Source organism: Clostridium sp. AF35-15, assembly GCF_003477745.1.
GTDB classification, from domain to species: domain Bacteria; phylum Bacillota; class Clostridia; order Lachnospirales; family Lachnospiraceae; genus Otoolea; species Otoolea fessa.
Genome location: NZ_QUDY01000004.1, coordinates 166864 through 282206 on the forward strand (window position 1 = coordinate 166864; position 115343 = coordinate 282206).

Consider the following 115343-nt stretch of genomic DNA (forward strand, 5'->3'; position numbering starts at 1 on the left):
TCTTCGGCTGGTACTGTGATGTTCGGCAATAAATAATCACCCACCTGTCTATAAGTTCCGCCCATTTCTTCAAAAATTGTCTTTGTCATTTTCCTTTTCCTCCTGTGATTTTTGTCTATCGTGATCGTGTATTATCACGCTTGCGACCTTTAACTGTTCTTGCCTGCTCCAACAAATCATCTATCTGTTTGCGACCAAAAACCTTACGGAGCAGGCTGTAATCTTTATTTTCTGCTTTTAGGATTTTGTTTTCTTCGGTCAATCTTTCATTGACTTTCTCCAAACGCTGATTGGTGCGGTATAACTGTGCATTCGCTGTATTCAGCCTATGATAGTTGTCCCACCCCTCAAAGCAGCGGGCAAGCACCGTTTTGACAAGTTGCTTCAATTTCCTTACAACCGGCTCTGCCATTTTGGTTTTATATGCCTTTGCAGTCATAAATTTCTCTGGTTCTGGCAACTGATATTTCGGTGCAGTATCAAGCTCTATTTCAAGATTTGACAGCTCGTCTTTTGCCTTATCATAGTTCAATACTCGTTCCGACAACACATCAAATTCAATCTGTTTCTGCTCGATTTTCGCACCTAATGCCGCCACTTCTTTTTCTCTTTCCTGCTTTTTATAATCCAAAACAGAAAGATGTTTTTCGTGTGTGCCTAAATGTTCCCACTCAATCCCATAACGTTCCATCACCGCCGCAAGCTGTTCTTTTTCGGACTGTATCCATTGCGACCACTCCGTATCGCCACGACTGCCGCCCTTAAAACCTTGCGTTGCAAGAGCCTGCTTTAGTGACACTCTTGTATCAAGTCCACGCTTGCTGCCTGTGGTAAAAGGTACAAAATCTATGTGCAGATGTGGTGTAGCTTCATCCATATGCAGATGAGCCGAGAACACCCGAAGCTGTGGATTTCGCTCCTGAAAACCCTGATAGTATTCATCTAAAATCTGCTTTGCCAGTTCTCCGTTTTCCGTATCGGCGTTCATATTTCCCTTACCGCCCACCTGTAAAATGATTTCGTGGAACGGTTTTTCCTGCTTGGAACTTCGGATTTTTTCATAATAATCTTTTATCTTTCGGTCTGACCTTATCTGCTTGGCATTGTATCTTTCCAATGCTTCATCAAACAATTCGTGATAAACTGTCTTTATATTTTCATTGCAGTAGTCGATATTGAGATGAGTACGAGTTCCGTCTACATTTTCTGCTCGGAACTTTCGGCTATTGTGATTGACCGAGCCTTTACCGACCATTGCACTTATCGTTCTCTGCATTTTTTCATCTCCCATCTGTAAATTTCAACATTCTCAGGTTTTGTTACTTTTGTCAAAAGTAACGCAAAAGCACTTTTGACGGGTACACCCATCAAAAATGCGACCTGTAAACAGGTTTTGCGTTCTCCGAAGGCTCTCCGAGGGGTGAGCGTGTGCCGGTGGCACACACGCCTGCGAACCGACCGAGCCAGCAGGCGAGACCAAAGAGCCGCCTTTGAAAAGGCACTCTCTGCACACTCCCCTAAACTTTATCCGGTGTCAAAGTGTGACGATGGTGACAATGTTTTTCACAGCGTGCTGCTCTCAAAAACATTGACACCTTTGACACCGTTTGTCACGCCGTCTGCTCGGTTTCTTTCCAAAGTGAAACCTTTCTTCCGTCGTGTGTGCGGCTGTTCTGATAACGGATACCGTAATCACGAAACAGCCTGCTTGCGTTGATACTGAGCCTTAAAGAAAGTACATTCGGCTTTATATCCACCGCAAGCCTTTCGCAAAGTTCCGAAGCAGTTCCTTCCCATCTGTCACTTTCCGAAAAGAGCGTATCCGCTATCTTCTCAAGCAGAGGTTCGGGCGGTTCTTTCCACATCTCCGTTTCCGATTTTGCAAAGTTCCACACCAATCGCTCGCTGTCCCTTACAAGATGGATTTTCATATCCTGCTGGTCTCTGCCAGCAACATCAAGTGTGGCATTGTTGGAAGTACGCTTGTCCTTACTGAGAACAAATGCACCGTCTGCCGCACCCATCAGACCATTCGTGCCTGAAATCATATCGAATATATCTTCCGATTTTTGTTTGCGTGTATGATGAACAATAAGCATTGAAACCTTGTAACTGTCTGCCAACGCTTTCAGCCTTGCCACAACATCATAATCACTTGCGTAGCTGTAATCTGCTCCGCCTGCTTCACGCACACGCTTTAAGGTGTCTATGATAATCAAGCCTGTGTCTGGGTGTTCCCTCATAAACCCTCTTATCTGTTCTTCCAGTCCGCCATTGACCGTTTTACATTCCGTTGCGAAATACAGATTGCCTGTCTCCTTTGCACCGAACATCTGAAACAATCGCTTCTGCAAACGTGGGTAATCATCTTCAAGGGCAAAATAAAGCACCGTTGCCTTACGCACCTTATACTCCCAAAGCGGTGTGCCTGTGCTGATATGATAGGCAAGCTGTGCCATCATAAAGCTCTTTCCCACTTTCGGGGAACCTACGAAAAGGTAAGTTCCCCTTTGGAGCAGACCGTCGATAAGTGGTGTCTGAACCTCAAACACCGTATCATACAGCGTTGTCATTGATACTGTTTTCAGATAGGAAGGGTCTAACTGTCTGAGTATTTCCCTTTGCATTTCTTCAAAAGATTGCTCGTACCCCTTGAAATCCGTATCCTGATTGACTATACTATTGTCAGTACATTTGGAAAGTGACTGTTCCGCATCTGTTGCCGCAGATACATTTGGAATAGTCATTTCTTTTTTATTCTCCATTCGCATCCTCTCCTTTCAAACCGCCGAGAATAATGGAAATCAGTTCTATTACACTCAGCAGTTCATCATCCACACCTTTTCCTGCTTCAATCCTTTTCAGTTCCGCAAGGACTGTGGCAAATTCCGTTTTCAACGCCTTATACACTCTCGGATTGCCCTGTACCACCACATCCTGATTTAAGCAACGGCGGTAACAATACTCCTGTTTTGGCAATCCTGATAGAGCTACAGCTCTGTTAATGAGTTCGTTTTCTTCGGGCGATACTCGAAACCCTACTGTGATATTCCTCCAACGATTTTTGTTATCTCTGTTCTTAGCTGACATTTTCAAAATCTCCTTTCCCTAAATCATCTAATTTTTCTGCCATCTCAATCTGCTTTGACGGAAAGAGGTGTGCGTACTGATAAGTAATATCAATACTTTCGTGACCAACTCGGTCAGCAATCGCCACCGCAGAAAAGCCCATATCAATCAAGAGTGAAATGTGGCTGTGACGGAGATCGTGAATGCGGATACGCTTCACGCCTGCCGCCTTTGCCCCTCTGTCCATCTCGTGATGAAGATAGCTTTTCGTCACCGTAAAGATACGGTCTTTCTTCTTCAATCCGTAAAGCATACCGAGATATTCTTTCATTTCCTCACACAGAAACTTCGGCATTTTAATCGTGCGGTTGCTCTTTTTCGTTTTCGGAGAAGTAATCACATCCTGCCCTTTCAAACGCTGATAGGATTTATTGATTGTGACTGTTTCCTTATCAAAGTTGAAATCTGCCGGAGTCAAAGCTAACAGCTCGCCCTCTCGGATACCGCACCAGTAAAGCATTTCAAACGCATAAAAGGAAACAGGCTTGTCCATCATCTCAAAAGAGAATTTCTTGTATTCTTCCTTTGTCCAGAACAGCATTTCCTTGTGTTCCTCACGTCCCATATTTCCCACCTTTGCCGCAGGATTGGAACGCAGTTCATAGTAGCGGACAGCGTGATTGAAAATGGCGGACAACTGATTGTGCAGCGTTTTCAGATACGTCTGTGAATAAGGCTTTTTCTTCTCATCACGATAGGCAAGCATTTCATTCTGCCAAGTAATAATCTCCTTTGTGGAAATCTCGCTGATTTTCAGTTTCCCGAAATACGGAAGTATCTTTGTGCGTATGATATGCTCTTTGGTAAGCCACGTGTTTTCCTTCAAACGGTTCTTCACATCATTGATATAAAGCTCCGTAAAGGCTTCAAAACTCATATCAAGGTCTGAAGAAGTCTGCAATTTGAACATTCTTTCCCATTCCTGTGCTTCTCGTTTGGTAGCAAAGCCACGCTTGCATTTCTGCTTGCGTTCCCCTTTCCAGTTCACATACCTTGCCATCACATACCAAGTACCGTTATCTTCATTCTTAAATACCGGCATTTACATTTCCCCCTTTCCTGCTCCGTAGAGCCTTTCGTAAAAATACTGGCGATTTACACGCCCTGCAATCGTAATAAAGCCCTTTGCTTTCAATTCCTCATTTAATTGTCTGATGAGTTTATATGCATAAGGTTTTGATACGTTTAGTTCCTGAGCCACATCTTCGGCTCGGATAAATCTGTTTTCCATATCCTTTTTCTTCCTTTCTTAAAATAATTTTTTGCTTGCCGCTTTCTCCGTGTTAAAGTTCCAACAGGCACTCCTGCTTGTCGGCAGGCGCTGTGCTGTCCCAATGCACCGCAGTACATCAGGCGCTCGCTCGTATAGGGGTTCCCGAAAAGTCGGAGACTTTTGGGGAAGAGGAGGAGCAGTGCAGCGAATGAGCTTTTGTGCTTGCACACAAGCGAACGATACGGAACTTGCTCCGACGAGGTCTTGGCGGTTTGGCTTTTCGGACGGTCATTCAGTTGTCGCATTAAGCATATTTGTTTAATTCGTAATTTATTTTACTAAACATATTTGCTATTGTCAAGTGGTTGCAAAGAAAATATTAAACATTTTTGTTTCGGTTTTTCTTGACTTCCACTAAACATTTCTGCTATACTTATTTCACTAAATATAAAAGGAGCGTATCATTATGGCTATCAGCGAAAGAATACATTTTTTCAGACTAATGCGTGGTATGACACAAAAGTATCTCGGTACAGCAATCGGTTTTCCAGAAAAGAGTGCTGATGTGCGTTTGGCACAGTACGAAACTGGTACACGCAAACCGAAAGCAGACCTTACAAATGCATTGGCACAGGTGCTTGATGTTTCTCCACAGGCTCTTGATGTTCCTGACATAGACAGCTATATCGGTCTTATGCACACTCTGTTTACCCTTGAAGATATTTACGGTCTTACTGTCAGTGAAGCAGACGGAGAGGTATGCTTAAAGGTCAACAAGGACAAAGGCAGAGAAGCATATGAACTCCTCAAAATGCTGTATGCTTGGAAAGAACAGGCAGACAAGCTATCTTCCGAAGAAATCAACAGAGAAGAATACGATAACTGGCGTTACCATTATCCAGAGTTCGACACCACACAGCGTTGGGCAAAAGTTCCATCACAGGAATTAAGTGACGCTCTCGTGGAAGCATTCAAAGACCACTTGAAAGATAAATAAGCACCTACAGGACCTGCCACTGGCAGCTCCCTACAGATGCTTTGGCAACGACAAAAAAGCCCTTAACTATGGTTATTAACCACAGCTAAGGGCTTAGTTTATAATATGGAATTTGTTCAGAGCCAAGCTCCGAACTTTAGTCTGCAAGCCACCTGTTAATTGTTCCGTTACCCATAAACCACTGGATAACAAGAATAATGGCACTTGCTATGACTGTTATCAATTTGTTATCAAAAGACTAATCGAAATCGCTGAAACCCGCATAAACACTGGCTTTTTTAAGCAACTCGATTTATTCAAACTCAATCGTAGCCGGCGGTTTCCCCGTACAATCATACAGTACGCGGTTTACACCTTTTACCTCATTGACAATTCGGCTTGTGACTTTTCCAAGTACTTCCCACGGAAGTTCTGCGGATTCTGCGGTCATGAAGTCGGATGTGAGGACGGCACGAAGTGCGATGGCATAGTCATAGGTTCTGACATCGCCCATGCAGCCTACGGAACGCATATTGGTCAGGGCTGCAAAGTACTGACCGAGTGTGCGGTCGATACCTGCTTTTGCGATCTCCTCGCGGTAGATAGCGTCTGCATCCTGTACGATGCGTACCTTCTCTGCGGTTACCTCACCGATGATACGAACGCCAAGTCCCGGACCCGGGAACGGCTGACGGTATACCAGATTTTCCGGAATACCAAGCTCCAGACCGGCGCGGCGGACCTCATCTTTAAACAGCATACGCAGCGGCTCGATGATCTCCTTGAAATCTACGTGTTCCGGAAGTCCGCCTACGTTGTGGTGGGACTTGATAACAGCGGATTTTCCAAGACCGGACTCAATTACATCCGGGTAAATCGTACCCTGTACGAAGTAATCTACTTTGCCAATCTTCTTTGCTTCTTCCTCAAATACGCGGATGAACTCTTCGCCGATGATCTTACGCTTGCGCTCCGGATCGGTTACACCTGCCAGCTTGTCGTAGAAACGCTGCTGTGCATTGACACGGATGAAGTTCAGCTTGTACGGACCGTTCGGACCAAATACTGCCTCTACCTCGTCACCCTCGTTTTTACGAAGCAGACCGTGATCGACGAATACGCAGGTCAGCTGGTCGCCGATCGCTTTCGCCATCAGGACGCCTGCTACGGAAGAGTCTACACCGCCGGACAGAGCCAGAAGGGCACGACCATTTCCTACTTTTTTACGGATTTCTTCGATGGATTTCTCTACGAACGCATCCATCTTCCAGTCACCTGCACAATGGCAGACACTGTATACGAAGTTATGCAGCATCTTGGAGCCTTCCTGTGTATGAAGTACCTCCGGATGTGCCTGAATGCCGTACCAGCCTTTTTCTTCATTTTCCATACCTGCAATCGGGCAGACCGGAGTATGGGCTGTCACACGGAAACCTTCCGGCATCTTGGAAATATAGTCGGTATGGCTCATCCAGCATATGGTCTTCGGGGATACACCCTCATACAGCTTAGATGTTGTGTCTACCTCTACCTCAGTCTTTCCGTATTCACTGACCGGTGCTGTGGCAACCTCGCCACCTAACAGGTAGGACATCAGCTGTGCGCCATAGCAGATACCCAGTACCGGGATTCCCAGATCAAAGATTTCCTTTGAACATCTCGGAGATTCCTCCTTGTATACACTGTTCGGTCCGCCGGTGAAAATGATACCCTTCGGGTTCATCTCTTTGATTTTTTCCAGCGGCAGGGTGTAAGGATGAACCTCACAATATACGTTGCACTCTCTTACTCTTCTGGCAATCAACTGATTGTACTGTCCGCCAAAGTCCAGTACAATGATCATCTCTTTCTCCACGAGTATTCCTCCTATAATTTTATGCTGCGATCCGTACTTCATCAACTTGTAGCTTCGAATCAACTTCCAGGATTTATGGTCACACGCTTGCACAACATGTGAACTGTAACAGTCATACTGCTGCCGCAGGTAATCACTCCGTTCCAGCCCCATCGCCGCCAATCGAAAAATAACCGTCGCAATCTGTTCAGCAGCTATACCACGTTCTCTTCCTGTCAATTCCTGTAACTTTTATTATAAAATACCCGGCAATTAAAGACAAGCCATTTTTACGGTATTTTCAGGCACTTTTTCCAGAAAAATGCTTTTCGATTCAATTCAAGTCGAACATCCGTGAGACTTGGCGCGTGATTCTGGTCAGCGAAGCATCGGCAAAATCCGCTATCAGTATGATATCGTACGGAATTTTCAGTGCAGAAAATTCCTATCCGCAAGTAAAAATGCATATTCTATGCAGAATCACTGCGCATCCTCGCGGAGCGTTTATCTCAATCGGAGACCTAACTCCCACTGAGACAAATTTGTTATTACTCGCCACCTAAAGAGGTGGGGGCTTCTCAACTGAGAGCAAAGGATGAGAATTATTATACTATTTGCATTGTGCAGATATGCACACCCTGCGCTTTCATCTCGGTAATTGAATTGCCGAGGATTCCCGCTTATTGTCCTAAACATTTAAATATTTCTTCACATACTTCCCCGTATACGATCCCGGCGTCGCTGCCACCTCTTCCGGTGTTCCTTTCGCAATCACGGTTCCGCCGCCCTCGCCGCCTTCCGGTCCGATGTCGATCAGGTAGTCAGCAGTTTTGATGACATCCAGGTTATGCTCAATGACAACCACGGTATTTCCACCATCCGACAAACGTCTTAATATCTCAATCAGACGGTGTACGTCGGCAAAATGAAGTCCCGTAGTCGGTTCGTCCAGAATATAGATCGTCTTGCCGGTTCCACGCTTGCTCAACTCCGTCGCCAGCTTGATTCGCTGGGCTTCGCCGCCGGACAGCTCGGTGGATGGCTGTCCCAGACGGATATAGGAAAGTCCTACATCGTAGAGTGTCGCAATCTTCCGGTGTATGGACGGCACATTTTCGAAGAATTTCATCGCCTCCTCGACCGTCATATTGAGGACATCATAGATGCTTTTCCCCTTATATTTGACCTCCAGCGTTTCCCGGTTATAGCGCTTGCCGCCGCAGACCTCACACGGCACATAGATATCCGGCAGGAAATGCATCTCGATCTTGATGATGCCGTCGCCGGAGCACGCCTCACAGCGCCCGCCTTTTTTATTGAAGCTGAAACGTCCTTTATTGTAGCCTTTTGCCTTGGCATCCGTAGATGCCGCAAACAGATCCCGGATCAGATCAAATGCCCCCGTATAGGTTGCCGGATTGGAACGCGGCGTCCGCCCGATCGGAGACTGGTCGATCGCGATAATCTTATCAAGCTGCTCGACGCCCTCGATGGATTTATGTTTTCCCGGAATCGTGTGTGCTCGGTTCAGCTTCTTTGCCAACGCTTTATAAAGAATCTCATTGACAAGTGAGCTCTTTCCCGAACCGGAAACGCCGGTGACGCAGGTCATCACGCCCAGCGGGAATTTGACGTCAATATTTTTAAGATTATTTTCCGCTGCGCCTTTCACCGTCAGCCAGCCGGCCGGTTTTCTCCGCTCGGACGGCACCGGAATCTGAATGCGCCCGCTCAAATATGCGCCGGTGATCGATTTTTCATTTTTCATGATCTCTTCCGCTGTGCCGATCGCCACGACCTCGCCGCCGTGTTCGCCCGCGCCCGGACCGATGTCCACGATACAGTCTGCCGCGCGCATCGTATCCTCGTCATGCTCAACCACCAGAACTGAATTTCCCAGATCCCGCAGGTGTTTCAGGGTATCCAGAAGCTTGTCGTTGTCCCGCTGGTGAAGTCCGATACTCGGCTCGTCCAGAATATATGCCACACCGACCAGACCGGATCCGATCTGGGTTGCCAGGCGGATTCGCTGCGCCTCGCCTCCGGACAGCGTGCCAGTCGCACGCGACAGGGAAAGATATTCCAGACCGACATTGATAAGAAAGCTGATTCTCGCCCGAATTTCTTTCAAAATCGGTGCACCAATCGCCTGCTGCATCGGCGTCAGCTCCAGCGCATCGATAAATTCGCGGAATTTGACGATCGACATATCGGTCGCCTCGAAAATATTTTTCCCACCAACCGTGACTGCCAGAGATTCCTTCTTTAATCGCTGCCCCTTGCAGGCTGGACACGGCGTGATCCGCATAAATGTCTCATATTCCGCCTTCATTGAATCAGAGAACGTCTCACGGTATTTGCGGTTCATGCTCTGAATCAACCCCTCAAAGGCAATATCATAAATTCCCTCGCCACGCTGTCCACGGTAATACACCTTCACAACCTTGCCGCCGGTTCCGTAAATTAAAATATCATGGATCTCCTTCGGATAATCTTCAAACGGGGTATCCAGACTGAAATCGTATTCTTTTGCCAATGCATTTAAGATCGCGCCGGAAAAGCTCGTTTTGTCCGTGCAGGACTGCCATCCCATCGCCGTGATCGCACCCTGATTGATGCTCAGGCTCTTGTCTGGAATCATCAGATCCTCGTCAAACTCCATCTTATATCCCAGACCGAAGCAGTCCGGGCACGCACCAAATGGGTTGTTGAAAGAGAAGCTGCGCGGCTCGACCTCATCCACGCTGATACCGCAGTCCGGGCAGGAAAAATTTTGGCTGAACGTCAGGGTATCGTGCTTTTCTTCGCCGTTTTCATCCCGCACCGCCGTATCGGTCAGCATCAGACCATTGGAGAGACCCATGACCGTTTCAATCGAATCCGAAAGGCGTTTCTCAATCCCCGGCTTGACCACCAGGCGATCGACCACAATCTCAATATTGTGCTTGATATTTTTATCCAGCGTGATCTCCTCGGAAAGCTCGTATAAGCTGCCGTCCACCCGCACACGGACATAGCCGCTCTTCTTTGCCTGCTCCAGCACTTTCTCGTGGCGTCCTTTCCGCCCGCGTACGACCGGGGCAAGAAGCTGGATCTTTGTGCGCTCCGGCAGCGCCATGATCTGGTCAACCATCTGATCGACCGTCTGGCGGCGGATCTCACGACCGCACTTCGGGCAATGCGGAATACCGATCCGTGCGTACAAAAGACGCATATAATCATAGATCTCCGTCACTGTGCCGACCGTCGAACGCGGATTCCGGTTCGTCGATTTCTGGTCGATAGAGATCGCCGGAGACAAGCCCTCGATGCTCTCGACATCCGGCTTTTCCATCTGACCTAAGAACTGACGCGCATAGGACGACAGGGACTCCATATACCGCCGCTGCCCTTCGGCATAGATCGTGTCAAATGCCAGAGATGATTTACCCGAACCAGAAAGTCCGGTCAGGACAACCAGCTCATTTCTCGGAATATCAATGGAAATGTTTTTCAGATTGTGCTCATTGGCACCTCGTATCTTTATATATTGCTTCGCCATATCTGTACCTCAATTATCATTGACTCTGCTCTGTTTTATCATGTCGCTGCTGACTTATTTTATAGTCATTATAGTCACAGTCTTCCCTGTAATTATGCTTAGTATAACACATTCCAAAAGTCTTTGCAAACATTTGTTCTGTTTGATAAAATTGAATCAGCTAAACATAGATATTCCTTGGGAATAGAAGTCAAACTTTTCATCAATTCTAATACAAAAAGGGCACCTCCGCCCGACTCCAAACCTAACATGGAGACCAGACAAAAATACCCTTTCGCCCTATTTCATTTTTTCACGCATTCATTTTATTTCACGATTTTTCGTTCCCCGAAGATACACCAGCCAGTACCCGCCTCCAATCACCAGCATCCCGCCGATCATATTTCCGATCGTAGCCGGAATCAGATTATTGAGAATAAAGGTTCCGATCGTCAGCCCTTCCGCTGCCAGACCGTACTCGCCCATGATCATCAGCCCCGCCGGGATGTAAAACATATTGGCGATGCAATGCTCGAAGCCGCAGAGAATGAAAATCGCCACCGGCGGATAAAGCGCCAGAATTTTGCCAGATACCTGCTCGGAGCTCATCGCCGCCCAGACTGCAATACAAACCAGCACATTACAGAGGATCGCACGGCACAGCACCTCCGGCAGAGTCAGGGTCACCTTGGAAACGGCTGTATTCAGAAGAACCTGCGCCAGATCGCCACCGTACAGGCTTGGAATATGCCCGTAGACAAATAAAACCGCCACAAAGATCGCGCCAATCAGATTTCCCAGATAGACAAACAGAAGATTTTTAAACAGCCCGCCCACGGAAATCCGTTTCTGCAGCGCCGAGATCGTCATCAGGCAGTTCCCAGTGAAAAGTTCCGCCCCGGTGCAGACCACCAGCGCCAATCCTGCCGGGAATACGAGTGCCGAAGCAATCCGCGATGCCGAGGCATTTGTCATTGCTGCCGAGGCAACCGACGCCCCTGCGCCTGCCAGCGCGATGAACATTCCGGCGAAAAAGCCGAGTATCAGCATATGAGACACCGGAAGTTCCGCCTTTTTTCTGCCCGTCTCCACATAATTTTCTGCAATCTGTTTCGATGCAATCATAGATTTTCCTCCCATCAGCCTTTCTATGTCCGAAATTCATTTTTCAAATTCTTCCTTTTATCTTCTGAATTTCCGAACCTGCCACATCGTTTTATAACCTTTCCTTCCATTTCAAACAGAAAAAGACGGTTTTCGTCCGATCTTTCTGTTCTATCCCTTTAAAATCTTTGACAAACAACCGTCTTTTCTATTATTTCTATATCATTTCTGATGTCGTCCTATCATCTCAAGCCGCCATCTGACATCACCTATCAAGGGCTTCCCTTATTATTTCATGTGACTACTTTTTGCAGCCCTCCCACAAATCCTATAAGTTCCCCTTCATTTTCCTACCGTTCCTCCCGGAAATAATTCTCGCCCAGATGCGCCGGGATATGTGCCCCTTTATTCTTACGCATCGACGCGATCACCAGCACCAATGCGGTGATAATGAACGGAAGGGCATCGAAAAATGCCGTTGGAATCGCATACGTGTTTTTCGGCACATAGTATTTCAGCACGCGCAGAGCCCCGAAAATAAAGGAACCGTAAATAACATTGATCGGCTTCCACGCCGCGAAGATAACGAGGGCAACGGAAATCCAGCCAAGACCGCCGACGCTGTCGCGCAGCCACACGCCGCCGTTGATGATCATCGAGCAATATGCGCCGCCGATACCGCAGATCGCACCGGATAGCAGGATATTAATGTATCTCCACTTTGTAACTTCGATACCTGCCGCATCTGCTGCGCCCGGATTTTCTCCGATCGCCTGCACATTTAAACCAACCTGTGTTTTATATAAGTAGAAACTCGCCACAATCGCGATGATGATTCCAAGATAAACGAACGGGTTATAGGAAAATAATAATTCTCCGACCACCGGCAGATCACTGAGTCCCGGGATGTGGATGTTACGCATCTGTGCCGTCACCGCATCCGGAAGTTTCAGGGTGCCGTTCTCTGATTTTTCCAGCATAAAGACGCCGATAAAATTGGCTAATCCGACGCCGAAAATCGTCAGGGTCAATCCCGTTACGTTCTGATTTGCCATAAATGTGACAGTCAAAACACCGTAAATCAATGCCGACAGCATTCCAGCCACCGCCGCAGCTAACAGCGCCGCAACAAAGTTATCCGTCTGATAGCCGACCATGAATCCGGCGCACGCGCCAATCGACATCATGCCCTCGACGCCCAGATTCAGGTGTCCGACCTTCTCACTCAAAATTTCGCCAACCGTGCCAAACAGGAAAGGCGTACCCGCCAATACAGCCGCCACCAGAAATTTAATTACGATCTCGCTGCTCATGCGCGTGTACCTCCTTTTCCGTGAAATACAAATTGATACCGTATAAACAGTTCACATCCCAGAATGAAGAACAGGATGATTCCCTGCAGCACATCCGCGCAGTCCGAGGACAATCCGAATGAAGACTGAACTACGCTGCTTCCTTTTTCCAGCACGCTGAACAAAAAGGTAACCAGCAGAATCACCGGCGGATTCAACTGTGCCAGCCATGCCACGATGATCGCCGTAAATCCGACCCCTCCGGCAACTGCCGTCGTCAGCGTGACATCCGAACCGGTCGCCTGCACCATGCCGCCGATGCCGCAGACAGCGCCAGACAGAAACATCGTCCGCAGAACCACTTTTTTTACATTCATGCCGGCATAGCGGGCTGTCTCCTGGCTCTCTCCCACAACGCTGATCTCATATCCCTGCTTGGAACGATTTAAGTAAACCGCTATCACTACCACAAGAATCAGCGCAATCACCCAGCCGAACTGGATGCCGAACACCTTATCGAGCGCCGCATTCTTATTGAAACGGGCAATCTTCGCATATCCCTGGGAACCTGGGTCACGCCATGCGCCCTCTCTCAAAAATACGATGACATTCAGCGCGATATAGTTTAACATCAGCGTAAACAGCGTCTCGTTCGTATCATACCGGGTCTTAAACCACGCCGGAATGAGTCCCCACAGACCTCCGCCGATCGCGCCTGCCAAAAACATCACGATCACCAGCAGCCAGTGATTCCAGTTCGCATGGAACAGTGCAAAATACGAGGCAAAAATACCGCCCATAATGATCTGTCCCTCGGCTCCGATGTTCCAGAATTTCATTTTAAATGCCAGCGTCACGCCCAGCGACGCAATCAAAAGTGGAATCATGATTTTGACCGTCGCCTGTATCGCCATCTCGCTTCGCAGCGCTCCGGTTACAATCGTCTGATAAATGACAAATGGATTCTGCCCAATCAGCAGGATAAAGAATCCGCCTGCCACCAGAGCCAGCACGATCGCCTCCAGACGGAGGATCAATGTTTCTCTTTTTCCAAGTTCCGCCTTTTTTACAACGCGGATCCACGGTTCTTTCATGCCTGTTCCTCCTTCTTTTCGGATGCCATACTCTTATCCAGCCCCAGCTCGCCCGCCTCGGTACCGGTCATCATCAGTCCCAGCTGTTCTTTCGTGAGCTTCTTCGCATCCACGATACCCGTGATCTTTCCATGGCAGAGTACCATGATCCGGTCTGAAAGCTCCAGAAGCACATCCAGATCCTCACCGATATAGACAACCGCCACGCCCTTTTTCTTCTGCTGATTCAGGAGGTCGTAAATCAGATAGGAAGAATTAATATCAAGCCCTCGCACCGGGTAAGCCGTGATCAGCACCTGCGGGCTCGACTCAATCTCACGTCCCAAAAGTACCTTCTGGACATTTCCCCCCGACATCATACGCACCGGCGTATCAACGCCCGGCGTCACGATTCCCAGTTCTCCGATCAGGCGTTCTGCCATCTCCCTCGCCGGTTTCCGGTCTACAAACAATCCTTTCCCTTCCGAATAGGACTTGAGCAGCATATTATCAACCATACCCATTGAAGCAACCAGTCCCATGCCGAGACGATCCTCCGGCACGAAACTCATGCTGATTCCGAGGCGGATGATCTCCGCCGGAGTCTTACCGATGATATTTTCCTTACGGTACAAAATAGCGCCCTTTTTCGCGTCCATCAACCCAGTCAGCGTCTCGCAGAGTTCTTTCTGGCCGCTTCCGGCAACACCGGCAACGCCCAGAATCTCGCCTGTTTTAATCTCAAAAGAAATATCATCCAGCGCCACGCCGCCGTCACTCTTATCGACGGTCAGATCGACAATCTTCAAAATAGTCTCTCTCTTCTCCAGCTCCGGGCGCTCGATATTCAGGCTGATTGGTCGTCCAACCATAAGCTCCGTAAGTTTCTTCTCATCACATCCGGCAGTTTCCACCGTCTCGATGCTCTTTCCTTTTCGCAGAATCGTGACACGGTCACTGATAGAAAGAACCTCATTTAATTTATGGGTAATAATAATAATCGCACAGCCCTGTTCCCGCATCCGGCGCAGGATTTTAAACAGCCGCTCCGTCTCCTGCGGCGTCAGGACTGCCGTTGGCTCGTCCAGAATCAGGATCTGGGCGCCTCTATATAATACCTTCAGGATCTCGACCGTCTGCTTCTCGCTGACCGACATGTCGTAGACCTTTTTCTCCGGTTCAATTTCAAGTCCAAATGACTGTCCAAGCGCTTCAATTTTTTCCCGCAACGCCTTTCTTCCCAGCCGTTTTCCCTTGGTTCCCAGCACGATATTATCCATCGCACTGAACACATCCACCAGTTTGAAATGCTGATGAATCATACCTATTCCTAAATTTCTCGAATCTACCGGCGAATTTATGGAGACTTCTTTTCCTCCAACCAGAATCGAACCGGCATCTGGGTGGTAGATACCGGAAAGCATGTTCATGAGCGTTGTCTTACCGGAACCATTTTCTCCCAAAAGTGCCATAATCTCGCCGTACCGGACGGTCAGATCAATCTTATCGTTCGCCACGACGCTTCCGAATGCTTTCGTGATCTGCCTACACTCAATGGCATACTGTTCTGTCATATCGTCACCTCAAATGAATATTTAACCAATTTTTTAATCAATTTTCTAAAAAAGAAAAAAGAGGTGCCGCAAATGAAAGTGGATCCATTTGAAGCTGCCTCCTTTTATCTGTTATATACTCTTGGAATCTGCAACACCCGGAAGCGTTTCCGAACCTGCTTCAGCATCGCTTCCAGGTATACAATTCCGTGATTATTTCTCTACGATGTTCTTGAAATACCAGTGGATATTGCCTGTGATATCTGCATCGGACATATGCTCGCCCTCGGTGCCAACGGTGGTTCCGTCGTTGCACTCGATCACGCCATCAAATACATCCCAGTCGCCAGACTCGATCTTCGCACGTGCCTCATCGATCTTCTCCTGCGTACCATCTACGCACAGGTCAGATAACGGGGAAATGTCTACCAGACCTTCCTCCAGACCGCCGAAGTAGTTCTCGCCTGTCCATGTACCATCAATCAGATCCTGTACAGCTTTGGTATAGTAAGCGCCCCAGTTCCAAACGGTGGAGGTCAGAACTGCCTTCGGAGCATCCTTGCTCATATCAGAGTTGTAACCAACACCAAATACGCCAGCTTCCTCAGCTGCCAGCTGCGGGTTCGGTGTATCGCAGTGCTGTCCAATGACATCACAGCCCTCGTTGATCAGGGCTACGGCTGCCTGTTTCTCACCTTCCGGATCGTACCAGCTGTTGGTGGTCTTGATGTAAACGGTTGCATCCGGGTTTACAGAATATACACCCATTGCAAATGCGTCACATCCGCCGGTAACCTCGGCATTGTCCTTGCCCCAGGCGCCGACATAACCGATCTTATTGCTCTCTGTCTTTAAACCAGCCGCGATACCAGTGAGGTAACGGGACTGATAAATCCGTCCAAAATAATTGTTAAAGTTCACACCGTTGGATTTGTAGCCGGTTGCATGGGAGAAGATAACGTCCGGATATTCTTCTGCCAGTGCCTCGCATGCATCCATGTAGCCCCAGCTTGTCGCGAAGATAATCTGGCATCCTTCCTCGACACACTCGCGCATTGCTGTCTCGATGGCAGTCTGATCATCGTCCGCTACGTTGTTCTTGCGGATAATCTGATCATCCTCCAGACCAACGGCTTTCTGCATCGCTACGATACCCTGATCATGCGTATAGCTGTAACCGGAACCATCCGCCGGATTTCCAATATGAATCACTCCGACCTTCAGATCCTCTTTAGCAACTGCCGGCATCACGCCCTCTGCTGCCTCGCCTGCTTCTGTGTCTGCCGCGTCAGCTCCCTTTTCCTCCGCTGCCTTCGTATCTGCTGTATCAGAAGACGAAGAAGAACAGCCTGCACACAGGGACAGCGCCATGGCAGCGCTCAGTAACACGCTTACTACTTTTCTCATAACATTTCCTCCTAAGAATGCCTGCGAATGCGGTTCTTTCCCTTTCTCATCGTTTGTCAGAATTCCCTCGCGGAACCTGAAATCCGAAAATAAAACCGCATTCCCGAAAATTTGGATCGATACAGGAGATATTATTGCATATTTACAGACGATTTTCAAGGAATTTGCCTGATTTTTACTGTGATATTTATTAATTTCTTTTCATAAGTTTTACTTATTTCTGTTTTCCTCCTGTAATCCCCCGATATGCAGGAAGGGAACACCGGAGGAATCAGCTGCCAGCATCTTTTTTCGACGCAGATAACACAAAAACAGGCACCAGACATTTCCTTTCAAAATGCCTGATACCTGCTCAGCTCACTGTAACTGATTTCTCTTATAACTTCGGCAAACACGTAACCGTCCACCTTATAATACACGGCTCTGTTTTAAGCCTCTGCCTCGCCATCCTCTTTCTTCTCTTCCAGAATCTTCATAAACTCCTCACCGGTGATCGTCTCCTTATCCAGAAGATAGTCTGCCAGCTCATGAAGCTTATCCTCATGCCCGGAAAGAATAGCTTTCGCTTTCTCATACGCGCTCTTTACCAGCGCAATCACTTCCTCATCGACCCTCGCCGCCGTCTCTGCCGAACAAGCTAGGGAAGTATCGCCGCCTAAGTAGGCGTTGTTGACCGTCTCGAGCGCTACCATGCCGAAATGGTCACTCATGCCGTAACGCGTCACCATCGCACGGGCAATCTTGGTTGCCTGTTCGATATCATTCGAAGCCCCAGTCGTGATAGAATGGAAGATCAGCTCCTCCGCCGCACGGCCGCCGGTCAGTGTCACGATCTTGTTGAACGCCTCTTCCCTGCTCATCAGGAAGCGCTGATCCGCCTCCACCTGCATCGTATATCCGAGTGCCCCGGAGGTTCGCGGCACAATCGTGATCTTGTGGACCGGAGCCGAGTGCGTCTGCAGCGCCGCTACCAGCGCATGACCGATCTCATGGTAGGAGACAATCTTCTTCTCATCCCCGGAAACACCGGCATCCTTCTTCTGATATCCGGCAATAACCGTCTCGACACTCTCTTCCAGATCCTGCTGGGACACGGTCTTTCGTCCCATCCGGACTGCCCGCAGCGCCGCCTCATTGACAATGTTTGCCAGCTCCGCGCCGCTCGCACCGTTGGTAGCACGGGCGATCTCATTGTAATCCACACTCTCATCCACTTTAACTTTTTTGCCATGGACTTTCAGAATTGCCTCACGGCCTTTCAGATCCGGCAGCTCTACCGGAATCCGGCGGTCAAAACGTCCCGGACGAAGCAGCGCCGGATCGAGGGATTCCGGACGGTTGGTCGCCGCCAGAATGACAACACCCTTCTTGCCGTCAAAACCATCCATCTCAGTCAGAAGCTGGTTCAGCGTCTGCTCGCGCTCGTCATTGCCGCCCATGCCGGCGCCGTCACGCTTCTTACCAATCGTATCGATCTCGTCGATAAATACGATACACGGCGCTTTTTCATTGGCCTGTTTAAATAAATCACGCACCTTCGCCGCACCCATGCCGACAAACATCTCAACAAATTCCGAACCGGAGATCGAGAAGAACGGAACGTGTGCTTCCCCGGCAACAGCCTTCGCCAGCATCGTTTTACCGGTTCCTGGAGGTCCGACTAACAGGGCGCCCTTCGGCAGCACCGCACCGATCTCCGAATATTTTTCCGGCTTATGCAGGAAATCGACAATCTCTTTTAATGCATCCTTCGCCTCTTCCTCGCCAGCCACATCTGCAAATGTGATACCCGTCTCGGATTCTGCATAAATCTTTGCATTGGACTTGCCGAATGTCATCGCATTTCCGGCGCCGCCCATCTTCTTCATCAGCGAACGCCCCATCAGCTGTCCGATTCCGATAAAAAGAATCAGCGGCAGAATCCAGGTCAGCAGAAAATTGAGAAGCGGAGAAGCCTGTGTATTGATCTCCGCACTGTATTTCACGTCCTTACCATCCAGCAGGTCATACAGGTTGACACCTGGAATCTCGCCGGTTTTGTAGGTGACATTCCAGGTCTTGTTTTTATCGTCATTTTTCAGCGTATAGACGATCTCATTGTTCGTCGTCACATACACCTCATCGACATTATTCTCTTTCAGCTGTTCACTGAACTGGTCAAACCGCACTTCCTGCGTCCGATCCATCATGGATGGGAAGAGGAAAATGTTTAACAGCATGACAACCAGCATTACCAGTCCATAATAATATAGAAATGATTTTCTGGGCGGCTGCTTTCCGCCTCCGTTCGTATTCTCTACCATAGATTGTTCTCCTTATTGTGAGTCTGTGACAGATGGTTTCTGTGTTTCTGTCACATCGTTTCGTGATACATTAACATATACCGCATTCTTTGTTATTTGTCAATCCACAATAGTAAATATTTATTTACTTTTTATATTTGTTGACCTTTTTGTCTGGATGTGCTAGAGTACAAGTAAATTGATGTTTCCTTGTTTGCAATTTATGTTTGTGAAATGGACCGCATTTTATTACTTTGATATTTAAATTTGGAGGTTTCCCTATGAATCCAGGCAAAAAAAATTCAAATCTTTTAAAAAAAACCGGTATTCACTTCCTGGAGTTTGCACTCGGCTTTCTCTCCCTGGCGAAATGCCACTACCAGCCAAGCCATGATATGAAAGTCAACTCGCTTCCATTTTTTGCCCTGATCGCGCTCGACAGCTGGGCAGATCAAGACTATACCATGTCTGAGCTGGCGGACAAGCTGAGTATCACAAAGCAGCAGCTCTCCCATATGATCAAGGTTCTTGAGGAACGCGGTCTGGTCGAGCGGATCCACGATACAGCCAACCGCCGCCGCGTCTACATCCGCATCTGCGATTCCGGTCGTGAGATGATGAACCAGATGAAGCAGGAAATGCTGTCTTCCACCCTGTTTGGGCTGCGCGCTTACACCCCGGAAGAACTGGCATCGATGGACGAGTGCCTGTGCCGCCTGATGGAATTAATGAAGAAATTCAACTGTGAAACCGATGAACCTGTAAAGAATGTATCCGTATGATAAAGACACCGGAGACACTTTTTTCTCCGCTTTCTTTTAAATCCTGTATAATTGACTTTTGTAACGTCCAGCAGCATTCCGGATTGATTTCTCTGCCATTTCATCCTTTCATCCGTTCCGGTGTGTTCCACGCCTCGGCAGAGTTTTCTTTCTGTGCCAATGGACGTTTCTCAATGATACAGAAAGAAGGTTCCTACATATTATGCCACAAATGATAGAAAATCATATTTTTCCACACGCTGCTCATAGCAAACACACTCTCCCCCTCTCATCCAGGCAAACTTCTGCTGCCATTCCACGCCTTTCCGGTCAAACGCGTGCTGCCGCACCTGCAAGAGCCCAAAAGGCCGCGGACGAATTTGCCCGCTACCTGCTCACGCGCAACCTTGCCGATGAGACACTCCGCGCTTACACTTATGCTGTACGGCAGTATTTTACCTATTACCGTGACATTACTTACCCCAATTTAAAGCTATACAAAATCTTTCTGCTCGAGCACTACAAGCCGCAGACCATCAACCAGCGGATCCGGGCTTTGAATGCCTACCTGGATTTTAAAAAGCTCTATCCCGGGCATCTTCCCATGGTAAAAATCCAGCAGAAAACATATCTGGATCACATGATCAGCGAGGCGGATTATGAATACCTGAAACGCTGCCTGCTTCGGGATGAACGGTACACTTACTATTTTCTCATCCGTTTCATGGCGGCAACCGGCGTCCGGGTCAGCGAGGTGATTCAGTTCCAGGCAGAAGATATTTTCTCCGGCTATAAGGACATCTATTCCAAAGGAAATAAAGTCCGGCGCATCTACATCCCACAGTCACTCCGAACCGATACCCTCAAATGGCTTTCCTTTCTCCACAAATCCCACGGTCCCATCTTCCTCAACCGCTTCGATTCCCCCATCTCTCCAGGCGGCATCCGCAGCCAGCTCAAAACCATCGCCCTCTCCTACCACATGACACCGGAAATGGTACATCCGCATGCATTCCGCCACCGGTTTGCCAAGAGTTTTATCGAAAAATGCGGCGATATTTCCCTGCTCTCCGATCTGCTTGGACACAAAAATCTCGAAACAACCCGGATTTACCTGCGTCGTTCCAGCAGCGAGCAGTATGAGATTGTCAACCGGGTAGTCACCTGGTAGAGAGGAGGAAATGAAGCACATATGAATTTTGAAACACTTATTTCCGACTTTGGCATTTACCTTGAAAAACAGGGGCACGCCGCCATCACCATCCGGGTCTACAGCTGTTCCGTCCGGCTGTTTTTTTCGCATTATAACAGCCTTTCAGTCGAGCACCTGCAGTCGTACCGGCGCTGGCTGCTGGAATGTTATAAGCCATCGACAGTGAATACGCGGATTCTGGGGATGAACCGGTTTCTGGATTTTATGCAAAACAGAGGATTGTTGGATAATGAAAAGGCGAATTTTCAATCCCCCATATCCGCCCCCACAGATTCACTCCGCATCACTCCCACGGGTCACTACCGCCTGCGCCCCATCCGGGAGCAGAAGCACACCTACCTTGATACAGTGATCTCCCAGAAAGATTATGACCGGCTCAAACGGCGGCTAAAAAAGGATGAAAATTACTTCTGGTATTTCATCGTGCGTTTTCTCGCCTCCACCGGCGCGCGCGTCAGTGAACTGCGCCAGATCAAAATGGAGGATCTGCAGCTTGGCTATCTCGATCTCTACTCCAAAGGCGGCAAGATACGGCGATTGTTCTTCCCCCGCTCCCTCTGCGGGGAAGCAATCCCCTACTTTGCCTCCCGCGGCATCGACAGCGGCTTTCTCTTCCTGACCCGCCGCCGCACCTGCATCTCCGCACGCGCCATCGAGATGCAGTTAAAAAACATCGCAAAGCGCTACCGCATCAATCCGGCAACAATGTACCCGCATTCTTTCCGGCACCGCTACGCCATCAATTTTTTGAAACGGTTCAATGACATTTCCCTGCTGGCGGATCTGTTAGGACACGACAGCATCGAGACAACCCGGATTTACCTGATGAAATCGAGTCAGGAACAGCAGACAGTGATTGACCGGGTGGTGACGTGGTAGGCACAGGCGTGTGAAAACCATAAAAGGGGAAAGAACTGCCATTTTCCACAATTCTTTCCCCTTTATTATAGATTTATTTTTTCTCTGCCTCCACAATCACGAGCTCATATGGAAGTGCTTCCTCAGCGCTATCGGTTCTAATGTTTTCACCCGACCGTTCTACCGCATTCTCTTTTTTCTCCTGCTTCCCACTGTCCAGCTTTGTCTCAACATTCTGTTCCGCCTTCTTTTCAGAATCTTCCTCCTTTTCTGCTGTTCTACTAATAAGACGATGGGAGATTTCATTTGGTTTTATATATTTGCAATTTTTTTAACAACTTTTCTTTCCAAATAAACATTTTTCAAAACGGAAGTTAGAAGAACCAGATGGATAATAGAAAACGCATAAAGATATTACAGGCATAAAAAAAGCCCGGCAGAAAGAAAATGTGCTATGACATTCTCTCCCTACCGGACTTTTCCTAATATTAAATTTCCTTACAGCACCTTACTCAAAAATGCCTTCAATCTTTCGCTCTTTGGATGCTCGAAAAACTCCTTCGGTTCGTTTTCTTCGATGAAGTTGCCGCCCTCCATGAACATGACGCGGGTTGCCACCTCGCGGGCGAAGCCCATCTCATGGGTAACCACGACCATCGTCATGTGCTCCTCGGCAAGCTGGCGCATTACATTTAATACCTCACCTACCATCTCCGGGTCAAGCGCGGAGGTTGGCTCGTCAAAGAGCATCACATCCGGATGCATCGCCAGGGCGCGGACGATCGCCACACGCTGTTTCTGACCGCCAGAGAGCTGTCCCGGATAGGCGGATGCTTTTTCCTTTAATCCGACGCGTTCCAGAAGCTTCAGTGCCTCCGTCTCTGCCTCGTCCTTTGGGCGTCCGAGCAGTTTCATCGGTGCCAGCGTCATATTATCAAGAATCGTCATGTGCGGGAACAGGTTGAACTGCTGGAATACCATTCCCATTTTCTGACGAAGTTTATCAATGCTTGTCTTCGGATCCGTGATATCCGTTCCCTCAAAATAGATGTGTCCGCCGGTCGGGGTTTCCAGCAGGTTCATGCAGCGCAGAAATGTGGATTTACCGGAACCGGATGGTCCGATCACACAGACAACATCCCCCTTGCGTATCTGGGTAGAAATATTAGTCAGGACCTTTAAATCACCGAATGCCTTGGAAAGATCCTTGATGTCAATTATCACTTCTCCGTTTTGTACTTTATCGTTCATTCTTTCTCAGGCTCCTTTCCAGATTCTGTGCAAAGTGGTTGAAGATCATCGTCAGCGCCAGATAAACAGCAGCCACTATCAGAAGCGGTGTCCACGCGTCATACGTTCTGGAACGGATGATATCGCCGCCCTTCGTCAGATCCTGCACCGCCACGTAACCGGCTACCGAAGTCTCTTTCAGAAGAACAACAAACTCATTGCAAAGTGCCGGAAGTACGTTTTTAAATGCCTGCGGCATAATGATATAGCGCATCGTCTGCACATAGTTAAAACCAAGGCTTCGACCTGCCTCCATCTGTCCCTCGTCGATCGACATGATACCGGAACGGAAGATCTCCGCTACATACGCTGCCGAGTTAAGACCAAACGCGATCACACCGACAAAGACGCCAGCAAATACACGCGATACAAAAATACAGTAGTAGAAAATCATCAGCTGGATGACAACCGGCGTTCCCCGGATGACCGTCAGATATACCTGGCAGACACCATTTAAAAATTTCATTTTTCCAGTTTTGTCGTGAGTTGCACGAACAATCGCAATCAGCAGACCAAGGGCAATGCCGATCAGGGTCGCAAATAACGTGATGATCAGGGTATTTTTCAGGCCCCCTGTCAGATACTGCCACCTGTCATCCTTGATCAGGTTTAAATATAAGGCCTGCTTGAGTTTCTCCAATCTGTTTTCCTCCTTGTAAGGTGATATAGACTTGAAAAAGGGCTGCCGCCGAACCGTGTTTTCGCCATTCTGCAGCAACCTTTTTCCGTTCCGTCAGATACCGGAAGCACTCTGGGTGTTTTCCGGATCACCTGAATCCATCCATCTGACGATTCATTTCAATTCTCTTTTATATTACTCAGCGGTAATGTATTTTTCAACGATCTCGTCCAGTTTTCCAGACTCTTTCAGGTTTGCGATGGATGCGTTGATAGCGTCCAGAAGCTCTGTATTGCCCTTCTTAACTGCGATTGCGTACTCTTCTTCTGCATACGGTGTTTCCAGAAGCTTTAAGCCTTCATTCTCGTCTACAAATACCTGTGCCGGTTTGTTGTCAATGATAACTGCATCGATCTTGCCAGTGGACAGCGCCTGTACTGCATCGGCGCCCTTGGAAAATCTCTGTACGCTCTCCTCGCCGAAATCATCGGTGGAGTACAGGTCGCCGGTGGTACCCTGCTGAACGCCGATCTGCTTGCCCTTTAAATCATCCAGGGATGCGATGTCGCTGTCCTCTGTTACGATAACAGACTGAACGCCGATTGCGTAAGTGTCAGAGAAATCCACCTGGGTCTGACGATCCTCGGTAACAGTCATGCCTGCTGCTGCGAAATCAGCTTTGCCAGACTGAACCTCCGGGATGATAGAATCGAATGCTACGTCGGTGATTTCCAGAGATGCTCCCATATCCTCGCAGATAGCGTTTGCAATATCTACGTCGATACCTACGATATCATTTCCATCGTGGTACTCATACGGTGCGAACTCAGCGTTGGTGGACATAACCAGAGTCTTTCCTGCAAATGCGCTGTCGCCAGCCTCTGCTGCCTCGCTGCCCTCTGCTGCCTCTGCGGTTGTCTCCTCATTCTCCTCTGCGGCTGCGGTTGTCTCTGCCGGTTTGGAAGAGCATGCTGCTAACGATGCTGCCATAGCAGTTGCCATAGCGATTGCTGCTAATTTCTTTTTCATAATAAATTCCTCCTCATTTCTATTCGCTGCTTTTGTATTTTTATGCAGTAAATACGAATATTCTTACTTTTATTACTGTATCTAGGAATACATTATACCGCATTTTTATAAATAATCAAGCCTGAATTCCTGTTTTTTACAGGGTTTTGTATGATTATGCATTCTTTTCCAATTTGTACGGTTCCAGTTACGGACAGATCTTGTTGTTAATTCTTGGCACGGGAGTTTAATAGTTGCATAATCAGGTTAGTGAAATTTTGAAAGTAAATGAAAGCAGATGACATCTCGAAGAATGTTTCCGGTTTCCGAACGGATTATCAATTCATAACGAACAGTAAAATGAGAACAATTCCAAAAATGGACAAGGAAGAAAAAAATACTATAGTCTGCAACAGCAACAAAAATCGCTGCACCCCAGCAAATACAAAGGTTACAGCGATTTTATTTTCACTCAACTGCCAAAGACTGGATATATATTTTTTTCAATAATCCAAATTTTTGTTTTTTCTGTGTTTCCTGTTTTCAAACTTCACGTTCTCTCCACAGGCAATATCATTTACTTAGAGAATTTCTTTGAAAAAAATTTCCTTTTTTCTACCAATAACTCAACAAGCACTTGACAACACCTTGATAGTTCAGCGCCTCAGCTAAAAAAACGCATAAAAGCAATCCATTCGTTATAATAGCGTTGACTAGAAACTATAAAACAAGCCCGGCAACCAGGTTGATACGACAGGAACAAACGATACCAGCAGCAAAATAGGTAATGCACCAAAAAGCAAAAATGGAAGAATAGGTTTAATAAGTTTATGAATCGGAACATCACAAACTCTGGAACATGCCATCAGACAAGTAGCCATTGGCGGTGTAATTGAGCCAATACCTATCGAAACAAAAACGATTACTGCTAACTGAATTGTATCAATTCCACATGCAGTAGCAATCGGTGTAAGAAGCGGCACCAGCGTCAAAATAATAACATTTCCATCCAAGAAAAAACCTATAAAAAACAGCAGAAGATCTATTAACAGGATAAGACCAATACGATTATTGGTAATTCCCAACATTAACTCTGCCACCAACTCGGGAATATGGTTAAGTGTCATCAAACGACTGAAAATCAAAGTCATTGGAAACATTATAACCAATGCCGAAACATCCTTAACTCCCTTAGAAAAAACGCCCATCAATTGAACCAGAGAAAGCTTTTTATAAACTACCACTCCCATGATCGCTCCATATAAACAGGTAATTGCACCTGCTTCTGTCGCTGTAAAAATGCCGCCATAGATACCCCCTAACACAATTACCGGCATTAAAACTGCTACAACAAGCTCTAAAAAAAATCTATTCCGGCTTATAGTCTCACGCGCATTTTTTTCTGATTCTTCTTTAGGCTCATTATCTTCAGTACATGCAGAAACGGATGCAACTGTTTTACCCGCATATTCTGGATGATAATATTTTATATAAATAATCCGATTAATGATCAAATAGAGCCCTGCCCATATTAATCCCGGCACAATCGTAGCCATAAATAAAGCACCAACCGATGCCGAGGACACGGATGCAAAAATAATAGCATTTACATTTGGTGGAATCATAAAGCCAAAAGGACTAGAAGCTGCAATTAATGCCGCTAAATATGCTTTATCATATCCTTTCTTTTCCAATTCTGGCACCATAGCTGTTGACAGTGTATTAGCCGTTGCCAATGCTGAACCGCAAAGGGCTCCAAAAAAGCAGGAAACTACTGGAATTGTGGCCGTCAATCCTCCCTTTACATTATGTAGCATCTTATCCGCTACCCGAATCAGCACATTTGCAATTCCGCTTCGCTCAATCAAAGAACCTCCTACTATAAAAAGCGGAATCGCCAACATAGAAATAGAGTTCAAAATGTAAAACGCATTCGTTGCAAACGTTCCTGTACTTCCAAGCCCCATATATGCCACAAAAAAGGAGCCGCCCAAAAATGCTAACGGAACTGCAACGCCGGAAAAAATCATGAGTAAAATTAATACTGCAGCTATTCCAAATATCATAATGTGCGTAACCTCCTTATAGATTTACAAACATTCACCACATAATAAACCATCATCCCCAAAGCTCCTAAAAATACAGAAGCATATACCCACCACATGCTAAATCCAACAGCCGGAGACACCGTATTACGTTCAATGTGTGTCATCATTAAATTAAATGTTAATGGCATAAATAATCCACATATTATAGTAGAAATAATCAAACTAAACAAATGAAGTGCTTCTTTTGACTTTTCCGTCTTACACAGATTCAAGAAGAAATCGACTTTTAGCATATTGTCATCACGCACAACCAGTATTACTCCAAGCCATACAAATACAATAAATAGAATTGTTGGCAATTCCTCATAGCCGTGCATATTAATATTAAATACCCAACGACTGAAGATTGTCAGATTAACCATAATCATCATCACAATCAACAAAATACCCGCTAAATTTCCAACCACAAATTCAACTATATGATCTAATTTTTTTAAAAATTTCACCACGTTCCTCCTCTCTTTAACGGTAAATAAAAAAGCAGGGGATACTACAAACATAGATATCAATCCACTTGCAGCATCCCCCATACCATTAATAATTAAACAGCTCAGATACCTGATTGTATAATTCTTCTCCAATCAGTTCTCTCCACTTATCCGACAGAGAAGCCGCATACTCTTTCCATTGATTCAATTCCTCATCTGTTGGCTGATAATATGTAATTCCTTTTTCATCAAAGAATTTTTCTGCGTCTGCTTTCATATCTTTATAAGATTCATATTCAGCCTCTGAACACGCCCAGGCAGCATCTACAAATATCTTTTGATCCTCTTCGCTATACTGATTAAACTTATCTAAATTCATCATCAAACTATACGAAGTCCACTGAGCTCCAACATATGAATAAAATGGTGCTACTTCATAATAATTTTCAATAATATATGAAGGTATCTGCTGATCCGTAGCCGTAATCAAACCATTCTGCAGCGATGTATATAACTCTCCGTATGGCATAATTGCGATATTTCCCAAACCGCCATAAAATTCGTTAACAATAGCATCTTCATATGTTCGAAACGTTTCATTCGCCAGATCCTTCGGCACTTTAATCAATTTATCTGTCGAAAAGATGTGGCGCTGTAAGCCACTGTTTTGTGCCAAAAGTTTAATTCCATTTTCTTCATAAAGCTTTGTATTAATAGCAAATCCTTCTGCATTCGGATTAGCAAGCTTTTCCCTCACTGTGTCTAAATCAGGTAATAAAAATGGAATTCTTTGCCATGCAAATCTCTTATCTACATTAGACATTCCGGCACCAAAGTTAAAATCCGTCTCCCCATCCTGAATCATCTGAAAGGATTCCGCATCGCTGGCATAACTGGAATACCAATAAATATCTACTACATAACGGCCATTACTATTTTTCTCCACCTCTTCTTTAAATTTCAGTAGTCCATCAGCCCAGGGATTATAATCCGGGGCAACCTCTGGATCTAACGCTGATGTTGTCAAAACAAGATGAGTTGCATCTGAATCTGCTTTCGTAGTTTCTTCCGCTTTATCGCTCTGCAGTGCAACTGTATTATTACCTCCACATCCAACTATAGTTAATGCCATCATTGCTGCCATTGTCGTTGCAATTAATTTTTTCATTGTACTCCTCCTTTTTCAACATCCACCATATTCTTTTTCTGCTCGTTCCTGGCTGATCAAGCCATCTTTCACATCACACTTTAATGCTTTTTTATCTCTCTCAAGCGGATTACCCCAACCTCCGCCGCCACTTGTCTGAATATAGAGTCTATCTTTCTTATAAAAACGCACCCTTGCTTTCGAAGGCAAATGTTCTTCCGTTCCATCAGCTCTATTTACTGTAAAACGAGCTCCTAATGCTGCTTTTCCACCATTCAATCCCCACGGTGCCGTATTAACACGATCAGAGGCAATAAAGCAGTCCACCTCATCTGTCTGGAATTCCAGGACTCGCTCAATTCCAAATCCACCCCTGTGCTTACCAGGTCCTTCAGAATTTGGAGCTAAACCATATCGTATTACCTTAACCGGCATGATTCTTTCAAGAACTTCTACTGGTGTATTTCTGGTATTAGTCATATGCGTATTAACTCCACTGGTTCCATCTTGATCGCACATTCCACCATATCCTCCTCCAACAGTTTCACCATTAGCAAAGAACGAATGTGTTTCTGGATTATAACCACCCAGCTGAATTCCATTCATAGATCCACAAGCAGCCGCACATACTTTTTCTGGAACCACTTGAGCCAGTGCACCAAGCAGTACATCTACCAAACGCTGACACGTAATAGAATTTCCAGAACCGGTAGCTGCTGGATATACCGCATTTACCAAGGAACCTTCCGGTGTTATAACCTCAAAGCGGCGATATGTTCCAGAATTCGGTGGAATCGTGGGATCCGTCACTGCTCGAACAACATAATAAATGCAAGCCAACGCCATCGGACGAACACAATTCAAAGGTCCTCTTACCTGAGGGCATGTTCCCGTAAAATCAATTTTAATATGTGGACCTCCTGTAGTAATTGTTACCTTGATTTTTAATGGCTCTGTTGTAGTAATTCCATCTCCCTCTAAGAAATCCTCAAATTCAAATGTCCCTTTCGGAAGTTTTTCTAACTCTGCTCCCATTCGCCGGTCACAGTAGTTCTCTAACTCTGCAATTGCCTCAAGAACTACTTCTACGCCCATCTCATCACATAATTCCTCAAACCGCTTTTCTCCTACATTATTTGCTGCAATCTGAGCCATCAAATCTCCACTACTTTCGTATTTTGTTCGGATATTAGAGCGAAACATAGCAAAAATCTCAGGATCTACTTTTCCTTCTTTTTTTATCTTTACTGGTGGGAAGCAAATCCCTTCATGGAAAATTTCCGTTGCATCTGGTGTTAACGAACCCGGAACCTTTCCTCCCACATCTACATGATGCGCCAGATTTCCTACAAAAGCTACTAGCTCTCCTTTAAAAAAGATCGGAGAAAAGATAATAATATCTGGCAAATGAGTTCCACCAATGAATGGATCATTGTGCATGATAGCATCTCCAGGTTTCAGTTCTTTTTTGTTAATATGCTTTAAAGCTCCCTTTACTCCCCAAGGCAACACTCCTGAATGAACAGATATATGCTCTGCCTGTGCAATCGTCTCTCCATTTACATCAAATAACGCACACGAACAATCTCTTCTATCTTTAATATTTGTGGAATAGGCTGTCCGAATTAATGCTGCTCCCATCTCTTCTGTAATTGCAAAAAAGCGATTTCGCATAACTTCCAATGTGATTGCATCCATCTTTTCATTCCTCCTTTTAGTTCTCTTCTAATGCTTCCATCTTCCCAGTCTCACGATTTGCAATCTTCACAACCAAATTCATTCTCTCATCTACTGTCACCTTATCGCCAGGCCCTACTACGGACGTAGCTCCTGTTTCCTCTATGATTGCCGGACCGATAAAGCTGTTACCTGCTTTTAAAGCATCTCGCTTATATACGGCTGTATCCAGCCACTCTCCCATAAAATAAGCTTTTCGAATTTCTTCTGGTTTTGGAAGTTCCTTGCTAATTTCTCCTTTTGAATACAAGTTACTTTTGTCCATTTCCCCAACTACAGAAAGACGCAAACTAACCAACTCCATGGGATCATTCTTCTTAAATCCATAAGAACGCTCATGTGCATCACTGAAATCATTCACAAGCTTATCCCAAACCAGCTGATTCACCGGGCTATTGGGTACCGAAATCGTTAATTCGTAGGCCTGACCAAAATAACGGATATCTATTTTTCTCTCAAAACTTACGCTACTCTCTGATACGCCATCTCGAGCCATTTCTTTTCTTGCTTCAGCCTCTAATTTTTCAAATTTTTCTTCCATATGGTCGAAAGAAACATCTTTTTCATGTTTATGATACGTGCATACTTCATCATATCTAATTGGTGCAACTAATAATCCAAAAGCAGAAAAGTTTCCAGGTTCGATAGGAATAACAACTGTTCCTATATCCAGAGTTCTTGCCAGTTCAACCGCATGAAGTGCTCCCGCTCCTCCATATGGCAGAAGCACAAACTTTCTCGGATCGATTCCTCTTTCTACCGTCATAACTCTAATTGCTCTGACCATGTTGGAATTCGCTACACGAAGAATTCCCTCTGCTACTTCCTCCACTGTCATATTTAATTTTACGGCCAATTTTTCTTCTATCGCTTTCCGTGCAGCCGCCACATCCAGGTGCATTTTTCCACCTAGCAATTTTTCACCCACACGACCTAACACAGCATGAGCATCTGTTACTGTTGGTTCTGTTCCTCCTTTGCTATAACAAACCGGTCCCGGTACTGCTCCTGCACTGCGAGGACCAACCCGAAGCGCTCCGCCAGCATCCAGCCATGCTATAGAGCCTCCTCCTGCTCCAATCGTAGTAATATCTATATGTGGGAATTTTACCGGAAATCCCTCAATCACTCCTTCACCTGTGATACCAATAGAACCATTCTGCACAATTCCTACATCAAATGACGTTCCTCCAAGATCTCCAGTAATAATATTATGATAATCCGTAATCTTGGAAAGAAATTCGGCAGCCAAAACACCTCCAGCCGGACCAGATAATAACGTATTCACACTCTTCTGAGCTGCAATCTGATCGGTCATCATACCTCCAGAAGATTGCATAATAGTCAATGGAGAATTAATCCCATTTTCATCTAATCGTCTACGCAACTGGGATACATATTTCTGCATTCTTGGCTGAACATATGCATTCATAACGGTTGTATTCATTCGTTCAAATTCACGAAACTCCGGCAAAATTTCACTAGATACAGACACTGGAAAATCTGGTGCGATTTCACGAATAACTTCCAACGCTTTTTTCTCATTTTCATCATTCGCATAAGAATGAAGAAAACAGATTGCAATGGATTCCGCTCCCTCTTCCATTAATTCATGAATCGTTTTCTTTAATTCCTCCATATCCAACTGCACCAATACAGTTCCCGTATAATCCATTCTTTCGTCTGCCTCCCGACGAAGATATCGGGGAATTAATGAAGCTGGTTTTCTAGCATGTAAATCATAAAGTTCTGGTCTGCTCTGGCGACCAATATCTAAAACATCTCTAAATCCTTTTGTTGTTATTAATGCTGTTACAGCGCCGTTTCGTTCCAAAAGTGTATTTGTAGCCACTGTCGTTCCATGTGCAACACCCGTCACACAATCTGGTGCTACTCCCAACTCTTCTAAAAGTGCTCTAATTCCGTTCAGAACACCTATACTTTGATCTTCAGGTGTAGAAGGCGTTTTTGCAAAATACACCTTACCATCTTCATTTATTCCGACTACATCGGTAAACGTTCCTCCTACATCTACACCTAATTTCAATTTAGCCATTTTTCATCCTCCTTTATCTCTATCCCTGGTAATAATTTACTTTCGGCATATATTTACTTCCTAGCATCTTATGAAATTCTGGGTATCTTGATTGTTCCGGGTGACGTCCTTTCTTTTCTGTTACATCATTAGCCAGCCATTGTAATGGAATAATGTAAAATAATGGAGTTAAAATTTCATCCATTCCTCCTGGAAGCGAGATAAAACGACCTTTTATTTCAATCTCTTTTTCAAAGCCCTCGTAACCAATAACTGTCACGTGATCCGAATGCTCCTGAGCAAATTGAATCATTCTCTTTATTCGCTCTACTCCAGGTCCCTCGTTTACCAAAAAAATCAAATATGACCACTTTTCAAGACAATGATACGGACCATGCATGTACTCTTCCACATCATATACCTCTACCGGGATTCGCACTCCTTCTAATACCTTAAGAGCCCCTTCTTTAGCTGCAGCTGTTAAAGTACCACCTCCGATAATTGTCACAGATGGAGCAGATTTATACTCCTCCGCAAAATCTTCAATTTCTTCAGATGTACATCTCAAACTTTGCTCCATCCATTTTGGAACTAACGAAATGTCTAATTCCTTACCAGCTAATCCCGCAGCATATAAATACAACATTGCTATAGTCGAAGTAAATCCCTTCGTTTTGGCCCCTACCAGTTCTTCTCCTGTACATGTATCCAAAATCGCCTCAGCACTTTTTCCGCCAGGATTATCAGGCTCGGCTGTTACCATAACGGTTCTAGCCCCATACTCTCTTCCTTTTTCCAAACAATGTATCGTCCCAATACTACGTGCCGTCTGTGAAATTCCTAAAATCAGCGTTTTCTCATCTAGTCGATAATGTGGATAGTAATACAAAAAATCAAATGGGGTAAACACCTGAACCTCTGCATTGAACCATTTTGTAAATGCATATTTAGCCGCAATTGCTGTATGAAGTGAGGTTCCAGAACCAATTAAATAGATTTTATCAAATGGACCTTTTCCCACTATAGAATACACACTATCACACACTTTTTCTGCATTTTGGCAAACTCTTCTAATTGTGTCTGGCTGTTCCAATATACAGCTCTTCATGGTTTGCTTCATTCTATGTATGCCTCCCAACTCTTGTATTTTTCTCTATTTTATTTTTTTACCTGTATGTCCTGCTCTTCGATTTTTTTTGAAGCAAAATTAATTGCTCCTAGAGCTCCTGCTTTTCCTCCCAAGTTTGCCAAACAAATATCCGCCTGAATTGGCGTAAGCCTGCCAACCTCCTCTCGAATCCGCTGAATCACAGATCCCATAGAATCAGAAACTCCACCGCCTATTACAACCTTCTCTGGATTTAAAAGACTAATCGTATTGGCTATCGCAACTGAAAAATCACGAACAAATTTGTCTATTACCGGTATTACTGAGGCATCTCCTCGGCTATATGCTGTAAATAATGCTTCTGCCGAACCAACAATTTGATCCAGTGCCGAGCCAGAACATTTTTTTTCTAAAATTCCCTGTTGTCCTAATTTATTAATTTCCCCTTTTTCCACATCAGAACTTTCTAAATAATATCCTAATTCTCCTGCTCTTCCTTGAGCCCCCAATACCAACTGTCCACCACATACTAATGCTCCGCCAATACCTGTTCCCAATGCAATAAACAACATATCATCCGTCTGTTCACCTGAACCTATCCAACGTTCACCTAATGCTGCCAGATTCACATCATTTCCGACATACACTGGAAATGAAAAATATTCATTCATTAAACTTTGCAAAGGAAATTGATTCCACGATAATGCTTTGGCACGCACCACTGTTCCATCTGAATCCACCGTTCCCGGGACTCCAATTCCCATGCCAAATATCATTTCTCGTTTAATTCCTGCTGCTTCTAATGACTCCTCTACAATCTGGACTAATTCCTCAAACTGATTTTTGGTTGGTATTTTTTTTTCGTACACAATATTACCCACCAAATCTGTTATCAAAAACAAAAGTTTTGTTCCGCCAATATCCATGCCAATACAATACGCAGATTTTGGATTAAATCCCAACATAGTAGATGGGCGTCCAACCCCTGATGGAGACATACAGTCTCCATACTCAACTAGGAGCTTTTTCTTAATTAATTCATCTACAATCGCACTAACTGTTGTTTTACTTAAATTTAATGCCTTTGATATCTGTGCACGGCTAATCGGCTGTTTCTCCTTGACCATATTCAGAATCAATGTCCGATTAATTTTTCGTATTAATTCTAAATGCCCTAAATTTCCATTCTTCTCCATATTACACCCCTTACTCACTTAATTAGTTCAGTGCACTTACTAATTCTTTTAAAAATTACCTCTCGTATTAAGCAAGAGGATTTATATATAAAATACACTTTTATTATTCTGTTTTCAATAGGATTTTTCAACAAAATATCTTTATATTTTCGTAAAAATTACCAAAACGCGTTTCACATAATTTGTTTCTTCAGAAAACTAAATGTCACTTTCAAGATACACGTCCATATATGCTGAACTCTTTTTGCAATGCAATTGATAATTCATAAAATCAATTATATCTAACAAAAATGCAATTACAAACCAAAGATGACAGTAACTGTCAACCTGTAACGAATCAACAATTTCAAGAATGTTTTTACTAACCTTCTATATGGTTCCACACATACCCATGCAGTAGAACTTTCAACATTTCCTTATCTCGCTCTTCCCAGGCGGCTTGTACATTCTCCATATCGAACATGGGCATTCTTCGTAAATCTGATATGCTGAAATCTCCCAAGAGCAGGCGTGGCAAAGGCAACTGAAAGAAACGATAGCAACAAAAAACAGGTCCGGACGCACGGAGAGTAATCAGTGTATCTGAACCTAGCTTTTCTATGGTCTTTCCGATGAATAGCTTGGCTGGCTTTTCATTGAAATTTCTTATGCTTTTTTTCGTTGACATTTAATACTGTTCAATGTATCATATAATCAAGAAATGGGTTTGTTACCGTACAGCTATTGCTTAAGCGGGGTGCTCGTTTCTTTTTTGTGTTCACCATATCGTCCTGTCATTATTCAAGAATGCCTCGGTGCTCTTGTAGCAAAAAGCAGACGCACCCTTTCTTACGTCCTCGAACATTTTTCCGCATCGATCGCCAGCACAAACATTAATGCATCCAGTGCATATTCCGGCTCATTTACCTGAATCACATACGTGTCCGTCATATGGAACAGCTCTTTGCTGACACTGGCAACCGAATATCCCCTTTGATCGAGGATATTATAATCCCATTCCATAATCGAACCGTCGATATGCCAGCCATTGTAATCAATATTGTAATGCGGCATCAGGAAAGAGAATTCTTTACTCAAGCATCCGATATAGGTGCCTTTTTTATATATCTCAAATTTTGGCAGAAATGTCAGTACACGCTGAACAACCATTCCAATTTCATTGCCGTCTGCATCATATATCACCAACTTATGGCCCCAGGACAACTGGCCTTTTACCACATATACTGTATTGCCAAACTCATCATAAATATCATAACTGTCAAACCACGAAAATAACCGCTGTTTAAATAAAAGCTTCATAAAATCACCTCAAATATCATAATCCGTTCTCTTTTGTCCTCGCCCGGAAACAAATCCGATGTGTCAATCTCATCATAAAACATTAGCTGTTCCTCCGTCATCAGACAACTGATATATTCCTCCGATGGATAATAAAAAAACAGCAGTATCTCTCTCGGATTTTCGTAATAGGACTCATATATCCTGGCAAGAACAGAGTGCAATATCTCTACCGAAAATGGATTGAAAAAATAACACCGGTCCACTTCTGAAGGAAGCTCATAGTTCTCCGCACTGCTTAAGATAAAGGAAGTACGGTTTCCGGACACTGCCGTCTCCTTATTTTCTGCTGCCCCCTGATAAATACGTTCATCGTATTCGATTCCGATTGTTTTACTCCTTGTCTGATAGGACAAGTAAAAACAGACTCTTCCCTTGCCGGTTCCATAGTCCAATAAGGTATTATTCTTCCGAATTAATCCGCTGTTCGCCAACCGTTCCAGAACCACGTATGCCGTCGGTTCGTATGGGTATCGGTATTGATCCGCATGCGAATCATCTCTGCCGCTTGTTCGGATTTTCAGAAATCTATCCCATTGGGTCTCATTTTGGTTCATGGTATATCTCCCGTATCATTTACTCGATTCTTATATCTACAGAATATAGGAAATTGGCGGCGCTTGTCAACTTGCAGCTTTGGAAAGAAAAAAATTGCAAATATGTAAATCTCCCATCGTCTTATTATGGGCAGATCTTGTTGTTAATTCTTGGCAAATCTAATATTTCGTACTATAACTATTCTGTACCGTTTTCTCTGTACTGGGCATCTGCTTCCGTAAAGAGAATGTGCCTTGTCACATTCTCTCGCCGGGCGCGGTCGCTTGCAGCATGATTCACAAGATACGGAACCATTCCTTAGGTTTTATTACGAAAGAAGGCTTTTTATGATTTCCCGTCTACTTACCTTAACTGCCTGGTCCATGACACCGCCCGCAGTCTGGTCTCCCTTTCATTTAGTATTTATGCTGATCGGCATCCCGCTCGCCGCCTTTGCCGCATGGAAATTGCGGACGCGCCCCGAAGCGTTCCGTCTGCATCTGCTCTTTGCCTGCGGTGTTTTTCTGGCATTTTCCGAGGTCTACAAACAGCTTTTTCTCTATTACATAGAAAACAACCAGCACTACGACTGGTGGTATTTTCCATTCCAGCTCTGCAGCCTGCCGATGTACCTCTGCCTGCTGCTGCCCTTTGTTCCGCATAAATATCAACGTATTTTTTGCACTTTTATGTATAATTACAACCTGCTCGGTGCCGTCATGGTGTTCGTCGATCCGTCCGGTCTGATGCACCCGTACTGGACGCTGACCCTGCATGGATTTATCTGGCATATCCTTCTGATCTTCATCGGGCTACTCATCGCCTTTTCCCGCATGGTGCTGCCAACCGCCAAAGGATTCTGGCAGTCTACAGCTGTATTTGCGGTCGGATGCGTCATCGCAACCATCATCAATGTTACCTCACATCCGTATGGAAACGCGGATATGTTTTATATCACGCCGTACTACGCGACCACGCAGATTGTGTACTCCCAGATCGCTGCTAAATTTGGAATTTTTGCCGGAAACACGGTGTATGTGCTTTCAATCATTTTGGGCGCATGGCTGCTGCATCTCGTATTTCAAGTCGAACGTCCGTGAGACTTGGCGCGTGATTCTGGTCAGCAAAGCTGGCATATTCGTTGCTGCTCACTCATTCCGTGCACATCAACGGGATTTTACCGATGCTTCGCATTTCAAATCGGCAAAATCTGCTATCGATACGATATCATACGGAATTTTCAGTTCAGAAAATTCCTATCTGCAATTAAAAGAGCGCCAGCCCCGCATTCACAGCCGGGCAGACGCTCTTTTCTATAATAGCTCAATTAATTCACTGTCACGGTAAAATCCACTGAAACGACTCTGTAACAATGGATTTTACCCTTTTATTTTTATTTACTGAATCTCGCTATGGAACTCCTGCAGGGACTTAACCTCCAGATGTCCGTTCTTCTTGATACTTCTCAGCGCCTGTACAGTAGCCTTTGCTGCTGCCATGTTGGTGAAGTACGGAATCTTCGCCTTTACAGCTGCCTTACGGATGTAGCTGTCATCGCCTCTGCCCTTCTTATCGTTCGGGGTATTGATAATGATTGCCACTTCTCCGTTGGTAATCTTATCTAAAATGTTCGGACGGCCTTCGTTGATCTTGCATACCTTCTCAGCCGGAAGTCCTGCTGCTACCATCACATCACAGGTTCTGCCTGTACCCATCAGGGTAAAGCCACACTCGTAGAAGCCTCTTGCAACCTCGATAAGCTCTATCTTATCCTTGTCATTGACACTCAGGAGGACAGTTCCGGAGGAAGGAAGACGTGTCTGGGTTGCTTCCTGTGCCTTGTAGATAGCCTCACCAACGCTGGTGGACATACCAAGAACCTCACCGGTGGAACGCATCTCCGGTCCAAGTACCGGGTCAACCTCCGGGAACATCTTGAACGGGAATACCGGCATCTTAACACCGTAGTGCGGAATCTTCTTCTCTTTCAGTGCCGGAACCGGTGACGGACGACCTGTTAAGTAGGAAGTCATGATATCCGTTGCCAGTTTTACCATCTTGATGTTGCATACTTTGGATACCAGCGGCACGGTACGGGATGCTCTCGGGTTTGCCTCCAGCACGTATACTTCGCCGTCCTCGATTGCATACTGCATGTTCATCAGACCTACTACGTGCATCTCTTTTGCGATACGGCTTGTGTAATCGCGGATTGTCTCTACCTGATCCTTGGTCAGATTTCTGGACGGAAGGATACAAGCGGAGTCTCCGGAGTGGATACCTGCCAGCTCGATATGCTCCATAACTGCCGGAACAAATACGTTCTCGCCGTCGCTGATCGCATCTGCTTCACACTCGGTTGCATGATGCAGGAAACGGTCAATCAGGATCGGACGGTCCGGAGTTACGCCGACAGCTGCTCTCATATAGAAGGTCATCGCTTCATCGTCATGAACAACCTCCATGCCGCGGCCGCCAAGTACATAGGACGGACGAACCATAACCGGGTAACCGATCTTATTAGCAATCTCCAATGCATCTTCTACAGTAACTGCCATGCCTGACTCCGGCATCGGAATCTGCAGTTTATCCATCATCGCACGGAACAGGTCACGATCCTCTGCCATGTCGATGGTTTCCGGAGTTGTACCCAGAATGTTGACACCATATTTCTTCAGGTCTGCTGCCAGGTTCAGCGGTGTCTGGCCACCAAACTGTGCGATAACTCCCAGCGGTTTCTCCTTGTGATAGATGCTTAATACATCTTCCAGAGTCAGCGGCTCGAAATACAGTTTATCGGAGGTATCATAGTCTGTAGATACAGTCTCTGGGTTGCAGTTAACGATAATTGTCTCAAATCCAAGCTCTTTCAGGGCGATAGCTGCATGTACGCAGCAGTAGTCAAACTCAATACCCTGACCGATACGGTTCGGACCGCCGCCCAGAATCATGATCTTCTTGTTGTCGCTGCACGGACTCTGATCCTTGATGTGATAGCTGGAGAAGTAGTATGCAGAATCCGGTGTGGCACTTACGTGTACGCCCTCCCAGCCTTCTACGATACCTTCTTTGGTTCTTGCATCGCGGATCTCTTCCTCTGTAACGCCTAACAGCTCGCTTAAATATTTATCTGCAAAACCGTCCAGCTTCGCCTGGCGGAGAACCTCAACCGGCGGAACCTCGCCCTTATACTGCATCAGGCTTTCTTCCTCTTCTACCAGTTCTTTCATCTGCTGGATGAAGTAATGTTTAATCTTGGTTAATTCGAACAGCTCGTCTACGGTAGCGCCCTTACGAAGTGCCTCGTACATAATGAACTGACGTTCGCTGCTCGGAACATGCAGCATCGCAAGCAGTTCTTTTTTTGTCTTCTTATCGAAGTCTTTCGCATGACCAAGACCGTAGCGGCCTCTCTCCAGGCTTCGGATCGCCTTCTGGAATGCCTCTTTGTAGGTCTTTCCGATACTCATAACCTCGCCGACTGCCTTCATCTGGGTTCCCAGCTTGTCCTCTGCGCCTTTGAACTTCTCAAATGCCCAGCGTGCAAACTTGATAACAATATAGTCGCCGGACGGAACATACTGATCCAGAGTGCCGCTCTTGCCGCATGGAATCTCATCCAGAGTCATACCGGTTGCCAGCATCGCTGATACCAGTGCAATCGGGAAACCAGTTGCCTTGGATGCCAGTGCGGACGAACGGGAGGTTCTCGGGTTGATCTCGATAACAATATCACGGTCTGTCTTCGGATCGTGTGCCCACTGTACGTTGGTACCGCCGATTACCTGGATTGCTTCTACGATCTTGTAGGATTTCTCCTGCAGACGTTTCTGTACTTCTTCCGAAATGGTTAACATCGGAGCAGAACAGAAGGAATCTCCGGTGTGTACGCCCAGCGGATCAATATTTTCAATAAAGCAGACAGTGATCATGTTGTTCTTCGCATCGCGGACAACTTCCAGCTCAAGCTCTTCCCATCCAAGGATAGACTCCTCTACCAGAACCTGACCAACCATGCTGGCCTGCAGGCCTCTTGCACACACGGTCTTCAGTTCTTCTACGTTATATACAAGACCGCCGCCTTCGCCGCCCATGGTGTAAGCCGGACGAAGAACAACCGGATAACCCAGTTTATCTGCGATTGCCAGTGCATCCTCAACGCTGTAGGCAACCTCACTTCTAGCCATCTCGATACCCAGGCTTTCCATTGTATGCTTAAACTCGATACGGTCCTCACCACGCTCGATAGCATCAACCTGAACGCCGATTACTTTAACATCATATTTATCCAGAACACCTGCTGCTGCCAATTCGGAGCAGAGGTTCAGTCCGGACTGTCCACCCAGGTTCGGGAGCAGCGCATCCGGGCGCTCTTTTTCAATGATCTGAGTCAGACGGTCTACGTTCAGCGGCTCAATATAAGTCACATCTGCTGTCTCCGGATCCGTCATAATCGTAGCCGGATTGGAATTGACCAGCACAATCTCATAGCCGAGTTTTCTCAGTGCCTTGCACGCCTGTGTTCCCGAATAATCGAACTCACACGCCTGTCCGATAATGATTGGACCGGAACCGATAATCAATACTTTGTGAATGTCATTTCTCCTCATGTTTTCTCCCTCTCATTGTCTGCTGTTTTTTGGCTTTAAAAAAGCGGCCTCCCGGATCAACTAAAAATCAAGCACCTCCGCGGTGCCTTCACGCGCGTCTGTCTGATCTTCCGTCACCCTGACAGCCTCCGCCAATCGCAGCTCTGCCAGACCCCAGTTAGCCATTATCAGCATTATAATAGAAAGCGCTTTATTTGTAAACAAAAAATTTTACAAAAATCGATCTTTTTTGCTTTTCTTTTTTCAAAATGTATGATATTATAGTAAAGATATACTGGGGTGTTTATTTTGTCCAAAAGGCAGATTTAGACCCTCTTATTTTCGTTCCTGCGCGAGAATGTGCCAAGGCACATTCTTTTTTATTATCTTGTCCTACGAAAATCCTACGAAAAGGAAAGGGGTTATCCATTATGAAAAAAGTTGTCATCATCGACGGTCAGGGCGGACGCATGGGGCGCGCCCTCGTAGAAGAAATCCAGAAACTCTGTCCCGGACAGCCGCTTCTCGCGCTCGGTGCCAACACTACTGCCACTGCCGCGATGATGAAAGCCGGAGCTGCCATGGGCGCCACCGGAGAAAACCCCGTTCTCGTCGCCTGCCGAGATGCCGACCTAATCATCGGACCAATCGGCATCGTCATTGCAGACTCCCTCTTAGGAGAAATCACCCCCGCCATGGCAGCCGCCATCGGACAAAGCCGCGCCCAGAAAATCCTGATTCCTGTCAATGGAAGCTCCTATTGCCGCCATATTTTAGTAGGAACACAGAATTTACCAATGAATGAATATATCCATTTGGCGGCAGAGGAAGCAGCTGCCTACCTGAATCATATTTAAAAAATGCACGAAGCTGAACTCTCATCGTTCCGCTCCGTGCATTTTTCTCCCGGTTTCTTTATCCTTCAAAACCTGCATCTTCAACTCATCCACCCCGGAAAATTTCATCTCCGGCCGCATAAAATCTAAAAAATGAACCTCTATCTTTTTCCCATACAGGTTTTCATCCAGATCATAGATATATGTCTCCGCACCCGCCGGTCGTTCCCCGGCAATCGTCGGTTTTTTTCCAATATTTGTGATACTTCCATAAGAAACACCATCAATCACCGTCCGGGAGAGATATACCCCGAACGCTGGAAGATGTTTCTGGATTCCCGGCAGGATATTCGCCGTCGGAAACCCTAGGGTGGAACCTAAATGCTCCCCGTGTACCACCTGTCCGCTGATCCGGTACTCATATCCCAACAGTTCATTCGCCTTGCGGATATTTCCCTTCGCCAGCTCTTCCCGGATATAGGTGCTGCTGATCTCGCGATCGCCGTCCATCGCCTTTTCAACGATCGACACCTCATATCCATATTTCGGTGCCAGTTTCCGAAGCAGTTCAGCATCGCCCTTCCGCTGGTAGCCAAAATGGCAGTCCGGACCGGACACGATCGCCTTTGCGCCCATCTTGCCGACCAGAATCTCGGCAACAAACTGTTCCGGGTCCATATGTGCGACTTCCTGGTTGAACGGATATTCCACCAGATACTCCACCCCCGCCTCGCGCAGGTTCTCCTCGCGCTCCTCGTTGGTCGTGATCATCGTCTGCAGCTTTCCCCGGATCAAGGTTCCCGGTGCCGTCTCAAAGGTAAACACCGCTGGTTTATATCCTTTTTCCCGATACCGCATCACTTCCCGCAGCAGCTTCTGATGCCCTCTGTGAAGACCGTCAAACTTACCGATCGTGACCGCAGTCGGCTCTTTTATCTGAAATTCTCTGGTTCCGGCAAAATACTGCATCTTACTCTCCTCCCAGAAAGATCTTACGTGGTTTCCATTGTTTCTTCTCCGGCTGATAGGCATAGAGACCGATAAACTGGTTTGCGCTGTCATAGACGCGGATGATTCCAGAATCCGGAAGTACCATCTCTGAGTTTCCATCCGCAGAAACCTGGTGTTCAGCCAAACTGCTTCCGATCTGCACTAAGCAGCCGTCTCTCGGTCCCAGCCCCTTCGGGAATGGATTTCCATTCTGCAGAAGCTTATCCAGAACTTCGCTCTCCGATACATACGCCGGGCAGTCCTCAAACATTCCATCCACCGGCACGATCCTATCCTCGATCTGACCGGCTTTCGCCAGCGCTTCCACCTCGGACAGGCGCAGGCTGTCCCCGATCGCAAATCGATCGACGCGGGTGCGGATCAGTTTTTCCATACAGCCGCCGCATCCCAGCTTTTCACCGATGTCATGGCACAGGGTACGGATGTAGGTTCCCTTGGAACAGGTCACGGTCATCGTCACACGCGGCAGTTCCACCGCATCTATCTGAAGATCATAGATTTCCACCGGACGCGCTGCCCGCTCTACCTCTTTTCCGGCTCTCGCCAACTCGTAGAGCTTCTTTCCGTTGACCTTGAGCGCCGAATACATCGGCGGTACCTGCATATATGGACCAACAAAGCTCTCCGCCGCCCCGCGGACTGCCGGTTCTGTCAGCTGTTCCGTCGGTTTCTCCGAAAGAATCGTTCCTGTCATATCCTGCGTATCGGTTTCGGTTCCCAGCAAAAGAACTGCCTGATACGTCTTCCTCTTATCCGTCAAAAGGTCGCACAGCTTCGTTCCCTTCCCCAGACATACAGGGAGTACGCCCTCCGCTGCCGGATCGAGCGTACCCGTATGACCGATCTTTTTCTGTCTCAAAATGCCCCGGAGCTTCGCCACCACATCGTGGGACGTAAACCCCGGTTCTTTATAAATGTTTATCACACCGTGAAACATAAAATCTCCTAAAAAATCAGAACTATTACCGTCCATGCGCTGTGCACCTGAAAGCAGGCAGCGCAATCAGCAACAGAACCTCCTATTCCTCCCTACGGGCATCCATCTGTTTCTCAATATGTCCCGTCAGGTTGTTGATCACATCCCTCGGATGTCCCTGCATCGTGCAGCCCGCCGCGTGGATGTGTCCGCCGCCGCCGAAATACGCCGCCACCTTGCTCACATCGACATAGTCGTTGGAACGAAGGCTGACCTTGTACTCGTTGAACGCCTTTTCATAGATGAAAATGGCACATTCCACTCCTTCGGTAATCCGGAGCTGATCGATAATGCCATCCAGATCGTTCGTATCGACACCGTAAAACTCCATTTCTTTCTGGGAAACCACACTGAAAATACATCTTCCATCCAGAATCCGTGTACTGCTAAGCAGCGCTTTTCCGAGAATCTGGTTCTGTGCGTAGGTCTTGCGGTAAAAGCTGTCGTCGATGATCTTCGCCGCGTTCACGCCTTTTTCCATCAGCGCGCCCGCGATTTCCATCGTTTTCCGGGTCGTTGAATTGTACTTAAATACACCTGTGTCATGCACAATTCCGGTATAGAGACACTCTGCCGCCTCCCTGCTGATCTTTGCCTCATCAAGAAGCGTGTATAACACTTCGCTGCAGGAGCTTGCGTCCGGAATGATGTAATTTTGTTCTGCAAATCCTGTATTGGTTCTGTGATGATCGATACAGAGTGTCTTGGCGGCGCTGTCAAAATAGACCGCGTAGCCGCCCAGACGCTCTTTGTCGCTGGCATCCAGCGTAATGCACAGATCAAACTGTTTTTCCGGCACAATCTCGGTATGAATTTTCTCAAAATCATTCATATAAGAAAATTTAGCAGCCGGATGGTCGAGAAACAGTTCTGCCTCTATCTGCGGATAATTCTCCCGCAGATAGTTAAGCAGTCCCAGAGTCGTTCCGATACAGTCCCCGTCCGGATGGATGTGACCAAGCAGTACGATGTGCTCCGCCCCTTCCAGTGACGCCTCTAAGATATTTTTACTCATTTTCTTCCTCATCTCCCGATTCTGAGTCTCTGAGGTTTTCAGTTACTTCATCGATCAGGCGGGTCATGTGTACACCGTACTCAATCGACTGATCGAGAATAAATGTAATTTCCGGCGTATTCCGTAAATTAATGCGTTTTGCAAGCTGGGTGCGGACAAATCCGACAGCACTTTTCAGTCCCTGGATCGTATCCTTCGCCGCTTCCTCGTTGCCTAACACGCTGATATACGCCTTGCAGTACTTGAGATCCGGAGTTACCTCCACGGAGACAACCGTTGTCATCGGATGAATCCGCGGATCTTTCAGCTCACGGCTGATGATGGAACTCAGCTCTCTCTGTACTTCACTGTTAATTCTTGTATTTTTAATGCTATTTTTACGCATGAATCCCTCTGCCTTTCTAGCGCGGAACCTCTACCATCGCATATGCTTCGATCATATCGTCTTCCTGCAGATCGTTGAACTTCTCAAATACAAGACCACACTCGTATCCGGAAGCAACTTCCTTCACGTCGTCCTTGAAACGCTTTAAGGATGCCAGCGGACCATCGAAGATCTGCTCGCCGTCACGGGTAATACGTGCCTTGCAGCCTCTCTGGAATTTACCATCCAGGACGTAGGAACCAGCGATAGTACCAACGCCGGAAGCCTTGAAGGTCTGACGTACAACGGCGTGACCGATTACCTGCTCCTCGTAGATCGGGTCAAGCATACCCTTCATCGCTGCCTCGACATCCTCGATTGCCTGATAGATGACGCGGTAGAGACGAACGTCTACTTTCTCACGCTCTGCGATGGACTTCGCGGTTGCGTCCGGGCGCACATTGAAACCAATAATGATCGCGTTGGATGCGGCTGCCAGACTGACGTCGGACTCGTTGATCGCACCAACACCGCCGTGGATGACCTTGACTACAACTTCCTCGTTGGACAGCTTCATCAGGCTCTGTTTTACTGCCTCGACAGAACCCTGTACATCTGCCTTGACGATCAGTGGAAGTTCCTTTACATTTCCTGCCTTGATCTGGGAGAACAGATCGTCCAGGGAAAGCTTCATCTTTGTATCTTCAATTAACTTATTCTTGCTCTCAGAGATAAAGGTTTCTGCAAAGCTTCTTGCCTCTTTCTCGTTCTCCGGCTGTACAAATACCTCGCCGGCGTTCGGCACGTCATTAAGACCCAGAATCTCGACCGGAGTGGACGGACCAGCCTCTTTGACGCGGCGTCCCTTATCGTCCATCATCGCACGGACACGGCCGTAGCAGGCACCTGCCGCGATCGGATCACCGACATGCAGGGTACCCTTCTGTACCAGGACGGTTGCAACCGGACCTTTACCCTTATCCAGCTCCGCCTCGATGACAAGACCTCTCGCATTACGGTTCGGGTTTGCCTTTAACTCTTTGACCTCTGCGGTCAGAAGGATCATCTCAAGCAGTTCCTTGATACCTTCCTTGGTATGTGCAGATACCGGAACGAAGATGGTGCTGCCGCCCCAGTCCTCCGGAACCAGTTCGTACTCGATAAGCTCCTGTTTTACCTTCTCAATATTGGCACTCGGCTTATCGATCTTGTTGATCGCTACAATGATCTCAACCCCTGCTGCCTTCGCATGGTTGATCGCCTCGATGGTCTGCGGCATAACACCGTCATCTGCTGCAACAACGAGGATTGCAATATCAGTGGATTTTGCACCACGCATACGCATTGCGGTAAATGCCTCATGTCCCGGCGTATCGAGGAATGTGATCTTCTGTCCGTTGATCTCTACCATGTACGCACCGATGTGCTGGGTGATACCGCCTGCCTCTTTTGCAGTTACATTGGTCTGGCGGATTGCATCCAGAAGGGAGGTTTTACCATGATCGACATGACCCATAACGCATACAACCGGCGGACGGGTTACCATGTCCTTCTCATCCTCTTCTTCCTCTTTCAGAAGTTCCTCGATGACGTCAACCTTGACCTCTTTCTCACAGAGTACGTCAAACTCCATCGCGATCTCTTCTGCCTGCTCGTAATCTACTTCCTGATTGATGGTGACAACCTTGCCCTGTAAGAAGAGTTTCTTTACAATGACAGACGGCTGAAGTTTCATCTTGTCTGCCAGATCCTTGATGGTAATTACCTCCGGGATCGTGATTGTCTTGATCTCCTCAACCTTTGCCTCCTTCTTCTGCGGCGGCTGAACAGCGCTCTTTACGTTCTTTCCGCCTCTTCCCTTGGAGTGCATCTCTTCCTCATGGTCGATCTTGCTGTATTTATCGTTCTTGTAATTATTCTTATTCTGCTTGTTGTTCTGCGGTTTCTGTACAACCGGGCTGTCGAAGGATGGCTTCGGAATATTTAAACCGCCGCGTCCATCGCGTCCGCCTCTCTGACCATCACGACCGCCCTGATAGCCGCCGCTTCTCTGTCCGTCACGATTTCCCTGATAGCCGCCGCTTCTCTGTCCGTCACGGCTTCCCTGGTAGCCGCCGCTTCTCTGTCCGTCGCGGCTTCCCTGATAGCCGCCGCTTCTCTGTCCGTCACGGTTTCCCTGATAGCCGCCGCTTCTCTGTCCGTCGCGGTTTCCCTGATAGCCGCCGCTTCTCTGTCCGTCGCGGCTTCCCTGATAGCCGCCGCTTCTCTGTCCGTCGCGGTTTCCCTGATAGCCGCCGCTTCTCTGTCCGTCGCGGTTTCCCTGATAGCCGCCGCTTCTCTGTCCGTCACGGCTTCCCTGGTAGCCGCCGCTTCTCTGTCCGTCGCGGCTTCCCTGATAGCCGCCGCTTCTCTGTCCGTCACGGTTTCCCTGATAGCCGCCGCTTCTCTGTCCGTCGCGGTTTCCCTGATAGCCGCCGCTTCTCTGTCCGTCGCGGCTTCCCTGATAGCCGCCGCTTCTCTGTCCGTCGCGGTTTCCCTGATAGCCGCCGCTTCTCTGTCCGTCGCGGTTTCCCTGATAGCCGCCGCTTCTCTGTCCGTCACGGCTTCCCTGGTAGCCGCCGCTTCTCTGTCCGTCGCGGCTTCCCTGATAGCCGCCGCTTCTCTGTCCGTCACGGTTTCCCTGATAGCCGCCGCTTCTCTGTCCGTCGCGGTTTCCCTGATAGCCGCCGCTTCTCTGTCCGTCGCGGCTTCCCTGATAGCCGCCGCTTCTCTGTCCGTCGCGGTTTCCCTGATAGCCGCCGCTTCTCTGTCCGTCGCGGTTTCCCTGATAGCCGCCGCTTCTCTGTCCGTCACGGCTTCCCTGGTAGCTGCCGCTTCTCTGTCCGTCGCGGTTTCCCTGATAGCCGCTTCTCTGTCCGTCACGGTTCTCTGCCGGAGCTGCGCTCTTAGCCGGCTGTACGGTCTGCTCTGCGCCTGCTGCTGCCGGACGGCTTGCCGGTGCGCCGGTCTTGGCTGCGTTTCCTGCATTACCCTTGCCTGCTGGACGGCTTCCTCTCTGTACGCTGTTCTGCGGACGATAAACCGCTGCAATCCGCTTTTTCGGCGGCTCAGTTGTCTTCTCCGCCTCTTTCTTCTCTGCCTCTAACGGCTCTTTCTTTATATCTTCCACTCGATTTGTTTCCGCCTTTCCTGTATCTGTCTTTGACGCTGTCGTCTGTCTCTTTGCTCCTGCAAGGAAGCATCTGACTACTTCTGCCTGTTCCTCCGTCACCTTGGAAGAATGGCTTTTTACGTCAAAATGGTTTTTCTGCAGTATCTCTAAAACTTCTTTATTTGATTTGCCAATCTGTTTTGACAACTCATTAACTCTCATGTTTTGCTACCTCCGTTCCGGCACTGCCTTCCCGTTCTGCATAAGCTCCTAAAAGAGCCCGCCCAGAAAAGCGTTAATCATCTAACTTCTCTCTTAACGCCTTTGCAAAACCGGAATCCAAAACGGCCAGAGACGCTCTCATCTCTTTTCCCATCGCGTGTCCCAGCTCTTCCTTCATGCCGAACTGGTACACGGGAACCTTGTAGTATGCACATGAATTTTCAAACATCTTTTTTGTATTGTCCGACGCTTCTTCTGACACGATCACCAGATACGCTTTTCCACTCTTGATCGCTTTCTCGGTCATGAACTCGCCGCTTGCCGTCTTACCGGCGCGCGTCGCCAGTCCCAGAAGATTCAGCACCTTTTTACGATTCTCCAAACTGCTCCATCTCCTTTTCCAGCGTCTCATAGACTTCCTTCGGAATCGCCATCTTGAGCGACCGCTCCAATCCTTTGCTCTTTACCGCCTTTTTCCAGCAGTCCATCGAAGGACAGAGGTAGGCGCCGCGTCCATTCCTACGGCCTGTCGCGTCAATCTCGATCGTATCGTCGGCTGTCTTTAAAACGCGGATCATTTCTTTTTTGCTCTTCATTTCTCCGCATCCGATGCACTGTCTGAGCGGCACTTTCTTTGCTCCCACTGTCTATCACTTCCATTTCTGTCAAATCCCGGTTCTGCTGCTTTCTTTCTGCCAAATCTGCTCGTTCCGCCCGAAATCAGCATCCCCGCACATTATCTGTCAGGATTATTCCTGCTCCGCTGCCGGCTCTTCTGTGCCCTCAGCCGCCTCATTTTCTGCTGCCTCGGCTGCGTCTTCCTCTGCCACGCTGATCAGCGGGTCATCGGTGTAGCCCTCGAAGCCTTCCTCATAACCGCTCTCAAGCTCATCTAAAAGACCGGACTCTCTTGCCTGTGTCTCGCTCTTGATATCGATCTTGAAGCCGGTCAGGCGGGCTGCCAGGCGTGCATTCTGACCCTCTTTACCGATTGCCAGGGAAAGCTGGTAATCCGGAACGATCACCTGTGCCTCGCGTGCTTCCTCATCTGCTGCAACCAGGATAACCTTTGCCGGGCTTAATGCGTTCTCAATCAGGAATGCAGGGTTGTCATCCCAGTTGATGATATCGATCTTCTCACCGCGCAGCTCATTGACAACCGCGCTGACACGCGCGCCGTTTAAGCCGACACATGCACCGACCGGATCGACGTTCGGGTCGTTGGAGCTGACTGCCATCTTCGTACGGGAACCTGCCTCACGTGCGATCGCCTTGATCTCTACGGTACCGTCTCGGACCTCGGCAACCTCAGACTCAAAAAGGCGTTTTACCAGATCTGGATGGCTTCTGGATACGGTGATACGCGGGTCGCGCTGTGTCTCTTTTACTTCGATGACATACAGTTTGATACGCTCGGTCGGTTTGAATACCTCGCCCTTTACCTGCTCACTCTCGTTCAGGATCGTGTCGATCTTGCCTAAGTTGATGCTGATGTTGCGTCCTACATAGCGCTGTACGATACCAGTTACGATATCTTTCTCTCTGCAGTGCCACTCCTCATACAGGGCGTTGCGCTCTGCCTCACGAAGTTTCTGTAAGATAACATTCTTCGCGTTCTGAACGGCGATACGTCCAAACTCCTTGGAATTGACAGAGAACTGAACGACATCGCCCAGCTCATACTTGCTGTTTAAGAGCTTTGCCTCTGCCAGGCTTACCTGGGTCATCGGATCCTCTACGGTCTCCACAACCTCACGCTCTGCCACGATGGAAAAATCTCCTGTTTCACGGTTGATGTTTACCTTGACATTATCTGCCCGGCCATAATTGTTTTTGTATGCTGTCAGCAGAGAATTTTCAATTGCTTCTAAAAGAACATCTTTGCTGATATTGTTTTCTTTTTCCAGCAGATTTATTGCCTCAATCAACTCTTTATTCATTTTATTTTATCTCCTCCTACCGTCTAAAAATCAAAGGCTAAACGAATCAAAGCAATCTCTGATTTTTCAAATGTACGCTCGCTGCCGTCCTCCATCGTGATTGTCACAGAATCTGCGTCATAGGACGTAAGCGTTCCTGTAAATTCCTTCTGTTTGTCGATCGCTTTATACAGGCGGATCTCCACATCTTTGCCGATGCTTCTTGCAAAATCTTTCTCTTTCTTCAGAGGACGTCCCAGTCCCGGAGAACTCACCTCCAATATATAGCTGTCCTCGATGAAATCTTCCTTATCCAGCCATTCACCAAGCAGACGGCTGATTACCTCGCAGTCATCAACGGTAATACCGCCCTCTTTGTCAATGTAGCACCGCAGATACCAGACACCGACCTCGCGGACATACTCCACATCAACCAACTCAAACTGATGCTGCTCCAGAACCGGCGTGATCCACGCCTCTACCCGTGCTTCGTACTGCTCTCCCTTTGCCATACCCCCACCACCTTTCTATGAAATTAGAAAGAGTGGACTTTTTTGTCCACTCTTTCCAGTCAGTCTATTATGTTATCGTGCCTAGTATAACATGCTTTTTTCGGAAGTTCAAGAGGTATTTCCTATTGTTTCTCTTTATTTACCGAATACAGCCTCATAATCTGCTTTGAATTTCTCGATACCAGCATCGGTCAGCGGGTGTTTTACCATCTGCATCAGAACCTTAAACGGAACAGTTGCGATGTCAGCGCCAGCCTTCGCGCACTCGATGATGTGCATCGGATGTCTGGTGGAAGCACAGATAATCTCGGTGGAAATCTCCGGATAATTGTCAAAGATCTCTACGATATCGTAAATCAGGTCTGTACCGTTGGTGGAGATGTCATCCAGACGGCCTAAGAACGGAGAAACGTATGTAGCGCCTGCTCTTGCAGCCAGAAGTGCCTGGTTGGCAGTAAAGATCAGGGTTACATTGGTCTTGATGCCCTCAGCGGACAGAGCTTTCACAGCCTTTAAGCCCTCGGTAGTCATCGGGATTTTAACAACCATGTTCGGATGAATCTTAGCGATCTCACGGCCCTCAGCGATCATATCCTCTGCCTTCACAGTCGTAGCCTTAACCTCACCGGAAATCGGTCCGTCTACAATGCTGGTGATCTCTTTGATAACCTCATTAAAATCACGGCCTTCTTTTGCAATCAGAGACGGGTTTGTGGTAACGCCACAGATAATACCCATATCATTCGCTTCACGGATCTCATCAACATTCGCGGTATCAATAAAAAATTTCATTTCCCATATCCTCCTAATTTTTATAAGATAGATAGCCAGTATCTCCTATATCTGCTATACATAAGTATACCATACTTGTCCCATCTATTTCCATACTTGAATCTATATTTTACAAATTGTTACTGTTCACGCATACGTGCCCAGTAACTACAAATCCCCCTGTCCGTAATACGCCCCCGGGCCATGCTTCCGCAGATAATGTTTATCCTGCAGGCACTGCGGCGCTTCCTTCACATCCGGATTGATCATCTCGCAGCGCGCCGCCATCTTGGCAACCTCCTCGAGTACAACCGCGTTGTGAACCGCCTCATGGGCATCCTTGCCCCAGGTAAACGGTCCATGGTTCTTGCAGAGCACACATGGCACAGCCATCGGGTCAAGCTTCCTCTCCTCGAACAAATCTGCGATCAGCACGCCTGTGTTCCACTCATAATTCTTTAATTCTTCCTCATTTAAGTTTCTCGCGCATGGAACGGAACCGTAGATATAATCTGCATGGGTCGTTCCGTAGCACGGAATGTCGCGTCCCGCCTGCGCCCAGGAAGTCGCCCACGGACTGTGCGTGTGAACCACGCCGCCGATCTTCGGAAAACGGTTATAAAGAATCAGGTGGGTTTTTGTATCAGAGGACGGATTCAGCGTTCCCTCAACGCGATTTCCTTCCAGATCCATGACAACCATATCATCTGGCGTCAGTTTGTCATAGTCCACGCCAGACGGTTTGATGACAAACAGCCCCTTCTCACGGTCAATCCCGGAAACATTGCCCCAGGTAAAAGTAACCAGACCGTATTTCGGAAGCAGCATATTGGCTTCGTATACTTCTTTTTTTAATTCTTCCAGCATCGATTAAAACCTTCCTTCTACGGCGCCTCTCTCGGCAGCCAGACCATTGATATAGCTTGTCATAAACGCATTGAAGCCCTCGACATCCTTTGCATTCGGCTCCATCGTCTCCGCCTTTGCATCTGCAAACACCTGCTCATTTAAGTAATCGGACAAGCTCTGTCCCGGCTTCTTATCCTTGCGGTACGCCGCCAGAACCGCGATACCCCAGGCACCGCCCTCACCGGCTGTCTCCATAACGGATACCGGCACGTCAGCCGCTGCCGCCATGATACGCTGTCCAACACCCTTGGTCTTGAAGAATCCGCCATGACCCATCAGTTTATCCAGTGTCACGTGCTCTTCCTTGAACAGAATGTCCAGACCATATTTCAGGGTTGCCAGGGAACTGTATAAGTGGGTACGCATGAAGTTTGCCAGTCCCAGCTTGCTGTCGGGATGGCGCATAAACAGCGGGCGTCCCTCCTCGAAGTCGGTGATCGGCTCGCCGGAGAGGTAGCAGTAGGACATCAGTCCTCCGCAATCTTCATCGCCCTCAAGCGCCTTGCGGTACAGGGTTCCAAACAGGGTGTTGCGGTCTGTTTTCTGACCCATCAGCTCATAGAACTCTTCAAACAGACCTACCCAGGCATTCAGATCGGAGGTACAGTTGTTGCAGTGAACCATGCCGACCAGATGACCGTCCGGCGTAGTTACCATGTCAATCTCCTGGTGAACCGTCTCCAGAGTCTTTTCCAGAACAACCATTGCAAATACGGAAGTTCCGGCAGATACGTTACCGGTGCGGACTGCCACACTATTGGTTGCAGTCATACCGGTTCCTGCATCGCCCTCCGGCGGGCACAGCGGAATGCCAGCTTCCAGATTGCCGCTCTCATCCAGCAGCTTCGCGCCTTCCTCAGTCAGCGTTCCCGCCTCATCGCCAGCGCTCAGAACCTCCGGCAGAAGGTCGCGCAGCTTCCACGGATATCCCTTCGGAACCATCATTTCTTCGAATTTATCCAGCATTTCAGCATCATACTGTCCGGTTGCCGGGTCGATCGGGAACATACCCGAAGCATCGCCGACGCCAAGTACCTGCTTACCGGTCAGTTTCCAATGTACATATCCGGCTAAGGTGGTCAGAAAATGCACGCGGGATACATGCTCCTCGCCGTTGATTACCGCCTGATACAGGTGTGCAATACTCCATCTCTGCGGGATATTGTAGTTAAACAGATCCGTCAGGCGTCTTGCTGCCTCGGCGGTCATCGTATTTCTCCAGGTACGGAACGGAACGAGCAGTTTTCCGTCCGCATCAAATGCCATATAGCCGTGCATCATGGCGCTGACGCCCATCGCACCAACCTTTTTAAGCGTTAAACCGTATTGTTTCTTCACATCGGCAGCCAGATCCGCGTAGCAGTCCTTTAAGCCTTTCCAGATATCTTCCAGGGAATAGGTCCAGATACCATTTTCCAGACGGTTTTCCCACTCATAGCTCCCCTGCGCGATCGGCGCGGTCGTGCCGTCCGTCAAGACTGCCTTGATTCGGGTCGAACCAAATTCAATTCCGAGCGCTGTATTTCCGCTCTCTATGTCTTTCTTGATCTCTTCCGCACTGCGGCCCATATCCATCCTCCTCATTGTAGCAAAAAGCGCACCGCCGCCGGAATTTTCATCCCCTTGGCTGCGGCACGCCCCGTCATTCATAACTATTCTATTTTCACAGTTGTGGCAAAAACTTATGCAGTTACGTCTTTTTCAAAAATTTTTATCTTTCAAACGCCCTATTATTTCATAAAGAATTTCTGTAAATCAGCCTCTGTCGTATCTTCGCCGATTGTAATTAACTCGGTACCGGTCAGACGCGCGAACATAGCGATGTCATCTCTTGTCAGAGCGGTAGATACAACGGAGTGATGAGCGCCGCCTGCGTAGCACCATGCAGCCGTACCGATCTGGAAGTTCGGTTTATGACGGTACATAATTCTCGCTACCGGAAGTTTTGGCATCGGTTTCGGCTGTTTTACAAGCTCAATATCTGCACAGATGATGCGGAAATGGTCGCCCATATCTACCATCGTTACCTGGATACCATCGCCGGTCACGCCGTCAAAGATCAGTCTTGCCGGATCCTCCTTGCCGCCGATACCCAGCGGAATTACATCAATCTCCGGTTTGGTTGCTGCAAATGCCGGCGGAACCTCCAGCATATGGGAAGCTAACTCTAACTCCTGTCCCGGAGTCAGATCGTAGGTATAATCCTCGATAAATCCGGTTGCTCCCTCTTTGCCCTCGGACATCTTCATCAGGACTGCAGACAGAGCGGAAATCTTGTAATCACCCTCCGGACCAAAGCCGATGCCTTTGCCCATCAGGTTCTGTGCTGCGATACCCGGAAGCTGCTTTAAGCCGTGCAGATCCTGGAATGTATCAGCAAATGCGCCGATTCCGTTCGCGGAGAGAAATTTTTCCAGACCCACTTCATATTTAGCCTGCTCGCGGACAGAATCAATGCGGTCGGTCTTCATTGTATACTTATCGGTATACTCTTTCATCTTCGCGTCGATCTCTTCCTCGGTTACCTGGTTGATGATGTCAACCAGATCGCCCAGTGCGTAATAGTTACACTCCCAGCCGTATTTGATCTGGCTCTCTACGCGGTCGCCGTCGGTAACCGCCACCTCGCGCATATTGTTGCCGAAGGAAGCCACCTTTAAGGACTTGGAGTAGGAGATAGCCTTTGCAACGGATGCAAACTGGCGGATCTTTGCTACCACATCATCATGTTTGTAATATCCAGCTACAACCTCATGCGGAATACCCATTCTGGCAACGATGAAGCCGTACTCACGGTCGCCATGTGCGGACTGGTTCAGGTTCATGAAATCCATGTCGATCTCATCATACGGAAGCTTCTCATTTGCCTGTGTATGTAAATGAAGCAGCGGTTTTCTTAATTCCTGCAGACCCTTGATCCACATTTTTGCAGGGGAGAAGGTGTGCATCCATGTGATAACGCCGACACAGTCATCATCATTGGAAGCTTTCCGCATATCCTGAATACAGATTTCAGAAGTCTCTACGGTTGGAAGAAGTTCGATCTCTGCCAGATCGCCCACTTTTTCGTTTAAGAATGCAACCATCTGACGGCTGTCTTCTGCAACCTGTTTCAGGCATTCCTCTCCGTATAAGTCCTGGGAACCCACAATAAAGTATAACTTTTTCATTTTAATCTGCCTCCTTGTCATTTTCAATGTATATCCCGAACCGAATTTCCGTTGTTAAACATCACCGGAAACCGGTACGAATACTTCTTTTCCTGCCAATCCGAATCCTCTATCATCCGCAGAAGATTGCGCGCTGTCAGCCGCCCAAGATTGTACTTGGGATGAATCACGGACAAGATCGTGAGATCCCCCTCCTGCACCGGTCCGGCATCATCAAACGATACCAGGGAAATATCTTCCGGCACGCGCAGTCCGCGGTCCTTTAAAAAATCCATATAGCTGCCCGCTACCTCGTCGTTGTAGAGGATCATCGCGGTACAGTCCTTCGTCCGGCGGTACATCCGCTGGAGTCCTTTTTTGCTTAATTTTTCTTCCATATCCCGGGTCGAATACCAGCGGATCCAGTCCTCCTGGAAATCGATCCCGAAATCCGACAGGCACTCGATAAAGCCGCGGTAACGCTCGATCCCCTGCCAGTCATCGTATTTGAAAATACCGCCGATCCGGGTATGTCCGTTCTGTATCAAAATCCGCGTCAACTCATAGCCCGCGCGCGCATCCGACATCTCCACGCTGTCAAACGTCTCATTCTGGTAATGATTGTGAATAAACAGCGTCGGAATATTTCTCCGCCGTATCTCCTTGTAAAGCCGCAGATTCGGATTCGGGAAACTGGAACGCGTCCCCTCGATGATGAGTCCGGACACATTGCGCCCCAGCATCCCCTTGAGATACAGGGCCTCATCATTTAAGCGGTTACGCGTGACCGAAACGCTGATCTCATAACCTTCCTCCCGCAGGACGGACTCGATTCCCTCGTACACCTGCGGAAACAGGTAATCTGAAAAATAACTGAGAATCAGTCCGATGCGGGGACGTTCTTCCTTATCCTTCTCCGGCGCATAGGAAACGTATGTGCCGCTTCCCTTGACCCGGGCAATCAGCCCGTCCTGCTCCAGGCGGTCGAGCGCGTTGCGGACCGTCTGGCGGGAGTATCCAAATTTATTCTGGAGCATATGCTCGGATGGAAACTTGTCCATATTCCGGAGCACCCCGCTCATAATCAGCGTCCGACCCCAGTTGTAGAGCTTCTGATATTTAAGTCCACCCTGATTCCGGCTGCTGTTCTCCCTCATACTGTAACCTCCAGATGTCGCTTTTGTCTGTCCTATTTGATAACCTGCAGAGACTGACGGTCTGCGAATACAGCTACGAATATCAGGAATACAACACCCTGGATGAGCTGCATCATCTGTGTGGTAAAGCCCATCATCGTCAGACCACTGTTCAGGACGATGTACAGAAGAGAACCAACGATGATATTCTCAAAACGTACCTTCGCACCACCGGAAATCGGCATACCGCCCAGTACCAGTGCAATCAGGATCTGGGTCTCAAGCTGGTTACCACCGGAAGAAGTAACCGAACCAACCTTGATAACATTGATAAATGCGGCAAATCCTGTGATCGCACCTGCCAGTGTGTAGATAAGGAACTTCATGCGGTCGGTACGGATGCCGGAGAACATCGCTGCTTTCTCACCTGCTCCGATCGCCTTTAAATAAGTACCAAACTTGGTAAAGCGGAATAAAATAAATCCGATAATCAGGACCACCAACGTACAAGCCAGCTTTAATTCAGTGCTGTCGAAGTTGATTAACATCGCAGAGCCGGCTACCGGCGCGTTGGTCGTCAGATATTTGATAAATCCACGGAATAAGAACATCGTACAAATCGTAACGATGAAGGATTTAATCTTGCGGTATACATAGAAGTAACCGTTGATGGCACCGATCGCTGCACCAACCGCGATACCTGCCACAATCGCCAGTGGAATGCTGGTCTTGGAAACCATGCAGACAACAATCGATGCAATACCAAGGATGGAACCCTGGGAGAAATCCAGACCGCCCATCGTCATGATAAAGAATACGCCGGTTGCCGAAATCATAGTGACATACACCTGGGAAAGTACCAGAGGAAGGTTATTCATCATCCGGAAATTCGTCAGGGCATTGAACATAAGAAAGATAATAATCAGTCCCGCAATCGGCAGAAGCGAACGGATCATCGTCATTTTTGATAACTTTTTGAGCTGCTGCTCTTTATTTTCCGTACTTGTCTTAACTTGATTCTCCATTGCATCCTCCTTATACCATCATCGTGATCAGGCTGTTCTCATCCATCGCCTCATCACGTTCCAGCTCACCGCTGATCTTGCCGTCCTTCATGATAATGATGCGGTCGCACATACCAATCAGCTCCATCAGCTCCTCGGAAATCATGATAATCGATTTTCCATTCTTTCTCATCTGGTTCATTAACTGGTAAATGTCCTGTTTAACCTTAATATCAATACCACGGGTCGGACTGTCGAGAACGACAATATCGGAATCTTTTCCAATCCATCTTGCCAGAACGACCTTCTGCTTATTACCACCAGAAAGCTCCGAAACGAACTGGTTTACGTTTACCATCTTAACGGACATCTGTTTTGCAAACTGGTTGGAAAATTCTCTTAATTTCTTATCGCTCAACAGGTGAATCTTGTTTGCCAGCGAATCCAGGGACGGCAGGCAGATGTTGTCGCCAATGCTCTGGTTTAAAACGACCGACTCATTATCACGATCCTTCGATGTATACGCGATGCTGTGCTTGATCGCGCTCGGGATATCGTTAATCTGCGTTCCGTCTGCCAGCTCTACCGTACCGGTTCTGTCATAGGATGCGCCAAAGATTGCTTTGCCGATCTCATGCATACCGGACTCAGACAGACCGCCAAAGCCAAGGATCTCGCCCTTGTGAAGTTCAAAACTGACATCCTCGATGAGTCCCGGAACCGTCACGTTCTTAACAGAAAGAACGACTTCATCTGATACTTTCTCACCGTAATCTGCACGGTAATAATCACCTGTTACCTCACGGCCTACCATCAGACGTTTCAGATCGTCCTCGGTCACATCCTTGCTCTTGACGGTATCAATGTAAACGCCGTCGCGCAGGATCGTGATGGTATCTGACTTCTCCAGAATCTCCGGAAGGTCATGGGAGATAAAGATGACTGTGTTGCCGCTCTCACGGATGCGGTTCATGTGTTTGTAAAGTTCTTCACGGCCTTCCTGGGAAAGTGCCGTGGTCGTCTCATCAATGACAACAATCTTCGGATTGAAGTAGGTCGCCTTTACGATCTCGACCAGCTTCCGGTCCTCGAAATTGTAGTTGTCGATAATGTCTGCCGCCTTGATACGCTCGAAGCCGTACTGTTTCAGAAGCTCCGTCGCCTTTTTATTCATGGCATTTGTATTTTTAATTCCCATATGTACGAACTGATCTTCGTGTCCCAGGAATATATTTTCCGCTACTGTAAGTCCTGACAAGGTTCCTAACTCCTGTACGATGATAGAAACACCCTCGTTGTTGGCTTCTACCTGATTCTTCGGATGAATCTCTTTCCCATCCAGAATGAAGGTACCGCTTCCGATACTGTAGATGCCGGTCAGCATGTTGGTCAGCGTCGATTTACCGGAACCATTCTCTCCGATCAGCGCGTGAACCTCGCCTTTATTGACATTAAAAGACACATTCTGAACTGCCTTCGTGATACCGAAGGACTTGCAAAGATTTTTTACCTGTAATCTTACCTCGCTCATTGCATTTCCTCCCTCGATTTACTTGACAATCTCGCCTTTTTCCGCTTTTGTGGTCAGCGTGATTATGATTAACAGTGCCAGACCTGTGATAACGTCCTGAATTGCTGTCGGTGCGCCCATCGCGATGAAACCAAAGAAAATAATGTTGATAACGAACTCTCCGATGACAATCGCCTGCAGCGGCATACCATATTTCTTAAATGCCAGACCGAAGAAGCATCCCATCGTCGGAACGAAGTTACGGCTCATCGACGCCATACCGGTTACCGCTACCATAGAGGAACCATAGCTGATCGTCAAAATAGCCATAACACCTAAAAATGCGCCGCTCAAAATAAATGCAAGCACTTTGTACTTATTGACATTGATACCCATGTTTTTCGCTACGAACTCGTTGCTGCCGATCGCATATGTATAAGTCCCAATCTTTGTATAATTTAAGAAAATGTAAGCTGCCACACATGCCAGAAGTGCCAGAATAATGTTCCAGGGCATCTGTCCGAATGCACGGAGGTTGGACGGAAGCGTCTGCTCCACGCCGCCTGCGATGTAGTTGGCAACCGACTCATAGATAAGAGCCAGACCCGTCGTTACAATCATGGACGGGATACGGAGTTTTACATAAAAAACACCGTTTAAAAGTCCGACAATCGTACCAGTCAGCACGCTGCCGATGATAAGACCGGCATATCCCATGCCGAAACGAGAGGCAAATACACAGCCTACAATCGCTGAAAGCATGATGTTCGCGCCGATGGAAAAATCGAACATACCCATAACCATAACAAAGTAAAAACCAACAGCACCAACCGTCGCGATCAGGCTGGCCTGAAAATAACTCAGCATATTGGCCGGAGAACCAAAATTGCCCGGCGTCAGAGCTTTAAAAATCGCCCAGGAAAGCACTACCAAACCCACCAGGATGATATAACCCTTGGCAGTTCCCGAAAGTTTTTTCTTTCCGGTTGTTTCAACAACAGAAGAACCCATATTTTATACCTCATTCATAACTGCTCAGTTTCTTTTTTCTTTTAAAGAAAAGACCGGCATCGCGCCGTGCGATACCGGCCTTTTCTATTACATTCAGCCTCTTAAAATTCTATAATTTGAATCAGTTTCTGAACTAATTAGTTGCCTGCTCTCTGTGCAGCATCCTCGATGGAGATACCAGCTGCAGTTGCTTTCAGGTCATCCAGGCTAAGCTCGGACATAGCTACCAGTTCCTCATCGGTGTATGGAAGCTGATCTACGAAGTACTGCTCATATGCTTTGTAGTCGTCCGGAGAAGATACATACAGATACGGGAACGGAACATCCTCGAAGTTACCCTCGATACCTGTGTAGTTGCCCTTGATTGCGTTGTAAACCATCATGAAAGCGATAAGCGGATCGCAGTAATGTCCACCGGACTCACCGGCCATAGAACCATTTTCAAGTCTCTCGCCCAGATCCGGAAGGAAGTCCGTGGAAACGATGTCGATATCCTGAGTCTTGCCTGCACGCTCAACTGCTGCGATAGCGCCCTGAAGCGGGTCACCGCCGCCGCCTGCCGGAATCAGTGCATCCAGAGTCGGATCTGCGGACATCAGAGCCTCTGCTGCCTTGGAACCACCCTCAGAAGAAGTACCTGCGTACTGCGGCTCAGACAGTTTTGCCTGATCATCCGGATGCTCTGCGTTCCATTTCTCAACACCAGCTTTGTAGCCTTCCCATCTGCCAAGCCAGGTAGCGTCGCCCTGCTCCCAGCCGATCAGACCGATGTTTCTGTCGCCCTTGTCCAGAAGAATCTGAACTAATTTTTCACCGTTCTCCGGCTCGTTCTCATGAACAGCGCCGATGTAGTATGGTGATGCGGTTGCTAAATCATAGATATCCTTGCTGTTCTCCTGGCTGATAACACGGAAGAACTGTGCCAGATATACTTTATTGTCATTACATGTCTTAATAGCGGATGTCATCTCTGTATCAGAAGAGTTGCAGATGATGATACCCTGGCATCCTGCTGCTGCTAACTGCTCTACGGATGCGGTAACCTTCTCCGACACATGACCCTGGTCAACATACTGAACCTGAACGCCCAGAGCCTTTGCTGCCTCGTCGATGATCAGCTTACACTGGGAACCAAGTACATCGGTGGAGGACCAGATGGAAACACCGATCTTGATGTCTTTGTTGTCGATCGTCGAAGCTGCTGCCTCGCTTCCTTCTGCTGCAGAAGCATCTGCTGCCTGTGTCGCATTTGCTGCTCCAGAGCCGCCGCATGCGGTCATGCTCACTGCCATCGCTGCTGCTGTCATGGATGCAGCGGCACGTTTGAACATTTTTTTCATTCTAACTACCTCCCATAAAATTTTCTTTGCAAGCGGCACCCCAGCCGCACTGCGTTGTTGCTTTTCACAACTTTTTGTAATTTTATTATAACAATCTAGGACAAATTGCGCAAGTAAATACAAGAGCATTTTTTCATAAAGTTGTATTTTATTTTGTATATTGTTATAAATTTAACGTCTAATTTTGACATTCTTTTATCCGAAATACAAATGATGCATAAATTAAAGCGGCTGTTTTCGCTAAATATTTATGCATCATGTATAGGTTTGTTGATTTTCTCTCGAATTATGTCGAATCAAAAAAATACATCTTTATATTGTTTCTGATATGTACTGTACTTTTTTCAGATGTCTTCCCTCTCTTTGCATGGATATTTCCCGTCATTTTGACTGTTCTATCTTGATGCTGTCATACCAGACATTCATGCCGGTTTGTCTGTCTCCGGAAGAGAATTTCTACTTTTTCTTCTTTACCATCGCAAGGATCGACTGAAGCACGATGAAGAAGCATAAAAGCGCCGCGATCGTGATACGGGTCCACCAGGAAGAAAGGGTTCCCTGGAAAGTGATAAATGCCTCGATCGTCGCCTTGATAAGGACGCCAAACAGGGTTCCGAATACATTACCGACGCCGCCGGTTAAGAGCGTGCCGCCGATAACAGAGGAAGCTATCGCATCCATCTCGAAGCCCTTTGCCTGCTCAACGAAGCCGCCCAGCGTATTCAGACAGAACAGGACACTGCCGACGCCGCAAAGGAAACCGTCCAGGATATAGGCTTTTAGTTTTACCCGGCGCACATTTAAGCCCATCATCAGCGCTGACTGCTCGTTGCCGCCGATCGCATAGATGCTGCGTCCAAATTTCGTATATTTCAGCATGATAAATGCCAGAACCAGAAGAACCAGCGCAATCACAACCGTCGGATAGATATATGGATAAATCATCATGCCTTTTTTGTTGAGATAGCCGCCGAACGGAATATAAAGTTTCATCTTCGCCCATGCCATGAAAGTTTCATTCGTAATACTGATCATGTCCTTGGAAATGATCGCAGTCATGCCGCGGGCAAAGAACATACCCGCCAGGGTAACAATGAATGGCTGGATATCCATGTAGGCAACCAGAAATCCCTGTACCAGACCGAAGACAATCCCGGTCACCAGCACGATGAGAACCGCCGGAACCGCACCGATACCGCCTTTTTCCATCATCCATGCCAACATCATACAGCCCATCGCCACGAAGGAACCGACGCTGATATCGATACCGCCGGTGATCATGACGATCGTCATGCCGATACCGATGACAATCAGACCCGCATTGGAAATAAAGAGGTTTAAGAAATTCTGTGTCTTGGCAAAGCCCTGTGCATTAAAGAGCACGCAGCCGATCGCGTACATCACGAAGAACAGCAGGATCGTGACAAGAAGCAGGAACGTGTTCTGATTTAATTTCTTCTTTTCTTTCATGATTTATGCCGCCTCCTTTCCTGCCGCGCCCAGTTCTTTTTTCTGTGCCAGAGATTTTCTCCATCTAGCGAATCCCGGTGACTGGAGTGCTACGATGATGACAACCACGATCGCCTTGTAAACCGGAACCTGATCCGAGGATACGTGCATCGCATACAAGGTGGTCGTCAGCGCCTGAATCGTATACGCGCCGATGACGGAACCTGCCAGCGAGAATTTACCGCCGCCGAGGGAGTTTCCGCCGATGGCAACTGCCAGAATCGCATCCAGCTCCATATTAAGACCGATGTTATTCGCATCCGCCGAGTAGATGCGGCTGGAAGCAATCAGACCGGAAAGACCGGAGCAGAGTCCACAGTACGCATAAGTAAGGAAAATAATCATAACCGACTTGATGCCGACGAGCTGGGACGCACGTTTATTGATACCGACCGACTGGATGTACATACCCAGTGCCGTTTTCTTCAAGAGTAATGAAGTCAGCGCCACAACGACGACCGCCACGATAAACGGGGTCGGAACCGGGAATCCCGGAAGGGAAGCGCCCAGGGTACGGTAGCTGTCCACGCGCACGTATGTGATCTGTCCATCCGTGATCAGCTGGGCGATACCGCGCCCGGCGGTAAACATGATAAGAGTCGCTACCATCGGCTGGATGTTTAACTTTGCAACCAGAAAACCGTTGAAGCAGCCAATCGCCGCGCCGACGATGAGCGCTGCCAGGAAGCCGAGAATCAGCGGATTGGCATATGCAGTTGCTGCGCGCTCGCCGCCGGTTAAGAGGTTGCAGCAGACTGCCGCACTGACCGCCATGATCGCGCCGACGGAAATATCCGTTCCAGCGGAGGACGATACGACAAGCGTCATGCCGACTGCCAGAATCACCAGCTCTGACGCACGGTTGATGATATCGATTAAGTATCCGTAGAGAACGCCGTTCCGCACCTCGATCGCGAAGAAGTTCGGCGTCGTGACGATATTTACCAGCAATACCAGCGCAAGGCAGAAAATCGGGAGAAACAGCCTCTGCGAGGTAATTTTTTTGAACGTCATATTTTTCATAGCTACTGTCCTCCTGCAATGGTTGACATGATGTTGGACTGGTTCATCTCATCCTCGGAAAGTTCTCCTACCTTTGCACCATCGCGCATAACAACCATGCGGTCGCAGGTACGGAGCATCTCCTCGATCTCGGAAGAAATGAACACGACTGCCATGCCCTGTTCTGCCAGTTTTACGACCAGTTTCTGAATCTCTGTCTTGGTTCCGACGTCGATACCACGGGTCGGCTCGTCCAGAATCAGGAAATCCGGGTTGGTCAGAAGCCAGCGTCCGATGATTACCTTCTGCTGGTTGCCGCCGGAGAGTGATTTGATCGGTGTCTCACGGCTGGCGGTCTTAATCTGCAGCATATCAATGTATTTATCGGTAAATTCTTCCTGCTGCTTGCGGCTGAGCAGGTGGAACATACCGCGTTTTGCCTGAAGTGCCATGATCAGGTTCTCACGCACGGATAGATCCGCGATGATACCCTCGTTTTTCCGATCCTCCGGCAGATATGCCATGCCGGCATTCATCGAAATCAGCGGGTGGCGCGCCGCGATCGGTCTTCCCTTGACGCTCAGCTCGCCCTCATCCGGCTTTTCCGCTCCATAGAGAACACGGACCGTCTCAGAACGTCCCGAACCCAGAAGCCCGGTAAATCCGACGACTTCACCCTTGTGAATCACCAGATCAAACGGCTTTATGTATCCTTTCTTTCCGAGTCCCACCGCCTTGATGACGATGTCCGCTTCGCCGTGTTTCTCCTCACTCTTGGAATCCTTGATCGCTGCCAGATCATCGAAATCCTTTCCCATCATCTTGGCAACCAGCTGGACTCTCGGAAGCTCCGCCGTCGTAAATTGTCCTACCAACTGCCCATTCCGAAGAACGGTGATCTTATCGCAGACTGCATACACCTGCTCCAGGAAATGTGTAACGAATATGATGCCGACGCCTTCGGATTTCAGGCGGCGCATCAGATTAAAGAGCTTTTCTACCTCTCCATCATCGAGGGAGGAGGTCGGCTCATCAAGAATCAATACCTTTGCCGACATATCGACTGCACGGGCGATCGCTATCATCTGCTGAATTGCAATCGAATAATTGTCGATCGTCTGTGTTACATCTGCATGTATGTCAAGGTCCTGCAGCAGTTTGCTGGCCTTTTTATTCATTGTTTTCCAGTCAATCAATCCGCCTTTTCGCGGTTCGCGTCCGATAAACAGATTCTCTGCAACCGTCAGGTTCGGACAGAGATTGACTTCCTGATACACGGTGCTGATGCCCCGGTTCTGTGCCTCCTGCGGGCTGCGGTTGATGATCGCATGATCGCAGCCGTCTATCATGATTTCCCCTGTTTCAAACTCCTCTACACCCGTCAGGACTTTGATCAGCGTGGATTTTCCTGCGCCATTTTCCCCCATCAGGGCATGAATTTCGCCTTTTTTTAAGGTAAAATCCACATTCTGCAGAGCTTTTACACCCGGGAATGTCTTATAAATATGCCTCATCTCAAGAACGGAATCCTTTTCCATAAAAGCTTTGCCTCCTTATTTTTTGAAAAAGAAAGCGCAGGGACGGAAACCTAAGCCTCCAGCCCCGCGCCTCCTGATTGCCAAGTGCCTGCCGTCCGCCGAAACCTCCGGTCTGACACTCATTCACTTACGGTCAAAAGCGATTGCCTGTCCGATTATTAACATTTAAAAATACCATTCAAAAGCGAATTAGTAAGCTCTTGTCTTTAAGATTTCTTCCAGATCCATGCTTGTATCGAAGTATGCTTCGTCTACGTACTGAATCTTCTCAACCTCTTCGCCTTTTACCAGTTTCTGGATGATTTCAGCTACACGCGGACCATGAAGCGGGTTGCACTCGAAGGTTGCGTTTAAGTCGCCAGCGATCATGGACTCGAAAGCTGCCTTTACAGAGTCAAAACTTACAACGATGATGTCGCCGTCCGGACCACAGGTCTTGCCTGCTGCCTTGATAGCATCGATGGCACCAAATGCCTCGTTATCATTCTCACAGATAACAACGTCGATGTCATCATAGCTCTTTAAGAAGGACTCCATAACTTCCTGTCCTTTTGCCTGGGTGAACTCACCAGACTGTCTGTCAAGCATCTTCCAGTTGGAGTGCTCTTTCAGCTTGTTGTCCATACCTTCCGTACGGCCAACCTGTGCGGATGCACCGATGGTACCCTGAATGGTAACCATGTTGATCTCTTCGTCGCCGCGTCCCTGATCCTCTAAATATTTAGCCAGCCAGTCGCCGCAGGTCTCGCCTTCTTTTACGAAGTTTCCGCCTACCCATGCCTCATACAGGCTGTCATCAGAAAGCTGCATCTGACGGTCAGAAAGGATAACCGGGATACCAGCCTCTTTTGCTTCTTCCAGAACGGTCTCCCAGCCAGTCTCAACAACCGGAGCAACTACGATGTAGTCAACACCCTGCTGGATGAAAGAACGGATTGCCTTAATCTGATTTTCCTGTTTCTGCTGTGCATCGTCGAAAATCAGTTTGTAACCATTTTCCTCAGTAAATGTAGATTTGAAAGATTCGGTGTTGGCTGTTCTCCAGTCAGACTCAGCACCAACCTGTGCATAACCTACGGTAATCAGATCGCCGTCTGCTGCCGCTTCTTTCTCTTCGCCCTCTTCTGCTGCCTCTGTATCAGCCGGAGCTGCTGCCTCCGTCTCTTTCTCAGCCGGATTGCTTGTACAAGCGGTCATGGATAACGCCATTGCTGCTGCTAAAGCTGCGGACACTAATCTTTTTCTCATACTGTTTCCTCCTTATAAGACCCAATATATTTGTTTTTGCGTATTTATTATAACAAAGCACCCCGCATCATGGATACGGGGCATCTTTGGAAAAAGGTATATTATTTTTTTGCGATGTTTGTCGTTTTCTGTGTTTTTCCGGGTATGTCTTTAAAAAATTACAATTTTTTTCGAAAAAGTTATGATTTTTTTTGATTTCCCAAATAAACCTTAAAGCAGGTGCCGATATTCTTTTCAGATTCAACCAGGATCTCAGCCTGATCGCCATAATACATCTGAATCCGCTGTGCCACATTATGTAACCCAAATCCGCCGCTGCCGATCAGGGCAAGTTCCTCTTCCGGTTCCAGTGTCAGCTTGGCGCGCACGGCGGCAAGCTCCGCCTCATCCATGCCAATCCCATCGTCCTCCACCTCAAAGACAAGCCCATTCCGATCCTCATAGCCGCGGAGCACAATGCATCCGCCGCCGCGCTTATTTTTGATGCCGTGGTAGAGGGCATTTTCCACCAGCGGCTGCAGCAGCATTTTCAGCACAATCCGGTGCCGGATGGACGGCTCGATCTCGATCGAATAGTCGAGAATGTCCTCGTACCGGATCTTCTGAATCTTTAAATAGCTCCGGATGTGTGATTCTTCCTCCTCGATCGTGATGAAATCGCGCCCGCCCGATAAAACCGTGCGAAAAAAGTCGCTTAAATCCGTCGTCATCTCCACGACCTGGCGGTTGTTGCCGCCCTCTGCCATCCATACGATCGAATCAAGTGTATTATAGAGGAAATGGGGACTGATCTGCTCCTGGTGGAGGCGCAGCTCCAGCTCCCGCAGGTTCTTCTGCTCCTGCCTCGTCTTATCAAGCAGCCGCCGGATGCGGTCGCTCATCTGGTTAAACGCCCGTGCCAGCACGTTGATCTCTTCCAGTCCGCCCGTTCTCGCCCTCGCATTCAGGTTCCCGCGGCCGAGCTGTTCTGCCGTCCTCTGTAACTGCTGCAGCGGTTCCGTGATGGATTTCGTGATCGTGACTGCCAGAAACATACCGACCACCAGCACCACCAGAAGAAGCGCCAGATAGCTCTGCATCTGATCCGCCATCTGCACCTTCAGCTCTTTCTGAAGCTGCTCCATGTTGATCATCTCATAATAGGTATACTGCGTGATGTAATCCTGAATCATCGAGCAAAGACCCTGGATGTCATTCTCCCAGATATTGACATTTTCATCGTAATATCCACCGGCGGCGGCATTTCCAATCATTTTATCCACTGCCCGCTCCAGGGAATCCAGACAGGAGAGGATACCTCTTATCTTGATATCACAGTCCGACCCCGGTTCCCGCTCGATCGTCGTTCCGAACGCCTGTCTCGCCGACGCAATCAGGCTGTGGGGATTCTTGACCACCGTCGCATACTTCGTCTCGCCCTCGACAATATCTCCATTTTCGAACTGTTCCGCGTCGATCAGCCCGATCATAACACGGTACATCGAATACTCCATATCCGATTTGAACTTTATGTTGTACTCATTCGCCGTCTTTAGATTCGCCAGAATCGCGTCATAGGAAGCAGAATAGGAGGCGATCATCTTCTGGAATCCGAGCGCCATGCCTGTCAATGGAATGGCGATCACGAAGAGGAGAAGGATCAGACGGGCGCGGAGAGAAAGAGGGCGATATGGACGGGCAACAGATAATGAATCAGCGCCCGGATCCTGATTTTTATTCAAATCTGCCATCTCTTCTGTTTTTCCAATCTGCCCCTGCTCCACTCCCATATCTTTCCTCCCTTTTTCAGTTATGTACTGACACTTTTCTTACTCCTGCCGCGTCTGGCTCGCCTTATACTCTTTCGGCGACTGCCCCATCGCTTTCTTGAATGCCGCGCTGAAATAGTGTGAATCGTTGTATCCCACCTGCTCCCCGATCTCGGACGTCCGGTAGGAGGTACATTTCAAAAGTTCACACGCCCGTTCCATCCGCACCTGCGTCAGATACTCCACAAAGGACTGCCCCGTCTCCTGCTTGAAAATCGAGCTGAAATAGCTCGGACTGACGCCAATGTGCACGGCAATCCGGTTCAGCGACAGGTCGCTCTGGCTGAAATTTGCCCGGATATATTCCTTTGCATCCCGGATCACGCTGCCATAACGGTCGTTCGACGCCCGGTCGCGCGCCTGCAGAGCAGCCGTAAACTCCTCAATCAGATAGGCTTTCGTCATCTCCACGCTCTCGATCACCTTCGGAACCCGTTTTATGTCAACCACGCTTTCCGAAACCTCCGGCGGCTCCGCTTTCAATTTCTTCAAAAACTCCTGCACACAGTAAAAAATATCCATCGTCATATACTGACGCAGCAAGAGCGATTTGTAATTATGTTCACCGATCGCTGCGAAATACTCCTCGACAAACGGACTGCACTCTTCGACTGAGCCGAGCTTTAAAAAATCGTTGATAAGCTTCCGGTCAACGCCGCTGTAATCCGTTTTGTCCAGAAATTCTGTATATTTTTCGTAGCTGACAAAATACCGCTCCAGAAGCCTCGATTTTTCCCGTTCTTCCCGGATCTCGTCCGCCGCCTTTTTCAACGCATCGATGAGTCCCGCCGAGGATACCGGTTTCAGCAGATAATCGCTGATTCCTATCTTGATCGCCTCTTTTGCATATTCAAATTCATTGTAGCCGCTGAGCACGATGATCCGCGTGCGCGGAAGCGTCTTTTTCACCAGACGGCTCAGCTCCAGCCCGTCCATAAACGGCATCTTGATATCCGTTACCAGAATATCCGGCTGTGCCTTCAATATCAGCGGATACGCGTACTCGCCGTCGCCCGCCTCCCCCGCAAATTCAAATCCGTGGCTTGCCCAGTCAATATTATCCCGGATACCGCGCCGGATAATCGCCTCATCCTCTACCAGAAACACCTTTACCATGGTTTTCCCCCCTGGACTCCATTTTTCTCTATCCTTTTTATCCATTTGCCCGAATACACCCGTTTTTCATTTCCGTCCACCGCCATTTTGCCGGCTGAAAATATTCACGCCTTACTTCTTCTCACTCACCTCATACAAATCACTCCGCCGGTTTTCCAACGACGGAATCTGTTTCCGTATCTTATCCAGATAATCTAAATCAATCTCCGCATAGGTGATCCCCGGTGCATCCTTTGACCGTGCAATCACCGTTCCCCACGGATCTGCCACCAGGCTGTTGCCGTATGCTGCATACGCCGGTTTCTGTCCAATCTGTCCCGCTGCCACAATGTAACAGCCGTTCTCGATCGCCCGTGCCCGCAGAAGAACCTCCCAGTGATCCTTTCCCGTCGGCATCGTAAAGCTCGCTGGAACAAAGATAACCTGCGCCCCGCGAAGCGCCATGAGCCGGTAAATCTCCGGAAAACGCACATCATAGCAGATCGACATTCCAAAAACGCCCAGCTCCGTCTCCACCGTCACAATCGAATCGCCCGGTTTGACCCGGTCCGACTCCCGGTACGGCGTGCCGTCCGCCAGCGTGATGTCAAACATATGCAGTTTGCTGTATGTCGCCAGAATCTTCCCCTCCGGCGAAATCAGCACACTCGTATTTGCCGATCGCTTTTCCCCCGGAAGTGCCTGCGTGATACTGCCCCCTTGAATATAGATGCCGTGTTCCTTCGCTTTCGCGCAGAGGCGCTCGGTCGTGTACCCTGGAATTTCCTCGCGTCCGCCGCCTTCACCGATATTTTTCCCGATCAGATTCATCACCTCCGGGAAACAAATAAGCTTCGCCCCCCTTGCCGCCGCCTCGTCAATCCAGGCGCATGCCGTCTCCAGATTTTTCCCTTTATCATTCTGCGTATCCATCTGCATCAATGCCACTGTATATCTGCGTATCATAAATACCCCCTGTATCCTGTCTATAAGCGCTTTTCTCTCCACAATTACCTATATTTTATTATAGCATCTCTTTTCCACACGGGTCAACCAATGCAAGGCGCTTCTCGCACAACCAGTAACCCGGCTTTGTTACTATACACGCATACGTGTCCAGTAACGGAATTTGCCGTGGCTTCGCATTTCAATACGGCAAATTCCTGCTGCCACCACGTTTTCTTACGGCACTTTCGGTTCCAAAAGTGCCTACCCGTGTACAGTAACCCGGCTTTTCATTTCCGCATATTATAAAGTAAGAATGTTTCAAGGAGCGTAACTGTCCCACTGATACACAGTTACCCAGGTATTTGCTTATGCCGCCCATTCTGGAAGTTTCCGGGCTTTCCTATTCCTATCACACGATGTCTGGGGAGACGAAAGCCCTTTCTGATATATCATTTCAGGTAGAAACCGGCGAATTTATCGCCATTGTCGGACCGTCCGGCTGTGGAAAATCCACGCTGCTTTCCTTAATCAGCGGGCTCCTTCCTCTGGAAGAGGGTTCCATTCTTATAAATGGGGTTCCACTCTCGAAAAGCCAGTGCCGCATCGGTTATATGCTGCAGAGCGACCAGCTTTTTGAATGGAGGACGATCATCCAGAATGCTGCCCTCGGGCTGGAAATCCAGAAAAAAATGGATCATGCCGCGGAAGACCGCCTCCACCGGCTCTTAAAAATCTACGGACTGGAACAATTTGAGCATTCCCGCCCCTCCGAACTATCCGGTGGAATGCGCCAGCGCGCCGCCCTGATCCGGACACTGGCGCTGGAACCGGAGCTTCTGCTTCTCGACGAACCATTTTCGGCGCTCGATTATCAGACACGCTTAACCGTCTGCGACGATATCAGCACCATCATCCGGGAGAGCCGCAAAACAGCGATTCTGATCACCCACGACCTCTCCGAAGCCGTGAGTGCCGCCGACCGCATCCTGGTTCTGACTAAACGCCCCGGAACCATCTGCCGCATCCTGCCGGTTACCTTCCCGCTGTCCGCTAACCGACCGCTGGAACGCCGGAATGATCCGGCTTTTTCTCTTTATTTCAATGAACTATGGAAGACACTGCAAGGGGAGGGCAAAAAGTATGAAATGTAAGAAAGAATCCACCGCCCAGAAAGCCTACCTCCGCCGCCAGCTCCATCGGCGCCGTCTGGTTCTCTTCTGCCGGATTTTCTTATTCGTTTTCTTTTTAATATGCTGGGAAATGAGCGCCCGACTGGGGCTCATCGACGCGTTTATTTTCAGTTCCCCGTCACGCACCGTGCGCTGTTTCCTGCGGATGATGCAGGACAAAAGCATCCTCATCCACACCGGTGTGACGCTCTATGAAACGCTGATCAGCTTTACACTGGTCATCCTCTGCGGGCTGATCGGCGCGATTCTCCTCTGGTCGAGCCGGAATCTTTCAGAGATTCTGGAGCCGTATCTCGTCATGCTCAACAGTCTGCCGAAATCCGCCCTCGCCCCGATTCTCATCGTCTGGCTTGGGAGCAACATCCGCACGATCATCGTTGCCTCCATCTCGGTCGCTGTCTTCGGCTCGATCCTGACACTCCACAACGGATTTTCCTCGATGGATCCCGACCAGATCAAATTAATCCGGTCCCTCGGAGGAAACCGGATTCATATTTTAACCAAAGTCCTGCTGCCAGGCTCAATCCCGCTGATTCTCGCCAACATGAAGGTCAACATCGGTCTCTGCCTGGTCGGCGTCATCATCGGTGAATTTCTCGCTGCCAAACAGGGACTCGGATATCTGATCATCTACGGCTCACAGGTATTCCAGATGGATATGGTTGTGATGAGTATTATTCTTTTATGTATTATGTCTGCGGCGCTATATCAGGGAGTAGGAATACTGGGAAAATTTCTACAGCAGCAATATCACCAGCATTAAATCTGTCCCCTGCTTCACGTTTGCTGTTCTTAAACGCCTGCATTTTTCCGCATCCTGTTCCCGCCGAAGCCTGTTTCCTGCCGCTTTTCTTTCCCTCATCCTGTAGAAAACTTGCAGGGAACAGACTTTACAGCTTCTGCTCCTTCTCCAGCTTCTCTGCTTCTTCCATCTCCTCTGCCGCCTCGACTGCCGTCTCCTCTGGAGTCTCGCTTTCAAGCGGAGCCGTACCGACCGCGATAAAGGTTCTCGCAGCCGCCAATGGCAGAAAGCCTACATAGGCGCTGTAGATGCCGAACTGACCGACCGCCCACGCTCCGAGTACCACGCCCAGGAAAAAGCTGATGACCGTATAGGTATAAAGAATTGCTTTTCTCTTAAATTCCTTATCCTTTGTCAGACCGTACTGCAGCCAGCCAAGCACCGACTGTTTGAAGTTGTTCGTCATAAAGATCGTCGCACTGTTAAATCCGTCGGCACCGGAATAGACGCCCCACTGAAATGCGGATGCAAAGAAAATCGGATAAATTCCGACCAGCGCCGGTTCAAGCGGCAGCATCGATGCCAGTGCCAGCGCAGCCGCATCCACCCAGAGGGCAAGTTTCCGCATGTTTATATTCGTAAAGTTCGTGAGCAGATATGCGGATGCCACGCCCAGTCCAAACAGCACCAGCGCAGCCAGGCGCAGAAGGACGTTAAACCATTCCATCGATACCAGTTCCGCTCCCATCTCCATCAGGTTGCCTGTCTGAGCAGAGCCAAAGTTTCCGGCATGAAGCAAAATCGCATAGGCTCCGAGAAATCCCCCGACCAGGGATATATTCCAATGAAGGATCGCATCCAGGCGATCCCGAATCACTTTCTGTACCATACCATTACCGCCTTTCGCGGTTGATTGTATCGCGCGGCGGCTGGATCGTCAATGACAATTTACAAAAAATTACCATTTCTATCATAGACATTATCTATATAATAGCAAAAAAACAGCCCCTGCCACACGACAGGGACTGCCTTTTATATTAGACTTTAGGAGTTAAACTCTATATCTAATAATATGTAACGATTCACATTCGATTATTTATCTTCTGCGATACGTTTTTTGTTGATGTCTTTCCACATCTCAACGTCTACGCCCTTCCAGCAAAGCTTATCCGGGTTGTAGTACGGGTCTTTCTTTGCTTTCATCTGCTCTTCGTAGTCTTTGTACAGTGCAAATACCTTCGGAGACAGAAGCAGTACAACTAACATGTTGATCCATGTAGATCCACCAAGTGCAAGGTCGGAAAGATTCCAAGCCAGACCGGAATCGATATTGCCCCAGATGAAGATAAGGATAGGCATAACAATCTGCATAATTCTGATAACCACTTTACGGGTAGCTGCTTTATCATCGCCCTGGAACAGGTAAAGAACCGAAGTCTCGCCCTCGTAATAGTAGCTGATTAAGCAGGTAAAGGAGAACAGAGCCAGCATGATAGCAATGAACAGAGGAGCAATACTTCCCATAACGGTGCTGCAGGCATTCTGAACGAAGATAACGCCATATGTTCCATCTGCTGCTAACTGAGCCATCTGATCGTGCATTGCACCGGTACCACCGATGTAACCAAACTGTGTATTGTAGCATCCGCTTAAGAGCATCATCAGACCAGAAGCGGTACATACGATAACGGTATCCAGCCAAACACCAGCTGCGTTTGCCATACCCTGTTTAATCGGGTGGCTGGTCTCTGCTGCTGCTGCGGTCGGCATGGACTCACCCATACCAGATGCAGATGAGAATGTGCCTCGTTTAACACCCTGCTGGATAGCGATACCAACGCCGCCGCCCAGAAGAGCTTCTTTGGAACCAAATGCACAGGATACAACCTGAGCGATAACGCTCGGAATCTGACCTGCGTTTGCGATTAAGATAACGACTGTTGCAATCAGGTAAACGCCTACCATCGGCGGAACCAGCATAGATGCTACAGAACTGATTCGTTTAACACCACCCATAACTACAACTGCCATAGCCAGTGCGATAACCAGAGCCGTAATCCACATCGGAATACCTAAAGCGTTCTTAAATCCATCGCAGATTGTATAGGTAGCTGCTGCCGGCATGAATAATACAACGCCCAGTCCGAAGAATGCTGCATAGAAAGTACCATAAGCTTTCCAGCCAAGACCTCTCTCAGCACAGTAAGCACCACCGCTTCGATACTGACCATCGATACGGTTCTTATAAAGTACGGATAATGTACACTCAGTAAAGCAAACAGCAGAGTTTGTCATACCAGCGATGATCATCCAGAAGAGTGCACCAGGACCGCCCATGTAAAGAGCTACGGCTACACCGGCTACGTTACCGGTACCAACACGCATCGCCATGGTCGTACAGAAAGATGCGAATGAAGAAATACCGGATTCAGACTCCGACTTATCAATGATTCGGCTCCACATATCTTTGAAATGAACAAACTGGAAAAAGCCGAGACGGATTGTAAAGTATAAACCACTACCAACAATCAGAACTAACATTCCAACGCCCCAAATGGGTCCGTTCAACATATTGACGATGTTGTTAATTGCTTCCATATAAAGTTCCCCCTTTATTTGATGTAGTGCCGCGCGCTGGCTAAGCAAGTTTTTCAATTCGCTCAAAAAACTTCTTGCTTTTGAAAAAATTATATCACTAAAGTGAAATTTGTTCAACAAAATTATTTGAATTTATTATGCAGAATTTTCATGATATAGCGTAGAATCATGAATCCATCTGTTTTTTTCATGAAATAAATTGCACTTTTTCGGGCGTCAATTAGTATAAATGCACAAGATATCATGATATTTTGTCTACAACTGCACCATTTTCCGTTAGACTCCCGTTCAGAATTTTGTCCATTTTCTTTCGGAGTTTCATGAATTTTGTTTACCATTTGTTTATTTTTTAACTTTTTGTGTGTTTCATTTAGATGAATTTTTTATGTTGTATTTGAGATCGTAGGCATATTTCTATCTTTTTCTCCCATTTCTTTCACGAATATGATATACTAGGGACACTTGGCAGAGCCATCGGAATGAATGTCCGCCGCACACGCACCCATGTAATCCGCCCGGATATTCCGTATGAATCAGATTCGTATTCTACATAATTCTTACAAATCTTCTCATCCTCCTTTGGTATCTGTCAGCTCTGTACATTTTATGAATCAGACCGAACGCTTATTACGAAAATGGAGGGAGTATTTTTTGGATCTCAAAGATATGCGGCTTTTTTTAGCCATTGCAGAAGAAAATAACCTGACGCGTGCCGCCCAGAAAAACGGTTACACGCAGTCGGCGGCAAGCCATATGCTGCGAAATATTGAAACAGAACTCGGGTTTTCCCTGTTTTCGCGTTCCCAGAGAGGACTTGCCCTGACGCGGAACGGCGAGGCACTGCTTTCCCCGATCCGGCGGACGCTGGCGGCGGCGGAATATTTTGATCAGACAGCTGCCTCCATCCGGGGTGTCCAGACCGGGCACATCCGGATCGGCGCTTACTTAAGCGCTTCCGTCCAATGGCTGCCGCCCGCCCTCAAAAAGTTTCTTACCGATTACCCGGATATGACCGTTGAAGTGCTGGAGGGGTGTTCACAGGAGATTGAAGGATGGCTGGAAAATAGCTCCATCGATTTTGGCATCGTCGGCCCCCACCCGGACGGAAAGATGGACTGGCTTCCCCTGAAAAAAGAACCCTACCTGGCTGTCTGCGCGAACGATTCCCCTTATGCTGAATATGAGCGCTTTGACTTAAAGGATCTCCCCAAGGTTTCTTATATAGAAGAAAAAGGTGAAAATGACCTGCTGCGCCAGTTCCAGCAGCTCGGCATCACACCGCCAAAGCCGTCGTTTACCTCGCAGAACACCTACTCCATGCTGGCGATGGTCAGCCACAACCTGGGCGTCTGCATCCTGCCGGAGCTGGTTGTCCGTGATATTTCTAAAAATGTTGTCCGGCTGCCGCTCAATCCGCCGATGGAGCGCGTGCTCGGTGTCCGGATTCCGTCAGCAAAAAAAGCGTCCCCAGCTGCCAGCCTGCTGATCGCGCAGCTGCAGCGGACGGTGTTTGAGTTAGAAGGGCCACTTTTATAGTCAGATGCTTTTTAGAAACTTAAGATGAAAGTTTTGGGAAAAGAGGAGTCATTCGAATATGAATTTTCAATCAATGGAATATTTTGCCGCGGTTGCGAAAAACCGCAGCTTCACTAGGGCCGCCGATGCGCTGCATATTACCCAGCAGACATTAAGCGCCCATATCGCCGGAATCGAGCGGGAGCTTGGATGTCCGCTCCTAATCCGTCACATCCCGCTGGAGCTTACCTATGCGGGGGAGGTATTTCTGCGCTATGCAACGGAATTTAATACAAAATATGACTGTATGCTTCACGAATTTGGCGATATTTTAAATAACCAGACAGGAAAACTGCGGATCGGCATCGCATTCACGCGCGGACACGCCATCATGCCGGAGCTGATCGCCGCCTTTCAAAAGGAATATCCCGGCGTGGATGTGGAACTCGTCGAATCTTCCAACGATGTGCTGCAAAAATACCTGCTGGACGGCACAATTGATCTGGCGATCGCCAATTTTTCAGTTCGCATTCCCGGCATCATTCTGCGGGATTTCTATGAGGAAGAGATGGTTCTCATCGTCTCCACTGCCCTGCTGCAGAACATTTACGGCAAACAGACCGAAGCCATTATCCAGGAAGTCAGCCGCCATCACCGCTACTCCCTTCTGGCTCCATGTCCGTTTCTCCTAAACCGTGAACATGATCTAGTCGGACGCATCGGGCGGAATATCCTCGCGACAGACAACTTCGTCCCCTCGGTTCATGCCTGCTCTGACAACATCGCTACCCTGCTTGCCCTCTGCGCGATGGGAAAAGGTGCCTGCATCAGCCCAAAAAACCTCGCATTTTCTATTCTCAGCAAGGAACAGCTGGATACACTCCATGTCTTTACGCTCGGGGAAGAAGCGCGGTACCCGATCAAATTTGCGTGGCTGAAACAGAGCTATGAGTGGAATATGATTTCACGGTTTATTGAATCGTCGCTGAAATGCACTCATTAAAAACAGGGGAGACAGCCTCACACACACCGCTGTCTCCCCTGTTTATTCCCCAAATGGTCCCTGTGCGCCCCGGCGCACGCCTCTTATTCATCTACCAATGTAATCTGTACCCGTTTCCCCATCGCCGCTGCGATCTTTACCATAAAATCCAGCGACGGATTGTAGCTGCCGCTCTCGAAGCGGGTGATATTCGGCTGGGAAATCCCCGCCTTTCTGCCAAGCTCCGTCTGTGTCATGCCGTTTAACTTACGATTCTGCTTAAATCCCTCGATCGTCGCCTCCCGCGCCTCCTGCTGCCAGCGCTCCATCCACTGTCTGTATTCCGCATCCGTCTGAAACGTCTCCGGAATCCTGTTTGCGTTTTTCATTGTGCTACCTTCTCCTTTTCGAATCTGCTCTGCCGCGGCGCCACCCTCCCAAAGCCCGCCGCTGCCGTCCTCTATAGAATACCATCTTTCCACCCTATAAATCAAGGTATTTCCCTGTAACGGTTCACCGGCAGTTACTTTAGATCGCCTTTTCCCCTAAAACATACGATTCGCGCGCTCTGCCACTTGAAAGCAATGCCTCTCTTCTGGTATAATAGATGGACTTATGCAAACATCTGCCTGACCGCTTCCAATCGGCGGACTTCTAGATATTTGCGGCAAATCTTATATAATGTTTGAGGAGTTACAATTTCATGGAAAAAAGAGAATCTTTCAACAGTAAGTGGGGCTTCATCCTCGCCTGTATCGGCTCAGCGGTCGGTATGGGAAATCTCTGGATGTTTCCCACCCGCGTCTCCCTGTACGGCGGTGGCTCGTTCCTGATCCCGTACTTTATCTTCGTCGCCCTGATCGGCTCCACGGGTGTCATCGGGGAAATGTGCCTGGGACGCGGCACCCGCTCCGGTCCAATCGACGCGTTCGGCGCTGCCTGCGAGACACGCGGCAGGCGCAAACTGGGTGACGCGCTCGGTTTCATCCCGGCAGCCGGTTCCCTCGCGATGGCGATCGGCTATACCGTCGTCATGGGCTGGATCCTAAAATATGCCATCGGAGCCTTTACCGGTGCCACGCTTGCCCCGGCCGACACAGACGGTTTTGCCTCTGCTTTCGGCTCGATGGCGTCCGCATTTGGAAACAATGGCTGGCAGCTTGCCGCCCTCTTCTTCTGCATTCTGATTCTGATGTTCGGCGTCGGAAGCGGAATCGAGAACGCCAACAAGCTGATGATGCCGGTATTCTTCATCCTGTTTGTCTTTTTAGGCATCTACGTAGCATTCCAGCCGGGTGCGATGCAGGGTTACCGCTACATTTTCCGCATCGATCCTGAGATCCTCGCAGACCCAAAAACATGGATTTTCGCACTGGGGCAGGCATTTTTCTCCCTGTCCGTCGCCGGAAATGGAACCTTAATCTACGGTTCCTACCTCTCCGATGAGGAAAACATCCCGGCATCCGCCGCGCGGGTTGCCCTGTTTGATACGATCGCCGCGATTCTCGCCGCCCTCGTCATCATCCCGGCAATGGCAACCACCGGCGCAAAACTTGATCAGGGTGGTCCGGGACTTCTCTTCATCTACCTCCCGAACCTCATCCGCTCAATGCCGGGCGGTACGTTGATCGCGATTATTTTCTTCGTAGCCGTTCTCTTCGCCGGGATGACCTCCCTGCTCAATCTCTACGAAGCACCGATCGCCACCGTCCAGGAAAAACTCCACCTCGGCCGCGTCCCTGCCTGCGCAGTTATCGGTATCATCGGAGCTGCCGTCTCCCTGTTAATCCAGGGCATCGTCTCCGACTGGATGGACGTTCTCTCCATCTACATCTGCCCTCTCGGTGCCGGACTCGCCGGAATCATGTTCTTCTGGGTATTCGGAAAAGACTATGCAGAAACGCAGGTCAACAAAGGTCGCGAAAAGAAATTTTCAAAATGGTTTGTACCGGTGTGCCGCTATATTTATATTCCGGTATGTGTGCTGGTATTAATATTAGGCATCGCATTGGGCGGTATTGGATGATATGAAAAAGAATGTGCCTTGGCACATTCTCGCGGAGCGTTTTTTATTTCTTAGGACGCAATTTCCTATGAAATAAAAAAATGATTGACAAATCTCATTTCCGCGCTATAATAAGAACTATCATTTAAAACCCACAAAACAAGTAGGAAATATATTTTTATAATCGTTTATGAATTTTAAGGAAAGGAGGAAACCATCATGAGAACATCTTATTCAGTTATGTCTGCTATGTGTTGTTGTATGGAGTGTATGTGCTGCTGTTGCTGTGACACTCTTACTTTTGTTGTGCAGACAGATAACTGGATGATATCTTCATGAGGTTTTTCTCATCTTGCTTTCACTGGAAAGTGATAGATACAATCCAATTTAGGAGGTCTGGACAACCAGACCTCCTTTTTTGTACCCATTTATATTTCAGTATGCAAAATTAAATATTTATATTGCATTTAGATATATCATTCGTATAAAAAACGCGACACATACAGAAGTCATTTTTCAGGAATTATCCCTTAAAAATGTGCTTCCCCAGATAAACAAAGTTAAAGGAGACCAGAAATGATTCGATTTGAACATTTAAGTAAAACATTCCAGACGAAAGACGGTGCATTTGAAGCACTGAAGGATGTGTCCTTCGAAATCGAAAAGGGCGATATCTACGGCGTCATCGGTTATAGCGGTGCCGGAAAATCCAGCCTGATCCGAATGGTAAACGCCCTGGAAAGACCGACTTCCGGAAAGATTTTCGTCGAAGATAAGGACATTGGAAGCCTGAGTGCAAAAGAGCTTCGCAGCCTCCGAAAGGGAATCGGAATGATTTTCCAGCAGTTCAACCTCCTGGAATCCAAGACAATTTACGACAACGTCGCGATTGCCCTGAAACTAAACGGCACCCCCAAAAAAGACATCGAAGCGCGTGTGAATGAGCTGCTGGAGTTCGTCGAACTTTCCGATAAGAAGTCCTACTATCCGGGACAGCTCTCCGGCGGACAGAAACAGCGCGTCGGTATCGCAAGGGCACTTGCAAATAATCCGTCGATTCTTCTCTGCGATGAGGCGACCAGCGCCCTCGACCCGAAAACGACCGATTCCATTCTCGATTTGCTAAAGAAGATTAATGAAACTCTTCATATTACAATTGTGATTATCACACATGAGATGAATGTCATCCAGAAAATCTGTAATAAAGTCGCCGTCATGGATTTCGGTAAAGTCGTAGAAACGGGCTCTGTCATCCAGGTTTTCTCAGACCCGCAGTCCGATATCGCCAAACGGTTTGTCGGCAATCTCATCCACGATGTTATTCCGGAACCGCTCGTCGAGAGCATCCGCCGAGAAACGCGGAACAGCCGCCTGCTCCGCATCAAGCTGGAAAATACAGACAGCACCGAGCCGCTTCTCTGGGATATCAACCGGCGGTTTGAGGTGGAAACCAACATCCTCTACTCCACCATCAACGTTATTCAGGGCATCGTCGTCGGCATCATGCTCGTTCTCTTCATCGGAAGCGACGAGGAAATCAAAAAAGCCGAGCGCTACATTCTCGAATCAAACGAAGAATATAAGGAGGTTGTATTACCATGATTCAGCAGTATTTAGGCATTTCGCCAGACAAACTCATCAAGGCCGGTTGGGAAACCCTGTATATGGTCGGTTTTTCCCTGATTATCGGTTCCATCGTCGGATTTTTCATCGCCATTGTCTTATGGCTGACCCGCAAAGGCGGGCTCAAGGAAAATCCATTGCTTTACACGATTTTAAACGGTTTCATCAACATCATCCGAAGCACACCGTTTATCATCCTTCTGGTATGTGTAATGCCCTTTACGAAAATCATCGTCGGCACCCGGATCGGTACCAGGGCGGCTATCGTGCCATTAGTTATCTATACCGCTCCATTTTTAGCAAGACTTCTTGAGACATCGCTTCTGGAAGTCGGCGGCGGCATCATCGAGGCAGCCCAGTCGATGGGAGCGACCACGTTCCAGATTATCGTTCATTTTGTGCTTCCGGAAGCATTTGCTTCGGTTATCCTGGCTCTGACAACCGGAACCATTGCCCTCATCGGAGCAACTGCGATGGCTGGCTACATCGGAGGCGGCGGCATCGGAAACATCGCCCTGACCTACGGCTATCAGACCTTTAACTTCCCGCTGATGTTTGCGACCGTTTTCATCCTGATTGCATTTGTCTGGATCATCCAGAGTCTGGGAAACCGGCTGTCACAGAAGAGACGGACACATCAGTAAACCAAATCATATCATAAAAGCTATTAAATTATTTTATATACAAAATAACAAAACGAAAAAAGGAGAACCCCATTATGAAAAATGTAAAAGCTTATGTAAGAACCACCCTGACCGCCGGTCTGATCCTCGCAGCTGCTGTTCTGGGAGGCTGCTCAAAGAGTGATGCTGGAAGCTCCGCTGCTGATACTGCCGCTGCTTCTTCCGGCACCGAATCTGCTGCTTCCGCCGATGCTTCCAATTCTAATAAGAAGGAGCTCAAATACGGAAAAGCTGCCGGTCCGTACACTGTCTTATTTGAGGATGCCATCAAACCAATTCTGGAAAAAGAGGGCTATACACTCACCGAGGTTGATTTCTCTGACCTTCTCCAGAATGACCTTGCTTTAAATGACGGCGAGATCGATTTCAATGTAGAGCAGCATACCGCTTATGCTGAAAACTTCAACGAAGCCCAGAAGGGTAACCTGGTCCCGATTTCCCCGATTCCTACCGTTCTGGCTGCCATCTTTTCTGCCACCGAAACCTCTCTGGACGCCATTCATGACGGTGCCAAAGTAGCCGTTCCGGACGATGCCGCCAACACAGCCCGCGCTTATGTACTCTTACAGAAAGCCGGATGGATCACCTTAAACCCGGATGTGGATCTCTCCACTGTCACCCAGGCGGATATCACAGAAAACCCTTACAACATCGAATTTACCGAAATGAACTCCACCAATATTCCAGCTGTTTTAGATGACTTTGATTATGCGGTTATCACCGGAAGTATTGTATACAATGCAGGAATCGATCCATCCACTGCCCTTCTTCAGGAAGACATTCTGCCGCATCTGATTCTGCAGGTCGTTGTAAAAGAGGAAAATAAAGATGCTCAGTGGGCAAAAGATATCGTTGCTGCTTACCACTCCGATGAATTCAAAGAATATTTAGACAAGAATAACAATGGTTTATGGTTTGTTCCGGAGGAACTGTTTAACTAATAGGAAACAGCATCGGAAGGCATCAGCAGGAAACAGGAGGATTTCACATGGCTCTCATTTTAGATAAAACCGAACAGAAAATTGTCGATATCATCGACGCACACCGCAACGAGATCATTGCATTCGCCAAAGATATCTACACCCATGCAGAGCTGGGTTATAAAGAATACAGAACTGCAGAAAAATTTGCTTCTTTCATGAAAAATCTGGGGCTTGAGACAACGGAAGGATTGGCTGTCACCGGTGTCAAAGCCTACTTAAATGAAGAAGAGAAAAAGAATGTAAGTCTGGCCCTCATCGGGGAACTGGATGCGCTCCGCATCCCGGAACATAAATATGCCAATCCGGAGACTCAGGGAGCTCACTGCTGCGGACATCATGCCCAGCTGGCCGGTGTCATCGGTGCAGCCCTGGCTCTGACCAATGAAGATGTTAAAAAAGAGCTGGACGGACAGGTTGTATTCTTCGCCGTACCGGCAGAGGAATATGGTGAGATTGAATTCAAGAACTCCCTGACCGCCCAGGGAAAAATCAAATATGGCGGCGGAAAATGTGAACTCATCCGCATCGGTGCTTTTGATGATATCGACCTGGATATCGTCCACCACACCGGTGACAAGGATATCAGTGTGGGTTCCCACTCCAACAATGGTTTCGTCTCCAAGGTCATTCGTTATAAAGGACTGGCTGCCCACGCAGCCGGTACCCCGCATCTGGGAGTCAATGCATTAAATGCAGCTTCCCTCGGACTTTCTGCCCTGGCTTACCAGCGCGAAACCTTCCGGGATGATGACCATGTCCGAATCCATCCCATTATCACAAAAGGCGGAAATCTCGTCAATGTAGTACCGGATGAGGTGGTAATCGAAACTCTGGTACGTGCCGCCAACAAGGATGCCATCGCCGATGCTGCTGCCAAAACGGACCGTGCCTTCAAGGCAGGTGCCATCGCCGTCGGTGCTTCCTGCGAAATCACCACTATGCCCGGATACCTTCCGGCTCTGAGTGAAAAAGCCGATGAATCAGTCCTGGCAGCCGCTGAGATTGCCGCACAAACCAGTGAAAAAGATTACCAGATCGTCCAGGAAGATACTCACGCCTACAGCGGCGGTTCCACCGATGTAGGGGATGTACAGCATCTGCAGCCGGTCCTTACCTTCAACACCGGCGGCAAGGTAAGCGGCCTCCACTCCGTTGATTTCGATATCGTGGATGAGGAGCTTGCCTATGTGGTCACTGCAAAAATCTTCGCCCTCTCCGCTTACCGCCTGCTTCGGGACGGGGCTGTGAAAGCAAAAGAGATTGTAGCGAATTATCAGCCCATCTTTACCAAAGAGGAGTATATCAAATATATGGATTCCTTTATTAAGACGGAGACGTATCAGTAAGATAACAGAAAAGAAGGACGGGAGGTACTTTTTACAGCACCTTCCGTCCATTTAAAGTCAACTTAAAGGTCGTTCCCAGTATCTCCGCCGACTTCCGGCAAAGCATCATTCTTCCCAGGAAAATCTCAAAATAATCATACATGGAACATATCTTTTCATCTACCTGAAGATTCAGGGCAATAACTGAACGATCCTTTTCAATCTTAAGTTTGGACTCTGTTACCGCATAATTCACACGGTCGTGGATATCAAAAGTGGCTCTCTCTTTTTCACGAACACGGCTTCTTCGTACATCCATCTTATCAGCGATAATCAGAGCTGCGGATATTACATCCTCCGGACTTCCGGTGTGCGGCAGTCTCACCGTAGACACCGGCTCCGTGGGAACAGAAGACCGAGCCGCTTGGGTTTGCCAAATCCGCATCCGGATCATAACCGGCTGCTTCGATGACCTCTTCCTCATTATGGCAGGGTCCATATCCATCCAGGGTACAGACAAGCTGTCCTAAGCCGCTGGTATAAACCGTTACTTCTGTCTGATATCCATCCAAGGATGAAGCCGGTGCACGGCCGGTAAGTATCGCCTGTCCATCCTCCAGAACCGGTCCTTCAAAAACCGCAAACCGGCGTTCCAGATCCGTCATTGCACGTCCTACCATCTTGTCCGGTATCGTCAGATGAAATGCATAAAATGGCTCCAAAAGCATCGAATGTGCCTGCATCAGGCCATGACGGATAGCCCGGTAAACCGACTGACGTAAATCACCGCCATTCAAGGTATTCACAGGCAATTTTACTACCTGTTATGATACCATGAATGGCGGGGATTGTAAAATTTTATCATCGGTTGATGAAATTCAGTACCACCACAAGCAGCAGCATATGAACTGGATAAAATGCATAACAGAGATACTGGAATGGTTTACTGTGGTAACCCTGTCTGCCGTGGTACAGCCAGATGGGGATCAATGCCAGAAGCGCAAGCCCCTGCTGGCACAGTTCAAATTCCATGCCAAAGAGCTGAACCGGATACATCAGACCGCCCAGCAGTTCCACATTCAGCCAGTATAGGGCAGCCAGCTGTCCCAAGAAGCACCACCATTTCCGCCCATGTAGGAAATAGAACACAAATACCGTCAGAACACCAACCCCGTAGTAATCCACCATGCAAAGAGTTCCCAGTACCAGACCTGCCGGCACAACCAAAACGCACACCAGCAGATACATCCAGGTTTTTCCTTTTTTCCGTACCTGTTCCATAAGCCAGACACCTAAAAGACCCAACAGGAATGTCCAGAGGACATTCTGGTGAACCGGATAAAACCAGGTACCGCCGTACATCAAATCAAAGGGAATTTCTGAAAGCACTGCAAACAGCAGCATCCGAAGGATGTACTTTTTAAAGCTTCTGGTGTGGAAGTACCCCTCCACCGCCATAAAAGCGAAGATAGGAAATGCCACTCTTCCGGCACAGGTAAGCCACTCCCTAGCAGGAAGAAGCGTCGCCCAAAGGTGATCCATCAGCATAAGTGTCATGGCGATAATGTGCAGGACAGCTGCAGTAAGTTCAAAGTTTTTTGAAGCAGATGAATCCATTCAGTTCTTGTTCCTTTCCTATTGCATTTCTATCGTATAATTATAGCTGTATGTGTGAACATAAAGCATATTGTCCTGAGGCACCAGAAGATCCGGCTGTTTTTTCAGCTCCAGGCTTGCAATAACCTCGCCGGTGTGAAGGTTGAGCTGATAAAGATAATCCTTTTCCGAGGTAAAACCATACCCGCAGATAATAACATCCTTTTTTACAATAAAATTCATGGTGTTGCAGGTCTGATCCCCACTTCGCCAAAGAAGCTTGTTATTTTCCAGATCATAGGCAAACATAAAGCAGCTATCCGGCTGTGCGTAACCATTTGTCACACTGATGCCATAAAAGATATCATCCAGGAGGCAGGCATTATTGCCGTTGATATACCATTTATCCGTTGGATACTCCAGCACATACAGACAATTTCCGGAAATATTTTCATAAATATACAGCGCATCCCCGGACCAGATATACTGATATTCGTCATCATAGAAATTATTCCATTCCTTTCCGACCATAGGAAGGGATAACTGTTTGCTTTCATACCATTCGTTCGCAAAATCGATTCCATTTTCCTCTTCCGACACAATTTTTAACGTTAACGGTGAAACTGCATCTCCCTTCGGATGAATCTCCCCAACTCCGGATAAGTCAATGGTGATATACTTAGTTTCAGGAGCCGAATTTTCCCCTTCCCCTGCATCCTCATTTTGAATCAATACGGACTCCTCACCGGTCTCCCGGACACTTTCTGCAACACTTGACTCATTTTGCATCGTATAATCCATGTCCTTCTTGCCACAGCCAGCCAGGGTAAGCAAACAAGTCCACACAATCATAAAAGTTAGAAGTTTTTTCATATATATCCATTCCTCTATGCTCAAAAAGATGTTATCACTTTGGATGAACTTTCTTCTGAGCCATTTCTATTTGAACACGTTGAGAAGTTACCTTAACTTATCTCTATATCAAAACATGCCCGGCAGTTTCGCCGCCAGGAATAATCCAGCACCAAATGAGATCAGATTGGCCACAAAGGAATACAGGATATAATATGCATCCTCCTTTTTCTTTTCTGATAGCCTCTTAAGAATTGTGCAATACAACACTGCCTCCAGAGCAAATACAATCAGCTCAAAAAGTACATAGAAAAATGTAAATGCAAGAGGGCCGGAATTATAATTAATCACATTGAGCAGCACATTTAAGATAATTTGCGTAATAATGTTGACAACAGCCAGAATCAACAGCTGTTTTTTCTGTCTGAAACCAAACAGCAGCGCCACCAGCATTTCGATTAAAATAGTAAGGACGATCCTTGCCCCAAGAGCCAGCATCTCCTGCCGGTAATTATACGAACGGTAGGCCTCAATCCGCTCATTGGTACTCAAATCATCATTGTATTCCACCGAACCGATATCCACACCATCCATATCCACTGTATAATACGTATCAAATGCATAACGAGCATAAATTCCACTGGATACAAAGGTTTCCGTTTCCGGATAATACAGAAGAATCTTAAAATCACCCGGCGGATAATAGGTCCATGCAAGCTCTTTGCTTTCACTTACCTTCCAGCTCCGCTGCAGAAAATAGTATCCATCCGGATCCTTGTAATTCACAAAGATCTCCCAGATACCAGGATCCATGTACTCTTTTGGGGCACTCTCCATTCTTCCATCCCAGGCACTTGCCGGACCAGTAGATTTCTCCTTCGACAGCAAAGTTCCATAACAGAGCTCATCCCCCATATGCTCAAACTGAATCCGAACAGAGGCCTTTGGTCCCATATCGGCATTGACTGTCATCGGAAATGCTGAAACTGCCATTATCATACACAAAAGCATTATAAAAACAAGACTGTATTTTCTATTTTTCATACCAAAAGCCTCCCTTCAGATATTTTTATTCTGGTGAAAAATCTCATCGGCATTCTTGCTGCAAAATACTACATCCGATGGGAATTATCTTCCATCTTGTAAACAAACAGGCGGTTCATCCCCTCCGCCATGGGTATTCAAATTCCAGACGATTCCCAATTCATCACATATTCTTTTTCTCCTGTGAATTCGTCCATCTCTTCACTCTGAATAGTAAATCCTTCTCGTTGATAAAAAGACATTGCCCTGACATTCTTCTGGTATACCTTTAACTGTAATCTGTCTTTTTTATCCTTGATGTAATCCAACAATATTTTACCTATGCCACGTGACTGCATTTCATCAGAAACAAAAATACCTTCTATATATTCATCATTTATTCCTATAAAAACTTACTAAATTTCTGATTATCTTTTCATAAGTTGGTAAATGCCGATATATCCCGTATTTTAGGACTTTATCGGTATTTTCTTTTTGGAAGATACCTTGCATAAGCTGGCATTTACCAGCATGAAAATGCAACCAAAAGTAGTAAATGAGTAGTAAATATAAGCTCCGATATTAACAAGCCAGCCTTTCCAGCTCCGCTTTTGCAGATTGAAATGTACCGTGTGCGTAATAACCAAGTGTCATGGTTATGTTAGCGTGTCCCATGAGATATTGCAGAGTGTTAGGGTTCATTCCTCTGTTTGCCATATTCGTACAATAAGTATGTCTGAATGAATGTGGTGTGATGTTCGGTAACTTGTCCGTGTGATATTTGTTATACTTCTTAATCAATCCTCGCACCATGCCCTCATAGTTTCCTGCAACTTTAGGCAAGCCCTCACGGTTTAAGAATAGGAAATTGCTGTAACCACCTACAATCAGCGGTTGTGCTTTTCCTCTGCTCTTTAGTATTCTTTGGATTGCTTGATAAGCCCGTTCTGTCAATGGAAGTTCCCGTTTTCCGTTTTTGGTCTTAGGCGTTTCAATATAGTAGCCGATTTCGCTGTCTTTCAATAACTGGTGGTCTATATTGAGTATTCTGTTCTGCATATCAATATGCGTCGTTAGTCCGCAAAATTCAGAAATACGAAGTCCCGTTTCCAGCAGAAGCACAACCTCATCATAATACTTGCTGTAAATCTTGTCCTTTTCCATAAAGGCAAGCAGGCGTTCTTCCTGCTCTGGTGTAAGGATAACTTTCTGCTCCGTATCATCTTCCAGAACATCACTTAGCTTAAAGTCAAATGGGTTCTTTCTGATACAGTCGTCTTGTATCGCCATGTAAAATGAAGCTTTCAAGGAACGCTTATAGTTATCAATCGTTTTATAGGCATATCCTTTTTCGCTCATTCTGATAGCCCATTCTTTAGCGTCCGACTGCTTAACAGTATCAATCGCCCTCATACCCAATGGGTCATTTTTCAGAGCATTCATAAGATACTGTCGTCCCTTTTCAGTAGCCCTTTTGATGTTCTTTCTTTGGCTGTTTTTCTTGTCGTAGAGCTGGCAGACTGTCATTTTACCGCCGACTGTGTCGATACCGTCGTTAAGGTCTTTTTTTATCTGTGCTTCTTTTTCCCTCAATGAAATATCATCACGCTTTCCAGCAGGTGTCTTGTCTGTCGGTACAAGTTTCCAAGAATAGATAAATTGTGGCTTTCCGTATATATCGGTATATTTATAAACGTATCTTCCGTCTTTTCGCTGGCTCTCTCCATTACGAAAATTGCGATTTTTACTGTCTTTTCGTTTTACATTAGACATAGTGTAAAGCTCCTTTCCGTCATGGAATGAGCCGTGATACGCTATACCTTATTATACCATATCTACGGCTCAATGACATTAGATTTCGTCCAATGTATCTATGATTTTTTCAAATTGTTTTCGCTTAATCTGAATACGATTACCGTTCACGATAACCCAGCCAGCGTCAAGATTTTCTTCGGCTAATTTACGCAATTTCTTTTCGCCAATGCGGAAGTATTTAGACGCTTCTTCAATCGTCAGAGTATATTTTTCCCAGATAGGCACATCAGTATTGTTCATAATCTATGCACCCCCTTTACTGTGTGTCATTTTTTACAAGCAGGCAGACGGCTTTGGAAAGCTCCGTTAGTATCTCAACTATTCCCATTCTTGTGGGCAGAACCGCACCATGCGGACGTATCATTATTCTGTGAGGATAGGTCGTGGCAAAGCGACTTTTCCAACGGTCGCTCTCGGATCACTGCGTGGGTCGCTCGCTTTCTTTTGGAAAGGTCATGGCGTACAGTCCCCGTGGCTTGCTATCTCACAAATGTATCTGTCTGCTTTATTCAGTTGTCAAAGACCAGACGGGCATAATCAATCCCGATATGAATTAGAAGCGTTTAATATCAAAGTTTAAGATTTTACGAATAATCGCTTCTTTGATAAAACCTTTCATTTCCAAATCTACCGCAAGACGTAAGTTGTTGTTATCGTCGTAAAACGGACGCATACAGCACTGATTGATATATGGGTCATAAAATTCCAAGATTTTTGAAATTGCTGTTTCGTCGCCGTCGCAGGCTTTGGAAATAACCGTGAAAGTCGGTGTCAGCTCTTTTGGCATTTTTCTTTTTCCTCCTCAATCAGTTGCTTTAACTTGTCTAGTGCTTGTATTCTGCACTTCGTTACATTCGCTCTGGAACAGTCAAGCATTTTCCCAATGTAAGTGTCCGTGTCCCCAATGAAAAAATACTGTAAAACGATATTACGCTTTCGTTCTTCAATAGCTTTCAATGCACGAGCCAGTTGTTCATCTTCGATTGATACTTTTTCTCCACAGACTTCAAATACTGCAACATAATCCGTAGAATATGTATCTTCTGTACCTATGGAATTTAAGAGGTCGTCCATAATTTCGGCGAATGGCATTTCTTTTTTCTCTGAACGACGTATCGCTCGATAGAAGTCAATCGCTCTATGACGTATAACTGTTTTAATAGCACAATCGAATTGATGACAGGTTTTTTCTTGTAGTTCTGACGGTTTCATTTTCCTCACCTCCTTTCGCTAGTCGAAAAGAGGTGTCTGCCCCTTTTCATATATACCGCGTTGAAAGTGGGGTACAGCGTAACCAAAATCAAAAAAAACTTAAAAAATTTTTTTCTGGCATGAAAAAAGCCCGCACAAAACATATAGTCTGTACGAGCCTTTGAAACTGTATTGTATTTAGTTCTTATAACAATGCCGTTAGGGTCAAATTGATTGTGTCGAGGTATATCTAAAATATTCCATAATGACAGCTCCTTTACGGCACTATTCTTGTTTATTCAGACAGAAAAGAAATTGCACCGTTTTTAATTTCTAAGATTTCGTCGGCTTCTTCTGCCAAATGCTTACTGTGTGTAACCACAACAACACATTTTCCTAATTCATGTGCAGTCTTTTTCAGCAAAGCAATGATTTCATCAGCGGTAGTTTCATCAAGATTTCCCGTCGGTTCATCTGCCAAAAGTACATGAGCGTCGCTGGCTAATGCTCTTGCAATCGCTACACGCTGTTGCTGTCCGCCAGATAGTTGCAATACATTTCTCTGCCAGTATTCTTTTCCAATGCCGACTTCTTCCAATAATTTTTCAGCATTTCCACTACCACCTAATTTGACATTTTCAACCGTTGTCAAATAATCAATCAGATTATAATTTTGAAATACCAATGAGATATTATGCTTTCTGTGGTAATTCAGCCCTTTTTTTGTAATGTCCTCGCCATTGCAAAGGACAGTCCCTTTTACTGCTGTATCTAAGCCTGCTAACAACGATAAGAGTGTTGTTTTTCCTGCACCACTCGGACCGATAATGGTATAAAAGATACCCTCCTCGAAAGTAGCAGATACATTATTCAAAATGGTTTTATCTTTTTTTGTTTTGTAAGCATAGCTTACATTCTTTACTTCTAACATTTTCGTCGTCCTCCTAACTCATTTCCGATAAAATATCTTTCGGGTTTCTCTTTAGTATTACAATTCCAGATACCAGAACAGAAGCCGTTATCAACACAAGAACACTTACACCGTCCAACAGATACATTTCTGGTGTAACCTCTACGCTGATACTCTGCACGTCCTGCTTTGGTGCAACGTATTCTGTGGATACTTTTCCCTCATTATTCTTTTCTTCCTCTTGCATTTGCTGAACCTGCTGTGATACCAGATAATTTGCCGTTACTTTGGAAACAGCAGGAGCGACAGCAAAGGATAACATAAGGGAAAGAACAGTAATCATAATCGCTTCGCTCCAAATTTGTCCGATAATTCTAAATTTCGGAACACCGAGAGATAAGAAAATACCGACTTCCTGCACTCGATTTTTCAGCCAGAACAGAAATACTAAAACAAGGATAACAAAACTTGCAACAGAGATTACCAATATCATCATTTCGCTTACTTTTGCTAAATCATTGAAGTTTGAGGACATGGTTTCGGAATTTCCGTTATTGTCAATCAAATCATATTGCTCCCAATTGATGTCTACTTTTTGCAGATTTTCTTTTACTTCGTCGTAAGCTTCCACATCTTCCACTTTGAAATAGGCTCTTTCATATAATGGACTTGTTTCACCCTCTGCCTTTTCTGGAAATCTCAAATCTGTAAATATTACATTTTCCGAACGGTAAGTATCTCCCTGCATAAGTGGGGACATCTTTTGATCCACTTGATAAATTCCAACAATCTCAGCTTCTGATACCTTTGAATTTTCAGTATCGTGGTAATCATTAAAAGAAATCTTATCGCCGATTTTCAGATTATTTTGCTTTGCCAGTTCCTCTGAAATGACACACATATCTTTATCCTCTGGGGTTATCATTCGTCCCTCTTTGATATGCAGGTTTCCAGATAAAACATTTCTGTCTAGTTTCATATCTTTGTTTCCAATTAAACTTACACCGCCAACATCTGCATTCTGGTCTACATCTTTATCTTCAATCCTTTTGAAATTTACAGGGTTTACGGGAGTTGTTACTGTTGTAATATTGTAATCAGCAATTCCTTTTGCTTTTGCCAATTTCTCAATGTCTTTTATATCTAAGCTTTCAAATTCATTTGTTGTCCAGCCTGTCCAAGTCTCCACACCATTGATAATCTCTTTTTCCTGATGGTAGCCACCAAAACTACCTTCCTTATCATTACCAATCTTTTCTGAGTATTCACGAACTCGCTTTGTTCGGTACTCTGCATTTCTTTCTAAAAGAAAGCCTGCACCTATGGCTTGTCTGGTTTTGTCCTGCACCTCAATACTGGCATTTTTGCTCGCCACACCTGCAAGAAGCAAGGTACTGATTGCAAAAACAATCAACAATAAGAGAATACTTTTTACGGGCTTTCTGAACACAGAACGCCTTGCCAATCCAAAAAAATTCATGTACTATCCCTCCATTTTTGCTAATATATCTTTTGGGTTTGCTCGTAATATCGGAAGAATGGAACAGCACAATGCCACCAAAATAACTGCACCGCCTAAAAGGAACAACATTCCAATATCTTGTATCTGCAAAACCACTTTCAGATTTTCTGTTACTGTTTCTGAACCGGTAATGACGTTTTGCAAAACGCCCGAGAACAATTTACCAATGGCTGTTGCTCCTAAAACCGAAAGTGTAAATACACTGCCTGCTTCTAATAAAGTTTGCAGGAAAATTTCACTTTTTGTCTTGCCGAGGCTCATAAAGATTGCCACCTCTTTTTGCCTTGTCCGCATCCACATACATAACAGCAGGGAAACAACAACAGTACCAGTTACCAATGTAAGTACCAGCATAAGATTTGCCACCTTACTGATTTGCTCTAATGGAGCAGACATCTGTTGATAAAGGGTATCAGACGTGCTAAGTGCTACATCATTTCCGAATATTTTTTGCAGGCTGGTTTCCAGCACATCTAATTTTTCTGGTCTTTTTGAGTAAATGCAGATTTTTTCAAATTCAGCTTCTTTGAACAATTCTTTATAAGTACTGTTGTCAATAAAGATTTGATTTTCTATTCGATTGACTGCGGTAGTTTCTGACGGCTGGTCTTTTTCCGCATTTCCTGCGGACATGAAAATTCCAATAATCTGAACAGATACTTTTGTTCCGTTTTCTGTACTTAATTCAATCGTATCTCCAACTTTTAGCTCATTTTGATTTGCAAGGTTCGCATTGATAACAGCACCCTTTTTCTCACGCTTGATATAATCGCCAGAAGCTAAGCGGTACTGCATTTCTGAAAAAGGGCTGTCCTTTTCCAAATCATCATAGGAAAGCAGTGCTATTTTCAAATTTTCCTCATTCGTAGAAGTATTGAGCGTAACGGGAGCAAAATTATTCGGAAATACCTCTTGTCTACCAATGCGGTTGATAGACGAAACATCTTCTAGCGTTTCAATCTTGTTTACTTCATTCTCTGTTATCTTGCTGTCCTTACTTGTAATTTCAGCCACAATCTTAGAGTTTGTCTTTTCCTGCATGGCTTGTTTGGACTCATTTGTAGTCCTTAAAATCATGCTTGTACCTAAAATCATACTGTTTACAAGTATCAAAACAATCAACAGAAGAATGGTTTTCCCTTTTTTTCGCTGTAAATAGCGAAAACCAAGTTGATAAAACTTCATACTTCACACCTCTATTCCCAACGGGCTATGACAACCTTTGTTGCATTGAAATGATTTGTGTCTGCAAACTCTCCATAGAGATATACTTCAGATTGCTTTTTCACATCGGATATAGAACCCGTTGTTACATTTGTAACACCAGACTGTTTATTTAGTGTCGCAACAACAAATTCACAATCTGGGTTATAGGTTACAGAAACAGCATTGTCTTTATTTTCCAATCCCGCTGCTTCCGATTTTATTCCAGCTCCCCCCTCAATTTCTTTTGCTTGACTTACGGAACAACCATTGTCTGTAAATTCCAAAACACTTCCTATCAAATTAGCAGAATCTAATATGTCGTTTCCTTTATTTTCTGAAGAACCATTTGCATTTTCTTCATTCGTATTAGAATTGACAATAGGATTAGACGTATCTGGTTTCTCATCTGGACTTGCACCACACCCCGTCAATGCACAGATACATAATCCAACTGCTATGAATTTACTGATGTTTGTTTTTTTCATTTTTGTATTCCACCTTTCTTGTTCGATATGCCCCTATTGTAAAAGCAAACCATTCTAAAAATCCTGTAAAAAAGTAAGAAAATCATCATCATTTTTTAGAGGATTTTTACAGACTTTTCTGTTATACTGTCTATAATTCAAACTTCTTGGACTGCTTATGTCCAAGATGATATATAGAAAAGGATTGATACATTATGAAAATACTTCTTCTGGAAGATGATTTAGAATTATGTAAAAATATAAAAATTTCGCTGGAAAAAGAAAACTATATGGTTGATTGTTGCAATGACGGGGAAACTGCTATGCTGTATGCCTTAAATACAGACTATGCTTATGACCTTGCCATTGTAGACCGTATGTTACCGATTATTGACGGATTAACAATCATAAAATCTATGCGTAGAAAAGGAATATCTATTCCAATCCTCATCATTACTGCCATGAGTACCCTTGATAATCGGGTTGAGGGTTTAGACGGCGGTGCTGATGATTATTTAGTAAAACCATTTCATATCAAAGAATTGCTTGCAAGGGTTCGGGCATTGACAAGGCGACCTGCCAATATCCAGTTATCGCCTAAATTACAATATGGAGATTTAACTTTCGATAAAGACAGCCGAACCTTATCTACACCCGTCAATTCTATTTTATTAACTTCAAAGGAAACCGAATTGACTTTTGTATTTATGCAGAACCCAGAAACACTATTTTCCCGTGAACAGCTTATCCTTAAAATCTGGGGCAGTTCTTCTGAAGTAGAAACTGGCAATGTAGACAGTTACATTTCTTTTCTGCGAAAACGCCTAAAAGAATTAAAAAGTTCATGTAAAATAACAACGGTCTACGGTGCAGGGTACAAACTGGAGAAAGAAACATGTTAAATAATTTATACCGAAAACTTCATATTCTGTTTGCAAGTTCTGTTATGCTGATTATTACCCTTGTGATTTCCTTTGTCGTTGCGAACACAGTTCATACAGAGAAAATCAACGAAAGCACCTTATTTCAAAGACTAACAACCTTACTGATTTATCAAGTGGAAAGTGCTTCTTCGGATATGGATAAATCACTCAAAGCCTACGAAGAAAGTTATCATATTTTTTCTTTGATTAGCGATACAAAAGGGAATACCATTTATCAGAGTGATTTCCCATTTCCAACTTCTGCGGATAATCTGTTGCATGATGTAGAAAAGCAGATTTCTACACAGCCATTATCACAAACAGAAAGCAACACAACTTCACAAGGCGGTTTTCTGGAAATAAGAGGAACACATCACGATACTTATTTTGTTATTCCTGCTACAATTAGGACAGCAAATGATACCGTGTATCATGCAACCTTTCTTTATCAGACAGCCAGTTTGACGGATATTTTACAAAAGACATTGCCTATATATCTTCTTATCTGGTTTTTGGCTTGTATCGTTGTTATCGTGCTAACCCGTTATCTGCTGAAAAAGTCGTTTGCTCCAACGGAACGAATACTGCAAAGCCAAAAAGATTTTGTTGCAACAGCGTCCCATGAATTAAAATCTCCACTTGCTGTTATGATTTCCAACACGGATATGCTTCTTGATAATGTTTCCTTAAACGAGCAGGCAAGGCAAGCCGTACAGACCATAGATTTTGAATGTATGCGGTTATCCCATTTAGTCAAAGATATGTTGCTTCTGGCTTCTTCCGACGCTAAAACATGGACATTGCATAAAAGTACAATCAATGTAGATACCTTGCTCATTACGTTATATGAAACATACGAACCCGTCTGCATGAAGCAGAATTTAGAACTAAAACTGCATTTATCCGAGGAAAGTTATCCTGCCATGCTTACCGACAAAGACCGATTATTTCAAATCTTGTGTATCTTTATGGATAATGCCATTCAACATTCCAAGAATAATTCTTTGATAGAGATAGAAGTAATCGCCACCGAAAAGAATATTGCTTTTTCTGTGGTAGACCACGGGCAAGGCATTTCTGATGAAGATAAGCAGTATATCTTTGACCGATTTTATAGTGGCGACAAGTCCCATGCTAACAAAGCGAATTTTGGACTGGGACTAAGTATCGCCAAAGAATTAACCCAAATGCTGAACGGTACTATCACTATTAATGATACTGTTGGTGGCGGTGCTACCTTTACTGTTAAATTTCCTCTGAAATAGATTAAGGCTTGCAGATCATACAATATGTATGGAGCAAGCCTTTTTTCAAATCTTTGTCTTTTTGGTAATCTTGTAAATATATTCTTCTGGGGTAGGGCGTTTATTACCAAAATACTTTTTGAAATTTGCCTGCACCTCTGGGTCTGGACTATTCATAGCTTCATCAATCGTCGCTTCAATATCAGCTCGTACATCAGCCAATGAAACACCGCCAGCTTTTGCACCTGCTTTCAATGCTTTTTTAATATCTCGTTTTTTAAGACCTATCATAATATTCATACTCCTTTTCAATATTAATGTCAGTTACCGATATATATAAATGTCATAATGCTAACTTACAATCTTTATCTTCAAGTAGTATTTACAATTCTCAATGTGTTATTGATTTTCTATACAGTTACATAAATCATCTATAAAACCAAATACTGCTTTATCAAAACATTCAACTGCTCCTAATGCCTTTGCCATACTAAATAGGTGTCTATCCACAGAAGCTGTCATTATACAGATTGGTATATTTTTTGTAAGTTCATGCTGAAGTAATGCCGTACCTGTATCGTCTGGGAGATTATAATCGGCGCAAATGAAATCATAAGTATCTTTTTTAATTTCTTCCAGAGCAGATTTTACCGAACCAACACCTTTGACTTTATATCCTTTATCTTTAAGAGCCTTACATAATATTTCCCTATAAGTAAGCGAGTCTTCTATAATCAGTATATTTTTCATAAACACCTCTTACATAAAAGTGGATATTAAGCCAAAAGTTAGAATACCAACAATAAGTAACCCCCAAAAAGCACAAATACATAAAGCAACAATTGAAAATACATCTCGACGTTTGGGATTTTTTACTACCGAAATCGAAAGACTAAAGCCAGACAATATTGAAATCACATTTAATGCAATCAACCCCGTTTGAAGTCCTCCTGTAATTTCTTCTGTAAAAAGAGAAAACAATAATGTGATAAATGGTAACAGCGAAATGACTAATGCAACAACGCTTAATTTATTTTTTTTCATTTTATATTACCTCATTTCTTTTCTTCCAAAGCATTTAATAGAAACACATAGTGCAAGTGCTGATATGATTACAGCACACGGGATAAACGGAAATAGTGATATTGTACTTCCTATACCTGCCGTTGTTACAGTATGTAATGCGTCTGATACTACATAACCGCTATAACAATAAGGGTACACTAACCATAAAGGCGTATTAGCAACTAAAACACCGGGAATTATCAAGAATAAATTTAATCCCATGGATAATAGTGGTTTTTCAAATAGTATGGTAATTGCCCACATACAAGAAATAGCTGGAACCATTGTCGCAAATAGTTTTACTGTCCACGTTAATAAATAAAAAACAGGAATAGTTTCTGTTACATTCATTATTTTAGTAGCGATAACGCCTGCAATAATGAATGAACTGAAAAAGATAAACAACTCAATTGCTAAAAAGCTCAATAATACCAAGAACTTTGTCAATGCAAGTTTTCCTTTACTAACGGGCAAAGCAAGCATTTTTAATATGCCATTATTCTTTATTTCTCTGTTGGCAATCATAACACAAACAACTACCATTGAGAATGGAAGTAAATAATATCCAAAAAGTAATGCACTTTGAATGAACATTGCCGACCAAGCGTCTGTATATTCTGGCGTCATATACATACTAATACTAGATACGCCAGAAACTACAACTAAGATAGGCGGAATTAAAAGTAAAGGTAAAATCATAGACCTTTTTACTTTCATAAATTCTATTTTTATCAATTCAATGATTGACATACTATTTCCTCCTTTATTCATAATGTTTTATTTTACCAAGATACCAGCCAATTACGAAGAATATGATTGTTTCAACAAACCCTAAAATTAAAACATTCATATCAATACTTGCCGTAGAAGCCACCGCAGGTTTCATCATTAGTACAAATGGATTGATAAGAAATAGGGACATATCTGAAAGTGACATTGCCATACCGCTAAAAAAACCTGCTACTCCAATACCTAATGTAAACCATATATTTTCACATCGTGATGACACCAAGAGCATAAATGCCAATACAGGTAAAGATGATACAAAGCAATATCCTGTATATTTGACAAGTGTTAGTAACTCAAAAGTTCCATTGGGTAAAAAGATATTTCCAATAATACACAATGCTCCGTTTTGCAAGACGATACAAAAAGCAAGCAAAACAAATAATATGTAAAATTTATTTTTGAAAATAGATGATGTTTCAAAAGGAAGCATATACATCTTTTTAATTGCATTTCCTTGAAACTCCATATTATATGTTAAAGTTGTTGCTACGATAATGCCAAACATATTAAGAACCATAATCATTCCGTAAAGCTGTGTCAACAAAACGTCCATAGGTGGAAGTGGTAAATTTAACAAAACTTCTTTACGAACTATAAAATTTGCAAAAGCATATAATGCACCAAGAAGTCCAACAATCGGTAACACTTCTAATATCCCAGTACGTTTACATTTTTTTAATTCTACGGTTAAATTTCTCATAATTTTAACCTCTGCTTTCTGTTGGCGTTATCCTCATCAATCATAGCTAAAAACATTTCTTCTAAATTATCATTTTCAAAACCAGCTTGATGTGCCGTCAATTTCAAATCATCAAGACTTCCTTCAAATAGTAATTTTCCGTGATTTAAAATACCAATGTCGTCAGCTAGTAACTCAATTTCTGATAACATATGTGATGAAATCAGAACCGTACAGTCATATCTTTTTGGAAGTGATTTAATAAGGGTGCGAATTTCATGGATACCTGCTGGGTCTAAGCCGTTTGTTGGTTCATCTAAAATTAAAACTGGTGGTTCGCCAAGCAAAGCAGAAGCAAGACCTAAACGCTGTTTCATTCCCAAAGAATATTTTTTTGCCAAGCGATTACCAAACTCAGATAATCCTACTAATTCTAATGCTTCATCAACGCTAGTCGCTGGAAGTCCTAAAATTCTACGAATAATATCAAGATTTTCTCTACCTGTTAAATTTGGATAAAATGATGGGGACTCAATAAATGAACCGACATTTTTCAAAATTTGGACACGGTCATTTGGAAAAGTCATGTTATCAATTTGAAATTTTCCATCAGTTGGTGCAGTCAAACCCAAAAGCATTTTCATAGTCGTAGATTTCCCAGCACCATTTGGACCGAGAAAACCGTAAATACTACCTTTCTTAATGTGTAAAGATACGTGGTCTACTGCAATAAACTCTTTGTATGTTTTTGTCAAATTTTTAGTTTCAATCATGTTTTTCATAATTTTTAACTCCTTTCTTGTTACCTATAATATAAAGCACCGACATTACAGCAACATTCTCTCTACCTTACATTTACCTTACAAATGTGAAAATGACTGTTCAACTTTTTTCAGAATGTTATAATAAGATAAAAAAAAGATAAAGAGAGTGTGACAAACAAATGAAAGATACATACTTAAAATCAAAAAAAATATTGATAGTTGATGATGAAGAATGTTTAAGAAGTATGCTTATTACCATATTAAAAGATGAAAATTTTTATAATATTGTTACTGCTGATTGTGTAAAATCAGCTTTGAAAATCTGCCAACAGGAAAAACCAGATATAGCTATATTAGATGTTATGCTTCCAGACGGAAACGGCTTTGAACTTATGGACTCACTAAGAAGTTTCACTAATATTCCAGTAATATTTTTGACTGCAAAAGATGATATACAAGATAAATATTCTGGTTTTGGGTTAGGAGCTGACGATTATATAACAAAACCCTTTATGCCCAAAGAACTTATCTATCGCCTAAATGCTGTATTACGCAGATGTTATAAGGAAGATAGTCCTCTTATAGAATTACATGATTGTAAAATTGATTTAGCTAATGCACAGGTTATAAAGAATGATGAAGTTTTACCTCTTACTGCAAAAGAGCATGATATTTTAGAAACCCTTATACGAAATGCTAGTCATATTGTGACAATAGACGCTCTTTGTGAAGCTGTATGGGGCGACAACCCATTTGGATATGGAAATTCTCTCCTTGCTCATATTCGACGTATAAGAGAAAAAATTGAGCTTAATCCCTCAAAGCCAATATCACTAATAACAGTTAAAGGATTGGGGTATAAAATAAATGTGGAAAGCAGGTTATAATAATGCGTAATTTTGGAAAATTTATCAGTAAGCATTTCTTTATATACTTATCAGTAGTAATTTTTATCGTGATTTTTGATTTGCTCATTTTCTTTCTAACTTTTAACGGTACTGTTAATAGTATAAGCAAAGATAATCCTGTACAAACAATAGAAAAAGTATCTAATAACCTTACTATTCAAAATGGAGAATACATATTAAGTAATAAGTGTCAAAAAGATTTAATTACAGACAATATCTGGGGAATTGTAATAAATAATAATGGTAATGTTGTATGGCAATATAATCTACCAGAGGAAATACCATTAAAATATTCATTGCAAGACGTTGCCTCCTTTTCTAAGGGGTATATCAATGATTATCCCGTATTTACATGGAAACAAGAAAATGATTTATTAGTATTAGGCTATCCAAAGAATAGCTATTCAAAATTTATGACGAACTATCTTCCTCTATCAGCAATACAGAAAACACCCCTTATTCTTTTGATTATGTTAGTATCAAATATTGCCATTCTATTTATTGTGTACTACTTATCAAAACGAAATGTGATGTTAAAAATTTCTCCTATACTCAATGGAATAGATAAACTATCACACGGTGAAACGGTTACACTTAATATAAATGGAGAATTGGAAGAAATCGGAAATCGTATCAACGAAACGTCATTGCAATTAAAAAAACAAAATCAAGCAAGGGCAAACTGGATAAGTGGCGTTTCACACGATATACGAACACCCCTTTCCATGATTATGGGATATGCAGATAGAATATCTTCTTCGTTAAATGTTGAGGAAAACGCTAGAAAACAAGCTAATATTATCAAAATTCAAAGTGTAAAAATCAAAAATTTGGTTCAAGATTTAAACCTTGTAAGCCAATTAAATTATAATGTTCAGCCACTTCAACAAACACCCGTTCATCTATGTAAAATAATACGAGAAATTGTCGTTGAGTATCTAAATAGTGACATAAATAATAAGTTTGAATTTGAATTAAACTTAAAACCTAATACAGAGCTAATTACCATTATAGGCGATGAAAGATTGCTAGGTCGAGCAATACAAAATATTATTTCTAATAGTATTAATCACAATGAAAATGGCTGTATGATTTCAGTTCGTTTAGGAATACATGAAAATAATTTAACATTAGTAATCAGCGATAATGGAAAAGGACTTTCCGAAGAAGAACTACAAAAAATACAATCGACACCTCATTATTTACAAAGTACAGATGATAGATTAGATTTACGACATGGTCTAGGACTTCTTCTTGTAAAAGAAATTATTTCTATTCATAAAGGAAATGTTTCTATTTCAAGTGCATTAAATAAAGGCTTTTCTACAACTATTTCTTTACCCATAAAAAATCAATGATAAAACCGTAGCTTGTATATTACATCAAATGTTATATTACAGGCTACGGTCTTTTTATAGCATTTATCCTACAATCTTCCAGTTACTATCCTTTTGTAACACAAGCTCGTACTGTGATACCTGCGTCGCTTTTGTCTGATTATCAAGGAATTTCACGGCAACCTTAACTTTCACATTGTCCCCGTCCTTTGTAAATACTGGGTTTACCAATTCAGAATAAAGATAGTCCCTGCCGATAGGTTCAATTACATTTCCCGATACATAGTAAGCAAGCTCTTTTTCTGTGGCTGTCGGGTACAGTTTAAAGAATGTTTCCAAAAATGCGGTAGCGTCATTGACAGTATCAGCGTCTACGCTTGTGTCTGCTTCTGGTGTCTTAGGCTCGTAGTCTGATTTTTCGATTGCTGGTGCAAGGGTAGGGTTCTGAACGATTACCATATCCCCGTCAGCGTCCACATGAACTTTTACGGTATAGGTTGCCTTAACCGCTGTTGTCTGTTCTCCCTCTTTTATCTGCTGATCTACTTCGTAGGTAGCAGAAAAAGTGTCCGTTCCCGACTGTTCGATACTCCATACAATCACATCTGTAACCGTGGAGTTGGTCGGTATATCGGTTCTAATGGTATCTACATTCAAGTCCTGCAATTCTTTTGTAAGATAACCGCTGATTGCCTGTGTCCTTGCTTCAATCGCTTCTTTGCTGTTATTCCATGTGTAGTAGGACTTCGCAAAATTCTTCACGAAATTTTCTATCCCGTTGGTGTCCTGCAAGCGAAGCTCTATGATTTCTTTTTCATGGGTGGTGTGCTGGTCGATAGCGGTAAAGTTCTTATACACCCCAAAGCTCACGCTTGCGATAAGCACCACCCACAGCGCAATCACGGTTTTCTTATGCGTGCCTACCTTGACAGTACGCACCTTTTTTTCTTTTGGTTCTTTGATAGTTTCTGTCTGCTTCTTATTCTTCTTAAACATATTTTTCAAATCCTTTCTATTGTTTTACTCGTCCTGCACCGATTAAGTGCTGTTGCCAGTAACTACTACTTAGGTCTGCATATCCTATCGGGTCGCCTGCATGGTACATCTGGTTATTTCCTACATATATTCCCACATGGGTTACATACGAACCAGCATTATAGGTGGAATGGAAAAACACCAAGTCCCCAGCCTTTGCCTGCGAGAGTGGAAGATGTTGGGTAGCGTCATACTGTGCTTGTGCTGTTCTCGGTAAGGAGATACCAGCTTTTCCATAGCACCATTGCACAAGTCCGCTACAATCAAAGGAAGTGTTCGGGTTACTGCCACCATACACATACTTCCAGCCTTGATATTTCAACGCTTCATTCATAATCGCTTGTGCCGTCGCATTATCAAAATGTGCCACAGTCAGATATTGATTGACTAATTCCACATAGAACATATTTCCATAGCCATACCGCCAGCCCCCGTTCTTCGCAACAGCTATCGGGTTGGTGTAGGTTACTTTCTTTCCGCCCGATTTCTCACGGGCGAAGCTCTCTGCAAGATTGTAGGTATGTTTCTTTCCTTTTCCTGCCACATATCCCACATAACCACCGCCATAGTTATAGGACTGTATCGCTACATTCAAATCGTCGATACCTTGATTTTTGCAGGAAGAAAGCAGGGACGCAAAATATTTACACCCCTGCTTGATTGAGCTTTCTGTATCTAAAGAGTTGGGCGGTAGTCCCAGACTTTCTGAACTCTGCATAACATCTTCTGCCGTACCGCCACTTTCTACTTGAATGATAGCCAGTAGCACATTGACATACTCGGAAATGCCGTATTCTCTGGCATATTTTTCCACCATAGGCTGATGTTTCAAGACTTCTGCGGATAAGTTCATACCCGTAATGCCAGAAGAAAAGTTACTGTTCTCGTCGTCGCTGTCCGCACTAATCAAGACACCAAAGAAAAGCACCAGAGAAAAGAGGATAGGAAACAGACTGCCAATGATAGCGATATGTTTCAGTTTCATTTTTTCTTCTGTCCTTTCTTCATTACAAGACTACGGTTCTTTTCGGTATGTTCTGTTGTACGCTTTGATTGTTCAAAGGTCTGTGTCTTTGTAGTACGCTCTGCTTTGTAGTTCTGGCGTGTTTCCTGCGATACCACTTTTTCTACATTCTGCCTATGTACTGGCTGTACAGACTGGGTCGCTTTTCTATCAGAAGCACCAGAAGATAGCGGACGCTCTTTGATAACACTTGTCTTGACTGGCTCACTTGTTTTTGAAGTGGTCGCTGTGGCAGGGCGTTTGACTTCCTGCGTCTTTTCCATACTCGGCTTTGGAATGGTTGAAGCCGTGGCTGGTCGCTCATGGGGACGGGTAGCTCCCGTTGTCGCTGATCCGTCAGCCTTTCGCTGTGCCTGCCTTGCTTCTTGTGCCTTTTGAAGCTCCATACGCTTATCGGCGATATTTTGTCTATGCTGTGTCTGCTTTTCCAATCGTCCCGTTTGTCTGGACTGCTGTTCCTGCACCATACCACGCTTGAAGTCAGACACGCTGGACTTTGCTTTTTCCTTTGCGGAATATACCGCATAAGCGGTCTGTGTTGGCATATCCTTGATATTCTCTTTGACAGCGTTTGCCTTGTCTTTTACTTTATTTTTCGTATCTAAGACAGCACCAACCTTTGAGCCTGCACGCTGTCCCATGCTGGAAGTGGTATTGCCCCGATTTTCTTTTGAAGCTGTATTTTTTCTTTCCGCTCGTTTATTAGCAACGGCACTTCCAGCCACCGCACCAGCGACACCGCCCGAAATACCGCCAGCACTTACCGCCCTTGCAATACGGTGTTCCATACGCCTAGCCCCATGTCGCATAAACAGATACGGTCTGCGGAAAATTCTTCGTCCCATGCTTTGACTGTCATTAGCGTTCAAAGAGAACATACTCATTAAATCGCCCAGCTTCATGTAGATACCAGCGAAACATACTATCTGCAAGAACGCCACCATGAAGAACGGATAGTCCGTGGAAATGTTATAAAACATACTGGAAATGCTGAACGCCACCGTTACAATGAGCGTTATTCCTGCCCGTGTCATAATGGTATTAAACACCCTCACGATTGCCTGTTTTGCCATGCTTTCATAGCTCGGTATCATGGAAAGTAGAAAGCTGATAGGTAAAAACATAGCGAATATAATAAAAAGTATCTGGCTGAACAACATCATGCCCGTAAGCAAGAATACAAATATCGTTATCCCTAAATTGAAGAACAGCAGGAAGAACACCATGCCTAAACGGTTTACGACCTGCGGTATCGTCAGATTGTTGTTGTCGTTGTCCTCAATTTCTGTTTTCACGACTTCCTCTCTGGTCTTGCCGTCCTCGTCCTCTGGGCTTGCCGATACGAGAGCTTCTACACGGTCTGCCCCGATTTCCTCTGCGTTGCTGTTTCCAAATTGCAGAAGTAGCCACGGCTGTTCCACTTGAATAGAAAATAAGCTGTCCCGTATCAAGTCTACGCTGTCCTTGCCCTCGCTGTCAGAGTTGGGGAGCATGATTTTTGTTCCCAAATCAAGTGAAGCGGTACTGATGTCTGATGAAAATTCATTTATCTTCTTGATGTAATCGGGAGCATAGGCGATAAACGAAGCGGACAGTACGAACACCACTACAAAGTTGATAACGGCGTGAAGTGCCTTGCTGGTTTCCCGTTTGATAAGTCCCGTATAGGCAACATAAAGTCCCACCACTAAGATAATGAGAAGCAGGAAACCAACATAAAAGCCCGTAGAAGAAAAGCCGTTCTGTGTTACGCCTGCAAGGGTCTGTATGCTCTTTCCGATACTGTCTGCCATATCGTTAATGAAGTCCAGCTTATAGGCTTCCTGCACCACATAGCCCGTAGCATTGCTTAAATAAAGGCTTATCGTCCAGACAAAGTTGGTAATGCAGTAAAGCCCGTACTGCACCGATTTTCCAATCCCGTCCAGCCAGTTCCACGGCAACCACGACCAGCTATTATCCACATAAAAATCAAGCTGGTAGTTGGAAAGGGGATATTTTGAGTAAAGATTTTCTGCGTTTATGGTATCGTCCACAAGCCCCGTCGCATGAGCTACCGTCCCCAAAAGTGAAAGCAGGATAAGGGAGAGTGCCACGACAAACAGAACCATTTTGAGAAAGTGGAAAATCTTCTTTTTTTTGAACGCACCTTTTATCCTTTCTTTCATCACTCCACCTCATTTCTCTGTACGGGCGGTCTGGTATCAAAGGCGTGTAGCAGTTCTTCAAAGACGGGGTGTATCTGCACCACACCGACACGCCCGTATAAGTCCTGCAATAAGCATTGTCCGTTCTCCAAATCACGAAGCCGTTTCTGGTTGTTTTCGTCGTCCTTGTCGATACCGAAAAATTCTAAGGTCTGCTTTATCTCGTTGATGTCAGTAGAACGGAAAGCGAATTTTAAGCCGATATTGTTTTTCAGACTTTCCTTTGACACGTCGCCAGAAGATTGTGTAACAAAATAAACGCCTGCCTGCATAGCTCGTCCAGCACGAACAAGCTTATTTGATAAGGTTTCCCCTTGTGCCACATTTAAGAACGCCCATGCTTCGTCCAAATCTACAATCTTAAAAATACTTCTGTCCGAATGGATAAAATCAAGGGCAAAGGTACTAATCACAATCAGCATAGACACCGACAATAATTCAATAGTCGTGTATTCCTCAAAAGTGGTATCTTTATCTGGCAACACAAGGTCGGCTACTTGAATGATATTGAGCTGGTTATCCAGACTGATAGCATTTTCTACCGTACCGTCTGAAAACAGCAGATGTGCAAAGTCGTAGTCCGTGAAGCTGTCGATATGGTTTGCGATATTTCTTGATATGGGCGTATCTTCACGGCGTAGCTCGTCTATCACATGGAGCAAGCCCCGACTGTCGCTCTGGGTAACGGAACGAACCGCTTTACGAAGTACGGGGAATTTTTCGCCGTCCCTAGAGGAAATACCCGTAAGGAATGTCAAGATGTCGATTGCCAGACTTTCAGCGTCCTTAACATTCTTCATAATCACGAATGGGTCAAGAAGTCCTGCATTGTCCTTGTCGCTGGTAAGATTTACGATATTGATTTCATGGGCGATTTCTGGAAGTGTTTCTTTCCAGTTGCCACGCTCTGATTTTGGGTCTAAGATAACCGCTTGTCCCCCAAACAACACCGAATAATACACAAGAAGATTGTTGCAGAACGACTTTCCACCGCCAAGCGAACCGACAAAAGCAGAAGCAAGGGCATTTGTAACTGTGCCTTTTACGCCCTGCGAAGCTAAAGACGGTTGCAGGTACACATTTCTTCCCGTATCAACGGAATAGCCCATATAGATACCCGTAGTTTCCCCTAACTGCTGGGTCGCTCCAAAGCCAAGCCCTGCCAAGAAGTCTGATTTTACATACTGCACATAGTCATTGATATATCGCTTGCTGGCAGGTAAAAATTCAGAATGAAGCCCCAGCATATCCCCAGCAGGACGCACCAGCTTTACATTGAGGTCGTCGTAAAAGTCCTTGACTTCATCACAACGGCGTTTCAGCTCGTCAAGATCGGGTGCAGACACCCGTATGACATAGCTTAACTTATACATACTTTCTTTGCTCTGGTCTAAATCGGTTTCCAGCTCGTCCACGCTGTCTAAAGCGTCCACCACATTTGAGCTGGTTTCACTTCCTGCTTGATAAGCGTGATTGTCAAGGTCTTTCAATTCCTTTTTCTTATTGCGGACGGTTGTTAATGCTTTTCTGTTCTCCACGATTTCTACATTCATAGAAGTATCAACGGGGAATGTGAATTGCTGTTGCTGGAAATAGAAGATTTCACTTGACGGAAAATCAAGCTCCCCGACAATCGCATTGACAGTAAAATAGGACACATAACTTTCCTTGTCCTCATGTTCCAATCTTAAATACCGCTGGCTTTCCTCAATCACACACCTTGTCGGACGGATAAGGTCGTAGTATTTTATCAGCGTTTCTTTCTTCAATTTCTTCTTTGGTAGCTGGTACTCATAATCTTCATAGGCGATACCGTCCCTGCCGTAAAGATGTTCCATGAGATACCCAAAATCACGAATTTCCAAGCGACGCACCTTAAAGCGACGGGAGATTTTATTTTCCAGTAACTTTTCCATTTTCATGTAACGGTTGATTTCATCATTCGGCATGGAAACAAAATCATTCATCAGCGTGTGGTTTACTTCATGGAGAAACTCCGTGAACGTCAGCCACGCCGATTTTTTGATGTTCTTCAGATTAAGCTGTTCTTCCGTAACCATGAGCTTAAAGCCAAGAAAAAAGCGGTAGTCCACTTGATTGTCCCCAATCATAGATACTAACGCTTCGGTCTGTTCGTCTATCTTCTGATAGGCAACTTCCTTTAATTTTCCCGTTACCAGCTTCTTTGACTGCTCCTGCATACTTCGTATGGAGCTTTCCGTGGCAATCTGCAACGCATGAATTTTACCCTCACGGGACTGTGCGATAAGCTGTCGAAAGCTGTCATGCACGATAAATTTCTGTTCTGCGGATAAGAAAGAATAGTTGTACGGTATCAGCTCATAGTAAGCGAATACCTCATTGTCCTTGTTCCAGACAAGGTTATTGTCAATATATTTTATCGGGAACATAGTTCACACTCCTTACTGCCGTGATTGCTTCATTGAATATCTGCTTATCCAGTTTTACGGCTTTTCCTGCATAAGTGATTTTAGGTCGCAGGGCATAAGTTATCTGTGATTTCAAAAAGCTGTACGGCTTCTTTCCGTCAAAGGTTTTCTGCGACATGAACCAAGTGAGAGCAACGGGAATACCGAAGTATTTGAGAAATGCTCCCTCAATCATGGAAAGTGGGGGAATATCCCCAAACAGAATGATGATAAATTCTGTAATCACAAACCATGTAATCTGTGTAAAGGTAACGGGAAAGGGCAAGTTAAAGTCATTGATTGCATACAAGACTTTTTCCACGTTCCAGATACCCGTGTAGCTTTTAATCTTTTTCAAGTTCTTTCAGCTCCTTTCGTAAGTTTCTAAATAGAAAAGGACAGCCATTTTCAGACTGTCCCTTAAAAGAGAAATACGCTGTCAGTAGCAACAATGCTTGTCGCTGATCTTCCAGCGTTAGTATGGTATCTCGCACATACCTCGGCTTGTTTCAATAAAGCAACCGCCCATATCCAAATCTCGCCCGTAGGCTTCATAGTCAATGTAGTTCTGTAAGCTGGGTGGAATATCCCCAAGTGCCTGCAATTCGTCTATGTAGTAGTAGGCAACGTCTGTCATGGTTTCACAGTCGGGATAATAATAAATATCGTCCTTGTGTTCCACGACTTCTTCCAGCGTCCCGTAGTGGCTGATAAATTCGTCCAGACACTCTACGATATAGTCGGGAAGTTCCTCTATCATTTCATACATCTCATTGAGTTCTTCAATGGAAACATACTCGCCAATCGCAATCGGGAAGTTGTCGGTATCATGAATTGCGTATTCCTCATACTGTTCATTCAAGCCGATTTTTTCTTTCACATCTTCTTCGTCAATGGGGAACGTGAACCAAGCACCGACTAAATAACCCTCATTGTATTTACCAAGATTAGCAATATAAACCGCCATATCATCAATCATAAGCACCACCTCATTTCCTACTCTGGCAGTTCAAAGATACCGTGTTCCGTCACTAAAAATTTCCCGTGTTCCTGCAAGTGAGAAGCGTAGGCTTCAAAGTCAAAGTAGTATTCTTGACAGTCCTCGGATAAATGCTTGAATGTCGGGTCGTTCATCAGCTTTTGCCTTGCAACATCTATCATGCTTTTGCAGTCGGGATAAACCGTAATCACGTTCCTGCAAATATAAAGTGCTTCTAAATTTTCATACACCGTAAGTAGTGATACATATTCTTCCTGCATATCGCTTGAAAGCTGTCGGTACATAAACTCTAATTCGTTGAGCTGATACACGCTGGTATGTTCGTGGACTTCATCAGCATAAGGCAACACCTTTTCGATAATACGGTAATCCCCACTTTCTGCACCGACACCTAACTTTTCTTCAAACTCTGCAACATCTATCGGCAGGTCGAACCAGTATGATGTTGTTTCTTCGCCAGTTGTTCCTCTCGTTTCCACCAGCACCCTTGTTTCCTGCATTGTTCCTCACGTCCTTTCTGTTGTTTCATCACATCTTTTATGGTCTGGTACGACATACCAAACACATACTTTGAAAAACCTTCTAACTGCCTTTCTTCATAGTCGGCAGGGTTCAGTCGTTTCATTTCCTGCCACACCTTACGCTTGTAAGAGGGCAGGTCGGAAATGTATTCACAGCCGACTTTTGCCTGTATATCCTTAAAAATATCGCTCATTTCATCACTCCAATCTGAAATTTTGGTAAGAAAAAAGCAGTCAATCATAAGACTAACTGCTTTGTGTGTATGGATATGAAATTGTATTTTATTCTTCTATGTCTTTCTGATATTCCAATATATCCCCTGGTTGACAATCCAGTGCTTTGCAAATAGCATTTAGCGTAGAGAAGCGAATAGCACTTACTTTACCTGTTTTGATTTTGGATAAATTGACATTTGCAATGCCAACCTTTTCTGATAGTTCATTTAAGCTTATTTTTCTATCAGCCATCATTCTATCAAGTCTTAAAATTATTGCCATATCTTATCTCCTTTATAGTGTTTCATCTATCTCTTGTTGTAACTCACACCCATAATCAAAAATGAGAGAAATACAGTACAAGATAAGGGCAAACAAGGCACACATAAAGAATGATGAAAACACCATCTTAAATACAGAGAGTACGGAAAATACAGCAAATAATAGAACATACAGTGCTATTTTGCGTATCTGAATAGCTGTTGTGTTTGTAAAAGGAGAATGTCCTTTGCTGATACACCCAAATATTCTTTTGGCGTTATATAAGGCTAAAAAGATACAAATAAACTCTCCAAGAACGCAAATGAAAAAGAATATACATTGTCCAAAACTAAGAGTTTGACCTGCTTTAATAGCAGTTTCCCACGCTTCTAGGAATATCTCCGAGAAAAAAAGTTTGGCACAAACGAAAACCATAATTCCTGCAAATAATAATACACTCATTATACCGAAAATAATACAGCCAATGCTAAGAAGTATGGAGATAAAACGAGCAGATTTTCTCAATGGTTTTTCTTTCATAAGTAAAAGCTCCTTTCATTTCTTAACACACAGTATATCATTCTTTTTATTTTTGTCAATCATTTCTTAATGATAAACATTAAATATTTTATCATCAACATTATTATCGGTATAAAAAGCAGTCAATCCTTAGATTAACTGCTTTGGGCGTATAGATATGAAATTGTGAAAGTAGTATTTATCGAACTTCATCGTGCGGAATTTTTTTAATATCGCTAACCCCTAATAATGCAAATATTAGTGATATAACAAAAATAGATATATCTTCTGCTGAAATAGTTTGCATACAATAATCTGTAATTCTCAATCCCCAAAAAGTTGCAAATGTGTCTAAGATTAAATAGAGTGCCATTGCTGTATAAATAGATACTTTGTCTAAAGATAACAAAGCCTTTGGAAATGCACCAGCAATCAAGCCTAAAGGATAAGAAATAATTGTTGCAATAATAAAAAACAAAATAATACTTCCGATAGAACGATATTCAAACCCAAACACTTTCATTATTGCACCACTTATTAGAGCTAAAACAGATAGTACGATAATAAATAAAACTCCACATAATAAAAGTGTTATTATCTTTTCTTTATGCTTTTCAAAAAATTCTTTCAATGTTTCACACTCCATAACTTCTAAATTCTCGCTTTTTTCATATCCACATTATAACATTCTCATATCAGCACTACAATAAAATTTTATGCACCGATAATCTTGTTGAACAGCTCTAACAGTACATCTTTCACACCACCAGCATTGAATACCAAGCCGACAGCAATTAAGGCAACTACTAAGAAACCGATAAGTTTGGAAAACTCACGTTTAAACCCTAAGTAGATACCGATAACCACGATCGCCATAAGCACTAAGCTCTGTGCGTTTGATAAAAACCATTGATATAAATTTTGTCCGAAATTCATTTAATTGTCCTCGCTTTCTTTTAATTGTTTCATTTCATAGTCAGCTTCTTTGCCGACATTCAAAATACACATCAAGACTACGCCGATACCCATTCCCATAGATACCAGCAGGAAGTCTTTTAATAATACCCACATTTTTTATCACTCCTAACTTTCCACCAAATCTTTTGCAGGGGTCGTCTGCTGTTTGATTATCATTTCATGCTTTTCTGTGAGCTTTGCCTGCTGTTCGATTGTTTCCATGTAGTCTGTACCGTTTCCCTTATCAATCTTTCTCAGCATTTTCAAGGTCGGTGCTACCTGCCTTTGTACCCACCGCAATGTACGGTCTAAGGTGTAAGGCTCTGGCTTTGTCGTCAGCTTCAAGCTCTGTCTGTTATCTCCGATAAACCAAGCCCAGCGGTCATTGAGTTTCCAGTCATTTTTTCGCTTGTCGGGTTCTTCATCAACAAACCGCACATACTGGTTGATGATAGAAAATGCGGTCTGCTCTGCGTCATAATACGTCAGCAAATCTCGTACTGCATAATAGGCTCGTTCATTGCGAAGCCGTATCTCAAAACGGTTGATAATGTCAGCTTCTTCCAGAGGTGTCCCCAGCTTGACGTACTGCTCATAGTCCTTTTCATAGATACAGAAATACACATCTGATTTCAGCGAACCAAGATAAAGGGTACGTCCCATATATTCTCTGTCGTCCTCTCTGTGCTTGATAAGCTCGCCCGACTGGTAAAACTTATAGCTTCTGGACTTTCCGATATATTCCCGTTTCCTGCATTTTTCCGCAAGCTCTGGAATATCCAAAATGCCCGTATGGTCGTTGATAGCAAGGTCGATACGCTTCATCACACCACCGTCTATAAGTGCGTCCATGAGGAAGTCATACCAGCTTCTTTGCTGTGCCAGCAGGTAACTTTCAAACTGCCTGCAACCACGCCCCTTTAATTCTAAAAGGACACCTTTTTCTTCGTCAGCCGACGTATAGATAAAGATGTCCCCTAAAGAATAATGCTCCGTATAGCTGTAACGCCCGTAATCTTCATGGAGCATATAATTGATATTCAGTTTTAATATATCTTTGATGATGTGCTGTATATCCAGCGTAGGAAAACGAATTTTCACATAATCAAACAGCATGGTAAGCGGTGCTTCTGGATTGAACCTTGCCAGTTCTTTATACAGAGTTTCCAGAAGTTCCTTTGACGGCTTCATTTTTCCACTTTCTATCTTGTTGAGATATTCCCTTGTGATACCAGAAGCCACCGCCAGCCTGCCTTGTGAGATACCGTAAGCAATCCGTTTCTCCCGTAATTCTTTTATCCATTGTTCTTCATTCAGAACCATACCCCCAATCTGTAAAGTGTGAAGTTTTTTTTAACGACTTCACAACTGAATTTTGCTAGGAAATCATGCTAGAAGCCTTATGTTTCCTATGTTTTTTGTCTATTGTCTATTTGCAAACGTACCCCTCTGTTAGATACCGAGGGGTTTTACCTGCTGGCGTGGCTTACGCCACACCAGCAACGGCTAGTCCGTGCCGTCGCCTTTCGCTTCGCACGTCGCCGTCCCGTCCTGCCTTGCTTGTGCAAGAGAGCCGATGGTCTGCAAAAAATCATGTCCTTTCGGGACTAAAGGCGTATAAAATTCGCTTATCACGCTTGTTCCCACATCACAATAGCCACGCCCCTTGATACGCTTCTGAAAAAACTGTTTCTTCACATCAGAACCGAACAGCATACCGTAACCTAATTCGCTGATACGCCCAAGTCCTACACGGAAATTGAAATTATCTCTGATACCGTCCGAGAAATACTTTGCATCTGGACGCTGGCAGGCAACGATAAGGAAATAACCTGCTTGTCGTCCTAACATAACGATTTTCTTTAACTGGCTAAGTAGGCTCACACTTTCTTTTGTCCCCA

Annotated in this window: 108 protein-coding genes and 1 pseudogene (2 of these 109 only partly in view); 19 read left to right on the plus strand and 90 right to left on the minus strand. The window is 45.6% G+C overall.

The genetic code is table 11. From position 1 onward, the window contains the following. The 6 genes from DWZ76_RS06400 to DWZ76_RS06425 all read right to left on the minus strand — a co-directional run. Positions 1–89, minus strand: the beginning of a protein-coding gene (locus DWZ76_RS06400) for a TnpV protein (protein ID WP_009247523.1). The gene continues 289 nt to the left of window position 1, outside the view; only the first 89 of its 378 coding nucleotides appear in the window; the start codon lies at positions 87–89; its stop codon lies off the left edge, out of view. 26 nt (positions 90–115) lie between these two features. Next, entirely contained in the window at positions 116–1276 is a 1161-nt protein-coding gene (locus DWZ76_RS06405) for a plasmid recombination protein (RefSeq protein ID WP_009247524.1), read from the minus strand. Positions 1277–1610: 334 nt separating this feature from the next. Beyond that, a complete protein-coding gene (locus DWZ76_RS06410) occupies positions 1611–2765 on the minus strand; it encodes an AAA family ATPase (RefSeq protein ID WP_009247525.1) in 1155 nt (384 codons plus the stop codon). Next, positions 2755–3090 carry a hypothetical protein gene (locus DWZ76_RS06415; protein WP_009247526.1) on the minus strand — a complete coding sequence of 112 codons (336 nt, stop codon included), beginning with the start codon at positions 3088–3090 and terminating at the stop codon, positions 2755–2757. Before DWZ76_RS06415 ends, DWZ76_RS06410 begins: the two co-directional genes overlap by 11 nt. Continuing rightward, positions 3080–4171, minus strand: coding sequence for a site-specific integrase (locus DWZ76_RS06420; RefSeq protein ID WP_009247527.1), 1092 nt, complete (start codon positions 4169–4171; stop codon positions 3080–3082). The genes DWZ76_RS06415 and DWZ76_RS06420 overlap by 11 nt, the downstream gene beginning before the upstream one ends. Next, positions 4172–4360, minus strand: a complete 189-nt coding sequence (locus DWZ76_RS06425; RefSeq protein WP_009247528.1) for a transcriptional regulator — start codon at positions 4358–4360, stop codon at positions 4172–4174. A gap of 448 nt (positions 4361–4808) precedes the next feature. On the opposite strand from DWZ76_RS06425, the gene DWZ76_RS06430 reads away from it, so the two are divergent. Next, positions 4809–5339 carry a helix-turn-helix transcriptional regulator gene (locus tag DWZ76_RS06430; protein WP_009247529.1) on the plus strand — a complete coding sequence of 177 codons (531 nt, stop codon included), beginning with the start codon at positions 4809–4811 and terminating at the stop codon, positions 5337–5339. A 292-nt stretch (positions 5340–5631) separates the two neighbouring features. On the opposite strand, the gene guaA is transcribed toward DWZ76_RS06430, so the two are convergent. The 8 genes from guaA to ftsH form a co-directional block, all read right to left on the minus strand. After that, positions 5632–7173: a glutamine-hydrolyzing GMP synthase gene (gene guaA, locus DWZ76_RS06435; RefSeq protein ID WP_117796206.1), complete on the minus strand. Its 1542-nt coding sequence runs from the start codon at positions 7171–7173 to the stop codon at positions 5632–5634. A 667-nt stretch (positions 7174–7840) separates the two neighbouring features. Then, complete coding sequence (gene uvrA / locus DWZ76_RS06440; protein WP_118472205.1) at positions 7841–10693, minus strand: excinuclease ABC subunit UvrA; 2853 nt, start codon at positions 10691–10693, stop codon at positions 7841–7843. Positions 10694–10993: 300 nt separating this feature from the next. Further along, entirely contained in the window at positions 10994–11797 is an 804-nt protein-coding gene (locus DWZ76_RS06445; protein WP_182427373.1) for a formate/nitrite transporter family protein, read from the minus strand. 329 nt (positions 11798–12126) lie between these two features. Further along, a complete protein-coding gene (locus DWZ76_RS06450) occupies positions 12127–13089 on the minus strand; it encodes an ABC transporter permease (protein WP_022360158.1) in 963 nt (320 codons plus the stop codon). After that, the gene (locus tag DWZ76_RS06455; protein ID WP_118472207.1) at positions 13086–14162 is read right to left on the minus strand and encodes an ABC transporter permease; all 1077 of its coding nucleotides are present in this window, start codon (positions 14160–14162) and stop codon (positions 13086–13088) included. Before DWZ76_RS06455 ends, DWZ76_RS06450 begins: the two co-directional genes overlap by 4 nt. Then, complete coding sequence (locus DWZ76_RS06460; protein WP_118472208.1) at positions 14159–15715, minus strand: ABC transporter ATP-binding protein; 1557 nt, start codon at positions 15713–15715, stop codon at positions 14159–14161. Before DWZ76_RS06460 ends, DWZ76_RS06455 begins: the two co-directional genes overlap by 4 nt. A 192-nt stretch (positions 15716–15907) precedes the next feature. Beyond that, positions 15908–17101 (minus strand): BMP family ABC transporter substrate-binding protein, encoded by a 1194-nt coding sequence (locus DWZ76_RS06465; protein WP_107000564.1) that lies wholly within the window; start codon positions 17099–17101, stop codon positions 15908–15910. Positions 17102–17529: 428 nt separating this feature from the next. Continuing rightward, a complete protein-coding gene (gene ftsH / locus DWZ76_RS06470; protein WP_118293915.1) occupies positions 17530–19404 on the minus strand; it encodes an ATP-dependent zinc metalloprotease FtsH in 1875 nt (624 codons plus the stop codon). Positions 19405–19664: 260 nt separating this feature from the next. Here ftsH and DWZ76_RS06475 point away from each other — a divergent pair, with 260 nt between their 5' ends. From DWZ76_RS06475 to DWZ76_RS06485, 3 genes are all read left to right on the plus strand, one after another. After that, the gene (locus tag DWZ76_RS06475) at positions 19665–20165 is read left to right on the plus strand and encodes a MarR family transcriptional regulator (protein ID WP_118472209.1); all 501 of its coding nucleotides are present in this window, start codon (positions 19665–19667) and stop codon (positions 20163–20165) included. Between the two features lie 202 nt (positions 20166–20367). Beyond that, positions 20368–21315 carry a tyrosine-type recombinase/integrase gene (locus DWZ76_RS06480; RefSeq protein ID WP_243017785.1) on the plus strand — a complete coding sequence of 316 codons (948 nt, stop codon included), beginning with the start codon at positions 20368–20370 and terminating at the stop codon, positions 21313–21315. Between the two features lie 21 nt (positions 21316–21336). Continuing rightward, positions 21337–22236: a tyrosine-type recombinase/integrase gene (locus DWZ76_RS06485; RefSeq protein WP_118468267.1), complete on the plus strand. Its 900-nt coding sequence runs from the start codon at positions 21337–21339 to the stop codon at positions 22234–22236. A gap of 477 nt (positions 22237–22713) precedes the next feature. Here the strand turns inward: DWZ76_RS06485 and DWZ76_RS06490 are convergent, their stop codons facing one another. The 12 genes from DWZ76_RS06490 to DWZ76_RS06550 form a co-directional block, all read right to left on the minus strand. Next, positions 22714–23466: an amino acid ABC transporter ATP-binding protein gene (locus DWZ76_RS06490; RefSeq protein ID WP_118468269.1), complete on the minus strand. Its 753-nt coding sequence runs from the start codon at positions 23464–23466 to the stop codon at positions 22714–22716. Next, positions 23456–24145, minus strand: coding sequence for an amino acid ABC transporter permease (locus DWZ76_RS06495; protein WP_022360148.1), 690 nt, complete (start codon positions 24143–24145; stop codon positions 23456–23458). Before DWZ76_RS06495 ends, DWZ76_RS06490 begins: the two co-directional genes overlap by 11 nt. A 174-nt stretch (positions 24146–24319) precedes the next feature. Then, positions 24320–25153 carry a basic amino acid ABC transporter substrate-binding protein gene (locus DWZ76_RS06500; protein WP_117796215.1) on the minus strand — a complete coding sequence of 278 codons (834 nt, stop codon included), beginning with the start codon at positions 25151–25153 and terminating at the stop codon, positions 24320–24322. A 692-nt stretch (positions 25154–25845) separates the two neighbouring features. Next, entirely contained in the window at positions 25846–27198 is a 1353-nt protein-coding gene (locus DWZ76_RS06505) for a TRAP transporter large permease (protein WP_117796216.1), read from the minus strand. Next, on the minus strand, positions 27195–27821 hold the full coding sequence (locus DWZ76_RS06510) for a TRAP transporter small permease (RefSeq protein WP_117796217.1): 627 nt from the start codon (positions 27819–27821) through the stop codon (positions 27195–27197). The genes DWZ76_RS06505 and DWZ76_RS06510 overlap by 4 nt, the downstream gene beginning before the upstream one ends. Next, entirely contained in the window at positions 27775–28836 is a 1062-nt protein-coding gene (locus tag DWZ76_RS06515; RefSeq protein ID WP_117796218.1) for a TRAP transporter substrate-binding protein, read from the minus strand. Before DWZ76_RS06515 ends, DWZ76_RS06510 begins: the two co-directional genes overlap by 47 nt. Positions 28837–28851: 15 nt before the next feature. After that, positions 28852–30513, minus strand: a complete 1662-nt coding sequence (locus DWZ76_RS06520) for a hydantoinase B/oxoprolinase family protein (protein WP_118472211.1) — start codon at positions 30511–30513, stop codon at positions 28852–28854. A 16-nt stretch (positions 30514–30529) separates the two neighbouring features. Continuing rightward, positions 30530–32608, minus strand: a complete 2079-nt coding sequence (locus DWZ76_RS06525) for a hydantoinase/oxoprolinase family protein (protein ID WP_118472212.1) — start codon at positions 32606–32608, stop codon at positions 30530–30532. Between the two features lie 19 nt (positions 32609–32627). Continuing rightward, positions 32628–33707: an SIS domain-containing protein gene (locus DWZ76_RS06530; protein ID WP_118468274.1), complete on the minus strand. Its 1080-nt coding sequence runs from the start codon at positions 33705–33707 to the stop codon at positions 32628–32630. 38 nt (positions 33708–33745) lie between these two features. Beyond that, the gene (locus tag DWZ76_RS06535) at positions 33746–34891 is read right to left on the minus strand and encodes an ROK family transcriptional regulator (protein WP_117796220.1); all 1146 of its coding nucleotides are present in this window, start codon (positions 34889–34891) and stop codon (positions 33746–33748) included. Between the two features lie 828 nt (positions 34892–35719). Further along, entirely contained in the window at positions 35720–36190 is a 471-nt protein-coding gene (locus tag DWZ76_RS06545; protein WP_117796222.1) for an LURP-one-related family protein, read from the minus strand. Beyond that, positions 36187–36786 carry a methyltransferase domain-containing protein gene (locus tag DWZ76_RS06550; protein WP_118472213.1) on the minus strand — a complete coding sequence of 200 codons (600 nt, stop codon included), beginning with the start codon at positions 36784–36786 and terminating at the stop codon, positions 36187–36189. Before DWZ76_RS06550 ends, DWZ76_RS06545 begins: the two co-directional genes overlap by 4 nt. Before the next feature lie 327 nt (positions 36787–37113). Here DWZ76_RS06550 and DWZ76_RS06555 point away from each other — a divergent pair, with 327 nt between their 5' ends. Further along, positions 37114–37866 carry a YwaF family protein gene (locus DWZ76_RS06555; protein ID WP_118472214.1) on the plus strand — a complete coding sequence of 251 codons (753 nt, stop codon included), beginning with the start codon at positions 37114–37116 and terminating at the stop codon, positions 37864–37866. 297 nt (positions 37867–38163) lie between these two features. Here DWZ76_RS06555 and carB read toward each other — a convergent pair whose 3' ends face one another. Continuing rightward, positions 38164–41376 (minus strand): carbamoyl-phosphate synthase large subunit, encoded by a 3213-nt coding sequence (gene carB, locus DWZ76_RS06560; RefSeq protein ID WP_118472215.1) that lies wholly within the window; start codon positions 41374–41376, stop codon positions 38164–38166. Between the two features lie 410 nt (positions 41377–41786). On the opposite strand from carB, the gene DWZ76_RS06565 reads away from it, so the two are divergent. Next, entirely contained in the window at positions 41787–42212 is a 426-nt protein-coding gene (locus DWZ76_RS06565; RefSeq protein WP_118472216.1) for a DUF3842 family protein, read from the plus strand. Between the two features lie 21 nt (positions 42213–42233). Here the strand turns inward: DWZ76_RS06565 and DWZ76_RS06570 are convergent, their stop codons facing one another. The 25 genes from DWZ76_RS06570 to DWZ76_RS06690 form a co-directional block, all read right to left on the minus strand. Then, positions 42234–43160: a bifunctional riboflavin kinase/FAD synthetase gene (locus tag DWZ76_RS06570; protein ID WP_118472217.1), complete on the minus strand. Its 927-nt coding sequence runs from the start codon at positions 43158–43160 to the stop codon at positions 42234–42236. A gap of 1 nt (position 43161) precedes the next feature. After that, positions 43162–44139 carry a tRNA pseudouridine(55) synthase TruB gene (gene truB / locus DWZ76_RS06575; protein WP_022360142.1) on the minus strand — a complete coding sequence of 326 codons (978 nt, stop codon included), beginning with the start codon at positions 44137–44139 and terminating at the stop codon, positions 43162–43164. Between the two features lie 82 nt (positions 44140–44221). After that, positions 44222–45193: a bifunctional oligoribonuclease/PAP phosphatase NrnA gene (locus DWZ76_RS06580; RefSeq protein WP_118472218.1), complete on the minus strand. Its 972-nt coding sequence runs from the start codon at positions 45191–45193 to the stop codon at positions 44222–44224. After that, positions 45186–45578, minus strand: a complete 393-nt coding sequence (rbfA, locus tag DWZ76_RS06585) for a 30S ribosome-binding factor RbfA (protein ID WP_022360140.1) — start codon at positions 45576–45578, stop codon at positions 45186–45188. The genes DWZ76_RS06580 and rbfA overlap by 8 nt, the downstream gene beginning before the upstream one ends. A gap of 16 nt (positions 45579–45594) precedes the next feature. Continuing rightward, a complete protein-coding gene (gene infB / locus DWZ76_RS06590) occupies positions 45595–48930 on the minus strand; it encodes a translation initiation factor IF-2 (protein WP_118472219.1) in 3336 nt (1111 codons plus the stop codon). Between the two features lie 73 nt (positions 48931–49003). After that, positions 49004–49312, minus strand: coding sequence for a ribosomal L7Ae/L30e/S12e/Gadd45 family protein (locus DWZ76_RS06595; RefSeq protein WP_107000578.1), 309 nt, complete (start codon positions 49310–49312; stop codon positions 49004–49006). Beyond that, on the minus strand, positions 49299–49574 hold the full coding sequence (locus DWZ76_RS06600) for a YlxR family protein (protein ID WP_107000579.1): 276 nt from the start codon (positions 49572–49574) through the stop codon (positions 49299–49301). The genes DWZ76_RS06595 and DWZ76_RS06600 overlap by 14 nt, the downstream gene beginning before the upstream one ends. Before the next feature lie 105 nt (positions 49575–49679). Beyond that, the gene (nusA, locus tag DWZ76_RS06605) at positions 49680–50870 is read right to left on the minus strand and encodes a transcription termination factor NusA (RefSeq protein ID WP_107000580.1); all 1191 of its coding nucleotides are present in this window, start codon (positions 50868–50870) and stop codon (positions 49680–49682) included. Between the two features lie 23 nt (positions 50871–50893). Further along, the gene (rimP, locus tag DWZ76_RS06610; protein ID WP_118468290.1) at positions 50894–51361 is read right to left on the minus strand and encodes a ribosome maturation factor RimP; all 468 of its coding nucleotides are present in this window, start codon (positions 51359–51361) and stop codon (positions 50894–50896) included. A gap of 135 nt (positions 51362–51496) precedes the next feature. Then, on the minus strand, positions 51497–52153 hold the full coding sequence (gene fsa, locus DWZ76_RS06615) for a fructose-6-phosphate aldolase (RefSeq protein WP_022358583.1): 657 nt from the start codon (positions 52151–52153) through the stop codon (positions 51497–51499). Positions 52154–52300: 147 nt separating this feature from the next. Further along, positions 52301–52999: an L-ribulose-5-phosphate 4-epimerase gene (locus DWZ76_RS06620; protein ID WP_118472220.1), complete on the minus strand. Its 699-nt coding sequence runs from the start codon at positions 52997–52999 to the stop codon at positions 52301–52303. A 3-nt stretch (positions 53000–53002) separates the two neighbouring features. After that, on the minus strand, positions 53003–54610 hold the full coding sequence (locus DWZ76_RS06625; RefSeq protein ID WP_118472221.1) for an FGGY-family carbohydrate kinase: 1608 nt from the start codon (positions 54608–54610) through the stop codon (positions 53003–53005). Between the two features lie 161 nt (positions 54611–54771). Beyond that, positions 54772–56211, minus strand: coding sequence for an L-arabinose isomerase (araA, locus tag DWZ76_RS06630; protein WP_022358939.1), 1440 nt, complete (start codon positions 56209–56211; stop codon positions 54772–54774). Positions 56212–56234: 23 nt separating this feature from the next. Beyond that, positions 56235–57347: a GntR family transcriptional regulator gene (locus tag DWZ76_RS06635; protein WP_107000585.1), complete on the minus strand. Its 1113-nt coding sequence runs from the start codon at positions 57345–57347 to the stop codon at positions 56235–56237. Between the two features lie 32 nt (positions 57348–57379). Then, on the minus strand, positions 57380–58351 hold the full coding sequence (locus tag DWZ76_RS06640) for an ABC transporter permease (protein WP_107000586.1): 972 nt from the start codon (positions 58349–58351) through the stop codon (positions 57380–57382). A 10-nt stretch (positions 58352–58361) separates the two neighbouring features. Beyond that, the gene (locus tag DWZ76_RS06645; protein ID WP_118472222.1) at positions 58362–59861 is read right to left on the minus strand and encodes a sugar ABC transporter ATP-binding protein; all 1500 of its coding nucleotides are present in this window, start codon (positions 59859–59861) and stop codon (positions 58362–58364) included. An 18-nt stretch (positions 59862–59879) separates the two neighbouring features. Next, a complete protein-coding gene (locus DWZ76_RS06650; protein ID WP_107000588.1) occupies positions 59880–60851 on the minus strand; it encodes an ABC transporter permease in 972 nt (323 codons plus the stop codon). 137 nt (positions 60852–60988) lie between these two features. After that, complete coding sequence (locus DWZ76_RS06655) at positions 60989–62191, minus strand: sugar ABC transporter substrate-binding protein (RefSeq protein ID WP_107000589.1); 1203 nt, start codon at positions 62189–62191, stop codon at positions 60989–60991. Positions 62192–62647: 456 nt separating this feature from the next. Then, a complete protein-coding gene (locus tag DWZ76_RS06660; protein WP_117796234.1) occupies positions 62648–63661 on the minus strand; it encodes a sugar ABC transporter permease YjfF in 1014 nt (337 codons plus the stop codon). 3 nt (positions 63662–63664) lie between these two features. After that, complete coding sequence (locus tag DWZ76_RS06665; protein ID WP_118472223.1) at positions 63665–64723, minus strand: ABC transporter permease; 1059 nt, start codon at positions 64721–64723, stop codon at positions 63665–63667. Positions 64724–64725: 2 nt separating this feature from the next. Continuing rightward, on the minus strand, positions 64726–66240 hold the full coding sequence (locus DWZ76_RS06670; protein ID WP_118472224.1) for a sugar ABC transporter ATP-binding protein: 1515 nt from the start codon (positions 66238–66240) through the stop codon (positions 64726–64728). 189 nt (positions 66241–66429) lie between these two features. Further along, complete coding sequence (locus DWZ76_RS06675; protein ID WP_118472225.1) at positions 66430–67488, minus strand: ABC transporter substrate-binding protein; 1059 nt, start codon at positions 67486–67488, stop codon at positions 66430–66432. Between the two features lie 179 nt (positions 67489–67667). Beyond that, complete coding sequence (locus DWZ76_RS06680; RefSeq protein WP_118472226.1) at positions 67668–69257, minus strand: sensor histidine kinase; 1590 nt, start codon at positions 69255–69257, stop codon at positions 67668–67670. Between the two features lie 39 nt (positions 69258–69296). Next, the gene (locus tag DWZ76_RS06685; RefSeq protein WP_118472227.1) at positions 69297–70412 is read right to left on the minus strand and encodes a response regulator; all 1116 of its coding nucleotides are present in this window, start codon (positions 70410–70412) and stop codon (positions 69297–69299) included. 111 nt (positions 70413–70523) lie between these two features. Further along, a complete protein-coding gene (locus DWZ76_RS06690) occupies positions 70524–71357 on the minus strand; it encodes a carbon-nitrogen hydrolase family protein (RefSeq protein ID WP_118472228.1) in 834 nt (277 codons plus the stop codon). Between the two features lie 350 nt (positions 71358–71707). Here DWZ76_RS06690 and DWZ76_RS06695 point away from each other — a divergent pair, with 350 nt between their 5' ends. Both DWZ76_RS06695 and DWZ76_RS06700 read left to right on the plus strand, forming a co-directional pair. Continuing rightward, positions 71708–72490, plus strand: coding sequence for an ABC transporter ATP-binding protein (locus tag DWZ76_RS06695; protein WP_118472229.1), 783 nt, complete (start codon positions 71708–71710; stop codon positions 72488–72490). After that, positions 72480–73292 (plus strand): ABC transporter permease, encoded by an 813-nt coding sequence (locus DWZ76_RS06700; protein ID WP_118472230.1) that lies wholly within the window; start codon positions 72480–72482, stop codon positions 73290–73292. The genes DWZ76_RS06695 and DWZ76_RS06700 overlap by 11 nt, the downstream gene beginning before the upstream one ends. 127 nt (positions 73293–73419) lie before the next feature. Here the strand turns inward: DWZ76_RS06700 and DWZ76_RS06705 are convergent, their stop codons facing one another. Both DWZ76_RS06705 and DWZ76_RS06710 read right to left on the minus strand, forming a co-directional pair. Next, positions 73420–74160 carry a YoaK family protein gene (locus DWZ76_RS06705; RefSeq protein WP_118472231.1) on the minus strand — a complete coding sequence of 247 codons (741 nt, stop codon included), beginning with the start codon at positions 74158–74160 and terminating at the stop codon, positions 73420–73422. Positions 74161–74363: 203 nt separating this feature from the next. Further along, complete coding sequence (locus DWZ76_RS06710) at positions 74364–75869, minus strand: alanine/glycine:cation symporter family protein (RefSeq protein WP_118472232.1); 1506 nt, start codon at positions 75867–75869, stop codon at positions 74364–74366. Positions 75870–76520: 651 nt separating this feature from the next. On the opposite strand from DWZ76_RS06710, the gene DWZ76_RS06715 reads away from it, so the two are divergent. After that, positions 76521–77405, plus strand: a complete 885-nt coding sequence (locus tag DWZ76_RS06715) for a LysR family transcriptional regulator (RefSeq protein ID WP_181357188.1) — start codon at positions 76521–76523, stop codon at positions 77403–77405. Positions 77406–77463: 58 nt separating this feature from the next. After that, entirely contained in the window at positions 77464–78387 is a 924-nt protein-coding gene (locus DWZ76_RS06720; protein WP_107000611.1) for a LysR family transcriptional regulator, read from the plus strand. Between the two features lie 83 nt (positions 78388–78470). Here DWZ76_RS06720 and DWZ76_RS06725 read toward each other — a convergent pair whose 3' ends face one another. Beyond that, positions 78471–78755 carry a helix-turn-helix transcriptional regulator gene (locus DWZ76_RS06725; RefSeq protein WP_022360005.1) on the minus strand — a complete coding sequence of 95 codons (285 nt, stop codon included), beginning with the start codon at positions 78753–78755 and terminating at the stop codon, positions 78471–78473. A 314-nt stretch (positions 78756–79069) separates the two neighbouring features. Here DWZ76_RS06725 and DWZ76_RS06730 point away from each other — a divergent pair, with 314 nt between their 5' ends. The 5 genes from DWZ76_RS06730 (at position 79070) to DWZ76_RS06750 (ending at position 85006) form a co-directional block, all read left to right on the plus strand. Continuing rightward, positions 79070–80392: a sodium-dependent transporter gene (locus tag DWZ76_RS06730; protein ID WP_022360004.1), complete on the plus strand. Its 1323-nt coding sequence runs from the start codon at positions 79070–79072 to the stop codon at positions 80390–80392. A 555-nt stretch (positions 80393–80947) separates the two neighbouring features. Then, positions 80948–81973, plus strand: coding sequence for an ATP-binding cassette domain-containing protein (locus tag DWZ76_RS06735; RefSeq protein WP_118472233.1), 1026 nt, complete (start codon positions 80948–80950; stop codon positions 81971–81973). Beyond that, positions 81970–82638: a methionine ABC transporter permease gene (locus tag DWZ76_RS06740; protein WP_022360002.1), complete on the plus strand. Its 669-nt coding sequence runs from the start codon at positions 81970–81972 to the stop codon at positions 82636–82638. Before DWZ76_RS06735 ends, DWZ76_RS06740 begins: the two co-directional genes overlap by 4 nt. Before the next feature lie 74 nt (positions 82639–82712). Next, a complete protein-coding gene (locus DWZ76_RS06745) occupies positions 82713–83618 on the plus strand; it encodes a MetQ/NlpA family ABC transporter substrate-binding protein (protein WP_118472234.1) in 906 nt (301 codons plus the stop codon). 47 nt (positions 83619–83665) lie between these two features. After that, complete coding sequence (locus DWZ76_RS06750) at positions 83666–85006, plus strand: amidohydrolase (protein WP_118472235.1); 1341 nt, start codon at positions 83666–83668, stop codon at positions 85004–85006. Between the two features lie 31 nt (positions 85007–85037). Here the strand turns inward: DWZ76_RS06750 and DWZ76_RS06755 are convergent, their stop codons facing one another. The 14 genes and pseudogenes from DWZ76_RS06755 to DWZ76_RS06825 form a co-directional block, all read right to left on the minus strand. Next, positions 85038–85370 (minus strand): hypothetical protein, encoded by a 333-nt coding sequence (locus DWZ76_RS06755; protein ID WP_347560917.1) that lies wholly within the window; start codon positions 85368–85370, stop codon positions 85038–85040. Then, a complete protein-coding gene (locus DWZ76_RS06760; RefSeq protein WP_333549071.1) occupies positions 85309–85791 on the minus strand; it encodes a hypothetical protein in 483 nt (160 codons plus the stop codon). The genes DWZ76_RS06755 and DWZ76_RS06760 overlap by 62 nt, the downstream gene beginning before the upstream one ends. A 55-nt stretch (positions 85792–85846) precedes the next feature. Further along, on the minus strand, positions 85847–86602 hold the full coding sequence (locus tag DWZ76_RS06765; protein ID WP_118472236.1) for a TraX family protein: 756 nt from the start codon (positions 86600–86602) through the stop codon (positions 85847–85849). An 18-nt stretch (positions 86603–86620) separates the two neighbouring features. Continuing rightward, entirely contained in the window at positions 86621–87454 is an 834-nt protein-coding gene (locus DWZ76_RS06770; protein WP_118472237.1) for a hypothetical protein, read from the minus strand. A gap of 108 nt (positions 87455–87562) precedes the next feature. Then, positions 87563–88477, minus strand: coding sequence for a hypothetical protein (locus tag DWZ76_RS06775; RefSeq protein WP_243017786.1), 915 nt, complete (start codon positions 88475–88477; stop codon positions 87563–87565). Positions 88478–88614: 137 nt separating this feature from the next. Beyond that, positions 88615–88866, minus strand: a pseudogene (locus DWZ76_RS06780) (GNAT family N-acetyltransferase); the annotation flags it as partial. Positions 88867–89038: 172 nt separating this feature from the next. Continuing rightward, positions 89039–90229: a site-specific integrase gene (locus DWZ76_RS06785; protein ID WP_118472239.1), complete on the minus strand. Its 1191-nt coding sequence runs from the start codon at positions 90227–90229 to the stop codon at positions 89039–89041. A 78-nt stretch (positions 90230–90307) separates the two neighbouring features. Next, a complete protein-coding gene (locus DWZ76_RS06790) occupies positions 90308–90511 on the minus strand; it encodes an excisionase (protein ID WP_002347229.1) in 204 nt (67 codons plus the stop codon). 313 nt (positions 90512–90824) lie between these two features. Continuing rightward, complete coding sequence (locus DWZ76_RS06800; RefSeq protein WP_003431885.1) at positions 90825–91058, minus strand: helix-turn-helix domain-containing protein; 234 nt, start codon at positions 91056–91058, stop codon at positions 90825–90827. Next, positions 91043–91483 (minus strand): hypothetical protein, encoded by a 441-nt coding sequence (locus tag DWZ76_RS06805; RefSeq protein WP_003431889.1) that lies wholly within the window; start codon positions 91481–91483, stop codon positions 91043–91045. Before DWZ76_RS06805 ends, DWZ76_RS06800 begins: the two co-directional genes overlap by 16 nt. Before the next feature lie 274 nt (positions 91484–91757). Then, positions 91758–92393, minus strand: coding sequence for an ABC transporter ATP-binding protein (locus DWZ76_RS06810; RefSeq protein ID WP_021423054.1), 636 nt, complete (start codon positions 92391–92393; stop codon positions 91758–91760). Positions 92394–92406: 13 nt separating this feature from the next. Next, positions 92407–93852 carry an ABC transporter permease gene (locus DWZ76_RS06815; RefSeq protein WP_021423053.1) on the minus strand — a complete coding sequence of 482 codons (1446 nt, stop codon included), beginning with the start codon at positions 93850–93852 and terminating at the stop codon, positions 92407–92409. Positions 93853–93855: 3 nt separating this feature from the next. Beyond that, a complete protein-coding gene (locus DWZ76_RS06820; protein ID WP_005342379.1) occupies positions 93856–95079 on the minus strand; it encodes an FtsX-like permease family protein in 1224 nt (407 codons plus the stop codon). 11 nt (positions 95080–95090) lie between these two features. After that, on the minus strand, positions 95091–95585 hold the full coding sequence (locus tag DWZ76_RS06825; RefSeq protein WP_118304044.1) for a chitinase: 495 nt from the start codon (positions 95583–95585) through the stop codon (positions 95091–95093). Positions 95586–95779: 194 nt separating this feature from the next. Between DWZ76_RS06825 and DWZ76_RS06830 the strand changes: the two genes are divergently transcribed. After that, positions 95780–96466 carry a response regulator transcription factor gene (locus tag DWZ76_RS06830; protein WP_074034311.1) on the plus strand — a complete coding sequence of 229 codons (687 nt, stop codon included), beginning with the start codon at positions 95780–95782 and terminating at the stop codon, positions 96464–96466. Further along, positions 96460–97752, plus strand: a complete 1293-nt coding sequence (locus DWZ76_RS06835) for a HAMP domain-containing sensor histidine kinase (protein ID WP_118472240.1) — start codon at positions 96460–96462, stop codon at positions 97750–97752. The genes DWZ76_RS06830 and DWZ76_RS06835 overlap by 7 nt, the downstream gene beginning before the upstream one ends. 45 nt (positions 97753–97797) lie before the next feature. On the opposite strand, the gene DWZ76_RS06840 is transcribed toward DWZ76_RS06835, so the two are convergent. The 6 genes from DWZ76_RS06840 to DWZ76_RS06865 all read right to left on the minus strand — a co-directional run bounded on the left by DWZ76_RS06840 (position 97798) and on the right by DWZ76_RS06865 (position 101046). Continuing rightward, positions 97798–98022: a hypothetical protein gene (locus DWZ76_RS06840; RefSeq protein WP_054352718.1), complete on the minus strand. Its 225-nt coding sequence runs from the start codon at positions 98020–98022 to the stop codon at positions 97798–97800. A 108-nt stretch (positions 98023–98130) separates the two neighbouring features. Continuing rightward, positions 98131–98481 carry a response regulator gene (locus tag DWZ76_RS06845; protein WP_117844224.1) on the minus strand — a complete coding sequence of 117 codons (351 nt, stop codon included), beginning with the start codon at positions 98479–98481 and terminating at the stop codon, positions 98131–98133. Between the two features lie 9 nt (positions 98482–98490). Next, positions 98491–98775, minus strand: a complete 285-nt coding sequence (locus DWZ76_RS06850; protein ID WP_117844223.1) for a hypothetical protein — start codon at positions 98773–98775, stop codon at positions 98491–98493. A gap of 6 nt (positions 98776–98781) precedes the next feature. Further along, a complete protein-coding gene (locus tag DWZ76_RS06855) occupies positions 98782–99546 on the minus strand; it encodes an ABC transporter permease (RefSeq protein WP_117844222.1) in 765 nt (254 codons plus the stop codon). 13 nt (positions 99547–99559) lie between these two features. Further along, on the minus strand, positions 99560–100285 hold the full coding sequence (locus DWZ76_RS06860; protein ID WP_117844221.1) for an ABC transporter permease: 726 nt from the start codon (positions 100283–100285) through the stop codon (positions 99560–99562). Continuing rightward, on the minus strand, positions 100282–101046 hold the full coding sequence (locus DWZ76_RS06865; RefSeq protein WP_117844220.1) for an ABC transporter ATP-binding protein: 765 nt from the start codon (positions 101044–101046) through the stop codon (positions 100282–100284). The genes DWZ76_RS06860 and DWZ76_RS06865 overlap by 4 nt, the downstream gene beginning before the upstream one ends. A 161-nt stretch (positions 101047–101207) precedes the next feature. On the opposite strand from DWZ76_RS06865, the gene DWZ76_RS06870 reads away from it, so the two are divergent. Both DWZ76_RS06870 and DWZ76_RS06875 read left to right on the plus strand, forming a co-directional pair. Then, positions 101208–101915, plus strand: coding sequence for a response regulator transcription factor (locus DWZ76_RS06870; RefSeq protein WP_117844219.1), 708 nt, complete (start codon positions 101208–101210; stop codon positions 101913–101915). A 2-nt stretch (positions 101916–101917) separates the two neighbouring features. Continuing rightward, positions 101918–103294 carry a HAMP domain-containing sensor histidine kinase gene (locus tag DWZ76_RS06875; protein WP_117844218.1) on the plus strand — a complete coding sequence of 459 codons (1377 nt, stop codon included), beginning with the start codon at positions 101918–101920 and terminating at the stop codon, positions 103292–103294. Positions 103295–103357: 63 nt separating this feature from the next. Here DWZ76_RS06875 and DWZ76_RS06880 read toward each other — a convergent pair whose 3' ends face one another. The 15 genes from DWZ76_RS06880 to DWZ76_RS06950 form a co-directional block, all read right to left on the minus strand. Further along, complete coding sequence (locus DWZ76_RS06880; RefSeq protein ID WP_118472241.1) at positions 103358–104269, minus strand: conjugal transfer protein; 912 nt, start codon at positions 104267–104269, stop codon at positions 103358–103360. 16 nt (positions 104270–104285) lie between these two features. Continuing rightward, positions 104286–105293, minus strand: coding sequence for a C40 family peptidase (locus DWZ76_RS06885; RefSeq protein WP_003431918.1), 1008 nt, complete (start codon positions 105291–105293; stop codon positions 104286–104288). Continuing rightward, positions 105290–107500 carry a YtxH domain-containing protein gene (locus tag DWZ76_RS06890; protein WP_117593993.1) on the minus strand — a complete coding sequence of 737 codons (2211 nt, stop codon included), beginning with the start codon at positions 107498–107500 and terminating at the stop codon, positions 105290–105292. The genes DWZ76_RS06885 and DWZ76_RS06890 overlap by 4 nt, the downstream gene beginning before the upstream one ends. After that, positions 107500–109950, minus strand: a complete 2451-nt coding sequence (locus tag DWZ76_RS06895; RefSeq protein ID WP_074087107.1) for an ATP-binding protein — start codon at positions 109948–109950, stop codon at positions 107500–107502. Before DWZ76_RS06895 ends, DWZ76_RS06890 begins: the two co-directional genes overlap by 1 nt. Continuing rightward, positions 109928–110326, minus strand: coding sequence for a conjugal transfer protein (locus DWZ76_RS06900; RefSeq protein ID WP_118472242.1), 399 nt, complete (start codon positions 110324–110326; stop codon positions 109928–109930). Before DWZ76_RS06900 ends, DWZ76_RS06895 begins: the two co-directional genes overlap by 23 nt. 117 nt (positions 110327–110443) lie before the next feature. Continuing rightward, entirely contained in the window at positions 110444–110947 is a 504-nt protein-coding gene (locus tag DWZ76_RS06905; RefSeq protein ID WP_002323345.1) for an antirestriction protein ArdA, read from the minus strand. Between the two features lie 17 nt (positions 110948–110964). Then, a complete protein-coding gene (locus DWZ76_RS06910) occupies positions 110965–111468 on the minus strand; it encodes an antirestriction protein ArdA (RefSeq protein ID WP_074087109.1) in 504 nt (167 codons plus the stop codon). Further along, positions 111387–111683: a conjugal transfer protein gene (locus DWZ76_RS06915; RefSeq protein WP_117887209.1), complete on the minus strand. Its 297-nt coding sequence runs from the start codon at positions 111681–111683 to the stop codon at positions 111387–111389. The genes DWZ76_RS06910 and DWZ76_RS06915 overlap by 82 nt, the downstream gene beginning before the upstream one ends. Before the next feature lie 88 nt (positions 111684–111771). Continuing rightward, positions 111772–111987 (minus strand): helix-turn-helix transcriptional regulator, encoded by a 216-nt coding sequence (locus DWZ76_RS06920; protein WP_074087111.1) that lies wholly within the window; start codon positions 111985–111987, stop codon positions 111772–111774. Between the two features lie 12 nt (positions 111988–111999). Next, positions 112000–112506 carry a DUF2975 domain-containing protein gene (locus tag DWZ76_RS06925; RefSeq protein ID WP_074087113.1) on the minus strand — a complete coding sequence of 169 codons (507 nt, stop codon included), beginning with the start codon at positions 112504–112506 and terminating at the stop codon, positions 112000–112002. Positions 112507–112684: 178 nt separating this feature from the next. Next, positions 112685–113116: a regulatory YrvL family protein gene (locus tag DWZ76_RS06930; protein WP_079768435.1), complete on the minus strand. Its 432-nt coding sequence runs from the start codon at positions 113114–113116 to the stop codon at positions 112685–112687. A gap of 83 nt (positions 113117–113199) precedes the next feature. Continuing rightward, complete coding sequence (locus DWZ76_RS06935) at positions 113200–113421, minus strand: hypothetical protein (RefSeq protein WP_002323342.1); 222 nt, start codon at positions 113419–113421, stop codon at positions 113200–113202. Beyond that, positions 113422–113556: a DUF3789 domain-containing protein gene (locus DWZ76_RS14940; protein WP_009243011.1), complete on the minus strand. Its 135-nt coding sequence runs from the start codon at positions 113554–113556 to the stop codon at positions 113422–113424. A 12-nt stretch (positions 113557–113568) separates the two neighbouring features. Further along, complete coding sequence (gene mobT / locus DWZ76_RS06945; RefSeq protein WP_117593987.1) at positions 113569–114765, minus strand: MobT family relaxase; 1197 nt, start codon at positions 114763–114765, stop codon at positions 113569–113571. Between the two features lie 183 nt (positions 114766–114948). Then, positions 114949–115343, minus strand: the 3' portion of a protein-coding gene (locus tag DWZ76_RS06950; RefSeq protein ID WP_008792582.1) for an FtsK/SpoIIIE domain-containing protein. 1000 nt of this gene lie beyond the right edge of the window; the window shows 395 of its 1395 coding nt (coding positions 1001–1395); its start codon lies off the right edge, out of view — the gene reads right to left on this strand; its stop codon occupies positions 114949–114951.

Coding starts and splice junctions, on each gene's coding strand:
- DWZ76_RS06450 (WP_022360158.1), bottom strand. CDS start 13,089: ATGAGCAGCGAGATCGTAATTAAATTTCTGGTGGCGGCTGTATTGGCG.
- DWZ76_RS06735 (WP_118472233.1), top strand. CDS start 80,948: ATGATTCGATTTGAACATTTAAGTAAAACATTCCAGACGAAAGACGGT.
- DWZ76_RS06465 (WP_107000564.1), bottom strand. CDS start 17,101: ATGAGAAAAGTAGTAAGCGTGTTACTGAGCGCTGCCATGGCGCTGTCC.
- rbfA (WP_022360140.1), bottom strand. CDS start 45,578: ATGCGTAAAAATAGCATTAAAAATACAAGAATTAACAGTGAAGTACAG.
- DWZ76_RS06910 (WP_074087109.1), bottom strand. CDS start 111,468: ATGCAGGAAACAAGGGTGCTGGTGGAAACGAGAGGAACAACTGGCGAA.
- DWZ76_RS06505 (WP_117796216.1), bottom strand. CDS start 27,198: ATGATATTTGGAATAGCTGCAGTATTAATTTTACTCATGATTTTTTCC.
- DWZ76_RS06810 (WP_021423054.1), bottom strand. CDS start 92,393: ATGTTAGAAGTAAAGAATGTAAGCTATGCTTACAAAACAAAAAAAGAT.
- DWZ76_RS06695 (WP_118472229.1), top strand. CDS start 71,708: ATGCCGCCCATTCTGGAAGTTTCCGGGCTTTCCTATTCCTATCACACG.
- DWZ76_RS06820 (WP_005342379.1), bottom strand. CDS start 95,079: ATGAAGTTTTATCAACTTGGTTTTCGCTATTTACAGCGAAAAAAAGGG.
- DWZ76_RS06535 (WP_117796220.1), bottom strand. CDS start 34,891: ATGGAGAAGAATGGAAATTTAGGGCATTTAGAATTAATACGAAAAATT.
- DWZ76_RS06445 (WP_182427373.1), bottom strand. CDS start 11,797: ATGATTGCATCGAAACAGATTGCAGAAAATTATGTGGAGACGGGCAGA.
- DWZ76_RS06730 (WP_022360004.1), top strand. CDS start 79,070: ATGGAAAAAAGAGAATCTTTCAACAGTAAGTGGGGCTTCATCCTCGCC.
- DWZ76_RS06745 (WP_118472234.1), top strand. CDS start 82,713: ATGAAAAATGTAAAAGCTTATGTAAGAACCACCCTGACCGCCGGTCTG.
- DWZ76_RS06920 (WP_074087111.1), bottom strand. CDS start 111,987: ATGGCAATAATTTTAAGACTTGATAGAATGATGGCTGATAGAAAAATA.
- DWZ76_RS06835 (WP_118472240.1), top strand. CDS start 96,460: ATGTTAAATAATTTATACCGAAAACTTCATATTCTGTTTGCAAGTTCT.
- DWZ76_RS06860 (WP_117844221.1), bottom strand. CDS start 100,285: ATGAGAAATTTAACCGTAGAATTAAAAAAATGTAAACGTACTGGGATA.
- DWZ76_RS06555 (WP_118472214.1), top strand. CDS start 37,114: ATGATTTCCCGTCTACTTACCTTAACTGCCTGGTCCATGACACCGCCC.
- DWZ76_RS06550 (WP_118472213.1), bottom strand. CDS start 36,786: ATGAACCAAAATGAGACCCAATGGGATAGATTTCTGAAAATCCGAACA.
- DWZ76_RS06800 (WP_003431885.1), bottom strand. CDS start 91,058: ATGCCAAAAGAGCTGACACCGACTTTCACGGTTATTTCCAAAGCCTGC.
- DWZ76_RS06805 (WP_003431889.1), bottom strand. CDS start 91,483: ATGAAACCGTCAGAACTACAAGAAAAAACCTGTCATCAATTCGATTGT.
- DWZ76_RS06890 (WP_117593993.1), bottom strand. CDS start 107,500: ATGAAAGAAAGGATAAAAGGTGCGTTCAAAAAAAAGAAGATTTTCCAC.
- DWZ76_RS06815 (WP_021423053.1), bottom strand. CDS start 93,852: ATGAATTTTTTTGGATTGGCAAGGCGTTCTGTGTTCAGAAAGCCCGTA.
- DWZ76_RS06545 (WP_117796222.1), bottom strand. CDS start 36,190: ATGAAGCTTTTATTTAAACAGCGGTTATTTTCGTGGTTTGACAGTTAT.
- DWZ76_RS06775 (WP_243017786.1), bottom strand. CDS start 88,477: ATGAAAAATAGAAAATACAGTCTTGTTTTTATAATGCTTTTGTGTATG.
- DWZ76_RS06625 (WP_118472221.1), bottom strand. CDS start 54,610: ATGGGCCGCAGTGCGGAAGAGATCAAGAAAGACATAGAGAGCGGAAAT.
- fsa (WP_022358583.1), bottom strand. CDS start 52,153: ATGAAATTTTTTATTGATACCGCGAATGTTGATGAGATCCGTGAAGCG.
- DWZ76_RS06770 (WP_118472237.1), bottom strand. CDS start 87,454: ATGAAAAAACTTCTAACTTTTATGATTGTGTGGACTTGTTTGCTTACC.
- rimP (WP_118468290.1), bottom strand. CDS start 51,361: ATGGCAAAGGGAGAGCAGTACGAAGCACGGGTAGAGGCGTGGATCACG.
- DWZ76_RS06915 (WP_117887209.1), bottom strand. CDS start 111,683: ATGAGCGATATTTTTAAGGATATACAGGCAAAAGTCGGCTGTGAATAC.
- DWZ76_RS06925 (WP_074087113.1), bottom strand. CDS start 112,506: ATGAAAGAAAAACCATTGAGAAAATCTGCTCGTTTTATCTCCATACTT.
- DWZ76_RS06475 (WP_118472209.1), top strand. CDS start 19,665: ATGAATCCAGGCAAAAAAAATTCAAATCTTTTAAAAAAAACCGGTATT.
- DWZ76_RS06840 (WP_054352718.1), bottom strand. CDS start 98,022: ATGATAGGTCTTAAAAAACGAGATATTAAAAAAGCATTGAAAGCAGGT.
- DWZ76_RS06690 (WP_118472228.1), bottom strand. CDS start 71,357: ATGATACGCAGATATACAGTGGCATTGATGCAGATGGATACGCAGAAT.
- DWZ76_RS14940 (WP_009243011.1), bottom strand. CDS start 113,556: ATGTGGGTATTATTAAAAGACTTCCTGCTGGTATCTATGGGAATGGGT.
- infB (WP_118472219.1), bottom strand. CDS start 48,930: ATGAGAGTTAATGAGTTGTCAAAACAGATTGGCAAATCAAATAAAGAA.
- DWZ76_RS06825 (WP_118304044.1), bottom strand. CDS start 95,585: ATGAAAAAAACAAACATCAGTAAATTCATAGCAGTTGGATTATGTATC.
- DWZ76_RS06740 (WP_022360002.1), top strand. CDS start 81,970: ATGATTCAGCAGTATTTAGGCATTTCGCCAGACAAACTCATCAAGGCC.
- DWZ76_RS06405 (WP_009247524.1), bottom strand. CDS start 1,276: ATGCAGAGAACGATAAGTGCAATGGTCGGTAAAGGCTCGGTCAATCAC.
- DWZ76_RS06520 (WP_118472211.1), bottom strand. CDS start 30,513: ATGGATGCAATCACATTGGAAGTTATGCGAAATCGCTTTTTTGCAATT.
- DWZ76_RS06790 (WP_002347229.1), bottom strand. CDS start 90,511: ATGAACAATACTGATGTGCCTATCTGGGAAAAATATACTCTGACGATT.
- DWZ76_RS06895 (WP_074087107.1), bottom strand. CDS start 109,950: ATGTTCCCGATAAAATATATTGACAATAACCTTGTCTGGAACAAGGAC.
- DWZ76_RS06705 (WP_118472231.1), bottom strand. CDS start 74,160: ATGGTACAGAAAGTGATTCGGGATCGCCTGGATGCGATCCTTCATTGG.
- DWZ76_RS06720 (WP_107000611.1), top strand. CDS start 77,464: ATGAATTTTCAATCAATGGAATATTTTGCCGCGGTTGCGAAAAACCGC.
- DWZ76_RS06645 (WP_118472222.1), bottom strand. CDS start 59,861: ATGAGCGAGGTAAGATTACAGGTAAAAAATCTTTGCAAGTCCTTCGGT.
- carB (WP_118472215.1), bottom strand. CDS start 41,376: ATGAGGAGAAATGACATTCACAAAGTATTGATTATCGGTTCCGGTCCA.
- uvrA (WP_118472205.1), bottom strand. CDS start 10,693: ATGGCGAAGCAATATATAAAGATACGAGGTGCCAATGAGCACAATCTG.
- DWZ76_RS06415 (WP_009247526.1), bottom strand. CDS start 3,090: ATGTCAGCTAAGAACAGAGATAACAAAAATCGTTGGAGGAATATCACA.
- DWZ76_RS06700 (WP_118472230.1), top strand. CDS start 72,480: ATGAAATGTAAGAAAGAATCCACCGCCCAGAAAGCCTACCTCCGCCGC.
- DWZ76_RS06525 (WP_118472212.1), bottom strand. CDS start 32,608: ATGGCTAAATTGAAATTAGGTGTAGATGTAGGAGGAACGTTTACCGAT.
- DWZ76_RS06710 (WP_118472232.1), bottom strand. CDS start 75,869: ATGGAAGCAATTAACAACATCGTCAATATGTTGAACGGACCCATTTGG.
- DWZ76_RS06485 (WP_118468267.1), top strand. CDS start 21,337: ATGAATTTTGAAACACTTATTTCCGACTTTGGCATTTACCTTGAAAAA.
- DWZ76_RS06935 (WP_002323342.1), bottom strand. CDS start 113,421: ATGAATTTCGGACAAAATTTATATCAATGGTTTTTATCAAACGCACAG.
- DWZ76_RS06425 (WP_009247528.1), bottom strand. CDS start 4,360: ATGGAAAACAGATTTATCCGAGCCGAAGATGTGGCTCAGGAACTAAAC.
- truB (WP_022360142.1), bottom strand. CDS start 44,139: ATGTTTCACGGTGTGATAAACATTTATAAAGAACCGGGGTTTACGTCC.
- DWZ76_RS06845 (WP_117844224.1), bottom strand. CDS start 98,481: ATGAAAAATATACTGATTATAGAAGACTCGCTTACTTATAGGGAAATA.
- DWZ76_RS06785 (WP_118472239.1), bottom strand. CDS start 90,229: ATGTCTAATGTAAAACGAAAAGACAGTAAAAATCGCAATTTTCGTAAT.
- DWZ76_RS06885 (WP_003431918.1), bottom strand. CDS start 105,293: ATGAAACTGAAACATATCGCTATCATTGGCAGTCTGTTTCCTATCCTC.
- DWZ76_RS06580 (WP_118472218.1), bottom strand. CDS start 45,193: ATGAGTAAAAATATCTTAGAGGCGTCACTGGAAGGGGCGGAGCACATC.
- DWZ76_RS06655 (WP_107000589.1), bottom strand. CDS start 62,191: ATGAAAAAAATGTTCAAACGTGCCGCTGCATCCATGACAGCAGCAGCG.
- DWZ76_RS06850 (WP_117844223.1), bottom strand. CDS start 98,775: ATGAAAAAAAATAAATTAAGCGTTGTTGCATTAGTCATTTCGCTGTTA.
- nusA (WP_107000580.1), bottom strand. CDS start 50,870: ATGAATAAAGAGTTGATTGAGGCAATAAATCTGCTGGAAAAAGAAAAC.
- mobT (WP_117593987.1), bottom strand. CDS start 114,765: ATGGTTCTGAATGAAGAACAATGGATAAAAGAATTACGGGAGAAACGG.
- DWZ76_RS06460 (WP_118472208.1), bottom strand. CDS start 15,715: ATGACAGAACAGTATGCCATTGAGTGTAGGCAGATCACGAAAGCATTC.
- DWZ76_RS06635 (WP_107000585.1), bottom strand. CDS start 57,347: ATGAGGGAGAACAGCAGCCGGAATCAGGGTGGACTTAAATATCAGAAG.
- DWZ76_RS06725 (WP_022360005.1), bottom strand. CDS start 78,755: ATGAAAAACGCAAACAGGATTCCGGAGACGTTTCAGACGGATGCGGAA.
- DWZ76_RS06765 (WP_118472236.1), bottom strand. CDS start 86,602: ATGGATTCATCTGCTTCAAAAAACTTTGAACTTACTGCAGCTGTCCTG.
- DWZ76_RS06855 (WP_117844222.1), bottom strand. CDS start 99,546: ATGTCAATCATTGAATTGATAAAAATAGAATTTATGAAAGTAAAAAGG.
- DWZ76_RS06680 (WP_118472226.1), bottom strand. CDS start 69,257: ATGGGAGTGGAGCAGGGGCAGATTGGAAAAACAGAAGAGATGGCAGAT.
- DWZ76_RS06480 (WP_243017785.1), top strand. CDS start 20,368: ATGCCACAAATGATAGAAAATCATATTTTTCCACACGCTGCTCATAGC.
- DWZ76_RS06665 (WP_118472223.1), bottom strand. CDS start 64,723: ATGAAAAATATGACGTTCAAAAAAATTACCTCGCAGAGGCTGTTTCTC.
- DWZ76_RS06530 (WP_118468274.1), bottom strand. CDS start 33,707: ATGAAGCAAACCATGAAGAGCTGTATATTGGAACAGCCAGACACAATT.
- DWZ76_RS06490 (WP_118468269.1), bottom strand. CDS start 23,466: ATGAACGATAAAGTACAAAACGGAGAAGTGATAATTGACATCAAGGAT.
- DWZ76_RS06870 (WP_117844219.1), top strand. CDS start 101,208: ATGAAAGATACATACTTAAAATCAAAAAAAATATTGATAGTTGATGAT.
- DWZ76_RS06660 (WP_117796234.1), bottom strand. CDS start 63,661: ATGAAAGAAAAGAAGAAATTAAATCAGAACACGTTCCTGCTTCTTGTC.
- DWZ76_RS06905 (WP_002323345.1), bottom strand. CDS start 110,947: ATGATTGATGATATGGCGGTTTATATTGCTAATCTTGGTAAATACAAT.
- DWZ76_RS06880 (WP_118472241.1), bottom strand. CDS start 104,269: ATGTTTAAGAAGAATAAGAAGCAGACAGAAACTATCAAAGAACCAAAA.
- DWZ76_RS06620 (WP_118472220.1), bottom strand. CDS start 52,999: ATGCTGGAAGAATTAAAAAAAGAAGTATACGAAGCCAATATGCTGCTT.
- DWZ76_RS06455 (WP_118472207.1), bottom strand. CDS start 14,162: ATGAAAGAACCGTGGATCCGCGTTGTAAAAAAGGCGGAACTTGGAAAA.
- DWZ76_RS06830 (WP_074034311.1), top strand. CDS start 95,780: ATGAAAATACTTCTTCTGGAAGATGATTTAGAATTATGTAAAAATATA.
- DWZ76_RS06670 (WP_118472224.1), bottom strand. CDS start 66,240: ATGGAAAAGGATTCCGTTCTTGAGATGAGGCATATTTATAAGACATTC.
- DWZ76_RS06875 (WP_117844218.1), top strand. CDS start 101,918: ATGCGTAATTTTGGAAAATTTATCAGTAAGCATTTCTTTATATACTTA.
- DWZ76_RS06515 (WP_117796218.1), bottom strand. CDS start 28,836: ATGAAAAAATTAATTGCAACGACAATGGCAGCAATGATGGCATTAACT.
- DWZ76_RS06640 (WP_107000586.1), bottom strand. CDS start 58,351: ATGGAGAATCAAGTTAAGACAAGTACGGAAAATAAAGAGCAGCAGCTC.
- DWZ76_RS06430 (WP_009247529.1), top strand. CDS start 4,809: ATGGCTATCAGCGAAAGAATACATTTTTTCAGACTAATGCGTGGTATG.
- DWZ76_RS06570 (WP_118472217.1), bottom strand. CDS start 43,160: ATGCAGTATTTTGCCGGAACCAGAGAATTTCAGATAAAAGAGCCGACT.
- araA (WP_022358939.1), bottom strand. CDS start 56,211: ATGAAAAAGTTATACTTTATTGTGGGTTCCCAGGACTTATACGGAGAG.
- DWZ76_RS06420 (WP_009247527.1), bottom strand. CDS start 4,171: ATGCCGGTATTTAAGAATGAAGATAACGGTACTTGGTATGTGATGGCA.
- DWZ76_RS06750 (WP_118472235.1), top strand. CDS start 83,666: ATGGCTCTCATTTTAGATAAAACCGAACAGAAAATTGTCGATATCATC.
- DWZ76_RS06500 (WP_117796215.1), bottom strand. CDS start 25,153: ATGAAAAAGAAATTAGCAGCAATCGCTATGGCAACTGCTATGGCAGCA.
- ftsH (WP_118293915.1), bottom strand. CDS start 19,404: ATGGTAGAGAATACGAACGGAGGCGGAAAGCAGCCGCCCAGAAAATCA.
- DWZ76_RS06675 (WP_118472225.1), bottom strand. CDS start 67,488: ATGAGAAAAAGATTAGTGTCCGCAGCTTTAGCAGCAGCAATGGCGTTA.
- DWZ76_RS06410 (WP_009247525.1), bottom strand. CDS start 2,765: ATGGAGAATAAAAAAGAAATGACTATTCCAAATGTATCTGCGGCAACA.
- DWZ76_RS06565 (WP_118472216.1), top strand. CDS start 41,787: ATGAAAAAAGTTGTCATCATCGACGGTCAGGGCGGACGCATGGGGCGC.
- DWZ76_RS06685 (WP_118472227.1), bottom strand. CDS start 70,412: ATGGTAAAGGTGTTTCTGGTAGAGGATGAGGCGATTATCCGGCGCGGT.
- DWZ76_RS06865 (WP_117844220.1), bottom strand. CDS start 101,046: ATGAAAAACATGATTGAAACTAAAAATTTGACAAAAACATACAAAGAG.
- DWZ76_RS06650 (WP_107000588.1), bottom strand. CDS start 60,851: ATGGGTTCTTCTGTTGTTGAAACAACCGGAAAGAAAAAACTTTCGGGA.